Genomic DNA, 115,343 nt, shown 5'->3' on the forward strand with positions numbered 1-115,343 from the left:
CCGGGGTGGACACGTTCCTGGAGATCGGCCCGCAGAGCGTGCTGACCGCGATGGCCGGCGACGTGCTGCCCGCCGACGACGCCGTGCTGGCCGTGGCGGTGCAGCGCCGGGACCGGCCGGAGGCGCAGGCGCTGCTGCACGCCCTCGCCGAGCTGCACGTCCACGGCGTTCCCGTGCGCTGGCGGCAGTGGTTCGCCGAGACCGGCGCCCGCCGGGTCGACCTGCCCACGTACGCCTTCCAGCACCAGCGCTACTGGCCGGAGGGCACGCCCACGCAGCAGGCCGCCCCGGACGGCGGCGACGCCGAGTTCTGGGCCGCCGTCGAGCGTGGCGACCTGACCGCCCTCGCCGCCGAACTCGGCGACGACACCGAGGACCTGGACGCGCTCGGCACGGCCCTGCCGCTGCTGGCGCGCTGGCGTCGGCACCGGTCCCGCGACACCACACTCGACGGATGGTCGTACCGGGTCGGGTGGGAGCCGGTGCGCCCGGCCCCCGCGAGCGGGCTGACCGGTCGGTGGCTGGTGGTCACCGTCGACAGCGGCGCCGACGCGGGCGTGGCGAAGACCCTCACCCAGGCGGGCGCCAGGGTGGACGCGCTGACCGTGCCGTCCACCATCACCCGCGCCGACCTGGGTGAACGGCTGCGCCGGATCAGCGCGGAGGGCTGGGCCGGGGTGCTCTGCGTCCTGCCCCGCCAGGACCGCCCCCTGGCGCACGTGCCGGCGGTGCCCGCCGGCACGTCGGTGCTGCTCACCCTCACCCGGGCCCTGACCGACACCGGCCTGCCGGGACGGGTGTGGGCGCTCAGCCGGACCGCGATGCCGGTCACGGCGGGTGAGCGGGCCGGCGACGTCTGGGCGGCCCTGGCCTGGGGCCTGGGCCGGGTCGTCGCCCTCGAACAGCCGGACCGCTGGGGCGGCCTGGTCGACCTGCCCGACCGTGGCGACCGGAGCACCCGCGCCGGGCTCGTCGCGGTCCTCGCCGACGGCACCCTGGACCAGGTGGCGCTGCGCCGCAACGGCCTCTTCGGCCGGCGGCTGGTGCCGGCCGCGCCGCCGGCCGGTGCGGGTTGGCGGCCCGCCGGCACGGTGCTGGTGACCGGTGGTACGGGTGCCCTGGGTCGGCACGTGGCCCGTTGGTTGCTGGCCAACGGGGCCGGCGAGGTGGTGCTGGCCTCGCGGCGGGGTCCGGCGGCGCCGGGCGCGGCGGAGCTGGTGGACGAGTTGGGTGCGGTGCGGGTGGTGGCGTGCGACGTCACCGACCGGGCGGCCGTCGACGCCCTCGTGGCCGGGCTGCCGGGGCTGACCGCCGTCGTGCACACCGCCGGCGCGTCCGGCGGCACCACCCCCGCGTACGAGGTGACCGACGCCGAGCTGTCGGAGACCCTGGCCGGCAAGGTGCTCGGCGCCGTGCACCTGGACGCCGCCTGCCGGGGTCGGGACCTCGACGCGTTCGTGGTCTTCTCCTCGGTCGCCGGCGTGTGGGGCGGCGGCGGGCAGGCCGGCTACGCGGCCGGCAACGCCCTGCTCGACGCCCTCGTCGCCGCCCGCCGGGCGGCCGGCCTGCCCGCCACCGCCCTGGCCTACGGCCCGTGGGCGGAGGACGGCATGGCCGCCGGGGAGACCGCGGACGGCCTGCGCCGCCGCGGGTTCAGCCCGCTCGCGTCCGACGCCGCCGTCGCGGCGCTGGGACGCTGGGTGAACGCCCCCGAGGCCGCCCCGGTGATCGTGGACGTCGACTGGTCCCGGTTCGTCACGGCGTTCACCGCCGCGCGGCCCAGCCACCTCTTCGACCGGGTCGCCGCGGCCGTCGCCGAGGAACCAGAGCCGTCGGAGAGCGCCGCCGCCACCGACGGGCTGCGGGCCAGGCTCGCCGCGCTGCCGGCGACCGGGCAGGAGGCGCTGCTGGTCGACCTCGTCCGCGCGGAGGCGGCGGCCGTCCTCGGCCACCTGACCACCGACCAGGTGCCGGCCGGCCGGGCGTTCCGCGAGCTGGGCTTCGACTCCCTCGCCGCCGTGCAGTTGCGCGACCGGCTGGGCCGGGTCACCGGCCTCACCCTGCCGTCGACCGTGGTCTTCGACCACCCGTCGGCGACGGAACTGGCCCGCTTCGTGCGTACCGAAATCGTGGTGGACGCGGACGGCGGCCCGGCGGCCGGCGGCGTGACCGCGGCCCGGCCGGCGGCGGACGAGCCGATCGCGATCGTCTCCATGGCCTGCCGCTTCCCGGGCGGGGTGTCGTCGCCGCAGGAGCTGTGGCGGCTGCTGGCCGACGGGGTGGACGCGGTGACGCCGATGCCCACCGACCGGGGCTGGGACCTCGACGCCCTGTTCGACAGCGACCCGGAGCGGGTCGGCACCAGCTACACCCGCAGCGGCGGGTTCCTGGGGGACGTGGCCGGCTTCGACGCCGCGTTCTTCGGGATCAACCCGCGCGAGGCCCTCGCCATGGACCCGCAGCAGCGGCTGCTGCTGCACACCACCTGGGAGGTCTTCGAACGCGCCGGCATCGACCCGCACCGGGTGCGCGGCTCCGCCACCGGCGTCTTCATGGGCACCAACGGGCAGGACTACGCCACCCTGCTGTTGGGCGCCCGCTCCCAGGTGGAGGGCTACCAGGCGACCGGCAACGGCGCGTCGGTGGTCTCCGGCCGCCTGGCGTACTCGTTCGGGCTGCACGGCCCGGCGGTCACCGTCGACACGGCCTGCTCGTCGTCGCTGGTGGCGCTGCACCTGGCCGCGCAGGCGCTGCGCAGCGGCGAGTGCGACCTCGCCTTGGCCGGCGGCGTGACGGTGATGTCCACCCCGGGCGCGTTCCTGGAGTTCTCCCGGCAGCGCGGCCTCGCCGCCGACGGGCGGGTCAAGGCGTTCGCCGAGGCCGCCGACGGCACCGGTTGGGGCGAGGGCGTCGGCGTGCTGCTGCTCCAGCGACTCTCCGACGCCCAGCGCGACGGCAACCGGATCCTCGCCGTCGTACGGGGCAGCGCCGTCAACCAGGACGGCGCCAGCAACGGCCTCACCGCGCCGAACGGGCCCGCACAGCAGCGGGTCATCCGCAACGCGCTGGACAACGCCGGCCTGACCCCGGGCGACGTGGACGCCGTCGAGGCGCACGGCACCGGCACCACCCTCGGCGACCCGATCGAGGCGCAGGCGTTGCTGGCCACGTACGGCAGGGACCGCTCCGCCGAGCGGCCCCTGTGGCTCGGGTCGGTCAAGTCGAACATCGGCCACACCCAGGCGGCGGCGGGCGCGGCGAGCCTGATGAAGATGGTGCTGGCCCTGCAACACGGGGTGCTGCCGGCGACCCTGCACGTCGACGCGCCGACCCCGCACGTCGACTGGACGTCCGGCACGCTGGCGCTGCTCACCGAGGCGCGACCGTGGACCACCACGGACGGCCCGCGCCGGGCCGGCGTCTCCTCGTTCGGGATCAGCGGCACCAACGCCCACGTGATCATCGAGGAGGCCCCGCAGCCGGAGCCGGTCGCCGCCGACGCCGAAGGGCCCGAAGCGACCGTCGGGCACGGCGAAGCGCCACGCGACCACCGCGCCGTGGCCCTGCCGTGGCCGGTCTCCGCCGCCGACCTGCCCGCGCTGCGTGCGCAGGCCGGCCGGCTGGCCGACCGGGTCGCGACGGACGACAACCCCGCCGACCTGGTCGCCTGGGCGCTCGCCGACGGCCGGGCCCACCTCGGCCGGCGGGCCACCGTGGTCGCCGCCGACCGGGAGACCCGGCTGGCCGCCCTGCGGGCGCTGGCCGGCGGCGAGGACCACCCCGCGCTGGTCACCGCCCGACGGCACGGAGGCGGCCTCGCGGTCCTCTTCTCCGGCCAGGGCGCCCAGCGTCCCGGCGCCGGCCGGCAGCTGTACGACACGTTCCCCGTCTTCGCGGCGGCCCTCGACGAGGTCTGCGCGGCACTGGACCACCAGCTTCCGCAGCCGCTGAAGCCGGTGCTGTTCGCGACCGACGACAGCGCCGAGGCAGCGCTGCTCGACGAGACGGTCTTCACCCAGGCGGGACTGTTCGCGCTGGAGGTGGCCCTGTTCCGGCTGGTCGAGTCGTTCGGGGTGGTGCCCGGGCACGTCGCCGGGCACTCGGTCGGCGAGATCACCGCCGCGCACGTCGCCGGCGTGCTGTCCCTCGCGGACGCCGCCACGCTGGTGGCCGCCCGGGGCCGGCTCATGCAGGCACTGCCCGCCGGGGGCGCGATGCTCGCCGTCGCCGCCGACGAGGCCGCGGTGGTCGAGTCGCTGGCCGGGCTGGACGACCGGGTCGGCGTCGCGGCCGTCAACGGTCCCACCGCCGTGGTCCTCGCCGGGGCCCTCGACGCCCTCGACGGGCTGGAGCGGCTGTGGCAGGAGCGCGGGGTACGCACCCGGCGGCTGCGGGTCAGTCACGCGTTCCACAGCCCGCTGATGGAGCCGATGCTGGCGGACTTCCGGGCCGTCCTCGACGGGTTGACGTTCGCCGCGCCGCTGCTGCCGATCGTGTCGAACCTGACCGGGCGGCTCGCGGAGCCCGCCGAGATCCGTACGCCCGACTACTGGGTGCGGCACGTCCGGGAGGCCGTCCGGTACGCCGACGGGATCGCCGCGCTGCGCGACGCGGGCGTGGACACCTTCCTGGAGCTCGGCCCGCAGGCGGTGCTGACCGCGATGACCGCCGGCCTGCTGCCCACCGACGACGACGGGACGGCCGTGGCGGCGCTGCGCGCCGGCGCCGACGAGCCGGCCGCCCTGCTCTCCGCGCTGGCCGTCCTGGACGGCACCGGGCGGGACGTCGACTGGGCGGCGGTGCTCGCCGTGCTGGCCGGCCCCCGTCCGGATCCCCGCCGGCTGCCCGAGCTACCGACGTACGCGTTCCGGCCGCAGCGCTACTGGCCGACCCTCGACACGGCCCCCACCCCGGCCGCCGACCCGGTCGACGACGCCTTCTGGCAGGCCGTCACCGACGGTGACCTGGGCCGCCTGGGTCTCGACCCGGACCAGCCGCTGCGCGAACTGCTGCCGGAACTGGAGTCGTGGCGGCGCCGCCAGCACCTCGACGGCACCCTGGCCGGCTGGCGGTACCGGGTCACCTGGGAGCACCGGGCGCTGACCGGCGCCGAGGCCGGCACGTGGCTGGTGGTGGCCCCGCCGCACCAGGTCACCGACCGGGTGCTCGCCGCCCTCACGGCCGGCGCCGCGACGGTGCACCTGCTGACCGTCGACCCGGCCACGGCCACCCGCGACGGCCTGGCCGCCGACCTCGACCGGCTCGCCGCCGCGCACCAGCCGACGGCGCTGCTGTCCCTGCTGGCGCTGGACGAGGCAGCGCACCCGGAGCAGCCGGCGCTGCCGACCGGCCTGGCGGCGAACCTGCTGCTCGTGCAGGCACACACCGGTCGCTCCGCCCCGCCCGTGCCGCTGTGGCTAGCCACCACCGGCGCCGTCGCCGTGGACGACGAACCGGTCGCCCACCCGACGCAGGCCACCACGTGGGGCCTCGGCCTCGTCGCCGCCCTGGAACACCCCCGGCACGTCGGCGGAGTCGTCGACCTGCCGGCGGGCCCGGACGAGGCGGCGTACGCGGCCCTGGCCGGGGCCCTGACCAACGTCGACGGGGAGGACCAGCTCGCCGTCCGGGAGGCCGGCGTGCACGCCCGGCGTCTGGTCCGCGACACCGGGCGACCGGCGGCGGGCGACGGGTACCGGCCGAGCGGAACCGTCCTGCTCACCGGCGGGACCGGGACGCTCGCCCGGCACACCACCGACTGGCTGGGCCGCCACGGCGCGCAGGTGCTTCCGCTGGCCGAACCGGCGACGGGCAAGCTCGGCGACCTGATGGAGCAGCTCGCCGCCGAGAGCCGGCCGGTGACCGCGCTCGTGCACGTCCCGGCGGAGACCGGCTCGGTGCCGCTGGCCGAGCTGACCCTCGCCGGCCTGGCCGCCGACCTGGCCGCCACCGTCGGCGACGTCCCCGGGTACGCCGACGAGCTGGCGCACCGGCCGCTCGAGGCATTCGTGCTGTGCACCTCCACCACCGGGGTGTGGGGCGCGGGCGGCCGGGCCGGCCAGTCCGCCGGCGACGCGCTGCTGCACGCGCTCGCGGCGAACCGGCGGCAGGGCGGGCTGGCGGCCACCGCCGTGGCGTGGGGCCCGTGGGACGACGACCCCGAGTCGGCCGAGCTGGCGCAGCTGCGCCGGCGGGGCCTGCCGGGCCTGCCCCCGGAGCTGGCCGTCGAGGCGTTCGGGCAGGCGCTGCGTGCCGAGGCGGCGCTGGTGGTCGCCGACGTGCGCTGGGACCGGTTCGTGCCGGCGTTCGCGTCGATGCGGCCGTGCCCGCTGCTGACCGGGGTCCCCGAGGCGGGCGCGGCGATGCCCGCCGACGACGACCGCCAGCCGGCGGACGACGAGGCGGCCACCGCGCTGCGTGAGCGGCTGCGCCCGCTGAGCCCCGGCGAACGGGAGGGCGTCCTCGTCGAACTCGTCGGCACCCTGGCGGCGGCCGTGCTCGGCCACACCGGGGGTGCGGGGCTGGAGCCCGACCGTGCGTTCCGCGAGGTGGGCTTCGACTCGATGACGGCCGTGGAGCTGCGCAACCGGCTCCGCGCCGCCACCGGCGTCCAGCTACCCGCCGGTGTGGTGTTCGACTACCCGACGCCGGCGGCGCTCGCCCGGCACCTGCGCGACCGGCTCGTCGAGGACGGCGCCGCCGCGGCCGCCCCGCTGCTCGCCGAGCTGGAACGGCTCGACGGCGTCTTCGCGGCCGACGCTCCGGACCGGCTGACCCGGCAGAAGCTGCTGGTGCAGCTCCAGGCGTTCGTCGCCCGGTGGGGCGACGACCGTGGCCCCGTCGAGGAGAAACCGGCCGCGCGCACCCTCGACGAAGCCACCGACGCCGAGATCTTCGATTTCATCCACCGCGAGCTGGGTGGCCCCGGCGGCAATTTGCCGGGCATCTAGAAATGGTGTCGCGGGGCCGTTGTCGACGGTCGCGACACGTTCGGCCGGGCGGGCCGGCGCTCCCGCCCGGCCGTACCCCGCCAGGATGGTGCGCCGGACCGCTCGCAGAGCGGGTCGGCGCAGCCTGCGCGCCCGTCACCTAGGGGCACCCGTAGGGGCACGCTAGGGGTTGTGACCGCCGTCCGGCGACAATTACCTTTCGTCCGGCGCGTAAGACCTGGTGGGGGCTGAAACGCTTTTTGTCTGGCAATTCGTGGTCGGCTGAATGGGCTTAGATCTTCGCGGCTTGTGGCGTCTGTGGACGGTATTGGGTCGCCTGTTTCTTTCCGGCCCGAAGAGGTGGCGCTAATGGCGACTGAAGATACGCTCCGGGAGTACCTGAAATGGGTGACGGCGGACCTTCACCAGACCAGGAGGAAGCTCGGCGAGCTTGAGGCGGCCAACCGCGAGCCGATCGCCATCGTCGGCATGGCCTGTCGGTTCCCGGGCGGGGTGGGCTCGCCCGAGGAGCTGTGGGAGCTCGTCGACTCCGGCCGCGACGCCGTCTCCGCGTTCCCCGCCGACCGCGGCTGGGACCTGGCGCGGCTGTTCCACCCGGACCCCGACCACCCCGGCACGTCGTACGTCGCCGAGGGCGGCTTCGTCGACTCGGCCACCGACTTCGACGCCGCGTTCTTCGGCATCTCGCCGCGCGAGGCCATCGCCATGGACCCCCAGCAGCGGCTGCTGCTGGAGACCTCCTGGGAGGCGTTCGAGCACGCCGGGATCGACCCCTCGGCGCTGCGCGGCCACCAGGTGGGGGTCTTCGCCAGCACCACCGGCCAGGACTACGTGGGGCTGCTCCAGCAGCCGCCGCCCGGCACCGAGGGCTACATCCTCACCGGCACCGCGGCGAGCGTCGTGTCCGGCCGGATCTCGTACGCGCTCGGCATCGAGGGCCCCGCCGTCACCGTCGACACCGCCTGCTCGTCGTCGCTGGTCGCGCTGCACCTGGCCTGCCAGGCGCTGCGGCAGGGCGAGTGCACCCTGGCGCTCGCCGGCGGAGCCACCGTCATGTCCACCCCGTCCGCCTTCATCGGCTTCAGCCGCCAGCGGGGCCTGGCCATGGACGGCCGGGTCAAGTCGTTCGCCGCCGCCGCCGACGGCACCGCCTGGGGCGAGGGCGCCGGCCTGCTGCTCGTCGAGCGGCTCTCCGACGCGCGCCGCAACGGCCACCCCGTCCTGGCCGTGGTGCGCGGCAGCGCGGTCAACCAGGACGGCGCCAGCAACGGACTGACCGCCCCCAACGGCCCCTCCCAGCAGCGGGTCGTGCTCCAGGCGCTGGCCAGCGCACGGCTCGCGCCGGAGCAGGTCGACGTCGTGGAGGCGCACGGCACCGGCACCACCCTCGGCGACCCGATCGAGGCCCAGGCGCTGCTGTCGACGTACGGGCAGGGCCGGCCGGCGGACCGGCCGCTGTGGCTCGGCTCGGTCAAGTCGAACATCGGCCACACCCAGGCCGCCGCCGGCGTGGCCGGGGTGATCAAGATGGTGATGGCGCTGCGGCACGACACCGTGCCGGCGACGCTGCACGTCGACGAGCCCACCCCCAACGTGGACTGGACGGCCGGCGCGGTGGCGCTGGCCACCGAGCCGCAGCCGTGGCCCGCCGGGGAGCAGCCCCGCCGGGCGGGCATCTCCTCCTTCGGCATGAGCGGCACCAACGCCCACGTGATCATCGAGGAGGCGCCCGCCGCCGACGCGGCCCCCGCGGACGCCCCGGACGGCCCCGCCGCCGCGACCGACGCGGGCACCGCGACGGACGCCACCGCCGGCACCGCACCGGTCACCGGGGCCGGCCTCGTGCCGGTGCTGGTCTCCGCCCGCGACGCCGAGTCCCTGGCCGCGCAGGCGACCCGCTGGGCCGACTGGCTCGACGGCCGCCCCGAACTGCGGCTGACCGACGTCGGCTGGTCGTCGGCGCGCACCCGGGCCAGCCTCGAACACCGGGCCGTGCTGCTCGCCGCCGACCGCGGCGACCTGACCGCCGGCCTGCGCGCGCTCGCCGCCGGCGGCGACGCCCCGGGCCTCGTCACCGGCGCGGGTCCGCGCGGCGGCAAGCTCGCGTTCCTCTTCTCCGGCCAGGGCGCGCAGCGCAGCGGCATGGGCCGCGAACTGGCCGCCGCGTTCCCCGTCTTCGGCCGGGCGCTGGCCGAGGTCTGCGCCGAACTGGACCGGCACCTGCCCCGCCCGCTCACCCCGGTGCTCTTCGCGCCCGAGGGCGACGAGGCCGCCGGGCTGCTCAACCAGACCCTCTACACCCAGGCCGGCCTCTTCGCCGTCGAGGTCGCGCTGTTCCGGCTCCTGGAGAGCTGGGGGATCGTCCCGGACGTCCTGCTCGGCCACTCGATCGGCGAGCTCTCCGCCGCGCACGCGGCCGGCGTGCTGTCCCTGCCCGACGCCGCCACGCTGGTCGCGGCCCGGGGCCGGCTGATGCAGGCCCTGCCGGCCGGCGGCGCGATGCTGGCCGTCCAGCTCCCCGCCGACGCCGTCCGGGCCGCCCTGACCGGCGTCGAGGACCGGGTCGCCGTGGCCGCCGTCAACGGGCCCACCGCCGTCGTGGTCTCCGGCGCGGCCGACGCCGTCGAGGAACTCGAACGCCGCTGGGCCGACCAGGGCGTACGGACCAGGCCGCTGCGGGTCAGCCACGCCTTCCACAGCCCGCTGATGGAACCCATGCTCGCCGAGTTCGCCGCCGTGGTGCGCCGGCTGGAGCTGCACCCGCCGGCGCTGCCGATCGTGTCGAACCTGACCGGCGCCCTCGCCGACCCCGACGAGATCCGCACCGCCGACTACTGGGTCCGGCACGTGCGGGAGGCCGTCCGGTTCGCCGACGGCGTCGACCAGCTGCGCGCCCTGGGCGTGCGTACGTTCCTGGAGGTCGGCCCCAGCGGGGTGCTCACCGCGCTGGCCCGCGACATCCTGACCGCGGCGGGCGCGGACGACGACACCGCCGCCGTGGCGCTGCTGCGGCGCGACCGCCCCGAGCCCGCGTCCGCGCTCACCGCCCTCGCCGAGCTGCACGTCGGCGGGGTCGAGGTGGGCTGGGCGGAGCTGTTCGACGGCGCCGACACCGAGCGGGTGCCCCTGCCCGGGTACGCCTTCCGCCGGCAGCGGTTCTGGCCCGAGCCGCCGCCCGCCGCCCCCGACGCCGCCGGGCACGACGGCGGCGACGACGAGTTCTGGACCGCCCTGGAGCAGGCGGACGTCGACACCCTGCGCGGCGAGCTGGGCGACGACGACGAGCAGGTCCAGGCGCTGCTGCCGGCCCTGCCCGTGCTCACCTCCTGGCGGCGGTCCCGGCGGGAACGCTCCCTCGTGGACGGCTGGTCGTACCACGTGACCTGGCAGCCCGTGCCGGTCGAGGACCGGGCCGCCCCGGCGGGCCGCTGGCTGGTCGTGCTGCCGACCGACGACGCGCCGGCCTGGGCCGACGGCCTGGCCGGGCTCTTCGGCGACGCCGAGCCGCTGGTGCTGCGCGTCGGCGCGGCGGACCTCGACCGCGCGGCGCTCGCCGCCCGGCTGCGGAGCCTGGTCGACGGCCGGCCGGTCGACGGCGTGCTCGCCGTGGTCGCCGGCCAGGACCGGCTGCTGCCCGAGCACCCCGGCGTGACCCTCGCCGCCGCGAGCACCCTCGCCCTGGTCCAGGCGATGACCGACCTGGACCTGGTGGCCCCGCTGTGGTGCGTCACCAGCGGCGCCGTGGCGGCGGCCCCGGGCGACCGGGTCGCGCACCCGTTGCAGACCGAGGTCTGGGGCCTCGGCCGCGCGGCGGCCGTCGAGCAGCCGCACCGCTGGGGCGGCCTGGTCGACCTGCCGGCGACCGTCGACGACGCCACCACCCGGCGGCTCGCCGCCGTGCTGGCCGGCCACGGCGGCGAGGACCAGGTGGCCGTACGACCCGGCGGCACCTGGGCCCGCCGGCTCACCCCGGCCCCGCCGGCGGCGGACGAACCACCCGCCGGCGACTGGTGGTCCGGCGCCGTCCTGGTCACCGGCGGCACCGGCGCCCTCGGCGGCCATGTCACCCGCTGGCTGCTCGACCGCGGCGTCGGACGGGTGGTCCTGGCCAGCCGCCGGGGCGCCGCCGCACCGGCCGTGGCGGACCTGCTCGACCGGTACGGCGCCGACGGGCGGGTCACCGTCGCCACCTGCGACGTCACCGACCGGCGGTCCGTGGCGGACCTGGTGGACTCGCTGCCCGACCTGACCGCGGTCGTGCACGCCGCCGGCACCGACCAGCTCACCCCGCTGACCGACACCAGCCTCGACGAGTTCTCCCACGTCGTCGCGGGCAAGGTGCTGGGCGCCCTGCACCTCGACGCCTGCCTCGCCGAGCGCGAACTCGGCGCGTTCGTCATGTTCTCCTCCATCTCCGGCGTGTGGGGCAGCGCCGGCCAGTGCGCCTACGGCGCCGGCAACTCCCTGCTGGACGCCCTGGCCGTCAACCGGCGCGACCGGGGACTGCCGGCCACCGCCGTCTCCTGGACGGCCTGGGGCGGCGCGCACGGCATGGCCGCCGAGAACGAGGCGACCGGGCAGCTCAACCGGATGGGCCTGCCGCCGGTCGACCCGGAGAAGGCGCTCGTCGCACTCGACCGGGCGCTGCGCCGCCCGACGCCCTGCGTGACCGTCGCCGACGTCGACTGGACCCGGTTCCACCCCGCGTTCACCGTGGCCCGGCCCAGCCCGTTCCTGGGCGACCTGCCGCAGGTGCGGGCGATCGTCGCGCAGGAGGAGGCCGCCGCCACGCCCACGGGCGGGGTCGCCGCACCGCTGCGCCACCTCGCGGCGCTGCCCGCGGCCGAGCAGGAGCGGGAACTGCTGAAGCTGGTCAACGAGCAGACCGCGGCGGTGCTCGGCCACGCCACCCCCGACGAGCTGCGCGGACGCCCGTTCAAGGACCTCGGCTTCGACTCGCTGACCGCCGTGGACTTCCGGGGACGGCTGAACGCGGCCACCGGCCTGCGGCTGCCCACCACGCTGGTCTTCGACTACCCCACCCCCGCCGAACTGGCCGCGCACCTGCGCGAGCTGGTGTCCGGCACCGCCCCGGCAGACGCCCCGCAGACCGTCGTCGTGGACGCCGACGAGCCCGTCGCGATCGTCGGCATGGCCTGCCGCTACCCCGGCGGCGTCGACGGGCCGGAGACGTTCTGGCGGCTGGTCGCCGACAGCGTGGACGCCATCTCGCCGTTCCCCACCGACCGGGGCTGGGAGATCCCCGAGCCGGCGGAGGGGACGCACCCCCCGGCGGGCGGCTTCCTCTACGACGTGGCGGACTTCGACCCCGCCTTCTTCGAGATCTCGCCCCGCGAGGCCCTCGCCATGGACCCGCAGCAGCGGCTCACCCTCGAGACGTCCTGGGAGGCGCTGGAACGGGCCGGGGTGGACCCCGCGTCGCTGCGCGGCACCCGTACCGGCGTCTTCGTGGGCGCCTCCACCTCCGGCTACGGCACCGGGCTGACCGAGGTCCCCGAGGGGGTCGAGGGCTACCTGATGACCGGCGCCGCGCACAGCGTGATCTCCGGTCGGGTCGCGTACGCGCTGGGGCTGGAGGGGCCGGCCGTCACCGTCGACACCGCCTGCTCGTCGTCCCTGGTGGCGCTGCACCTCGCCGGGGCGGCGCTGCGGCGCGGCGAGTGCGACCTGGCGCTGGCCGGCGGCGTGGCGGTGATGGCCACCCCGACGGCGTTCCAGGAGTTCTCCCGCCAGGGCGGCCTGGCCTCCGACGGGCGGTGCAAGTCCTTCGCCGACACGGCGGACGGCACCGGCTGGTCCGAGGGTGTCGGCATGCTGCTCGTGCAGCGGCTCTCCGACGCCCGGCGGCAGGGTCGCCGCGTCCTGGCCGTCGTGCGCGCCTCCGCCGTGAACTCCGACGGCGCGTCCAACGGCCTGACCGCCCCCAACGGCCCCTCCCAGCAGCGGGTGATCCGGCAGGCGCTCGCCAGCGCCCGGCTGACGACCACGGACGTGGACGTCGTCGAGGCCCACGGCACCGGCACCGTCCTCGGTGACCCGATCGAGGCCCAGGCCCTGCTGGCGACGTACGGGCAGGACCGGGGCGACGCCGGCCCGCTGCTGCTGGGCTCGGTCAAGTCGAACATGGGCCACGCGCAGGCCGCCGCCGGCGTGGCCGGTGTGATCAAGATGGTGCTGGCGATGCGGGAGGGCATCGTCCCGGCGTCGCTGCACGCGGACACGCCGTCGCCGCACATCGACTGGTCCGCCGGCGACGTGGAGCTGGTGACCCGGTCCCGGCCCTGGCCGGCGCTCGACCGGCCCCGCCGGGCGGCGGTCTCCTCGTTCGGCATCTCCGGCACCAACGCCCACGTGGTCGTCGAGCAGCCCGTCGACACCGCCCCGGCCTCCGGCGCCGAGGCGGCCCCCGCCCCGGCCGCCGGACTGCTCGCCGCCGACGTGGTGGTCTGGCCGGTCTCGGCCCGGTCGACCTCGGCCCTGGCCGCGCAGGCGTCCCGACTGGCCCGGCACCTGCGGGCGCACCCCGGCCTCGCCCCGGCGGCGGTCGGCTGGTCCCTCGCCGCGACCCGCTCGGCGTTCGACCGCCGCGCCGCCGTGATCGGCGCGACCTCCGGCGAGCTGCTGGCCGGCCTGGACGCGCTCGCCGCCGGCACCCCGGCCGACAACGTGGTGACCGGCACCGTCGCCAACCACGGCGCGGGCCCGGTGTTCGTCTTCCCGGCCGCCACCCCCGCAGGCACGGCGGCCGGACTGGTGGGCCGCTGCCCGGTCTTCGACGACGCCCTCGCCGAGTGCCGGCAGGCCCTCGCGCCCTGGGTCGACGTCGACCCGGCCGCCCTGCTGACCGGCGCCGACGATTCCTGGGCCGAGCGGCCGGAACTGGCCCGGCCCGTGCTGTTCGCCGTCGGGGTGGCGCTCGCCGCCGTCTGGCGGCACGCCGGGCTCACCCCGGCCGCGGTCGTCGGCGTCGGCGACGGCGAGGTCGTGGCCGCCCACGTGGCGGGCCTGCTGTCCCTGCCCGACGCCGCCCGCACGGTGGCGCTGCGGGCCCGGGCCGCCGCCGGCGAACTGGACCCCGACGGCCTGCGCGCCGGCCTGGCGGGGCTCGCCCCGCAGCCCGGGACCGCCCGGCTGGCCTCCACCGTCACCGGGGACTGGGCCGATCCGGCCGGCCTCGGCCCGGACCACTGGGCCGCGCTCGGGACCGGTGCTCCGTCGGCCGCCGACGGGGACGCGGGACCGGAGCAGCTCGACGCCGCCCTGCGCGCCGCCGTCGACGCCGGACACGTGACCTTCGTGGCGGTCCTGCCGGAACCGGCGTCGACCGCCCGGGTCGCCGCCGTGCTCGACGCGACCGGCACCAGCGGCCACGTCCTGGAGACCCTCGGCGGGCCGGGCGACGCCGCCACCCGGCTGCTGACCAGCCTCGCCACCGCGCACACCCTCGGCCTGGCCGTGGACCACCGCCGGCTGCTGCCCGAGTCCGAGCCGGTCGACCTGCCCACGTACGCCTTCGACCGGCACCGCTACTGGCTGGAGCGCACCGGCGCCCACCGCTCGGTCCTGCCCGCCGTGGGCCTCGACGTGGTCGACCACCCGCTGCTCAGCGCGGTGGCCGACCTGCCCGGCGACGAGGGCCTGCTGTTCACCGGCCGGATCACCCTCGCCACCCACCCGTGGCTCGCCGACCACGCCGTGCTGGGCACGGTGCTGCTGCCGGGGACGGCGCTGGTGGAGCTGGCGTCCTGGACCGGGCGGCAGGCCGGCGCGGCGACCGTCGCCGAGCTGAACCTGGAGGCGCCGCTGGCGATCCCCACCGAGGGGGGAGTCGACCTGCGGGTCCGCGTCGGCCCGCCGGACGGGACCGGTCTGCGGCCCGTCGCCATCCACACCCGGCGCGACGACGACACCGGGCCCGACGGTTCCCGGGCCTGGCAGCGGCACGCCTCCGGCCAACTCGCCGACACCGTCGACCCGGACCCCGCGCCGGCCGCCGTGTGGCCGCCCGCCGACGCCGAGCCGATCGCCCTCGACGGGCTCTACGCCCGGCTCGCCGCCCAGGGCTACCACTACGGCCCCGTCTTCCGCGCGCTGCGCGCCGCGTGGCGCTCGGGCCCGGACATCCTCGCCGAGGTGGCCCTGGACGCCGACGCGTCCACCGACACCACGGCCTTCTCGGTGCACCCGGCCCTGATGGACGCGGCGCTGCACGCCATCGGCGCCAGCGCCACGGCCGGCGACCCCGCCGACGGCGCGCCGGCCCCCGAGGGCGGCCCCGACATCCGCCCGGGCCTGCCGTTCACCTGGTCGGGCGTGACCATCCGACCCACCCGCGCCCGCGAGCTGCGGATCCGGCTGCGCGCCACCGACACCGGATCCGTGGCCCTGACCATCACCGACACCGGCGCGACGCCGGTCGCCTCCGTCGACGGTCTGGTCCTGCGGCCCATCTCCGGCGAGCAGCTCAGCGCCGCCCGCCGCTCGGCCAACCGGTCCCTGCACCGCCTCGACTGGGTCGCCCCCGCCGCCGGCCGCGCCGACGGCACCCCCCGGCTGGTCGCCCTCGGCGACGACTGGCCCGGCGCCGACCGGCACCCGGACCTCTCCGCGCTGGTCGCCGAGGTGCGCGCGGGCGGCCCCGTGCCCGACGCGGTGGTGGCGACCTGCGTCGGAGCGGCCGCCGACGAGCCGCACCCGGCCCGCCAGGCGCACCGGGTCGCCCACCGCATGCTCGCGCTGGCCCAGCAGTGGCTCGCCGAGGAGGCCCTGACCGCCGCCCGGCTGGTGGTGGTCACCCGCGGCGCGGTCCGGGTCGACCCGGACGAACGGATCGCCGACGTGCCGGCCGCCACCGCCTGGGGCCTGCTGCGCTCCGCCCAGTCGGAGAACCCCGACCGGATCGTGCTCCTCGACGTCGACGACGACGCTCCGGCCGCCGCGCTGCTGCCGGCAGCCCTGGCCACGGGCGAACCGCAGCTCGCCGTACGCGCCGGCCAGCTCCGGGTGCCCCGACTCACCCGCCTCGGCCCGCCCCCGGCGGAGGTGCCCGGCCCCGACCTGGCCGCCGGCACCGTCCTGGTGACCGGCGCGACCGGCCTGCTCGGGCGGCTCGTGGCGCGGCGGCTGGTGACCGGGCACGACGTACGCCACCTGCTGCTGGTCAGCCGCAGCGGGACGGACGCCCCGGGCGTCGCCGCGCTGGTCGACGAGCTCGCCGGACTGGGCGCCACGGCCCGGGTGGCGGCCTGCGACGTCACCGACCGCGACGCGCTCGCCCTGCTGGTCGACCAGATCCCCGCCGACCTGCCGCTGACCGGGGTGGTGCACGCGGCCGGGGTGCTCGACGACGGCGTCCTGCCCGCCCTCACCCCGGACCGCTTCGACACCGTGCTGCGCCCCAAGGTCGACGCGGCCTGGCACCTGCACGAGCTGACCGAGAAGCTGGACCTGGCCGCGTTCGTGCTCTTCTCCTCGGCGGCCGGTCTCTTCGGCGGCCCCGGGCAGGCCAACCACGCGGCGGCGAACTGCTTCCTCGACGCCCTCGCCCAGCACCGGCGCGACCGGGGCCTCCCGGCGCTCTCGCTGGCCTGGGGCCCGTGGGTCAACGACACCGGCGACGGCCAGACCGGGCACGTCGACGAGGCCCGGATGAACCGGGGCGGCTTCGTCCCGCTCGGCGCCGACGAGGGCATGGACCTGTTCAGCGAGGCGCTGCGCTTCGCCGAGCCGGTGGTCGTACCGGTCAACCTGGACCTCGCGCTGATCGGCCGGCACGGGCCGGCGGCGGTGCCGCCGGTGCTGCGCTCGCTGGTCCGCCCGGCGACGACCGGCGCGGCCCGGGCCGCCGAGCGCGACCCGGCCGAGGCGCTGCGGGAGACCCTCGCCGCCACGGCGGAGGCCGACCGCGACCAGGTGCTCTCCGACCTGGTCCGCACCCACGCCGCCGCGGTCCTCGGCTATGCGTCGATCCGCTCGATCGACGCCGAGCGCGGCTTCGTCGAGCTGGGCTTCGACTCGCTGACCGCCGTCGAGTTCCGCAACCGGCTCAACGCGGCAACCGGGCTGCGGCTGCCGTCCACGCTGATCTACGACCGGCCGACCACGGCCGCGCTGGTCGAGTACCTGCGGGGCGCGCTGCTGGCGGAGCGGAGCACGTCCGCGCTGACGGTGCTCGGCGAGCTGAACAAGCTGGAGCACGCCATGCGCGCGGTGACCGCCGGTGACACCGACCGGGCCGCCGTCGGCGCCCGGCTGCGCGAACTGCTCTCCCTGTGGACCTACACCGAGTCCGGTGCGGATTCCGCCGCCGACGACGACGCCAACCTCGAGTCGGCCTCCGCCGAAGAGATCTTCAGCCTGCTGGACGAAGAGTTCGGCTCGGCCTGATCCGGCATGTCGCACACCTCGAACCCCGATACGGAGTGGCCCGATGCCCACTGAGGCAGAGTTCCTCGACTACCTCCGGCGTGCGACTGCCGACCTGCGCGACGCGCGCCGGCGGGTGCGCGAGGTGGAGGCCAAGGACCGCGAGCCGATGGCCGTCATCGGGATGGCCTGCCGGTTCCCGGGCGGCGTGTCCAGCCCGGCGGAGCTGTGGGACCTCGTCGACCGGGGCGGCGACGGGGTGGGTGACTTCCCGACCGACCGGGGCTGGGACCTGGAGCGGCTCTTCAACGTCGACCCGGACAACCCGGGCACGTCGACCAGCAACCAGGGTGGCTTCCTCTACGACGCGCCGCAGTTCGACCCGGGCTTCTTCGGCATCAGCCCCCGCGAGGCGCTGGCGATGGACCCGCACCAGCGACTGCTGCTGGAGACCTCCTGGGAGGCGTTCGAACACGCCGGCGTCGACCCGCAGCGGCTGCGCGGCAGCCGGACCGGCGTGTTCGCCGGGGTGATGTACCACGACTACGCGTCGCGGGTGCTGGACCTGCCCGAGGGCGTCGAGGGCTACATCGGCACCGGCAACTCCGGCAGCGTGGTGTCGGGGCGGGTGGCGTACACCTTCGGGCTCGAGGGCCCGGCGGTCACGGTGGACACGGCGTGCTCGTCGTCGCTGGTCGCCGTGCACCTCGCGACGCAGGCGCTGCGCCAGCGGGACTGCGACTTCGCGCTCGCCGGTGGCGTCACGGTCATGTCCACCCCGGGGACCTTCGCCGACTTCTCCCGCCAGCGGGGCCTGGCCTCGGACGGCCGGTGCAAGTCGTTCGCCGCCGCCGCCGACGGCACCGGCTGGTCCGAGGGCGTCGGGGTGCTGCTGTTGCAGCGGCTGTCCGACGCCCGCCGCGACGGCCGGCGGATCCTCGCCGTCGTCCGGGGCAGCGCCGTCAACCAGGACGGCGCCAGCAGCGGGCTCACCGCGCCCAACGGCCCGTCGCAGGAGCGGGTGATCCGGCAGGCCCTCGCGAACGCCCGGCTCTCGCCGGCCGACGTCGACGTGGTCGAGGCGCACGGCACCGGCACCACCCTCGGCGACCCCATCGAGGCGCAGGCGCTGCTGGCCACGTACGGGCAGGACCGGGGCGACGGCGGGCCGCTCTGGCTGGGCTCGGTCAAGTCGAACCTGGGCCACACCCAGGCCGCCGCCGGCGCCGCCGGACTGATCAAGATGATCGAGGCGATCCGGCACCGCACCATGCCCGCCACCCTGCACGTCGACGAGCCGTCGCCGCACATCGACTGGTCCGCCGGGCAGGTCTCGCTGCTGACCGAGGCGCGGGCGTGGTCGGCCACGGACCGGCCGCGCCGGGCCGCCGTGTCGTCGTTCGGCATCAGCGGTACGAACGCGCACGTCATCCTGGAGGAGGCGCCCGTCGACGACGCCCCGTCCACCGACGAGGCGCCGCCCGTCGCCGACGCGCCGGTCGCGCTCCCGCTCGCCCCGGTGTTCCTCTCCGCCCGTACGCCCGAGGCGCTCGCCGGGCAGGCCGGGCGCTGGGCGGAGCATCTCGCCCGCGTCGACTCCCCGCGTCCGGTCGACGTCGGGGTCTCCTCGGTCAACCGCGCGGGGCTCGAACACCGCGCGGTCGTCCTGGCCGGCGACGCGGACGACCTGCTCGCCGGGCTGCGGGCCCTCGCGACCGGCGAGCCGAGCGGCGCGGTCACCACCGGCGCTTCGGCCGCGCGCGGCCGGGTGGCCTTCCTCTTCTCCGGTCAGGGCGCGCAGCGCGCCGGCATGGGTCGCGAGCTGTACGCGTCCTTCCCGGTGTTCGCCGCCGCCCTGGACGAGGTGTGCGGGCACCTGGATCCGCTGCTGCCGCGCCCGCTGCGCGGGGTGCTGTTCGCCGGGGCGGGCACGACCGAGGCGGAGCTGCTGGACCAGACGGTGTTCACCCAGGCCGGGTTGTTCGCCGTCGAGGTGGCGCTGTTCCGGCTGGTGGAGTCGCTCGGGGTGGTGCCGGACCTGGTGGCCGGGCACTCCATCGGCGAGATCGCGGCGGCGCACGTGGCGGGCGTGCTCTCCCTGGCCGACGCGTGCGCGCTGGTCGCGGCGCGTGGCCGGCTCATGCAGGCGCTGCCGGCCGGCGGCGGCATGCTCGCCGTGGCCGCCGACGAGGCCGCCGTCGCCGGGTCCCTGGCGGGGCTGCCCGGCCGGCTGGACGTGGCCGCCGTGAACGGCCCCGCCGCCGTGGTGGTGGCGGGGGACGTCGAGGCGCTCGACGAGGTGCAGCGGGTGTGGTCCGAGCGGGGCGCGCAGACCCGCCGGTTGCGGGTCAGCCACGCCTTCCACAGCGCCCGGATGGACCCGATGCTGGCCGAGTTCGCGGCCGTCGCCGAGCAGCTGACGTTCCGGCCGCCGACGATCCCGGTGGTGTCGAACCTGACCGGCCGCGTCGCCGACGCCGACCAGCTCTGCGATCCGGGCTACTGGGTGCGCCACGTACGCGGCACGGTGCGCTTCGCCGACGCCGTCGACTGCCTGCGCGCCGAGGAGGTCGACACCTACCTGGAGGTGGGGCCGAACGGCGTCCTGACCGCAATGGCGCAGAACTGCCTCGCCGAGCGGACGGACGACGAACCGGAGCCCCTGCTGGTGCCGGCGTCGCGCCACGACCGGCCCGAGCCGCAGGCCCTCCTGGAGGCCCTCGCGCTGCTGCACGTGCACGGCGTGGCCGTCGGCTGGGCGGACCTGCTCGGCCGGGCCGGCGGCCGGCACGTGGACCTGCCCACGTACGCCTTCCAGCATCAGCGCTTCTGGCTGGAGCCGGCGGGCCGCTGGACGGACGTCTCCGGGGCCGGGCTCGGTGCGGCCGGGCACCCGCTGCTCGGTGCGGCGGTCTCCGTGGCCGGCGAGGACATGGTGGTCCTGACCGGCCGTCTGTCCACCGCGACGCACGCCTGGCTCGCCGACCACTCGGTCTCCGGGATGGTGATCGTGCCGGGCGCCGCCCTGGTGGAGTTGGCGGTGCGGGCGGGTGACGAGGTGGGCGCGTCGCGGGTGCGGGAGTTGACCGTGGCCGCGCCGTTGGTGCTGCCGCAGGCGGGTGCGGTGCGGGTGCAGGTGCGCGTCGGCGCGGCCGACGAGGCGGGCACCCGTTCGGTGACCGTGCACTCGCAGCCGGAGGAGGCCGTCGACCCGGAGTGGGTCCGGCACGCGGAGGGTGTGCTGGAGCCGGCGTCGGCCGACGAGCCGGGCGTGGGGGAGTGGCCGCCGGTCGGCGTGTCCGAGGTGGACGTGGCGGGTTGGTATCCGGCGCTGGCGGAGCGGGGCCTGTCGTACGGGCCGGTGTTCCGGGGGCTGCGTCGGGTGTGGGTCGGCGGCGACGAGGTGTTCGCCGAGGTGGCGCTGCCCGACGAGGTGGCGGGCGACGCGGCGGGGTTCGGGGTGCACCCGGCGCTGCTGGACGCGGCGCTGCACCCGATCGGGTTGCTGCCCGGCTCGGAGGGGTCGGGTGGGCCGCGGGTGCCGTTCGCGTTCGAGGGTGTGCAGGTGCACGCCTCGGGTGCGCGGGTGTTGCGGGTGCGGTTGACGCGTACGGGTTCGGCGGTTCGGCTGGTCGCGTGCGACGAGTCGGGTGCCGCCGTGGTGTCGGTGGACTCCCTGGCGTTGCGGGAGCTGACCGGGGTGTCGTCGTCCCCGGGCGAGGCGGCCCGGTCGCTGTTCGAGGTCGCCTGGCAGGCCCAGGAGGTCACCCCGACCGGGGACGCCTCCGGGTGGGCGCTGGTGGGCTCGCCGGTCGCCGCCGACCTGCCGGCGTTCGCCGACGTCGAGGCGGTGACCGCGGCAGCCGGATCGTCGGGCGTGGCGCCGCGCCTGCTGCTGGTGCCGGCGGGCAGCCTGCGCCGACCCGGTTACGCCGGGACGGAGACGCTCCCGGTCCACCGCGAGGCGCACGACGAGGGCGCCGACCTGCTGGCGGACGCCGCCGACAACGACCCCGACGCGGTACGCGCGGCGACGTCGCAGGTGCTGGCGACCGTCCGGTCCTGGCTGGCGGCCAATGTGCTGTCGGAGTCGCGGCTGGTGGTGGTGACCCGGGGCGCGGTGTCGGTGGCGGCGGACGACCGGGTGACGGACCTGGGCGCCGCGGCGGTGTGGGGTCTGCTGCGTTCGGCGCAGTCGGAGCATCCGGGTCGCATCGTGCTGGCGGATGTCGACGGTGACGTGGACACCGGGTTGCTGGGTGTGCTGGCCACGGTGGCGGACGAGCCGGTGGCGTTCGGCGGTCAGGTGGCGGTGCGCTCGGGTGGGGTGTTCGTGCCGCGTCTGGTGCGTGCGGTCGTTCCGGCGTCGGTGGAGGCGCCGGTCGTGGGTGACGGTGCGGTGCTGGTGACCGGCGGTACGGGTGCGTTGGGTGCGTTGGTGGCGGAGCATCTGGTGTCGGTGCACGGGGTGCGGTCGCTGGTGCTGGTGTCGCGGCGTGGCCCGGAGGCTGCGGGCGCGGGCGAGTTGTCGGAGCGGCTGTCGGCGCTGGGCGCGTCGGTGCGGGTCGCCGCCTGTGACGTGACGGACCGGGACCAGGTGTTCGGTCTGGTGGCCGAGGTTTCCGCCGGGGGTCGGCTGGCGGGTGTGGTGCACACGGCCGGTGTCCTGGACGACGGGATCGTGGAGGGGCTGACCGCTGAGCGGCTGTCCGGGGTGTTGGCGCCGAAGGTGTCGGCCGGGTGGTTCCTGCACGAGGCGACGGCGTCGCTGGACCTCGACCTGTTCGTGGTGTTCTCGTCGGTGGCGGGGGTGCTCGGCTCGCCGGGCCAGTCGGCGTACGCGGCGGGCAACGCCTTCCTCGACGCCCTGGCGGTCTACCGGCGGCAGGCGGGTCTGCCGGCCGTGAGCCTGGCGTGGGGCATGTGGGACACCCCCGGCATGGCCGCGTCCCTCGACGACGCGGACCGGGCGCGCTCGACCCGGGGCGGCGTCACCGCGATGAGCGCCGAGACGGGGCTGCGGCTGTTCGACGCGGCGCTGACCGCCGACCGGCCGGCCCTGGTGCCCGCCGTGATCGACCTGGCCGCCCTGCGGGCCGCGGCCGGCGCCGGCCTGGTGCCGCCGATGCTCCGCAACCTGGTCGGTACGACCACGACGCGCCGCCAGGCGGGACAGGGCACCACCTGGGCGACCCGCATCGGCGGCCTGAGCGCCGACGAGGCGCGCGCCCAGATCGACGTGCTGGTGCGCGGCCTCGTCGCGCAGGTGCTCGGGCACGGCGGCGCGGAGGCCGTGCCGGCCGACCGGGCGTTCCGCGAGCTGGGCTTCGACTCGCTGACCGCCGTGGATCTGCGCAACCGCGTCAACGCGGCCACCGGCCTGCGGCTGCCCTCGACGCTGGTCTTCGACTACCCGACGCCGCAGGCGCTCGCCGCCCACGTGCACGCCGAACTGGCCGGCGCCGTCGGCGGCACCGCCGCGTCCGGGACGCGGACCACGACCCGGCTCGACGAGCCGATCGCCATCGTGGGCATGGCCTGCCGTTACCCCGGTGGCATCGAGACGCCCGACGAGCTGTGGGCGTTGCTGGCCGGCGGCGGCGAGGGGATCGGGGAGTTCCCCACCGACCGGGGCTGGGACCTGGAGAGCCTGTTCGACCCCGACCCGGACAACCCAGGGACGTCGTACACCCGGCACGGCGGCTTCCTGTACGACGCCGGCGCGTTCGACCCCGCCTTCTTCGGGATCTCGCCGCGTGAGGCCCTGGCGATGGATCCGCAGCAGCGGCTGCTGCTGGAGGCGTCGTGGGAGTCGTTCGAGTCGGCCGGTCTCGACCCGTCGCGGTTGCGGGGCAGCCGGACGGGTGTCTTCGCCGGCGTCATGTACCACGACTACGCCTCCCAGCTGATGGAGCTGGCCGACGAGGTCGAGGGCTACGTCGGCACCGGAAACTCGGGCAGCGTGCTCTCCGGCCGGGTGGCGTACACGTTCGGGCTGGAGGGCCCGGCGGTCACCGTGGACACGGCGTGTTCGTCGTCGCTGGTGGCGTTGCACCTGGCGGCGCAGGCGTTGCGCAGTGGTGAGTGTGATCTGGCGTTGGCCGGTGGTGTGACGGTGATGGCGACGCCGGGGACGTTCATCGAGTTCTCCCGGCAGCGTGGTCTGTCGTCCGATGGTCGGTGCAAGTCGTTCGCGGCGTCGGCGGACGGCACCGGTTGGTCCGAGGGTGTGGGTGTGCTGCTGGTGCAGCGCCTGTCGGACGCGCAGCGCGAGGGCCGGCGGATCCACGCCGTCCTGCGCGGCACGGCCGTCAACCAGGACGGCGCGTCGAACGGTCTGACGGCGCCGAACGGTCCGTCGCAGCAGCGGGTGATCCACCAGGCTCTCGCGAACGCGCGGCTCACCGCCGCCGACGTGGACGCGGTGGAGGCGCACGGCACCGGCACCACTTTGGGTGACCCGATCGAGGCGCAGGCGTTGTTGGCGACGTACGGGCAGGATCGGCCGGGGGATCGGCCGTTGCTGTTGGGGTCGGTGAAGTCGAACATCGGCCACACGCAGGCGGCTGCGGGTGTGGCGGGTGTGATCAAGATGGTCATGGCGATGCGGCACGGCCTGGTGCCGTCGACCCTGCACGTGGATGAGCCGTCGCCGCACGTGGACTGGTCGGCCGGGGCGGTGGCCCTGGCGACGGAGGCGACCCCATGGCCGGTGGTGGGCCGGCCGCGTCGGGCGGCGGTGTCGTCGTTCGGGATCTCCGGCACGAACGCGCATGTGATCATCGAGCAGCCGCCCGCCGAGACGGTCGAGGCACACGCCACCGACCGCCCGCGCGCCGGCGTCGTACCCCTGCTGCTCTCCGCCGTGGACGCCCCGGCGCTGCGCGACCAGGCGGCCCGGCTGGGCGCGCACCTGGCGGCGCACCCGGAGCTGGAACCGGCCGACGTCGCGCACGCCCTGGCGACCAGCCGGGCCGCGTTCGGACACCGGGCCGTCGTCCTCGGCCGCGACACCGTCGGCCTGACGCGGGCCCTGGAGTCGTTCCGGCTCGGCGAGGCCACCGCCGCCACCGTCACCGGCATCGCGCTGCGCGGCGGCGACCCGGTCCTCGTCTTCCCCGGTCACGGCGAACCGTGGCCCGCCGCGGCGGCCGAGCTGCTCGACCGGTCGCCGGAGTTCGCCGCCTCGATCGCCGCCTGCGAGGCGGCCCTCGCGCCCTGGGTGGACTGGTCGCTCACCGACGTTCTGCGCGGCGCGGACGGCGCCCCGGCCCCGGCCGACGCCGGGGTGACGCAGGCCGTGCGGTGGGCCGTGGCGGTCTCGCTGGGCCGCTGGTGGCGTTCGCTCGGCGTCCGGCCCGCCGCCGTGCTCGGACACGCCCACGGCGAGGTCGCGGCCGCCTGCGTGGCCGGGGCGCTGTCGCTGGAGGACGCGGCGAAGACGATCGCCCTCGGCAGCCGGACCGAGGCGGACCTCGACCGGCTGGCCGCGGAGCTGGCCGGGACGACCCTCCGGGCGGCCGAGACGCCGCTGTACTCGGCGGCGACCGGCGGCAGGGTCGACACCGACGGCCTCGACGTCGCCCGGTGGTACGCGGGACTGGCCGACGGCGTCGACGTCGACCCGGTCGTTCGCGCCCTGCTCGACGAGGGCCACCGGGTCCTCCTCGAGGCCGCTCCCGAGCCCGTGCTCGCCGCCGGGCTGCGGCAGATCGCGGACGACGCCGTCGTGGTGGCCGCCGACGACACCGGGGCCGGCGGCTGGCAGCGGATGCTGGCGGTCCTCGCCGGGCTGCACGTGCACGGCGTGCCCGTGGACTGGACGGCGATCCTGGGCACCCGCACCGGCCCGCCGGTGGAGCTGCCCACGTACGCCTTCCAGCGTCAGCGCTACTGGCCGCAGGCACCGACGACCACCGCCACCGCCCCCACCGGCTCCGACGAGGCCGACCGGCACTTCTGGGAGGCCGTGGAACGGGCCGACCCGCAGGCGTTGGCCGCCGCGATGCGGATCGACGAGAGCGCGGCCCGGTCCCTCGACCCCGCGCTGCCGCTGCTCTCCTCGTGGCGCCGACGCCGCCGCGAGGAGTCCACCGTGGACTCCTGGCGGTACCGGGTGACCTGGAAGCCGCTGACCGTGGCGCCGGAGGCCACCCTGTCCGGCGCCTGGCTGCTGCTGGTGCCGGCGGGCGCCGTCGAGCACCCCCTGGTCGACGGCGCCGCCCGGGCCCTCACCGAGGGCGGGGCCGAGGTCGTCCGGATCGACGTGACCGACCCGGACCGGCAGGCGCTGGCCGACCGGCTGGCGCGTACCGGCGGACCCGTCGCCGGCGTGCTCTCCCTGCTCGGCCTGGACGACGCGCCGCACCCGACCCACCCGGTGGTGCCGGCCAGCCTCGCCGGCACGTACGCCCTCGTCCAGGCCCTCGGCGACGCCGGTGTCACCGCCCCGCTGTGGTGCGCCACCGCCGGCGCGGTCCGCACCGGCCGGGCCGACCCGCTCGACCGGCCCCGCCAGGCGATGCTCTGGGGGCTCGGCCGGGTGGTCGCCCTGGAGCACCCGGACCGCTGGGGTGGCCTCGTGGACCTGCCCACCGAGCTGGACCCCCGGGACCGGGCCCGGCTCGTGGCGGTGCTGGCCGGCGTCGACGCGGAGGACCAGCTGGCGCTGCGCCCCTCCGGGGTGTTCGCCCGGCGACTGGTCCGGGCCCGCACCGACCGCACGACGACCGGCGACTGGCGTCCCGCCAGCGGCGCCGTCCTGGTCACCGGCGGCCTCGGGTCGATCGGGGCCCAGGTGGCGCGCTGGCTGGCCCGCGAGGGCGTCGGCGAGCTGGTGCTGACCGGCCGCCAGGGCCCCGCCACGCCCGGCGCCGACGAACTCGCGGCCGACCTGCGCGCCGCCGGCGCCACCGTCACCGTGGCCGCCTGCGACGTCGCCGACCCCGACGCCCTGCGGGCCCTCGTCGAGCGGCTCGCCGGGCAGGGCACCCGCATCGGGGCCGTGTTCCACACCGCCGGCGTCGCCCACGCCGCACCGGTCGCAACCACCGACGTCGCCGAGCTCGCCGACGCCCTGCGCGCCAAGGTGGCCGGCGCGGTGAACCTCGACGAGGTGTGCGGCGACGAGCTGTCGGCGTTCGTGCTCTTCTCCTCCGGCGCGGGCGTCTGGGGCGGCGGGCACCAGGGCGGCTACGCCGCCGCCAACGCCTTCCTCGACGCGCTCGCCGAGGACCGGCGACGGCGCGGCCGGACCGCCACCGCCATCGCCTGGGGCGCCTGGGACGGCGGCGGCATGGTCGACGCCGAGGGCGCCGCCGACCAGATGTTCCGCTCGGGCGTGCGGGCCATGCGTCCCGACCTCGCGGTCTCCGTACTGGCCGGGGCGCTCGACCACGGCGACACCACGCTCACCGTGGCGGACATCGCCTGGGACCGGTTCCTGCAGACCTACACGCTGGCCCGCCCCCGACCGCTGATCGCCGACGTGCCGGAGGTGGCGCGGCTGCTCGCCGCCGGGCAACGCGACGGCGACGCGCCCGACGCGCCCGACGCGGCCTCGCCGCTGCGCGGCCGGCTGGCCGGCCTCGCCGCACCGGAACGCCGCCGGGTCCTGCTCGACCTCGTACGGGTCCACGCGGCGGCGGTGCTGCGGCTGTCCTCGCCGCAGGCGTTGGCGGCGGACCGGTCGTTCCGGGAGATCGGCTTCGACTCGCTCAGCGCCGTCGAGATGCGCAACCGGCTCGCCGAGGCGGTGGGGCTGAACCTGCCGGCGACCCTGGTGTTCGACCGCCCGACACCCGAGGCCCTCGCCGAGCACCTGGCGAGCCGGCTCACCGGCGACGACACCCCGGCGACCGCGCCCACGCGGGCCGCCACCGCGCTGGACGAGCCGATCGCCATCGTCTCGATGAGCTGCCGCTACCCCGGCGGTGTCGCCGGTCCGGAGGACCTGTGGCGGCTGGTCGCCGAGGGACGCGACGGGATCGCGGAGTTCCCGACCGACCGGGGCTGGGACCTGGCGGCGATCTACGACCCCGATCCCGACCGGCCCGGCACCTCGTACGTGCGGGAGGGCGGCTTCCTCACCGACGCCGCCGGCTTCGACGCCGCCCTGTTCGGCATCTCGCCGCGCGAGGCGATGGTGATGGACCCGCAGCAGCGGGTGCTGCTGGAGAGCGCCTGGGAGTTGTTCGAGCGGGCCGGCACCGCGCCGGCCGACATGCGCGAGACCAACACCGGCGTCTTCGTCGGCACCAACGGCCAGGACTACGCGACGCTGCTGATGGCCGCCCGGGTCGAGACCGAGGGCTACCAGGCCACCGGCAACGTCGCCGCCGTCATCAGCGGCCGGCTGGCGTACCACTTCGGGTTGCAGGGCCCCGCCGTCAGCGTCGACACCGCCTGCTCGTCGTCGCTGGTGGCGCTGCACCTGGCCTGCCAGTCCCTGCGGCAGGGCGAGTGCGACGTCGCGGTCGCCGGCGGCGTGACGGTGATGGCCACCCCCGGCCCGTTCCTGGAGTTCGCCCGGCAGCGGGGGCTGGCCCTCGACGGCCGGTGCAAGTCGTTCGCCGGGGCCGCCGACGGCACCGGCTGGGGCGAGGGCGTCGGCCTGGTGATGTTGCAGCGGCTCTCCGACGCCCAGCGCGACGGCCGGCGGATCCTGGCCGTCGTACGCGGCTCGGCGATGAACCAGGACGGCGCCAGCAACGGCCTGACCGCGCCCAACGGCCCTGCCCAGGAACGGGTGATCAGCCAGGCGCTGGCCAACGCGCGACTGACCGCCGTCGACGTGGACGCCGTCGACGGGCACGGCACCGGCACCCGGCTCGGCGACCCGATCGAGGCGCAGGCGCTGCTCGCCACGTACGGGCGGGACCGGCCCGCCGACCGGCCGCTCTGGCTCGGCTCCGTCAAGTCGAACATCGGCCACACCCAGGCCGCCGCCGGCGTCTCCGGTGTGATCAAGATGGTGCTGGCGCTCCAGCACGACCTGCTGCCGCCCACCCTGCACGTGGACGAGCCGACGCCGCACGTGGACTGGTCGGCGGGCGCCGTCGCGCTGCTCACCGAGGCACAGCCGTGGCCGGACGTCGACCGGCCGCGCCGCGCCGGCGTGTCGTCGTTCGGGGTGAGCGGCACCAACGTGCACGTCATCCTCGAACAGGCGCCCGCCGCGCCGCCGGCCGACACCCCGACGTCCCGGCCGGCCGCCGGGCCGCCGGTGCTGCCCTGGGTCGTCTCGGCCGACGCCGCCGACAGCCTGCGGGCCCAGGCGGCCCGGCTGGCCGACTGGCTGCCGCACACCGGGACGCCCGCCCCCGACGTCGCCCGGGGACTGGCCACCGGGCGTTCCCCGCTGCGGCACCGCGCGGTGCTGCTCGCCGCGGACGCCGACGCCGCCCTCGCCGGCCTGCGGGCCCTCGCCGCCGGCCAGGACCACCCCGGCCTCACCCGGGGCGTCGCCGAGCCCGGCGGCGCGCTGGCGGCGCTCTTCTCCGGTCAGGGCGCCCAACACGCCGGGATGGGCCGTCGCCTGTACGAGACGTTCCCGCTCTTCGCCGCGGCGGTCGACGAGGCCTGCCAGCACCTGGACGCGTACCTGCCGCAGCCGCTGCGTCCGGTGCTGTTCGCCGAGCCCGGCACCGCCGAGGCCGACCTGCTCGACCAGACGGCCTTCACCCAGGCCGGGCTCTTCGCCGTCGAGGTGGCGCTGTTCCGGCTGCTCGAACACTGGGGGATCCGGCCCGACTTCGTGGCCGGGCACTCCGTCGGGGAGATCAGCGCGGCCCACGTGGCCGGGGTGCTCGACCTGCCCGACGCCTGCGCGCTCGTCGGCAACCGGGGCCGGCTGATGCAGGCCCTGCCCGCCGGCGGCGGGATGCTCGCCGTCGCCGCGCCCGAGGTCGACGTGCTCCAGGCCCTGGACGGTACGCGGGGGCAGGTCGCCGTCGCCGCCGTGAACGGGCCGACCGCCGTCGTCGTCGCCGGCGCCGAGGACGCGCTGACCGGGCTGGCCGCCCACTTCGCCGACCTAGGGGTACGCACCAAGCGGCTGCGGGTCAGCCACGCCTTCCACAGCCCGCTGATGGAGCCGATGCTCGCCGACTTCGCGGCCGTGGCGGCGACCCTGTCGTACGCCCCGCCGACGGTGCCGCTGGTGTCGAACCTGACCGGCGCGGTGATCGACGCCGAGCAGCTCTGCACCCCGGACTACTGGGTGCGCCACGTCCGCGAGGCGGTCCGCTTCGCCGACACCGTCACCCACCTGCACGCCCACGGGGTGACCCGGTTCCTGGAGATCGGGCCGGACACCGTGCTGACCGCCCTGACCGCCGACGCGCTGCCGGCCGACGCCCCGGTCGTCGTGACCGGCGTGCAGCGGCCCGGCCAGGACGAGGTGGCCACCCTGCTCGGCGCGGTGGCCCGACTGCACTGCCACGGCGTGCCCGTACGCTGGTCGCGGCTGCTGCCCGGCACCGGCCCCGTGGACCTGCCCACGTACGCGTTCGCCCACCAGCGGTTCTGGCCGAGCCTCGACGCCGCGCCGGCGGGCACCCCCGCCACCACCCACGACGCCGTCGACTCGGCGTTCTGGGGGGCCGTGGCGTCGGGCGACGGCGACGCGCTCGCCGGCCGGCTCGGCCTCGACGCGGACCGGCCGCTGCGGGAGCTGCTGCCGGAGCTGGACCGGTGGCGGCGCCAGCAGCAGGAGGACACCCTCGCCGACGGCTGGCGCTACCGGGTCACCTGGCGTCCGCAGGCCCTCGCCGCGGGTACCGTGGACGGCACGTGGACCCTGGTCCACAGCGGTACCGACCAGTCGGCCGTCGACCGGCTCGCCGAACTCGTCACCGCCCGGGGCGGCACCGTGCGGCAGCTCGCCGTCGACCCGGCCACGACCGACCGGACGACACTCGCCGGGCAGCTCGCCGGCGCCGCGCCCACCCGGATCGTGTCGCTGCTCGCCCTCGACGAGCGACCGCACCCCGACCGGCCCGCCGTGCCGCTGGGCCTGACCGCGAACCTCGCCCTGGTGCAGGCGGTCACGGACGCCCTGCCCCCGGTGCCGCTGTGGCTGCTCACCCGGCAGGCCGTCGCCACCGCCGCCGACGACCCCGTCGCCCGCCCCGCCCAGGCCACCACGTGGGGCCTCGGCCTGGTGACCGCGCTGGAACACCCCCGGCACTTCGGTGGCCTGCTGGACCTGCCCGCGACCCTGACCCCGGCCGCCGCCGAGCACGTCCTGGCGGCGCTCACCGCCGCCGGGCACGAGGACCAGCTCGCGGTGCGCGACTCCGGGACGTATTTGCGGCGGCTGGCCCGCGCGCCGCGCGCCGAGGCGCCGGCCGGCTGGCAACCGCCGCAGACCGTCCTGGTCACCGGCGGCACCGGCGCCGTCGGCCGGTACGCCGCCGGCTGGTTCGCCCGGCACGGCGCACGGCGGCTGCTGCTGGTCAGCCGGCGCGGCGCGGCGGCCCCCGGTGCCGACGAGGCGGTGGCGGAACTGGCCGTGCTGGGCGCCGAGGCCCGGGTGCTGGCCTGCGACCTGGCCGACCGGGACGCGGTCGCGGACCTGGTCCGCGGGCTGCGCGCCGACGGCGAGACCGTGCACGCGGTGGTGCACGCCGCCGGGGTGGGCCGGCTCAACCCGGTCGCCGCCGTCACCGAGGCGGAACTCGCCGACGTCGTCTCCGGCAAGATCGCCGGCGCCCGGCACCTGGACGAGTTCCTCGACCCGGAACCGCTCGACCTGGTCGTGCACTTCTCCTCCATCGCCGCCGTCTGGGGCGTCGGCGACCACGGCGCGTACGCCGCCGGCAACGCCTTCCTGGACGCCTGGGCACAGTCCCGGCCGGCCGGCGGCCCCCGGCACCTCTCGGTCAACTGGGGACCGTGGGCCGGCGGCGGCATGGTGACCGACGCGCACGCGGCGGCGATGAGCCGGCGCGGGGTGACCCTGCTGGACCGGGAACCGGCGATGGCCGCCCTGCGCGCCGGCCTCGACGGCGACGACACCGCCCTCACCGTCGCCGACATCGACTGGGACCGCTTCGCGCCGGTCTTCGCCTCCGCCCGGCCCCGGCCGCTGATCAGCGAGATCGCCGAGGTGGCCGCCCAGGCCGCGGCGGCGCGCGCCGACGCCGAGGACGGCGACCAGGTCGCCGGCGAACTGCGCAAGCGGCTCGGCGAGCTGTCGCAGGCCGAACAGGTGCGGCTGCTGGTGGATCTGATCCGCACCGCCGCCGGCGAGGTCATCGGCCACGACAGCCCGTACGCCGTGGAGGCCGGCCGGCCCTTCCGGGACCTCGGCTTCGACTCGCTCACCGCCGTGGAGCTGCGGGGCCGGCTGGCCCGCTCGACCGGGCTGAGCCTGCCCAGCTCGGTGGTGTTCGACTACCCGACCCCGCAGGCGTTGGCCGAGCACCTGCGGGCCGAACTGCTCAGCGAGGCGTCGGTGGAGGCGCTGCCGACCCTCGCCGAGCTGGACCAGTTGGAGAGCGCCCTGGCGCTGCGCGAGCCGGACGACATCGGCCGGGTGCGGATCACGATGCGGCTGCACAGCCTGCTCGAACGGCTCGGCGCCGCCGAGGAACGTCGGGAGGAGACCGCCGAGGTGGCCGACCGGCTGCGGGTGGCCAGCAACCAGGAGCTGTTCGACCTCATCGACCAGGACCTCGGGCTCTCCTGAGCCGCCCGGGAACCTGTGGTGTCACGAGAAAGCGAGATGTCATGGCGGACGAAGAGCGGCTGCGCGAATACCTGACGCGGGTCGTCGCCGAACTTCAGCAGACCCGCCAACGGCTGCGCGAGGTCACCGCCGAGGAGTCCGAGCCGGTGGCGATCGTGGCGATGAGCTGCCGCTACCCGGGTGGCATCAGCTCGCCCGAACAGCTGTGGGAGTTCGTCTCGTCCGGCGGGGACGCCATCGGCGAGTTCCCCACCGACCGGGGCTGGGACCTGGAGCGGCTCTACCACGCCGACCCGGACAACGCCGGCACCTCGTACACCACCTCCGGCGGGTTCCTGCACGACGCGGGGCGCTTCGACGCCGCGCTGTTCGGCATCTCGCCGCGCGAGGCGGTCGCCATGGACCCGCAGCAGCGACTGCTGCTGGAGGTCACCTGGGAGCTGTTCGAGCGGGCCGGCATCGCCCCGCTGTCGCTGCGCGGCAGCCGCTCCGGCGTCTTCGTCGGCACCTCCGGGCAGGACTACGCCGCCGTGCTGCACCGGGCGCCCGGCGTCGAGGGGTACGTGCTGACCGGCACCGCCGCGAGCGTGGTCTCCGGCCGGCTGGCGTACACGTTCGGGCTGGAGGGCCCCACGGTCACCCTGGACACCGCCTGCTCGTCGGCGTCGGTCGCCATCCACCTCGCCTGCCAGGCGCTACGCCAACGCGAGTGCGGCCTCGCCCTGGCCGGCGGGGCGACCGTGCTGGCCACCCCCGGCCCGTTCGTCGAGTTCTCCCGGCAGCGTGGCCTCGCCGCCGACGGCCGGTGCAAGTCGTTCGCCGCCTCCGCCGACGGCACCGGCTGGTCCGAGGGCGTCGGCATGCTGCTGCTGGAACGGCTCAGCGACGCCCGCCGCAACGGCCACCCCGTGCTCGGGATCATCCGCAGCTCCGCGGTCAACTCCGACGGCGCGTCCAACGGGCTCACCGCCCCCAACGGCCCCTCCCAGCAGCGGGTCATCCGGCAGGCGCTGGCCGGCGCGAAGCTCACCCCCGACCTCGTCGACGTGGTGGAGGCGCACGGCACCGGCACCGTCCTCGGCGACCCGATCGAGGCCCAGGCCCTGCTCGCCACGTACGGCCGGGAGCGCGGCGACGCCGCGCCGCTGCTGCTCGGCTCGATCAAGTCCAACATCGGCCACACCCAGGCCGCCGCCGGCATCGCCGGGGTGATCAAGATGGTGGAGGCGATGCGGCACGGGATCGTGCCGGCCACCCTGCACGTCGACGAGCCCACCCCGCACGTGGACTGGGCCGCCGGGGCGGTCGACCTGGTCACCGAGGCCACGCCGTGGCCGGCCGTGGACCGGCCGCGCCGGGCCGCCGTGTCCTCCTTCGGCATGAGCGGCACCAACACCCATCTCATCCTCGAACAGCCCGAGCCGGCCCACGCCGAGGCCGACCGGCCGGAGGCGTCCGGACCCGCGCCGGTGCTGCTCACCGGCCGCACCCGTACCGCGCTGCGCCGCCAGGCCGAGCGCTGGTCGGCCCACGTCGCCGACGACGCGGACCTGCGGCCGGCCGACGTCGCCTGGACCTCGGTGGTCTCCCGCTCGCCCCTGGAACACCGGGCGGTCGTCCTCGCCGACGACCGGGACGGCCTGCTCGCCGCACTGCACGCCATCGCCGAGGACCGGCCCGCCCCGGGACTGGTCACCGGCGCCGCCGCCGAACGGGGCGGGGTCGCGTTCCTCTTCTCCGGCCAGGGCGCCCAGCGCGCCGGAGCGGGCCGGGAACTGTACGAGACGTACCCGGTCTTCGCCGAGGCGCTCGACGAGGTCTGCGCGCACCTCGACCACCGGCTGCCCCGGCCGCTGAAGCCGCTGCTGCACGCCGAGCCCGGCACCGACGAGGCCGCGCTGCTCGACCAGACCGTCTTCACCCAGGCCGCGCTGTTCGCCGTCGAGGTGGCGCTGCACCGGCTGCTCGGCTCCTGGGGGCTGGCCCCCGACATGGTCGCCGGGCACTCCGTCGGCGAGCTGACCGCCGCCCACGTGGCCGGCGTGCTCACCCTCGACGACGCGTGCGCCCTCGTCGCCGCCCGGGGCCGACTCATGCAGGCCCTGCCCGCCGGCGGCGCGATGCTCGCCGTGGCCGCCGACGAGGCGCGGGTCGCCGAGTCGATCGCCCACCTGACCGACCGGGTCGCCGTCGCCGCCGTCAACGGCCCCGGCGCCGTCGTCGTCTCCGGCGACGGCGCGACCATCGACGAGCTGGCCGAACTGTGGACCGGCCGGGGGGTGAAGGTGCGGCGGCTGCGGGTCAGCCACGCCTTCCACAGCCCGCTGATGGAACCGATGCTCGCCGAGTTCGCCGCCGTCGCCGCCGGCCTCGACCTGCGCGCCCCCACCCTGCCGGTGGTGTCCAACCTGACCGGCGAGCTGGCCGACCCGGCGCAGCTCACCGACCCCGGCTACTGGGTGCGCCACGTCCGGGAGGCGGTCCGCTTCGCCGACGGCGTACGCACCCTGCGCGCCAACGGCGTCGGCACCTTCGTGGAGGTCGGCCCCGACGCCGTCCTCACCGCCAGCATCCAGGAGACCCTCGCCGGGGCCGGGGCCGGGGCCGGCGACGCCGCCCCCGCCGTGGTGGTGCCGGTGCTGCGCCGGGACCGCCCGGACCGCCGCGCCCTGCTCGCCGCCCTCGCCCAGCTCCACGTCGCCGGCACGCCGGTGCGCTGGGCGGACCTCCTCGCCGACCGGCCCGGCCGGCTCGTCGGCCTGCCCACGTACCCGTTCGAGCGGCAGCAGTACTGGGTACCGGCCGAGGCGCCCGCCGACGAGGCCGCCGCCGGCGCAGCCGGCGTACTCGACCGGCGGTTCTGGGCGGCCGTCGAACGCGCCGACCTCGACGCGCTGCGCGACACCCTCGCCGTCACCGACTCCGCCGCCGCCGAGTCGCTGCGTACGCTGCTGCCCGTCCTCGCCGACTGGCGGCGGCAGCGGCAGGAACACTCGGTGCTCGACGGCTGGCGCTACCGGGCCGAGTGGCAGGTGACCGGCGAACCCGTCCCCGCCCGGCTGACCGGCACCTGGCTGCTGGCGCTGCCCGAAGGCGGCGCCGACGACCCGGCGGCGCGGACCGTCCGGGCCGCGCTGACCGGCGCCGGCGCCGACGTGCGGGCGCTGACCGTCGAGCCGGACGCCGACCGGGCCGGCCTCGCGGCGTCCCTCGCCGGCGTCGATCCCGCCGGCGTCGTCTCGTTGCTCGCCGCGGAACCGCCCGCCGCCGACGGCACCGGCCTGCCCGGCCTGACCGCCACCCTCACGCTCGTGCAGGCGCTCGGCGACGCCGGGCTGGCCGCGCCGCTGTGGCTGGTCACCCGGGGCGCGGTCGCCGCCACCTCGTACGACCGGCTCGCCGATCCGGCGCAGGCCGCGATCTGGGGCCTCGGCCGGGTCGTCGGCGTCGAGGCGCCGCACCGCTGGGGCGGCCTCGTCGACCTGCCGCCGGAGCCCGACGACCGGGCCGCCACCCGGCTCGCCGCGATCCTCACCGGATCGACCGGCGAGGACCAGCTCGCGGTACGCGGCCCTGGCGTCTTCGCCCGCCGCCTGGTCCGCGCCGCCCTCGGTGACCGCCCGCCGGTGCGCCGGTTCACACCCACCGGCACCGCCCTGATCACCGGCGGCACCGGCGGGCTCGGCGCCCGCGCCGCCCGCTGGCTCGCCGCCGCCGGAGCCGAACACGTCGTGCTGGTCAGCCGGCGCGGACCGGCCGCCCCCGGCGCCGCCGAGCTGGAGACCGAGCTGACCGGCCTCGGTACCCGGGTCACCGTCGCCGCCTGCGACATCGCCGACCGGGCCGCCCTCGCCGACCTGCTCGACCGGGTCGAGTCCGCCGGCCCGCCGGTGCGTACCGTCGTGCACACCGCCGGCATCGCGCAGGCCACCCCGCTGGCGGAGGTCACCCCGGCCGAGCTGGCCGAGGTCACCGTCGGCAAGACCGCCGGCGCCACCCACCTCGCCGACCTGCTCGCCGACCGGGAGCTGGACGCCTTCGTCGTCTACTCGTCCATCGCCGCCACCTGGGGCAGCGGCGGGCAGGCCGGGTACGCGGCCGGCAACGCCTACCTGGACGCGCTGGTGCAGCGGCGCCGCGCCGACGGCCGGGCCGGCACCGCCATCGCCTGGGGGCCCTGGGCCGACGGCGGCATGCACGCGGCCGACGCCGAACGGAACCTGCGCCGCCGGGGCCTGCCCGCCATGGACCCGAGCGTCGCCATGGGCGCGTTGCAGCAGGCCCTCGACCACGACGATGTCACCGTGACGGTGGCCGACGTGGACTGGGCCCGGTTCGCCCCCGCGTACGCCTCCGCCCGCCGACGGCCGCTGCTGGAGGGCGTACCGGAGGCGCGGGCCGCCCTCGACGGCGGCGTCGCGGTCGACGACGGCGACGAGGGCCCGGCGGCGACCCTGCGCCGGCGCCTCGCCGCGCTGACCCCGGCCCGGCGGGAGGAGACCGTCGCGGACCTGGTCCGGGAACTCGCCGCCGACGTGCTCGGCCACGACGGCGGGGCCGCGGCCGTCCCGGCGACCACCGCGTTCCGCGACCTCGGCTTCGACTCGCTGACCGCGGTGGAGCTGCGCAACCGGCTCGCCGCCGCCACCGGGCAGGCGCTGCCCACCACCCTGGTCTTCGACCACCCCACCCCGGTGGTGCTGGCCCGCTTCCTGCTCGCCGGGCTCTTCGGCGTCGACGCGGCCCCGGTCACCGACGTCGCCCCGGCGGCCGTGGACGACGACGAGCCGGTGGCCATCGTCGCCATGGCCTGCCGCTACCCCGGCGGCGTCGACGATCCCGAGCAACTGTGGCGACTCGTCGCCGACGGCATCGACGCGATCGGTGACTTCCCGACCGACCGGGGCTGGGACCTCGACCGGCTCTACGACCCCGACCCGGCCAACCCCGGCACCACCTACGCCGACAAGGGCGGCTTCCTGCACGCAGCGGGGGAGTTCGACCCGGGCTTCTTCGGTATCTCGCCCCGCGAGGCGGCGGCCATGGACCCGCAGCAGCGGTTGCTGCTGGAGGTCTCGTGGGAGGCGGTCGAGCGGGCAGGGGTTGAGCCTGGGGTTTTTCGGGGTTCGCGAACAGGGGTGTTCGTGGGCACGAATGGTCAGGACTATGGGGCCCTGCTGATGGCTGCGGGGGAGCAGGCCGAAGGGTTCGGGGCCACGGGCAACGCCGCCAGTGTGGTGTCGGGCCGGGTGGCGTACGCGTTGGGGTTGGAGGGGCCGGCGGTGTCGGTGGACACGGCGTGTTCGTCGTCGCTCGTGGCGTTGCACCTGGCGGTGCAGTCGCTGCGGCGCGGCGAGTGCGACCTGGCCCTCGCCGGCGGCGTCACGGTCATGGCCACCCCCGGCACCTTCTTCGAGTTCTCCCGGCAGCGCGGCCTGGCCGCCGACGGCCGGTGCAAGGCGTTCGCGGCAGCCGCCGACGGCACCGGCTGGGGCGAGGGCGTCGGCGTGCTGCTGGTGGAGCGGCTGTCGGACGCCCGGCGCAACGGGCACCGGGTCCTGGCGATCGTGCGTGGGTCGGCGGTCAACCAGGACGGCGCGTCCAACGGGCTGACGGCGCCGAACGGCCCTTCGCAGCAGCGGGTGATCCGGCAGGCCCTCGCGGCGGCGCGCCTGACCGCCGCCGACGTGGACGTGGTCGAGGCGCACGGCACCGGCACCACCCTCGGTGACCCGATCGAGGCGCAGGCCCTGCTGGCGACCTACGGCCAGGGCCGCAAGGCCGACGAGCCGCTGCTGCTCGGCTCGATCAAGTCCAACATCGGGCACACCCAGGCCGCTTCGGGCGTCGCCGGTGTGATCAAGATGGTGCTGGCGATGCGGCACGGAGTCGTGCCGGCGACGCTGCACGTGGACGAGCCGTCGCCGCACATCGACTGGAGCGCCGGTGCGGTGGAGCTGGCGACGCGGTCGCGGCCGTGGTCCGAGGTGCAGCGGCCACGTCGGGCGGCGGTGTCGTCGTTCGGCATGTCTGGCACGAACGCCCACGTGATCATCGAGCAGGCCGACGAGCCGTCCGAGGTCGCCGCTCCGGCCGAGCACGGTCCGGGGCTCGTGGCCGCCGACGTCGTGGTGTGGCCGGTGTCGGCGCGCTCGAAGCGCGCCCTCGCGGGCCAGGCGGCCCGGCTCGCGCGGTACGTGCGTGAGCACGCCGACGTCGATGCGGCGGCGGTGGGCTGGTCCCTCGCCGCCACCCGGTCGACGTTCGACCAGCGGGCGGCCGTCGTCGGGTCGAGCGCGGCGGACCTGCTGGCGGGGTTGGATGCTCTGGTTTCCGGGTCGCCGGCCGGCAACGTCGTCGCCGGCACGGCCTCGTCCCACGGTGCGGGCCCGGTGTTCGTGTTCCCGGGGCAGGGTGCGCAGTCGGCGCGGATGGCGGCCGGTCTGATCGGGCGTACGCCGGTGTTCGACGCGCGGCTGGCCGAGTGTCAGCGGGCCCTGGCGCCGTATCTGGATGTGGATCTAGTGTCGGTGTTGACGGGTGATGACGAGTCGTGGTTGGCGCGGGTCGAGGTCGTGCAGCCGGTGCTGTGGGCCGTCGGCATGGCCCTCGCCGCGGTGTGGCAGCACGCGGGGGTCACGCCGCAGGCGGTGATCGGTCACTCGCAGGGCGAGATCGGCGCGGCGTGTGTGGCCGGGATCCTGTCCCTGGAGGATGCGGCGAAGGCGGTGGCGTTGCGGTCGCGGGCGCTGACGGTGCTGCGGGGTACGGGGACGATGGCGTCGGTGGATCTGTCGGCCGAGGCGGTGGCCGAGCGGCTGGCCGCGTTCGCGGGTGTCGGGGTGGCGGCGGTGAACGGGCCGTCGACGGTGGTGGTGTCGGGTCCGCCGCAGCCGGTGGCGGGCCTGGTGGAGGCGTGTCAGGTCGACGGGGTGCGGGCGCGGTTGATTCCGGTGGACTACGCGTCGCACTCGGTGGCGGTGCAGGAGGTCGCGGAGCAGTTGCGCGCCGATCTGGCCGACGTGAGCCCGCGGCCGGGGCATACCCGGCTGGTGTCGACGCTGACCGGTGAGTGGGTGGATCCCGTCTCGATGACGGCGGACTACTGGTACGACAACCTGCGGCGGACCGTGCAGTTCGAGGCTGCTGTGCGGGTGGCCGTGGCTGCCGGGCACACGACGTTCGTGGAGATCTCCCCGCATCCGGTGTTGGCGATGCCGGTGACGGCGATCCTGGACGACGCGGGCGCGAGCGGGCACACGCTGGGCAGTCTGCGCAGGGGTGACGACGACGCGACGCGGCTGCTGACGAACCTCGCCACCGCCCACGCGATCGGCCTACCCGTCGACCTGACGGCCGTGCTGGCCCCGACCGACACCGTGGCGCTGCCCACGTACGCCTTCGAACGGGGACGCTTCTGGCTGGACGCGCCCGCGCACCGGGTACGCGACGTCGGCTCCGCCGGCCTCCAGGACACCGACCATCCGCTGCTCAGCGCGGCCGTACCCGTCGCCGACGACCAGACGGTGGTGCTGACCGGGCGGCTCTCCGTGCGTACCCACCCGTGGCTCGCCGACCACTCCGTCGGCGGGGCGGTGATCGTCCCGGGCACCGGCGTGGTGGACATGGTGGTGCGGGCCGGCGACGAGGTCGACGCCGGCCAGGTGGGCGACCTGACGCTGATCAACCCGCTGGTGCTCCCGCCGGCCGGCGCGGTGCAGGTGCAGGTGCGCGTGGGCCCGCCCGGCGACACCGGCGAGCGGAGCGTCACCGTGCACTCCCGGCCCGAGGAGAACGCCGACGCCGAGTGGACCCGGCACGCCGAGGGCCTGCTGCTGTCGCAGCTGCCCGCCCCGACGGTCGTACCGGGGCAGTGGCCGCCGGCCGACGCCGTCGAGGTCGACGCCGACCTGGACGCCTGGTACGCCGAGATGGCCGGGGGCGGCCTCGGCTACGGCCCCGCCTTCCGCGGCCTGCGCCGGGTGTGGCGCGGCGACGGCGAGGTCTACGCCGAGGTGGCCCTGCCCGAGGAGGCGACCGCCGACGCGTCCCGCTTCGGGCTGCACCCGGCCCTGTTCGACGCGGCCCTGCAGGCCAGCGGGGTCACCGCCCTGCTCGGCGACCCGGCGGACACCTCCGGCGCGGGCTGGATGCCGTTCGCCTTCCGCTCCGTCGCCCTGCACGCCCACGGCGCCACCCGGCTGCGGGTACGGCTGCGTCCGCTCGGCCCGGACACCGTCGCGGTCACGCTCGCCGACACCGCCGGCCAGCCCGTCGCGACCGTCGAGTCGCTGACCTTCCGCCCGGTCGCCGCCGGCCGGGCCGACGAGGCCGCCGCCCTGCGCCGCACCTCGGTGTTCCACCTGGACTGGACGCCGCTGCCGCGCGCCGACGCGCCGGTGGGGGAGCCGGTCCGCTGGGCGCTGCTCGGCGACGACGCCCTCGGCCTCGCCGGGGCGCTCACCGCCGTCGGGCACCCGGTGCGGGCCCACGCCGACCTGGCGGCGCTGGTCGCCGACGTCGGGGAGTCCGGGGACGTACCCGATGTGGTGCTGGACCTGCGCTCCGGCGCGGAGTCGGACCCGGCGCGGGCCGGCGCGGCCGCGCACGACGCGGCCCGCGACGCGCTCGCGCTGGTGCAGCAGTGGTTGGGCGAGCCCCGGCTGGAGCAGTCGCGGCTGGTCCTGCACACCCGGGGCGCGGTCGGCGCCGCCCCGGGCGAGGCTCCCCGCGACCTGGCCCGGGCGAGCCTGTGGGGGCTGGTCCGCTCCGCGCAGTCCGAGCACCCCGGCCGGTTCACGCTGCTCGACACCGACGACGCCACCGCCTCCCTGGCGGCCGTTGCGGCGGCCGTCGCCTCCGGCGAGCCGCAGCTCGCGCTGCGCGACGGCGTGCCGCTGGTGCCCCGGCTGGCCCGGGCACGCGACGCCGGGGTGCTGCCGCTGCCCGCCGACGAGGTGCCGTGGCGCCTCGACGTCACCGAGAAGGGCACGCTGGAGAACCTGGCCCTGCTGCCCGCCCCCGCAGCGACCGGGGAACTGCCGGCGGGCCACGTCCTGGTCGGGATGCGCGCCTCCGGGCTGAACTTCCGGGACGTGGTGCTGGCCCTCGGCATGGTCCCCGACCAGGAGGTGCTGGGCAACGAGGGCGCCGGCGTGGTGCTCGGCGTCGGGCCGGGGGTCACCGACCTCGCCCCCGGCGACCGGGTGATGGGCATCTTCTCCGGCTCGTTCTCCTCGGCCGCGGTCACCGACCGCCGGCTGCTCACCCGCATCCCCGACGGCTGGTCCTACACCGACGCCGCCGCCGTGCCCGTGGTCTTCCTGACCGCCTGGTACGGCCTGGTCGAGCTGGCCCGGCTGCGCGCCGGGGAGTCCGTGCTCGTCCACGCGGCGGCCGGCGGCGTCGGCATGGCCGCCGTGCAGATCGCCCGTCACCTCGGCGCGGAGGTCTACGGCACGGCCAGCCCCGGCAAGTGGCCGGCGCTGCGCGCCACCGGCTTCGACGACGCGCACCTCGCCTCCTCCCGCAGCCTCGACTTCGCCGGGGAGTTCGCCCACCGCACCGGCGGGCGGGGCGTCGACGTGGTGCTCAACGCGCTCAGCGGCGAGTACGTCGACGCGTCGCTGCGGCTGCTCGCCGACGGCGGCCGGTTCGTCGAGATGGGCAAGACCGACAAGCGGGACCCGCAGCGCGTCACCGCCGAGCACCCCGGCGTCAGCTACCAGGTCTTCGACCTCATCGAGGCCGGCCCGGAGAAGATCGGCGCGATGCTGGGCGAGCTGATGGCGCTCTTCGCCGGCGGGGCGCTGCGGCCGTTGCCCCGGCGTACGTGGGACGTCCGGCGTGCCCCCGAGGCCTTCCGCTTCCTCAGCCAGGCCCGGCACGTCGGCAAGCTCGCCCTGAGCATCCCGCAGGCGCCCCGCCTCGACGGCACGGTCCTGGTCTCCGGGGCGACCGGCACCCTCGGTGCGCTGCTCTGCCGGCACCTGGTCACCGCGCACGACGCCCGGCAGCTGCTCCTGGTCAGCCGGCGCGGCCCGGACGCCGAGGGCGCCGACGAGCTGCTCGCCGACCTCAAGGCGCTCGGCGCGGACGTGTCGATCGTCGCGGCCGACCTGGCCGACCCGGACGCCGTGGCGGACGTGCTCGCCATGGTGGACCGGCGGCACCCGCTGCGTGCCGTCGTGCACGCCGCCGGCGTCCTCGACGACGCCACGGTCGAGTCGCTCACCGGCGACCGCCTCGACGCGGTGCTGCGGCCCAAGGTCGACGTGGCCTGGAACCTGCACCGGGCCACCCTCGGCCACGACCTGAGCGCGTTCGTGCTCTTCTCGGCCGCCGCCGGCGTGTTCGGCGGCCCCGGCCAGGGCAACTACGCCGCCGGCAACGCGTTCCTCGACGCCCTCGCCGAGCACCGCCGGGCCCTCGGGCTGCCGGCGGTCGCGCTCGCCTGGGGCCGCTGGGCCCAGGCCAGCGGCATGACCGGGCACCTCGACTCGGCCGACATCCGTCGCCTCGACCGGGGTGGCATGGCCGCCCTGGCCGACGACGAGGGTCTCGCCCTGTTCGACGCGGTCTGGCGCTCGGAGCGGGCGAGCCTGATGCCCGCCAAGATCGTCACCGGGGTGGCCGCACCCGGGACGCCCGTCCACCCGCTGCTGACCAACCTGGTCCGCGCCGCCGGCCGCCGGGCCGCGGCCGGCGAGGCCGCCGACGGGCAGGCGTACGCCGAGACGCTGCGCGCCCTGCCCGACGACAAGCGGGTGCGCGCCCTGCGCGACCTGGTGCTGTCGCACGTGGCGGTCGTCCTCGGCCACGGCGACCCGGCCGGCATCGAGCCGACCCGCGCGTTCCGGGAACTCGGCTTCGACTCGCTCACCGCGGTCGAGCTGCGCAACCGCCTCGGCGCGGCCACCGGGCTGCGGCTGCCGGCGACGCTGGTCTTCGACAACCCGACGCCCGAGGCGCTCGCCGCCCACCTCGCCGGGCAGTTCGCCCCGGCGGCCCCGGCGGGCGACCCGTCGACGGCCGGCCGGGAACTCGACCGGCTGGAGGCGGTGCTCGGCGGGCTCGACCCGGCCGACGACGAGTTCCGCCGGATCACCGACCGGCTGCACGGCCTGCTGGACCGGCTGACCGAGCGGCAGGCGGACGCGGACGGCGACGACGACCTGGAGTCGGCCACCGCCGAGAACATCTTCGACCTGATCGACCGCGAGCTGGAGACGTCGTGACCACCAGCCGCAACGACATCGGCATGCCGAGTGAGGTAGGTCCACGGTGAGCAACGAGGACGAGAAGTACGTCGAGTACCTGAAGCGTACGACCTCGGAGCTGCGGCGTACCCGGCGGCGGCTGCGCGAGCTGGAGGCCCGGGACTCCGAGCCCATCGCCATCGTGGCGATGAGCTGCCGCTACCCGGGCGGGGTCGACAGCCCCGAGGCGCTGTGGCAGCTCGTGCACGACGGCGGCGACGGGATCGGGCCGTTCCCCGCCGACCGGGGCTGGGACCTGGAGCGCCTCTTCCACCCCGACCCCGACCACCCGGGCACCAGCTACGTCAACGAGGGCGGCTTCGTCTACGCCGCCGCCGACTTCGACGCCGACCTGTTCGGCATCTCGCCCCGCGAGGCCGTCGCCATGGACCCGCAGCAGCGGCTGCTGCTGGAGACCTCCTGGGAGGCGTTCGAGCGGGCCGGGCTGCCGCTGCCGGCCGTACGGGGCAGCCGCACCGGCGTCTTCGTCGGGGCGTCGTCGCACGGCTACGACGGCATGATGGCGCAGGCCGAGAACGGCGAGGGGCACCTGCTCACCGGCAACGCCACCAGCGTCATCTCCGGCCGCGTCGCGTACACCCTCGGGCTGGAAGGGCCGGCGGTCACCGTCGACACCGCCTGCTCGTCCTCGCTGGTCGCCATCCACCTCGCCGCGCAGGCCCTGCGCAACGGCGACTGCGAGCTGGCGCTGGCCGGCGGCGTGACGGTGATGCCCACCCCGGCGGTGTTCGTCGGCTTCAGCCGGCAACGCGGTCTCGCCGCCGACGGCCGGTGCAAGGCGTTCGCCGCCGGCGCGGACGGCACCTCGTGGTCCGAGGGCATCGGCATGCTGCTGCTCACCCGGCTCTCCGACGCGCAGCGGCACGGATACCCGGTGCTGGCCGTGGTGCGCGGCAGCGCGGTCAACCAGGACGGCGCGTCCAACGGGCTCAGCGCCCCGCACGGCCCCTCCCAGGTGCGCGTCATCCGCCAGGCCCTGGGCAACGCCCGGCTCACCCCCGAGCAGGTCGACGTCGTGGAGGCGCACGGCACCGGCACCCGGCTCGGTGACCCGATCGAGGCGCAGGCGCTGCTGGCCACGTACGGGCAGGACCGCGACGACGCCGCGCCGCTGCTGCTCGGTTCGGTGAAGTCGAACATCGGGCACACCCAGGCCGCCGCCGGCGTGGCCGGCGTGATCAAGATGGTGATGGCGATGCGGCACGGCGTCGTGCCGCCCACCCTGCACGTCGACGAGCCGTCCCCGCACATCGACTGGACCGCCGGGGCCGTCACCCTCGCGACCGCCGCCACGCCGTGGCCCGCCGTGGACCGGCCACGCCGGGCCGCGGTGTCGTCGTTCGGCGTGTCCGGCACCAACGCGCACACCATCATCGAGCAGGCCCCGGCTTCTGCCGAGGTCGAAACCGAGACTGAAACCGAGCCGAGGGTCCCGGCGGTCCGCACGGTGGCTCCCGTGCTGCTCTCCGCCCGCTCCGACGCCGCGCTCGCCGCGCAGGCCGGCCGCTGGGCCGCCCGGTTCGCCGCCGACGACACCGAGCGCCCGATCGACGTGGCCTTCTCGTCGGTCACCTCCCGGTCCAGCCTGGACCGCCGCGCCGTGCTGTCGGCGACCGGCCGCGACGACCTGCTCGCCGGGCTGCGCGCCCTCGCCGCCGGAGAGCCCGCCGGCACCGTCGTGGTCGGCGCCGGGGCGCCGCGCGGCCAGCTCGCCGTGCTCTTCTCCGGCCAGGGCGCGCAGCGCGCCGGCATGGGCCGCGAGCTGTACGCGGAGTTCCCCGTCTTCGCCGCCGCGCTCGACGAGGTGTGCGGGTACCTGGACCGGGCCCTGCCGCGCCCCCTGCGCGAGGTGCTGTTCGCCGCCGAGGGCTCGGCCGACGCCGAGCTGCTGGACCGGACGGTGTTCACGCAGGCCGGCCTGTTCGCCGTCGAGGTGGCGCTGTTCCGCCTCGTCGAGTCCTTCGGCATCGCCCCCGACCTGGTCGCCGGCCACTCCATCGGCGAGGTCACGGCCGCGTACGTGGCCGGGGTGCTGTCCCTGGAGCACGCCTGCGCGCTGGTGGCGGCGCGGGGCCGGCTGATGCAGGCGCTGCCCTCGGGCGGCGGGATGCTGGCCGTCGCGGCGACCGAGGCCGAGGTGCTGGCCACCCTGGACGGTCTGGCCGACGTGGGGATCGCGGCGGTCAACGGGCCGTCGTCGGTCGTGGTCTCCGGTGCCGTCGACGCGCTCGACGAGGTGGAGCGCGGCTGGCGGGAGCGGGGCGTACGCACGCGCCGCCTGGCGGTCAGCCACGCCTTCCACAGCCCGCTGATGGAGCCGATGCTCGCCAGGTTCCGCGCGGTGCTCGACAAGCTGGAGTTCGCCGCGCCGTCGCTGCCCGTGGTGTCGAACGTGACCGGGGCGCTCGCCGACGCCGACGAGATCCGGACCGCCGACTACTGGGTGCGCCACGTGCGCGAGGCGGTCCGCTTCGCCGACGGCGTCGCCGCGCTGCGGGCCGCCGGGGCGGACACCTTCCTGGAGGTCGGCCCGCGCAGCGTGCTGACCGCGATGGTCGGCGACGCCCTGCCGGGCGCCGACGGCGTGCTCGCCGTGCCGGCGCAGCGCGGGGACCGGCCCGAGGCGCACGGGCTGCTGGCCGGGCTGGCCGAGCTGCACGTGCACGGGGTGGCCGTCGAGTGGCGGCCGTGGTTCGCCGACACCGACGCCCGGCGGGTGGAGCTGCCCACGTACGCCTTCCAGCACCAGCGCTACTGGCCGGAGGTCGGTGGCGCCGCCGCGACCGCCGCGCCGGGCGACAGCGCCGAGGGCGACTTCTGGGCGGCCGTGGAGCGCGGCGACCTGACCGGGGTCGCCGCCCACCTGGCCGTGCAGGACGACCCCGCGGCCGTCGAGGCCCTCGCCCCGGCCGTGCCCGTGCTGTCGTCGTGGCGGCGGGCCCGGCACCGCGACGCGGTGGTGGACGGCTGGGCGTACCGGGTCGACTGGGAGCCGGTACGCCCGGGCGCCGTGCCGGCGCTGACCGGCCGCTGGCTGGTCGTCACCGCCGACGCCGACGACGCCGGGGTGGCCGCCACGCTGACCGGCGCGGGCGCCCACGTCGACACCCTCACCGTCGCCCCCGGCGTCGGCCGCGCCGAGCTCACCGGGCTGCTGCGCGGCCACGGCGACCAGGGCTGGCGCGGGGTGCTCTGCGTGCCGCCGGCACCCGATGCGGCGCTGCCGGACGCCCCGGCCGTCTCCGCCGGCGCCGCGCTGCTGCTCACCCTCACCCAGGCGCTCGCCGACGCCGGCCTGCCCGGCCGGCTCTGGTGCCTCACCCGGGGCGCCGTGCGCGTCGGCGGCGGTGAGACCCTCGCCGACCCGTGGTCCGCCCTGGCCTGGGGCCTGGGCCGGGTCGTCGCCCTCGAACAGCCGGACCGCTGGGGCGGCCTGGTCGACCTGCCCGCCCGGGTCGACCGCCCCGCCGCCGACGCGCTGCTCGCCGTCCTCGCCGACGCCGGCCACGACCAGGTGGCGATCCGTCCGCAGGGCATCCTCGGCCGGCGGCTGGTGCCGGCCGCGCCGCCGGCCGGTGCGGGTTGGCGGCCCGCCGGCACGGTGCTGGTGACCGGTGGTACGGGTGCCCTGGGTCGGCACGTGGCCCGTTGGTTGCTGGCCAACGGGGCCGGCGAGGTGGTGCTGGCCTCGCGGCGGGGTCCGGCGGCGCCGGGCGCGGCGGAGCTGGTGGACGAGTTGGGTGCGGTGCGGGTGGTGGCGTGCGACGTCACCGACCGGGCGGCCGTCGACGCCCTCGTGGCCGGGCTGCCGGGGCTGACCGCCGTCGTGCACACCGCCGGCGTGGTCGACGACGGCGTCCTCGACGGGCTCGACCTGACCCGGATGCAGACCGTCCTCGACGGCAAGGTCCGCGCCGCCCGGGTGCTGCACGAGGCCACCGCCGGCCGCGACCTCGACGCGTTCGTGCTCTTCTCCTCCCTCGCCGGGGTCATCGGCAGCGCCGGACAGGGCAACTACGCGGCGGCCAACGCCTACCTCGACGCGTTCGCGGCCTGGCGACGCGACCAGGGCCTGCCCGGCACCGCCATCGCCTGGGGCGCCTGGGCCGAGGACGGCATGGCCGCGGCGCTGACCGCCCGGCTCGCCCGGGGCGGGGTCAACGCCCTCCCCGTCGCCGAGGCCGTCACCGCCCTCGGCCGGCTGGTCAACACCGCCGAGCCGGCGGTCACCGTCGCCGACGTCGACTGGGGACGCCTCGCCGCCTCCTGGGGACGGCCCACGCCACTGATCGCCGCCCTGCCCGGGGTGCCCGCCGTGGCCACCGGCCCCGCCCGCGCCGTGGTGGTCGGCCGGTCCCTGCCGCAGCTCGCCGACCTCGTACGCACCCAGGCCGCCGTCGTGCTCGGCTACCCGGCCGGCCAGCCGCTGCCCGACCGCACCTTCCGCGACCTCGGCTTCGACTCGCTCACCGCCGTCGAGCTGCGCAACCGGCTCACCGCCGAGACCGGCATGACCCTGCCCGCCACGCTGGTCTTCGACCACCCCACGGTCGCCGAACTCGCCGCCCACCTGCACGGCCTCACCGCCGGGCACACCGTCGGCGAGGTGGTCGCCGACGGCACGGGCCGCGACCGCGAGCCGATCGCCATCGTCGCGATGAGCTGCCGGTTCCCCGGCGGCGTCGCCTCGCCCGAGCAGCTGTGGGACCTCGTCGCCACCGGCACCGACGCGATGAGCCTGATGCCCGGCGAGCGCGGCTGGAACCTCGCCGAGCTGTACCACCCCGACCCCGAGCACCTCGGCACCAGCTACGTCCGGGAGGGCGGCTTCGTCGCCGGAGCCGGCGAGTTCGACCCGGCCTTCTTCGGCATCAGCCCCCGCGAGGCGCTCGCCATGGACCCGCAGCAGCGGCTGCTGCTGGAGACCACCTGGGAGGCGTTCGAGCGGGCCCGGATCGACCCGACCGCGCTGCGCGGCAGCCGCACCGGCGTGTACGTCGGCACCAACGGCCAGGACTACGGCTCGCTGCTGATGGCCACCGGGGACGTCGACGAGAACTACCTCGCCACCGGCACCTCCGCCAGCGTCATCTCCGGCCGGCTGGCGTACACCTTCGGGCTGCACGGCCCGGCGGTCACCGTCGACACCGCCTGCTCGTCGTCGCTGGTCGCGATGCACCTGGCCGCGCAGGCACTCCAGGCGGGCGAGTGCGACCTCGCCCTGGCCGGCGGCGCCACCGTGATGGCCACCCCCGGCATCTTCGTCGGCTTCTCCCGCCAGCGCGGCCTCGCCGCGGACGGCCGGTGCAAGCCGTTCGCCGGGGCCGCCGACGGCACCGGCTGGGGCGAGGGCGTCGGCCTGCTGGTGCTCCAGCGCCTCTCCGACGCCCGCCGCGACGGCAACCCGGTCCTCGCCGTGCTGCGCGGCAGCGCCGTCAACCAGGACGGCGCCTCCAACGGCCTGACCGCCCCCAACGGCCCCGCCCAGCAGCGGGTGATCCGGCAGGCCCTGGCCAACGCGGGGCTGACCGCCGAGCAGGTGGACGCCGTCGAGGCGCACGGCACCGGCACCACCCTCGGCGACCCCATCGAGGCGCAGGCGCTCATCGCCACCTACGGCCAGGACCGTCCCGCCGACCGGCCGCTGTGGCTCGGGTCGATCAAGTCGAACATCGGGCACACCCAGGCGGCGGCGGGCGTCGCCGGGGTGATGAAGATGATCCTCGCGATGCGGCACGGGGTGCTGCCGCCCACCCTGCACGTGGACGAGCCCACCCCGCACGTCGACTGGAGCGCCGGCAGCGTCGAGCTGCTCACCACCGCCCGCCCGTGGGAGCCGGCCGACGGCGTACGCCGCGCCGCCGTCTCCTCGTTCGGCATCAGCGGCACCAACGTGCACACCATCCTCGAACAGGCCCCCGCCGACGAGCCGGAGTCCGAGCCGGCGGCCGGCAAGCCGACCGGGGAGCTGCCCTGGGTGCTCTCCGGACGCACCGTCGACGCCCTCACCGCCCGCACCCGGGACCTGCTCGACCACCTCGACACCGTCGACGACGACGGGCTCGCCGACGTCGGCTGGTCGCTGGCCGCCACCCGCGCCGCCCACGACCACCGGGCCGTCGTCTTCGCCGCCGACCGGGACGAGCTGGCCGCGTCCCTCGACGCGCTCGCCGCCGGCCGGCCCACCCCGCAGACCGTCACCCGCGTCCCCGGCACGCCGGGCGAGGTCGCCTTCGTCTTCCCCGGCCAGGGCTCCCAGTGGGTCGGCATGGCCGCCGAACTGCTCGACACCGCCCCGGTCTTCGCGGAGAAGTTCGCCGCCTGCGCCGAGGCGCTGCGCCCGTACGTCGACTGGTCGCCCACCGACGTGGTGCGCGGCGCGCCCGACGCCCCGTCGCTGGAGCGGGTCGACGTCGTGCAGCCCACCCTGTTCGCGGTCAGCGTCTCGCTCGCCGCGCTCTGGGAGTCGTACGGGGTGCGCCCCGCCGCCGTCGTCGGCCACTCCCAGGGCGAGATCGCCGCCGCGTACGTCGCCGGCGGCCTCACCCTGGACGACGCGGCGGCCGTGGTCGCCCTGCGCAGCCGGATCATCGCCGGCATCGCCGGCGACGGCGGCATGGTCTCGGTCGCCACCACCGCCGACGAGGCCACCGGCACGATCACCCGCTGGGCCGGCCGGGTCGCGCTGGCCGCCGTCAACGGACCCACCTCCGTCGTGGTCTCCGGCGACAGCGCCGCCCTCGACGAGCTGGTCGCCCACTACGAGTCCCGCGAGGTGCGGGTGCGCCGCGTCCCCGTGGACTACGCCTCCCACTCCGCCCACGTGGAGCAGTTGCGCGAGCAGCTCCTGGAACTGCTCGCCGGGCTGCGGCCCCGCACCGGCGAGGTCCGGTTCCGCTCCACCGTGGAGGGCGACTGGCTCGACACCGCCGCCCTCGACGCCGACTACTGGTACCGCAACCTGCGGCAGACCGTCCGCTTCGACGAGGCGGTGCGCAGCCTCGTCGCCGCCGGCTACCAGACGTTCGTCGAGGTCAGCGCGCACCCCGTACTGACCATGGCCGTGCAGGAGAGCGTCGAGCTGGCCGCCGCCGACCCGGACGCGGTCACCGTCACCGGCAGCCTCCGCCGGGGCGAGGGCGGCCTCGGCCGCTTCCTGCGCGCCCTGGCCGAGGTCTGGACCGGGGGTACGCCGGTGGACTGGCGGCCCGCGTTCACCGGCCTCGCCGGGCGTCGTCGCGACCTGCCCACGTACCCGTTCCAGCGGCAGCTCTACTGGCCGCAGCCGTCCGCCGCGCCCGCCCCGGCCGCCGGCGTCGCCGGCCCGCCCGCGGACGACGAGGTCGACGCCCGGTTCTGGGCGGCCGTCGAGGCGGAGGACCTGGCCGCGCTCACCGCCGAACTCGCCGCCACGACCGAGTCGGCGCCCGTGCCGGACGCGGCGTTCGCCGACGTGCTGCCGTTCCTCGCCGCCTGGCGCCGCCGGCACCGCGACCAGGCCACCGTGGACTCCTGGCGGTACCGGGACAGCTGGACGCCGATCGCCCCCGACGCCGCCGGCGAGCCCGCCGTCACCGGCACCTGGTGGCTGGTGACCGGCCCCGACGACACCGGCGCGGCCGAGGCCGCCTTCTGCGCCGAGGCGTTGCGGCGGCACGGCGGCACCGTCGTACCGCTGGCGTTGGACGCCGACCGCACGGACCGTGCGGCGCTCACCGCCCGGCTGCGTGACCTCGCCGACGGTGGCTCCCGCCCCGCCGGGATCGTGTCGCTGCTGCCGCTCGACGAGACGCCGGCCCCGGCGCACCCGTCGGTGCCGGTCGGCTTCGCCGGCACCGTGACCCTCGTGCAGTCGCTCGGCGACGCCGGCGTCCGCGCGCCGCTGTGGTGCCTCACCCGGGGTGCCGTCGCCACCGGCCCGGCCGACCCGGTGCCGCACCCGCTCCAGCAGCTCACCTGGGGCTTCGGCCGGGTCGCCGCCCTCGAGCACCCCGACCGCTGGGGCGGGCTCGTGGACCTTCCCGACGAGCTGGACGACGCGGCCGGCAGCCGGCTGGTCCGGGTCCTCGCCGGCACCGACGGGGAGGACCAGGTCGCGCTGCGGTGGGCCGGCGCGTTCGGCCGGCGACTGCTGCACGCCCCGCTCGGCGACGCGCCCGCCCCCCGTACCTGGCGGCCCTCCGGCACCGCCCTGGTCACCGGCGGCACCGGCGCGCTCGGCGGACACATGGCCCGTTGGCTCGCCGCCAACGGCGCCGCGCACCTGGTGCTGGTCAGCCGGCGCGGCCGGCAGGCCGAGGGCATCGCCGACCTCGAGGCCGAGCTGGTCGCACTGGGCGCCCGGGTGACCGTCGCCGCCTGCGACGCCGCCGACCGGTCGGCGCTCGCCGCCGTCCTCGCCGACCTGCCGCCCGAGCACCCGCTGACCACCGTCGTGCACACCGCCGCCGTCCTCGACGACTCGGTGATCAACTCGCTGACCCTGGAGCAGGTCGACTACGCGCTCAGCGCGAAGGTCACCACCGCGCTGAACCTGCACGAGCTGACCCGCGAGCTGGACCTCGACGCGTTCATCCTGTTCTCCTCGATGGCCGGCACCGTCGGCAGCTCCGGGGTGGGCAACTACGCCCCCGGCAACGCGTTCCTCAACGCCCTCGCCGAGCACCGGCGTGCCCTCGGCCTGCCCGCCACCTCGATCGGCTGGGGCGCGTGGGGCGGCGGCGGCATGGCCGACGGCGAGTTCGGCCGGATGCTGCACCGCCACGGCGCGCCCGAGATGCCGCCGCGGCTCGCCGTCGCGGCCCTGCACCAGGCCGTCGAGCACGACGAGACGTTCCTGACCATCTCGAACATCGCCTGGGACCGGTTCTTCGTCGCGTTCACCGCCACCCGCCCCGGCCCGCTGATCTCGGAGATCCCCGAGGCGCAGCGGTTGCAGGCCACCAAGGGCCTCGCCGAGACGAAGGAGACCGACGAGGCCGGCCCGGCCGGCGCGTTCACCCGGATGAGCGCCGCCGAGCGCCAGCAGGCGCTGCTCGACCTGGTCCGCGACCAGGCGGCCACGGTCCTCAAGTACGCCGACGGCCAGGCCGTCGACCCGCACCACGCGTTCCGCGACCTCGGCTTCGACTCGGTGACCGCGGTGGAGCTGCGCAACCGGCTCGCCACCGCCACCGCGCTACGGCTGCCGGTGACCCTGGTCTTCGACTACCCGTCGCCGACCGCGCTCGCCCGGCACCTGCACGAGGAGTTGGGCGGCGAGGCCGCCGTGGCCGCCGAGACCGCCCCGGTGACGCTCGGCGACGACGAGCCGGTGGCCATCGTCGCCATGTCCTGCCGCTTCCCCGGCGGGGCCAACGACCCCGAGCGGTTCTGGCAGATGCTGCACGCCGGCCGCGACGCCGTGTCCGACCTACCCGGCGATCGGGGTTGGGACGTCGAGCGCCTCTACGACCCCGACCCCTATTCCACCGGCACCTCCTACGTCCGCAGCGGCGCCTTCCTCTACGAGGCGGCGGAGTTTGATGCCGGTTTCTTCGGGATTTCGCCGCGCGAGGCGTTGGCCATGGACCCGCAGCAGCGGTTGTTGCTGGAGGTCTCGTGGGAGGCGGTCGAGCGGGCAGGGGTTGAGCCTGGGGTCCTTCGGGGTTCGCGAACAGGGGTGTTCGTGGGCACGAATGGTCAGGACTATGGGGCCCTGCTGATGGTGGCGGGGGACGAGGTGGAGGGCTTCGCGGGGACGGGCAACGCCGCGAGTGTGGTGTCGGGTCGGGTGGCGTACGCGTTGGGGTTGGAGGGGCCGGCGGTGTCGGTGGACACGGCGTGTTCGTCGTCGTTGGTGGCGTTGCACCTGGCGGTGCAGTCGCTGCGGCGCGGCGAGTGCGACCTCGCCTTCGCCGGCGGCGTGACCGTGATGGCGACCCCCGGGCTGTTCGTGGAGTTCTCCCGGCAGCGGGGCCTGGCGGCCGACGGCCGGTGCAAGGCGTTCGCGGCGGGTGCCGACGGCACCGGCTGGGGCGAGGGCGTCGGCATGCTCCTCGTCGAGCGGCTGTCCGACGCGCGGCGCAACGGCCACGAGGTGCTGGCGATCGTACGGGGCAGCGCCGTCAACCAGGACGGCGCGTCCAACGGGCTGACGGCGCCGAACGGGCCTTCGCAGCAGCGGGTGATCCGGCAGGCGCTGGCGTCGGCGCGGTTGTCCACCGCCGACGTGGACGTGGTCGAGGCGCACGGCACCGGCACGACGCTGGGCGACCCGATCGAGGCGCAGGCGCTGCTCGCCACGTACGGGCAGGAGCGCGACGAGCCGCTGCTGCTCGGCTCGGTCAAGTCGAACATCGGCCACACCCAGGCCGCCGCCGGCGTCGCCGGTGTGATCAAGATGGTGCTGGCGATGCGGGAGGGCCTGGTCCCGGCGACGCTGCACGTGGACGAGCCGTCGCCGCACATCGACTGGACCTCCGGCGCGGTGGAGTTGGCCATGGAGCCGCGGCCGTGGCCGGCCGTGGACCGGCCGCGTCGGGCGGCGGTGTCGTCGTTCGGCATCTCCGGCACCAACGCCCACGTCATCATCGAACTGCCCGAGGACCTGCCCGCCGAGGGCACGGAGCCCGAGGCCGCCGCCGGCGCGGACCGGGGCCCGGGGCTCGTGGCCGCCGACGTCGTCGTGTGGCCGGTGTCGGGACGGTCGAAGGGCGCCCTGGCCGGCCAGGCCGCCCGCCTGGCCCAGCACGTCCGCGCGCACGGTGAGGTCGACCCGGCGGCGGTGGGCTGGTCCCTGGCGACCACCCGGTCGGTGTTCGACCACCGGGCAGCCGTCGTCGGCGCCGGGACGGCCGAGCTGCTGGCGGGGCTCGACGCCCTGGCCGCCGGCACGCCGGCGGGGAACCTCGTCACCGGTACGGCCGCCGGAACCGGTGCGGTGTTCGTGTTCCCGGGTCAGGGTGCGCAGTCGGCGCGGATGGCGGCCGGTCTGATCGGGCGTACGCCGGTGTTCGACGCGCGGCTGGCCGAGTGCCAGCGGGCCCTGGCCCCGTACCTGGACGTGGACCTGGTGTCGGTGTTGACGGGTGACGACGAGTCGTGGTTGGCGCGGGTCGAGGTCGTGCAGCCGGTGCTGTGGGCCGTCGGTATGGCCCTCGCCGCGGTGTGGCAGCACGCGGGGGTCACCCCGCAGGCGGTGATCGGTCACTCGCAGGGCGAGATCGGCGCGGCGTGTGTGGCCGGGATCCTCAGCATCGAGGACGCGGCGAAGGCCGTGGCCCTGCGCTCGCGGGCGCTGACGGTGCTGCGGGGTACGGGGACGATGGCGTCGGTGGATCTGTCGGCCGAGGCGGTCGCCGAGCGGCTGCCGGCATTCCCGGGTGTCGGGGTGGCGGCGGTGAACGGGCCGTCGACGGTGGTGGTGTCGGGTCCGCCGCAGCCGGTGGCGGGCCTGGTGGAGGCGTGTCAGGTCGACGGGGTGCGGGCGCGGTTGATTCCGGTGGACTACGCGTCGCACTCGGCGGCGGTGCAGGAGGTCGCGGAGCAGTTGCGCGCCGATCTGGCCGACGTGAGCCCGCGGCCGGGGCACACCCGGCTGGTGTCGACGCTGACCGGTGAGTGGGTGGATCCCGTCTCGATGACGGCGGACTACTGGTACGACAACCTGCGGCAGACCGTGCAGTTCGAGGCTGCCGTGCGGGTGGCCGTGGCTGCCGGTCACACGACGTTCGTGGAGATCAGTCCGCATCCGGTGTTGGCGATGCCGGTGACGGCGATCCTGGACGACGCGGGCGCGAGCGGGCACACGCTGGGCAGTCTGCGCAGGGGTGACGACGACGCGACGCGGCTGCTGACGAACCTCGCCACCGCCCACGCGATCGGCCTACCCGTCGACCTGACGGCCGTGCTGGCCCCGACCGACACCGTGGCGCTGCCCACGTACGCCTTCGACCGCAGCCGCTTCTGGCCAACCGCGACGACCGGGCAGGACGGCACCGAGGAGACCCCGAGCGGCGTCGACTCCGCCTTCTGGGCGGCGATCGAACGCGAGGACCTGACCGCGCTCGCGGAACTCACCGAGCAGGACGCCACGGAGTCCCTGGAACGGCTGGGCGCGGCCCTGCCGGTGCTCGCCTCCTGGCGGCGGCAGCAGCGAAACCGGTCCGCCCTGGACGACCTGCGGTACCGCAGCGTCTGGCAGCCGTACACCGGGACGCCCGTCAGCTTCCTCCCCGGCGCCTGGTGGGTCGTCGCCGACGAGCGGCACCCGGAGGAGGGCGAAGCCGCCGTCGCCGAACTGACCCGCCGGGGCGCTGACGTCCGGCTGGTGCCGGTGCCGGAGAACCTGACCGACCGGTCCGCCCTCGCCGCGCACCTCACCGGCGTCACCCGCACCGCCGACGGCGAACCCGCCCCGGTGGACGGGGTGCTGTCGCTGCTCGCCCTCGCCGACGGCGCGGTCGACGACACCCAGCCGGTGCCGCCGTTCCTCGCCCGTTCGCTGGCGCTCATCCAGGCACTCGGCGACCTCGACGTCGCCGCGCCGCTGTGGTGCGTCACCCGGGGCGCCGCCGGCACCACCCGGGGCGGCACGTCGGCCCGACCGGAGCAGGCGCTGCTCTGGGGCCTCGGCCGGGTCGTGGCCCTCGAACACCCCGAGCGGTGGGGCGGCCTGGTCGACGTGCCGGCCACCCTGGACGACCACGGCTGGGACCTGCTCTGCGCCGCCCTCGCCGGCCTCGACGGCGAGGACCAGCTCGCGGTCGACGGGGCCACCATCCAGGTACGCCGGCTGGTGCGGGCACCCGGCGGTGAGGCACCCACCGACGAGGCCGGCTACCCGGGCACGACCCTGGTCACCGGCGGCACCGGCGCGCTCGGCGCGGAGGTGGCCCGCTGGCTGGCCGCCCGGGGCGCCGAGCACCTGCTGCTGGTCAGCCGCCGCGGCGCGGACGCCCCCGGCGTCACCGAACTGGTCCGGGAACTCACCGGGGCGGCCACCCGGGTGACCGTCGCGGCCTGCGACGTGGCCGACCGGGCGGCGCTGGCGAAGCTGCTCGACGAGGTGCCCGCCGACGCGCCGCTGACCAGCGTGGTGCACGCGGCCGGCGTCCTCGAGGACGGGGTGCTCGACGGGCTCACCGCCGACCGCCTCGCCACCGTCCTGCGCCCCAAGGTGCTGGGTGCCCTGCACCTGCACGAGCTGACCGTCGGGCGGGAACTGCGCGCGTTCGTGCTGTTCTCCGCGCTGGCCGGCCAGCTCGGCGCCGCCGGTCAGGGCAGCTACGCCGCCGCGAACGCCTACCTCGACGCCCTCGCCGAGCAACGGCACCGCCAGGGCCTGCCGGCGACCTCGGTCGCCTGGGGCCCCTGGGCGGCCGGCGGGATGGCCGCCACCGACCAGGCCGTCGAGGAGCGCCGCCGGCGCACCGGGGTGGCCCGCCTCGACACCGGGCCCGCGCTCACGGCGCTGGCACAGTGCGTCGCACGGGGCGAACCGGCGACGATGGTGGCCGGCATCGACTGGGCCCGGTACGTGCCCGGGTTCGTCGCCGTCCGGCCCAGCCCACTCATCGCGGGCGTGGCCGAGGCACGCCGGGCGGTCGCCGAACGGGCCGAGGACACCGGCGTCTCCGCGGAGACCCTGGCCGCCGTGCTCGCCGGGCAGACCGACGCCGAACGACGCAAGACCCTGCTGGAACTGGTACGCGGGCAGGCGGCCGCGGTGCTCGGACACGCCTCGATGGACGCCGTCGAGCCGGACCGGGCGTTCCGCGAACTCGGCTTCGACTCGCTGACCGCCGTGGAGCTGCGCAACCGGCTCACCGCGGCGACCGGCGTCCGGCTGCCCGCCACGGTGGTCTTCGACTACCCGACCGCCGCGGGGCTGGCCGAGTACGTGCGGGCCGCGATCGTCGACGGCGGGGTGGTCGGGGTCGCACCGGTCTTCGGTGAGCTGGACAGGTTGGAAGCGGCGCTCTCCGGCTCGGCGCCGGACCGGAGCGCCCGAATTCGGATCACCGAGCGGCTGCGGGCGCTGCTGGCCTCCCTCAACGAGGCCGACGCGCCAGCGGACGGCGACACCGTCGCCGAGAAGCTCCAGGACGCGACGCCGGACGAGGTCTTCGACTTCATCGACCGCGAGCTGGGGATGTCCTGACGTGATCGCTGCTGCGACGACGGGTCAACACAAGGAGTGCGCGGTCCATGGCTGACGAGGCGAAGCTTCTCGACTACCTCAAGCGGGTCACCGCTGACCTGCACCAGGTGCGCCAGCGCCTGCGCGAGGTGGAGGCCGGTGAACAGGAACCGGTCGCCATCGTCTCCATGAGCTGCCGTTTCCCCGGCGGGGTGCGCTCGCCCGAGGACCTGTGGGAGGTGGTCGCGTCCGGCCGGGACGTGGTCTCCGACTTCCCCACCGACCGCGGCTGGGACCTCGGGTCGCTCTACGACAGCGACCCCGAGCAGGCCGGCACGTCGTACACGCGGCAGGGCGGCTTCGTCCACGACCTGGCCGACTTCGACCCGGGCTTCTTCGCGATCTCCCCCCGCGAGGCGCTGGCGATGGACCCGCAGCAGCGCTGGCTGCTGGAGGCCTCGTGGGAGGCCCTGGAGCGGGCCGGCATCGACCCGCACTCGCTGCGCGGCAGCCGCACCGGCGTCTTCGCCGGCAGCACCGGGCAGGACTACGGCACCGTGCTCATGGGTGCCGCGCAGGGCCTGGAAGGGCACCTGATGACCGGCAACGCCGGCAGCGTGGTCTCCGGCCGGATCTCCTACACCTTCGGGCTGGAGGGGCCGGCGGTCACCATCGACACCGCCTGCTCGTCCTCCCTGGTCGCCCTGCACCTGGCGGGGCAGGCGCTGCGGCAGCGGGAGTGCACCCTGGCCCTCGTCGCCGGGGTCACCGCCATGTGCACCCCGGCCGCGTTCGTCGAGTTCTCCCGGCAGCGCGGCCTCGCCGCCGACGGCCGGTGCAAGGCGTTCGCCGCCGCCGCCGACGGGACCGGCTGGTCCGAGGGCGTCGGCGTCCTGCTGCTGGAACGGCTGTCGGACGCGCAGCGCAACGGCCACCCGATCCTCGCCGTCGTGCGGGGCAGCGCGGTCAACCAGGACGGCGCCTCCAACGGTCTGAGCGCCCCGAACGGGCCGTCGCAGCAGCGGGTCATCCAGCAGGCCCTGGCCAACGCCGGCCTCGCCGCCGGCGGCGTGGACGTGGTCGAGGCGCACGGCACCGGCACCCGGCTCGGTGACCCGATCGAGGCGCAGGCACTGCTGGCCACGTACGGGCAGGACCGGGGGGACTCGGCGCCGCTGCTGCTCGGTTCGGTGAAGTCGAACATCGGGCACGCCCAGGCCGCCGCCGGGGTGGCCGGTGTGATCAAGATGGTGATGGCGATGCGGCACGGCGTCGTGCCGCCCACCCTGCACGTCGACGAGCCGACCCCCGAGGTGGACTGGTCGGCCGGCGAGGTCTCGCTGGTGACCGAGGCGACGCCGTGGCCGGCGGTGCAGCGGCCGCGCCGCTCGGCGGTCTCCTCGTTCGGGGTGTCCGGCACCAACGCGCACACCATCCTGGAGCAGGCCCCGGCACCCCAGGAGGCTGCGCCGGCCGCCGCCGCGCCGGTGCTCGAGCGACCGGTCGTACCGGTGCCGGTGTCGGCCCGGGACGCGGCCGGCCTCGCCGCGCAGGCAGCCCGCTGGGCGGCCCGGATCGCCGCCGACGACACTTTGCGTCCCCTGGACGTGGCCTTCTCGTCGGTCACCTCCCGCTCCACCCTGGACCACCGGGCCGTGGTGTCGGCGACCGACCGCGACGACCTGCTGGCCGGGCTGCGCGCCCTCGCCGCCGGCGACCCGTCGGGCGCGGTGGTCGCCGGCCAGGCCGGCGGTCGGGGCTCGCTGGCGGTGCTCTTCTCGGGTCAGGGCGCGCAGCGCCCCGGCATGGGCCGCGAGCTGTACGCCGGCTTCCCGGTGTTCGCCGCCGCGCTGGACGAGGTGTGCGGGTACCTGGACGCGTCGCTGCCGCGTCCGTTGCGGGAGGTGCTGTTCGCTCCGGAGGGCTCCGCCGAGGCGGCGTTGCTGGACCAGACGGTGTTCACCCAGGCCGGGCTGTTCGCGGTCGAGGTGGCGCTGTTCCGGCTGGTGGAGTCGTTCGGGGTCGCGCCGGACTTCGTGGGTGGTCACTCGATCGGTGAGGTCACGGCCGCGCACGTGGCCGGGGTGCTGTCGCTGGCCGACGCGTGTGTGCTGGTGGCGGCGCGGGGCCGGCTGATGCAGGCGCTGCCCGCCGGTGGCGGGATGTTGGCCGTGGCGGCGGCCGAGGCGGACGTGCTGGCCACGCTGGACGGTCTGGCCGGCGTGGGGATCGCGGCGGTCAACGGGCCGACCTCGGTCGTGGTCTCCGGCGCCGTCGACGCCCTCGACGCGGTGGAGCGGCTCTGGCGCGACCGGGGCGTACGCACGCGTCGGTTGACGGTCAGCCACGCGTTCCACAGCCCGCTGATGGAGCCGATGCTCGCCGAGTTCCGCACGGTCCTCGACGGGTTGACGTTCGCGGCGCCGTCGCTGCCGCTCGTGTCGAACGTGACCGGGGCGCTGGCCGACGCCGACGAGATCCGTACGGCCGACTACTGGGTGCGCCACGTCCGGCAGGCGGTCCGGTACGCCGACGGCGTCGCCGCGCTGCGGGCCGCCGGGGCGGACACCTTCCTGGAGGTCGGCCCGCGCAGCGTGCTGACCGCGATGGCAGGCGACATCCTGCCCGGCGACGACGCGGTGCTCAGCGTCGCCGCACAGCGCAAGGACCGGCCCGAGGCGCACGGGCTGCTGGCCGGGCTGGCCGAGCTGCACGTGCACGGGGTGGCCGTCGAGTGGCGGCCGTGGTTCGCCGACACCGACGCCCGGCGGGTGGAGCTGCCCACGTACGCCTTCCAGCACCAGCGCTACTGGCCCGAGGCGGGGGCCGGATGGACCGGCGACGTCACGGCGGTCGGCCTGCGGCCCGCGCAACACCCCCTGCTCGGGGCCGCCGTCGGCGTCGCGCACGCAGAGGGCTTCCTGTTCACCGGCCGGCTGGCCCGCCGTACCCACCCGTGGATCGCCGACCACGTCGTCTTCGACACCGTCCTGCTGCCCGGCACGGGCTTCGTCGAACTCGCCCTCCAGGCCGGCGCGCACGTCGGCGCGGACCACGTCCGCGAACTCACCCTGGAAACGCCGCTGATCCTGCCGGAAGTCGGGGGCGTCGACATCCAGCTCTGGATCGGCCCCGCGGACGAGACGGGCTGCCGATCCGTCTCGCTGCACTCCGCCCAGGACGGCGAGCCCGCCGAGGGCACCGGCGAGCGGGCCTGGACCCGCAACGCCAGCGGCGTGCTGGCCGGCGGCCCCGACGCCCCGGGTGGCCCCGCCGGCTGGTCGGACCTGACCACCTGGCCGCCGCCGGGCGCGACCGAGGTCGGCACCGACGACCTCTACCTCAACCTCGCCGCCCAGGGCTACGACTACGGCCCGTCGTTCATCGCCCTGCGCTCCGCGTGGCGGCGCGGCGACGACCTCTTCGCCGAACTCGCGCTGCCCGAGGCCACCGCCGCCGAGGCCGGCGGGTACGGCCTGCACCCGGCGCTGCTCGACGCGGCGCTGCACACCCTCGGCCTGACCACGCCGGCCGGTGAGCCGTCCGGGGCCGACATGCCCCCCGGGTACGGCCGACTGCCGTTCTCCTGGAACGACGTCGCCCTGCACGGCGCGGGCGCCGCGGCGGCCCGGGTCCGGGTCTCGCACACCGGCCCCGACAGCATCTCGCTGCTGCTCACCGACGTCACCGGCGCACCCGTCATCTCCGTCGGCTCCCTCGTCCTGCGGCCGGTCTCCGCCGACCAGCTCCGCACCGCCGGCGGCGGCGGGGCCGAGTCGCTGTTCCGGGTCGAGTGGGCCCCGCTCGCGCTGCCCGCCGGCCCGGCCACCACCGACTGGGCGGTGATCGGCGACGCGGCGGCGCTCACCGACGCGGTCGCGGCCACCGGTACGGCCGTGGCGGCGTACCCCGACCTGACCGCCCTGGCCACGGCGATGGACGACGGGACGGACGCGCCCGGCGTGCTGGTCCTGCCGTTGCTCGACCCGCCCGCGTCGGCGGACGTGCCGCGCGCCGTCGCCGAGGTGACCCACCGGGTGCTCGCCGTGCTCCAGCAGTTCCTCGCCGAGGAGCGCTACGCGGTGTCCCGGCTGGTGGTGCTGACCTCGGGCGCCGTGGCCACCGAGCTGGACACCGACCTGACCGACCTGGCCGGCGCGGCCGTGATCGGCCTGCTCCGCTCCGCCCAGTCGGAGAACCCCGACCGGTTCGTGCTGGTCGACGTCGACGACGTGGCGGGCTGCGCCGCCGCGCTCGTCCCGGCCGTCGCGACCGACGAGCCGCAGGTCGTGATCCGCGCGGGCGTCGCCGCCGGCGCCCGGCTCACCCGGGTCCCCGCCCCGACCGAGCCGCCGGCCGCCCCGTTCGACGCCGACGGCACCGTCCTGATCACCGGCGCCACCGGCACGCTCGGCCAGCTGATGAGCCGGCACCTGGTGACCACGTACGGCGTCCGGCACCTGATCCTCACCAGCCGGCGCGGCCGGGCCGCCGGGGGCGTCGCGGAGCTCTGCGCGGAGCTGGCGGCGCTCGGCGTGAGCGTCACCGTCGCCGCCTGCGACGTCGCCGACCGTGGCGCCGTGGCCGAGCTGCTGGCCGGCATCCCGGCGGAGCACCCGCTCACCGCCGTCATCCACGCCGCCGGTGTCCGCGACGACGGCGTCATCTCCTCGCTCACCCCGGAGCGGATGGACGGCGTGCTGCGGCCCAAGGTCGACGCCGCGTGGAACCTGCACGAGCTGACCGCCGACCTCGACCTGAAGGCGTTCGTCTCGTACTCCTCCCTCGCCGCCACCGCCGGCGGCCCGGGCCAGGGCAACTACGCCGCCGCCAACGCGTTCCTCGACGGGCTGGCCCAGCACCGCAAGGCGCGCGGCCTCGCCGCCCTCACCCTCGCCTGGGGCCTCTGGGCCGACCGCAGCGGCATGACCACCGAGCTGGACGACGTCCACCTCAACCGCATCTCCCGCTCCGGCGTCGCCGCGATGGAGGCCGAGGAGGGGCTCGCCCTCTTCGACGCGGCCTGCCGCACCACCGACGCCGCGCTCGTCCCGGCCCGGCTGGACCTGGCCGCGATGAAGGTGCAGTTCGCCGGCGGGAGCATCCCGCCGCTGTACCGGGCGCTGATCCGCACGCCCGCCCGCGCCGCCGCGGCCACCACCGGCGCCTCGCTGGTGCAGCAGCTCGCCGGGCTCGGCGAGTCCGAGCGGGCCGCCGCGCTGGTCGAGATCGTCCGGGGCCAGGCCGCCGCCGTGCTCGGCTACCCCGACCCGGCGGCCATCGAGCCGCGCCGGGCGTTCAGCGAGTTCGGCTTCGACTCGCTCACCGCCGTCGAGATGCGCAACCGGCTCAACAACGCGTTCGGGATGCGGCTGCCGGCCACCCTCGTCTTCGACTACCCGACCCCGCACGACCTGGCGGCCCACCTGGGTACGGAGATCGCCGGCACCCCGGTCCCCGTGCGACCCACCACCACCGCCGTGTCGGTCGGCGACGACGAGCCCCTCGCGATCATCGGCATGGCCTGCCGGCTGCCCGGCGGGGTGTGGTCGCCCGACGACCTGTGGCGGCTCGTGGTTGACGGCGTCGACGCGATCAGCGACCTGCCGACCGACCGTGGCTGGGACCTGGACAGCCTCTACAGCCCCGACCCGGACGCCCCCGGCACCTTCTACGCCCGCGGCGGCGGCTTCCTCAGCGGCGTCGACCGCTTCGACCCCGGCTTCTTCGGCATCTCGCCCCGCGAGGCCCTGGCCATGGACCCGCAGCAGCGGCTGCTGCTGGAGACCACCTGGGAGTCCTTCGAGTCCGCCGGCATCGACCCCGCCGACGTACGGGGCAGCAGCACCGGCGTCTTCGTCGGCACCAGCGGCCAGGACTACGGCTCGCTGCTCGCGTACTCGCCGGAGGCCGCCGAGGGCTACATGCTGACCGGGATGACCAGCAGCGTCATCTCCGGACGGGTGGCGTACACGTTCGGGCTGGAGGGGCCGGCAGTGTCGCTGGACACGGCCTGCTCGTCGTCGCTGGTCGCGCTGCACTGGGCCGGCCAGGCGCTGCGACGCGGCGAGTGCGACATGGCGCTGGCCGGCGGCGTCATGGTGATGGCCACCCCGACCGCGTTCGTCGAGTTCTCCCGGCAGCGCGGCCTGGCCGCCGACGGCCGGTGCAAGTCCTTCGCCGCGTCCGCCGACGGCACCGGCTGGTCCGAGGGCGTCGGCATGCTGCTCGTGCAGCGGCTCTCCGACGCCCGCCGGCAGGGCCGCACCGTGTACGCGGTGGTACGCGGCTCGGCGATCAACCAGGACGGCGCCTCCAACGGGCTGACCGCCCCGAACGGTCCCTCGCAGCAGCGGGTGATCCGGCAGGCCCTCGCCTCGGCGCGGTTGTCCACCGCCGACGTGGACGTGGTCGAGGCGCACGGCACCGGCACGACGCTGGGCGACCCGATCGAGGCGCAGGCCCTGCTCGCCACGTACGGGCGGGAACGGCCCGCCGACCGGCCGCTGCTGCTCGGCTCGATCAAGTCGAACATCGGCCACGCGCAGGCCGCCGCCGGCGTCGCCGGTGTGATCAAGATGGTGCAGGCCATCCGGCACGGCCTGGTCCCGGCGACGCTGCACGTGGACGAGCCGTCGCCGCACATCGACTGGACCTCCGGCGCGGTCGAACTGGCCACGCAGTCGCGGCCGTGGCCGGCCGTGGACCGGCCGCGTCGGGCGGCGGTGTCGTCGTTCGGCATCTCCGGCACCAACGCCCACGTGATCATCGAGCAGGCCGACGAGCCGGAGGCTGTCGTCCCGGCCGTGGCCGGCCCCGCCCTGCTGGCCTCCGACGTCGTGGTGTGGCCGGTGTCGGCGCGCTCGAAGGGCGCCCTGGCCGGCCAGGCGGCCCGGCTCGCGGACTTCGTGCGCGAGCACGGCGAGATCGATCCGGCGGCGGTGGGCTGGTCCCTCGCCGCCACCCGGTCGACGTTCGACCAGCGGGCGGCCGTCGTCGGGGCGGATGTGGTGGACCTGCTGGCGGGGTTGGATGCTCTGGCGTCCGGGTCGCCGGCCGGCAACGTCGTCGCTGGCACGGCCTCGTCCCACGGTGCGGGCCCGGTGTTCGTGTTCCCGGGTCAGGGTGCGCAGTCGGCGCGGATGGCGGCCGGTCTGATCGGGCGTACGCCGGTGTTCGACGCGCGGCTGGCCGAGTGTCAGCGGGCCCTGGCGCCGTATCTGGATGTCGATCTGGTGTCGGTGTTGACGGGTGAGGACGAGTCGTGGTTGGCGCGGGTCGAGGTCGTGCAGCCGGTGCTGTGGGCCGTGGGTATGGCCCTCGCCGCGGTGTGGCAGCACGCGGGGGTCACGCCGCAGGCGGTGGTCGGTCACTCGCAGGGTGAGATCGGTGCGGCGTGTGTGGCCGGGATCCTGTCCCTGGAGGATGCGGCGAAGGCGGTGGCGTTGCGGTCGCGGGCGCTGACGGTGCTGCGGGGCACGGGGACGATGGCGTCGGTGGACCTGTCGGCCGAGGCGGTCGCCGAGCGGCTCGGTGAGTTCCCCGGTGTCGGTGTCGCGGCGGTGAACGGGCCGTCGACGGTGGTGGTGTCGGGTCCGCCGCAGCCGGTGGCGGGCCTGGTGGAGGCGTGTCAGGCCGACGGGGTGCGGGCGCGGTTGATTCCGGTGGACTACGCGTCGCACTCGGCGGCGGTGCAGGAGGTCGCGGAGCAGTTGCGCGCCGATCTGGCCGACGTGAGCCCGCGGCCGGGGCACACCCGGCTGGTGTCGACGCTGACCGGTGAGTGGGTGGATCCCGTCTCGATGACGGCGGACTACTGGTACGACAACCTGCGGCAGACCGTGCAGTTCGAGGCCGCTGTGCGGGTGGCCGTGGCTGCCGGTCACACGACGTTCGTGGAGATCAGTCCGCATCCGGTGTTGGCGATGCCGGTGACGGCGATCCTGGACGACGCGGGCGCGAGCGGGCACACGCTGGGCAGTCTGCGCAGGGGTGACGACGACGCGACGCGGCTGCTGACGAACCTCGCCACCGCCCACGCGATCGGCCTACCCGTCGACCTGACGGCCGTGCTGGCCCCGACCGACACCGTGGCGCTGCCCACGTACGCCTTCGACCACCAGCGGTACTGGGTCGAGCCGCCGCTGCACCGGGCGCAGGACGTCAGCTCCGCCGGTCTCCAGGACGCCGGGCACCCGCTGCTCAGCGCCACGCTGACCTTCCCCGACAGCGAGCGGATGGTCTTCACCGGGCGGCTGTCGGTGCGTACCCACCCGTGGCTCGGCGAGCACCGGGTGATGGACAACATCCTGCTGCCCGGCACCGCCTTCGTGGAGCTGGCCACGTACGCCGGCGAGCAGGCCGGCTGCCCGACGGTCGAGGAGCTGACCCTGCTCGCCCCGCTCGTCCTGCCCGAACTCGGCGCGCTCCAGGTGCAGCTCATGGTCGGCGACCGGGACGACGACGGCCGGCGTACCGTCCAGCTCTACTCCCGGCCCTACCGGGACGGCTCCGACGAGATCCTGGCCGACGTCGCCTGGACCTGCCACGCCACCGGTCTGCTCGGCCCGCAGCCGGCCGACGCCGCGCCCGCCTTCGACCTGGGGGTGTGGCCCCCGCCCGGCGCGACGCGCGTCGAGGCCGACGACTTCTACTCCGGCATCGAGGCGACCGTCTTCGGCTACGGCCCGGCGTTCCGTGGCCTGCGCGCCGCGTGGACCCGCGACGACGAGGTCTTCGCCGAGGTCGAACTGCCCGCCGACCACCACGCCGAGGCCGGCCGCTTCGGCGTGCACCCGGCGCTGCTGGACGGCGCGTTGCAGGCCATGTCGATCGGCGGTTTCCTCGGCCGGATGGGTGACGGCGCCGACGCCAGCGTGCCCCGCCTCCCGTTCGCCTGGACCGGGGTCTCCCTGCTCGCCGCCGGGGCCACCGCCCTGCGGGTACGCGTCGCGGCGGCCGGCGAGGTCGGCGTCTCCTTCCAGGTGGCCGACGCCACCGGCGCCCCGGTGCTGCACGTCGACTCGCTGATCATGCGCCGGGTCTCCGGCGACTCGCTCGGCGCGGCCCGCTCCGGCCGGCACGAGTCGCTGTTCCAGGTGGACTGGCCGGTGCTGCCGGTGCCCACCGGCCCCGTACCGGCGGCCACCCGCTGGGTGGCGCTCGGCGACGACCTGGCACTCAGCGCCGCCTGCGAGGCGGCCGGCGCCCGGGTGCGTACCGACGTCGACCTCGACTCGCTGAGCGACCTGCTGGTCGGGGGCGAGTCGACGCCCGAGGCGGTGATCGTCCCGGTCGGCGACGCCGGGGACCCGACGGACGCGGCGCTGGCCGGACAGGCGCGGGCCACCACGCACCGTACCCTCGCCGCGTTGCGGGCCTGGCTCGCCGACGACCGGTTCGCCGACTCGCGGCTGGTGCTGGTCACCCGCGACGCGGTCGCGGCAGGCGAGCAGCAGGTCGTCAACCTGCGCCAGGCCCCGGTCTGGGGCCTGCTGCGCACCGCCCAGCTCGAACACCCGGGCCGGTGCCAACTCGTCGACCTCGACGACACCCCCGACAGCGCCGCCGTGCTGGCCGCCGCGATCGCCTCCGGCGAGCCGCAGCTCGCCGTGCGGGCCGGACAGGTCCGCACGCCACGGCTCGGGCGGGTCCCGGCCGGGGTGGAGCCGCTGCCCGGCGGCATCGACCCGGACGGCACCGTGCTGATCACCGGCGGGACGGGCGTGCTGGGCCGCATCCTGGCCCGCCACCTCGCCACCACCCACGGCGTGCGGCACCTGCTGCTGGCCGGGCGGCGCGGCGCGGCGGCCGAGGGGATCGGCGACCTGGTCGACGAACTCGCCGGCACCGGTACGCAGGTGACCGTCGCGGCCTGCGACGCCGCCGACCCCGACGCCCTGTCGGCGCTGCTGGCCGGGGTGCCCGCCGCGCACCCGCTCACCGCCGTGGTGCACGCCGCCGGCGTCCTCGACGACGGCGTGCTGGAGTCGATGACCCCCGAGCGGGTGGACGCGGTCGCCGTGCCCAAGATCGACGCGGCGTGGCACCTGCACCGCCTCACGGCCGACCAGGACCTCGCGGCCTTCGTCCTCTTCTCCTCGGCGGCGGCCACCCTGGGCAGCGCCGGCCAGTCCAACTACGCGGCGTCGAACGCCTTCCTCGACGCCCTCGCGGCGCACCGCCGGGCCCGCGGGCTCGCCGGCATCTCGCTCGCGTGGGGCCTGTGGGAGCAGGCCAGCGGCATGACCGGGCACCTCGGCGACGACGACGTGCGGCGGATGGCCGAGCAGGGCGCCGCCGGGCTCGCCACCGAGCAGGCACTGAACCTATTCGACGCCGCGTGGCGGCTCGACGCGGCGGCCGTCGTGCCGATGCGCCTCGACGTCGGCACGCTGCGGGGGCAGGCGGAGGCCGGCACCCTCGCGCCGATGCTGCGGGCCCTGGTCCGGGTGCCGCTGCGGCGCTCGGCCGACGCCACCGGCGCCCGCTCCGGCGGGGTGCAGCTCAGCCAGCGACTCGCCGGCCTGGCCGGCCCGGAGCGGCTCAAGGTGGTGCTCGACGTGGTGCGGGCGAACATCGCCGCCGTCCTCGGCCACGCCGGCGCCGACGCCGTCGACCCGAACCGGCTCTTCACCGACCTGGGCTTCGACTCGCTCACCGCGGTCGACCTGCGCAACCGGCTCAACGGGCTCTCCGGGCTGCGGCTGCCGGCGACGCTGGTCTTCGACTACCCGACGCCGACGGCGCTCGCCGAGAAGCTGACCAGCGAGATCGCCGCCGACGCGGCGCCCTCCACGCAACCGCTCTTCCAGGGCATCGACACGGTGGAGAGCCTGCTCACCGCCATCCCGCTCGACCCGGCGGCCCGGGCCCGGTTCACCGCCCGGATGCAGGACCTGCTCGCCAAGGCGTCCGACCTGGCGGCCGGGCCCGCCGCCGAGCCGGACCGGCCCGACCTCGACGCGGCCAGCGACGACGAGATCTTCGACTTCATCAGCAAAGAGTTTGGAATCTCCTGAGATGACCAACCTTCGGATCGAGGCAGGGGCCACCCGATGAGCGACGACAAGCTGCGGTACTTCCTCAAGCGGGTGACCGCGGACCTGCACGACACCAAGCGCAAGCTGCAGATCGTCGAGGCACGCGACCAGGAGCCCCTGGCCATCGTCTCGATGAGCTGCCGCTTCCCCGGTGGCGTCCGGACGCCGGAGGACCTGTGGGAGCTTGTCGCCGACGGCCGGGACGCCCTCACCGAGTTCCCGGACGACCGGGGCTGGGACCTGGATGCGCTCTACGACCCCGACCCGAACAAGCCGGGCAAGAGCTACACCCGCATCGGTGGGTTCCTCGACGGCGCCGGTGACTTCGACCCTTCCCTGTTCGGCATCTCGCCGCGTGAGGCCCTGGCCATGGACCCGCAGCAGCGGCTGCTGCTGGAGACGTCCTGGGAGGCCGTCGAGCGGGCCGGCATCGACCCGATGTCGCTGCGCGGCAGCTCCACCGGCGTCTTCGTCGGGCTGAGCACGTCCAACTACGGCATGGGTCTGCCGAACGTGCCCGAGGGCGTCGACATGTACATCGGCACCGGCAACACCACCAGCGTCGCGTCCGGCCGGATCTCGTTCACCCTCGGCCTCAACGGCCCGGCCGTCACCGTCGACACCGCCTGCTCCTCGTCGCTGGTGGCCCTGCACCTCGCCGTGAACGCGCTGCGTCGCGGCGAGTGCGACCTGGCCATCGCCGGCGGCGTCACCGTCATGGTCACCCCCGGCGTGTTCGTCGTCTTCTCCCGGCAGCGCGGCATGTCCGTCGACGGCCGGTGCAGGGCCTTCGCGGCCGGCGCGGACGGCACCGGCTGGGGCGAGGGCGGCGGCGTGCTCGTCGTGGAGCGGCTGGCCGACGCCGAGCGCAACGGCCACCCGATCCTCGCCGTGATCCGGGGCAGCGCCCTCAACCAGGACGGCGCGTCCAACGGGCTCACCGCCCCGAACGGCCCCTCCCAGCAGCGGGTCATCCGGCAGGCCCTCACGAACGCCCGGCTCGGCACCGCCGACGTCGACATGGTCGAGGCGCACGGCACCGGCACCACCCTCGGCGACCCCATCGAGGCGCAGGCGCTCATCGCCACGTACGGGCAGGACCGGCCGGCGGACCGGCCGCTCTGGCTGGGCTCGGTGAAGTCGAACATCGGCCACACCCAGAGCGCCGCCGGTGTCGCCGGGCTGGTCAAGATGGTGATGGCGCTGCGCAACGGCGTCATGCCGGAGACCCTGCACGTCGACGAGCCCTCCCCGCACGTGGACTGGACCGCCGGGGCCGTCTCCCTGCTCACCGAGTCGAAGCCGTGGCCGGAACTGGACCGTCCCCGTCGCGGCGGCGTCTCCTCCTTCGGCGTGAGCGGCACCAACGCGCACGTGATCCTGGAGGAGTACCGGCCGCGCGTCGCCGACCCGGCGGCCGTCGACGGCGAGGAGAGCGTCGAGGCGACCGCCGTCGAGCCCGCGCGCCGGCCCGGCCTGATCGCCTCGGACGTGACCCTCTGGCCGGTGTCGGCCCGGTCGCGCTCCGCCCTCGCCAGCCAGGCCGCCCGGCTCGCGCAGCACGTACGCGACCACGGCGACCTCACCCCGGCGGCGGTCGGCTGGTCGCTGGCCACCACCCGGTCGACGTTCGACCACCGCGCCGCCGTGGTCGGCCCCGACACCGGGGAACTGCTGGCCGGGCTGGACGCCCTCGCCGCCGGCCAGCCGGCCGGCAACCTCGTCACCGGTACGGTCACCAGCACCGGCCCCGGCCCCGTCTTCGTCTTCCCCGGCCAGGGCGCCCAGTCGGCGCGGATGGCCGCCGGCCTGGTGGGCCGGACGCCGGTGTTCGACGCGAAGCTGGCCGAGTGCCAGCGGGCCCTGGCGCCGTACCTCGACGTGGACCTCGTCGCGGTGCTCACCGGCGACGACGAGTCGTGGCTGGAGCGGGTCGAGGTCGTGCAGCCGGTGCTGTGGGCCGTCGGCATCGCCCTCGCCGCCGTGTGGCGCGCGGCGGGCGTCGTACCGGACGCGGTCGTCGGCCACTCGCAGGGCGAGATCGGCGCCGCCTGCGTGGCCGGCATCCTCAGCCTGGAGGACGCCGCACGGACCGTCGCGCTGCGCTCCCGCGCCCTGGCCGTGCTGCGTGGCACCGGCACCATGGCGTCGGTGGACCTGCCGGCAGAGGCGGTCGCCGAGCGGCTGCCGGCCTTCCCGGGCGTCGGGGTGGCGGCGGTCAACGGCCCGGCCACCGTCGTGGTGTCCGGCCCGCCGCAGCCCGTCGCCGACCTGGTGGCGGCCTGCCAGGCCGAGGGCCTGCGCGCCCGGCTCATCCCGGTGGACTACGCCTCCCACTCGGAGGCCGTGCAGCAGGTCGCCGAGCAGCTCCGCGCGGACCTGGCCGACGTCACCCCCCAGGCCGGCCACACCCGGCTCGTCTCCACCCTCACCGGGGACTGGGTCGACCCCACCGCCATGACCGCCGACTACTGGTACGACAACCTGCGCCGGACCGTACGGTTCGACGCGGCCGTGCGTACGGCGATCGCCGCCGGGCACACCACCTTCGTGGAGATCAGCCCGCATCCGGTGCTGACGATGCCGGTCACGGCGATCCTCGACGACAGCGGCGTGACCGGCCACACCCTGGGCAGCCTGCGCCGCGGCGACGACGACGCGACCCGGCTGCTGACCAATCTCGCCACCGCGCACGCCGTCGGCCTGCCCGTCGACCTGGCGAACGTCCTCGCCGAGACCGACGTGGCGCCGCTGCCCACGTACGCCTTCGACCACCAGCGGTTCTGGCTCGACGGCAGCGGCGGCCCCGACCTGGAGAGCCTGCTGGCGGGCGCGGCGGCCGACCCGAGCGACGCGAGCTTCTGGGCCGCCGTGGAACGCGGGGACGTCACCGCCCTCGCCGAGACCATCGCCACCGAGGACACCCCGGCCCACGAGGCCCTCGACGCGCTGCTGCCGGCCCTGCCGCTGCTCACCTCCTGGCGCCGGCAGCGGCGGCGGCAGTCCGACATCGACAGCTGGCGCTACCAGGACACCTGGAAGCCGCTGACCGGCGTCGCCAACCGGGGCATGAGCGGCACCTGGGTGGTCGTCATGCCGACCGGCGACATCATCGAGCCCTGGCAGGACGCCTGCGTCGAGGCGTTCGCGGCGGCCGGCGCGACGCTCGTCGAGGTTCCCGTCGCCACCCCCGACGTCGACCGCGACCAGTTCGGCAAGCTGCTCCAGGAGGCGCTCGCCGCCGCACCGGGCGGTGCCGCCGCCGCCGAGGTGACCGGCGTGGTCTCGCTGCTCGCCTTCGACGAGCTGGCCCACCCGCTGCACCCCTCCGTGCCCGGCGGCTTCGCCGCCACCGTCGCGCTCTTCCAGGCCCTCGGCGACATCGGCCTGCGTGCCCCGATGTGGAGCGTCACCTCCGGCGCGGCCTCCGTCGGCATGGCCGACCTGCTGCGTTCCCCGGTGCAGTCGCTGGTCTGGGGCTTCGGCCGGGTCGCCGCGCTGGAGCACCCGCAGCGCTGGGGCGGCCTGGTGGACCTGCCCGAGGCCATCGACGAGCGCTGCGCCGACCTGCTGGTCTCGGCCCTCACCGCCGCCGGGGAGGAGGACCAGCTCGCGGTACGCCCCGGCGGCCTGCTGGCCCGCCGGCTCACCCGGGTCCCGCTCGGCGACAGCCAGCCCGCCAACCCGTGGCAGCCGTACGGCACGGCGCTGGTCACCGGCGGCACCGGCGCGCTCGGTGGGCACGCCGCCCGCTGGCTGGCCCGCAGCGGGGTGGAGAACGTCGTCGTCGTCAGCCGGCGGGGCATGGCCGCGCCCGGCGCGCAGCAGCTCGTCGACGACCTCACCGAGCTGGGCGCCCAGGCCACCGTGGTCGAGTGCGACGCCTCCGACCGCGACGCGCTGGCCGACCTGATCGAGGCGATCCCCGCCGAGTACCCGCTCACCACGGTCGTGCACGCCTCCGCCGTGCTCGACGACGCCATGATCAACGACATCCGGCCTGAGCAGATCGAGCGGGTGCTCCAGGCCAAGGTCGACGTCGCGTACAACCTGCACGAGCTGACCCTCGACCTCGACCTGTCCGCGTTCATCATGTTCTCGTCCTTCGCCGGCAGCGTGGCCAGCTCCGGCGTCGGCAACTACGCCCCGAGCAACGCGTTCCTCGACGCGCTCGCCCAGCACCGGCGTGGTCTCGGCCTGACCGCCACCTCCGTCGCCTGGGGCGCGTGGGCCGGCGGCGGCATGGCCGACGGGCCGCTCGGCGAACTGCTGCACCGCCACGGCGTACCCGAGATGACCCCCGAGGCGGCCATCACCGCGCTGCACCAGGCCGTGGACCACGGCGAGGCGTTCCTCACCATCGCCGACATCGCCTGGGAGCGGTTCGCCGTCGCCTTCACCGCCACCCGGCCCGGCCCGCTGATCAGCGACCTGCCGGACGTGCGGCGCCTCGCCACGGCCGAGACGGTCGCCAGCGTGGAGGCCGGCGACGGCCCGGACTCGTTGCAGGAACGGCTCGCCGGGCTGCCCGGCCCGGAGCGGCTCGCCGTGCTGCTCGGGCTGGTCCGCAGTCAGGTCGCCGCCGTGCTCAACTACCCGTCCGCCGAGTCGGTGGACGAGCACCGGGCGTTCCGGGAGCTGGGCTTCGACTCCGTCACGGCCGTCGAGCTGCGCAACCGGCTCGGCTCGGCCACCGGCGTGGCCCTCCCGGTCACCCTGGTCTTCGACTACCCGACCCCGACGACCCTGGCGGAGTACCTCTTCGCCGAGGTCGCCCACGACGACGTGGTCACCCCGAACGTCCTCCTCGACGATCTGGACCGGATCGCCGACAGCCTCGACGTGGTGGCGCGGGACGAGGCCGCCCGGATCCGGGCCACCGTACGCCTCCAGGCGATGCTCTCCCGGCTCGCCCAGGACAGCGGTGGCGCCGGCATCGGCCGGCACCTCGACGACGCCACCGACGACGAACTGTTCGCGATGGTGGACAAGGACCTCGGCATCTCCTGACCTTCCAGCTCCAGCTCTCTCCCGTCCCTTTCGAGGAAGCGGCACTCCGATGGCCAACGAAGACAAGCTCCGCGACTACCTCAAGCGGGTCATGGCTGATCTCCACGACACCCGCCGCCGGCTCAGTGAGGCACAGTCCCAGGAACTGGAGCCGGTGGCGATCGTGGCGATGAGCTGCCGGTTGCCGGGCGGGGTGCGCAACCCCGACGACCTGTGGGAGCTGTTGCGGGACGGCCGGGACGCCGTCACCCCCTTCCCCGACGACCGGGGCTGGGACCTGGAGCGCCTCTACCACCCCGACCCCGACCACCCGGGCACCTCGTACGCCCGGGAGGGCGGGTTCGTCGACGGGGCCGGGGACTTCGACTCCGCCTTCTTCGGCATCTCGCCGCGGGAGGCGTTGACCATGGACCCCCAGCAGCGGTTGCTGCTGGAGACCTCCTGGGAGGCGGTCGAGGCCGCCGGGATCGACCCGGCCTCGCTGCGCGGCAGCCGGACCGGGGTGTTCGTCGGCACCAACGGGCAGGACTACGGCACCCTGCTGATGGTGTCGCCGGACGGCGACGAGGGGCACTCGATGACCGGGGGCGCGGCGGCCGTCGCGTCGGGCCGGGTGTCGTACACCCTCGGGCTGGAGGGGCCGGCCGTCTCCATCGACACGGCCTGCTCGTCGTCGCTGGTGGCGCTGCACCTCGCGGTGCAGGCGCTGCGGGCGGGGGAGTGCGACCTGGCGCTGGCCGGCGGCGTGACCGTCATGGCCACCCCGGGCCTCTACATCGGGTCGAGCCGGCAGCGCGCCCTCTCCACGGACGGGCGGTGCCGGTCGTTCGCCGCCAGCGCCGACGGGGCCGGGTTCTCCGAGGGCGTCGGCTGGTTGCTGGTCGAGCGGCTGTCGGACGCCCGCCGCAACGGCCACCGCGTCCTCGCGGTGGTGCGCGGCTCCGCCGTCAACCAGGACGGCGCGTCGAACGGGCTGACCGCGCCGAACGGGCCGGCGCAGCAGCGGGTGATCAGCCAGGCCCTCGCCTCCGCCCGGCTGTCCACCGCCGACGTCGACGTCGTGGAGGCGCACGGCACCGGCACCAAGCTGGGCGACCCGATCGAGGCGCAGGCGCTCATCGCCACGTACGGGCAGGACCGGGGGGAGGCCCCGCCGCTGCTGCTCGGCTCGGTCAAGTCGAACATCGGCCACGCCCAGGCCGCCGCGGGCGTGGCCGGCGTGATCAAGTTGGTGCTCGCCATCCGGCACGGCCTCGTCCCGGCGACGCTGCACGTCGACGCGCCGTCCCCGCACATCGACTGGACGGCCGGCGCGGTGGAACTGGCCACCGAGGCACGACCGTGGCCCGAGACGGGCCGGGTACGGCGGGGCGCCGTCTCCTCGTTCGGCATCTCCGGCACCAACGCACACGTGATCATCGAGCAGCCGGAGGAGCCGGCCGAGGGCCGTCCGGCCGACTCCGCCCCCGGGCTGGTCGCCGCCGACGCGCTCCTCTGGCCGGTCTCGGCCCGCTCGAAGGCCGCCCTGGCCGGGCAGGCCGGCCGGATCGCGTCGTACCTGCGCGGGCGGGAGGGCACCGACCCGGCGGCGGTGGGCTGGTCCCTGGCGGCCACCCGGTCGACGTTCGACCACCGGGCCGCCGTGGTCGCGTCGACCGCCGAGGAGCTGCTGGCCGGGCTGGACGCGGTCGCGGCCGGTCTGCCGGCCGGAAACGTGTACACCGCCGTGGCGTCGAGCCCCGGCGCGGGCCCGGTCTTCGTCTTCCCCGGTCAGGGCGCCCAGTCGGCGCGGATGGCCGCCGGTCTGGTGGGTCGGACGCCGGTGTTCGACGCGAAGCTGGCCGAGTGCCAGCGGGCCCTGGCGCCGTACCTGGACGTGGACCTGGTGTCGGTGCTCACCGGCGACGACGAGTCGTGGCTGGAGCGGGTCGAGGTCGTGCAGCCGGTGCTGTGGGCCGTCGGCATCGCCCTCGCCGCCGTGTGGCAGCACGCCGGGGTCACCCCGCAGGCGGTGATCGGTCACTCGCAGGGTGAGATCGGCGCCGCGTGCGTCGCCGGCATCCTGTCCCTGCAGGACGCGGCGAAGGCCGTGGCCCTGCGCTCGCGTGCCCTGACGGTGCTGCGGGGCACCGGCACCATGGCGTCGGTCGACCTCTCCGCCGACGCGGTCGCCGAGCGGCTGCCGGCCTTCCCGGGCGTCGGGGTGGCGGCGGTCAACGGCCCGGCCACCGTCGTGGTGTCCGGCCCGCCGCAGCACGTCGCCGACCTGGTGCAGGCGTGCCAGGCCGAGGGGGTCCGGGCGCGGTTGATCCCCGTGGACTACGCGTCGCACTCGCCGGCGGTGCAGGAGGTCGCCGAGCAGCTCCGCGCGGACCTGGCCGACGTGACGCCGCAGGCCGGTCACACCCGGCTCGTCTCCACCCTCACCGGCGACTGGGTCGACCCCACCGCCATGGGCGCGGACTACTGGTACGACAACCTGCGCCGCACGGTGCTCTTCGACGCGGCCGTACGGGTGGCGGTCGCCGCCGGGCACACCACGTTCATCGAGATCAGCCCCCACCCCGTGCTGACGATGCCGGTCACGGCGATCCTCGACGACACCGGCGTCACCGGCCACACCCTGGGCAGCCTGCGCCGCGACGACGACGACGCGACCCGGCTGCTGACCAACCTCGCCACCGCGCACGCCATCGGCCTGCCCGTCGACCTGACGAAGGTGCTTCCCGCCGCGCCCACCGTCGACCTGCCCACGTACGCCTTCGACCACCACCGGTACTGGCCCGCGCCGCCGGTCTTCCTCGCCGCGCCCGACGACGCCCCGGACATCGACCGGTGGCGCTACCGGGTCACCTGGCAGGCCGTGCCCGACCTGCCGCTGACCTGGCTCGCCGGCACCTGGCTCGTCCCGGTGCCCGCGGCGCTGGGCGACGACGCCCTGGTCACCGACGTGCTGTCGGCGCTCGGCAACTTCGGCGCGGACGTCGTGCCCGTGGAGCTCGACGCCACCGACGACCCGGCCACGCTGGCCGAACGGCTGGGCGCCGCGCTCGCCGGCCCGGACGCCCCCGTCGCCGTGCTCTCGCTGCTGGGCCTGGACGAACGCGCGCACCCGGAGCACCCCGCGACCTCCCTGGCAGCCTCGGGCACCGCCCTGCTGGTGCAGGCGCTCGGGCTGCTCGGCGTCGAGGCGCCGCTGTGGTGCGCGACCCGGGGAGCCGTCGCGGTCAGCGCCGACGACCCGGCGCCGCACCCCGTCGCCGCATCCGTCTGGGGGCTCGGTCGCGCCGTCGCCCTCGAACACCCCGCCCGCTGGGGCGGCCTGCTCGACCTGCCGGACACCCTCGACGCGCAGACCGGCGCCCTGCTCTGCGCGGCGCTCGGCGCCAGCGGCGGTGACGACCAGTTCGGCGACGGCGACGGCGCGGACGAGTCCGGCGGCGAGGACCAACTCGCCGTGCGCGACTCCGGGGTGTACGTGCGCCGCCTCGCCCGGATCGCCGACCCCGAGACCACCGCCTCCGACGACACGTGGCGGATGCGCGGCACCGTGCTGATCACCGGCGGCACCGGCGGGCTGGGCGGGCACCTGGCCCGGTGGGCGGCCCGCTCCGGCGCCGCGCACGTCCTGCTGGCCAGCCGGCGCGGCCCGGACGCCCCGGGCGCCGCCGAACTGGAGGCGGAGCTGACCGACCTCGGCGTACGGGTCACCGTGGCCCGCTGCGACGTCGCCGACCGGGCCCAGGTGGCCGACCTGCTCGCCACCGTCCCCGCCGACGCCCCGGTGAGCGCCGTGCTGCACACCGCCGCCGTCCTGGACGACGGGATCGTCGACACCGCCACCCCGCAGCGCCTGCACACCGTCGCCGCGCCCAAGTGCGCCGCCGCGCTGCACCTGGACGAGCTGACCCGGGACCTCGACCTGGACGCCTTCGTGCTCTTCTCCTCGGTCGCCGGCACCACCGGCAACGCCGGGCAGGGCGCGTACGGGGCGGCGAACGCGTTCCTCGACGCCCTCGCCGAGCGGCGCCGGGCCGAGGGCCGACCGGCCCTCTCGGTGGCCTGGGGCGCCTGGCGCGGGGCCGGCCTGCCCGCCGACAACGAACGCGCCCAGCAGCGGCTGCGCCGGGGCGGCATGATCGGCATGGACCCGGAGCTGGCCGTCGAGGCCCTCGTCCGGGCGCTGCGACGCGACGAGACCACCACCGTCATCGCCGACATCGACTGGGCCCGCTTCGCCCCCGCGTTCACCCTGGTGCGGCCCAGCCCGCTCATCGGCGACCTCGCCGAGGTACGCGAGGCGACGCGGCCGGTCCCGCAGGAGACCGCCGAGGAGGAGACGGACGTACCGTCGGCCCTGGCGCGGCGGCTCGCCGGGCTCGCCCCGGCGGAGCGTGCCGCGACGCTGCTGGAGCTGGTCCGCCAGTGCGCGGCGACCGCGCTCGGCTACGGCGCCGCCGACGACATCCCGGCCACCCTGCCCTTCCGCGACCTCGGCCTGGACTCGCTGACCGCCGTGGACATGCGCAACTTCCTGGCCACCGCCACCGACCTGCGGCTGCCCGCGACGCTCGCCTTCGACTACCCGAACCCGACGGTGCTCGCCGCGCACCTCGACGAGCTGCTCACCGGTGCCGCCCCCGACGTGGCCACCCCCGCCCCCGCCGCCACGGCCGACGACGACGACCCGATCGCCATCGTGGCGATGAGCTGCCGCCTGCCCGGCGGGGCGGACACCCCGGAGCAGCTGTGGCAGCTCCTCGCCGCCGGCGGCGACGCCATCGGCGAGTTCCCCACCGACCGGGGCTGGGACCTCGACCGGCTCTTCGACTCCGACCCGGAGAAGGAAGGCACCAGCTACGCCCGCGAGGGCGGCTTCGTCGCCGGGGCCGCCGACTTCGACGCCGGGTTCTTCGGCATCAGCCCCCGCGAGGCCCTGGCCATGGACCCGCAGCAGCGGTTGCTGCTGGAGGCGTCCTGGGAGGCGATCGAGCGGGCCGGCATCGACCCGCACGCGCTGCGCGGCAGCCCCACCGGCGTCTTCGTCGGCACCAACTACCAGGACTACCGCAACCTGATGTTCAGCGCCGAGGGCGCCGAGGGGCACCTGATGACCGGCAACGCCGGCAGCGTGCTCTCCGGCCGGGTGTCGTACACCCTCGGGCTGGAGGGGCCCGCCGTCTCGGTGGACACCGCCTGCTCGTCGTCGCTGGTCGCGCTGCACTGGGCCTGCCAGGCGCTGCGCCGCTCGGAGTGCTCCCTCGCCCTCGTCGGCGGCGTCACCGTCATGTCCACCCCCGGCGTGTTCGTCGGCTTCAGCCGGCAGCGCGGGCTCGCCCCGGACAGCCGGGTCAAGGCGTTCGCCTCCGCCGCCGACGGCACCAGCTGGGGCGAGGGCCTCGGCCTGCTGCTCGTCGAGCGGCTCTCCGACGCCCGCCGCAACGGCCACCCCGTGCTCGCGGTGATCCGGGGCAGCGCCGTCAACCAGGACGGCGCGTCCAACGGCCTCACCGCGCCGAACGGGCCGTCGCAGCAGCGGGTGATCCGGCAGGCGCTCGCCAACGCCGGCCTGCACCCCGCCGACGTGGACGCCGTCGAGGCGCACGGCACCGGCACCAAGCTCGGCGACCCGATCGAGGCCCAGGCCCTGCTCGCCACGTACGGCCGGGAACGCCCCGACGACCAGCCGCTCTGGCTCGGCTCGATCAAGTCCAACATCGGGCACACGCAGGCCGCCGCCGGCGTCGCCGGGATCATCAAGATGGTGCTGGCGCTGCGGCACGGCTACCTGCCGCAGACCCTGCACGTCGACGAGCCGACCGACCAGGTGGACTGGAGCGTCGGCGCCGTCGAGCTGCTCGGCGAGGGCCGCCCGTGGCCCGTCACCGGCCACCCGCGCCGCGCCGCCGTCTCCTCGTTCGGCATCAGCGGCACCAACGCGCACACCATCCTGGAGCAGGCCCCGGAGCCGTCCGTCGTGGAGCAGCCGGCGGGGGATCCGGCCCTGTTGCCGGTGGTGCCGGTGCTGCTGTCGGGCCGTACCGCGGCCGCGCTGGCCGCCCAGGCGGACCGGTGGGCCGAGCAGCTCACCGGGCTGGAGGCCCCGCGCACCGTCGACGTCGGCTGGTCGTCGGTGATCTCCCGGGCCACCCTGGAGCACCGGGCCGTCGTCCTGGCCACCGACCGGATCGCGCTGGGCGCCGGGCTGCGCACCCTCGGCGTCGGCGAGGACTCGCCGCTGGTGGTCACCGGCGCGGCCGTGTCCCGGCCGAAGGTGGCGTACCTGTTCTCCGGGCAGGGGGCCCAGCGGGCCGGGATGGGTCGCGAGCTGGCCGAGGCGTTCCCGGTCTTCGCCGCCGCCCTGGACGAGGCCTGCGCCGCCCTCGACGCGCACCTGCCCCGCCCCCTGAAGCCGCTGCTCCTCGCCGAGCCCGACACCCCCGAGGCCGACTCGCTGGACCGCACCGAGTTCACCCAGCCGGCGCTCTTCGCCGTGGAGGTGGCGCTGTTCCGGCTGCTGGAGGCGTGGGGCGTGCGGCCCGACGCCGTCGCCGGGCACTCCATCGGCGAGTTCGCCGCGGCGCACGCCGCCGGGGTGCTCTCCCTGGCCGACGCCGCCGAGCTGGTCGCCGCCCGGGGCCGGCTGATGCAGGCGTTGCCGGCCGGCGGGGCGATGCTCGCCATCGCCGCCACCGAGGCCGAGGTGACCGCCGCGCTCGGCGACCGCGCCGAGCGGGTCTCCGTCGCCGCCGTCAACGGTCCCGCCGCCGTCGTGGTGTCCGGGGCCGGCGACGCCGTCGAGGAACTGGCCGCCGAGTGGACCGCCCGGGGCGTACGGATCCGGCGGCTCACGGTCAGCCACGCGTTCCACAGCCCGCTGATGGACCCGGTGCTCGACGACCTCGCAGCCGTCGCCGGTCGGCTGCGCTACGCGCCCCCGACCATTCCGATGATCTCCACCGTCACCGGCGCGCCGGTCGACGTCGCGGAGATCGGCACGCCCGACTACTGGGTGCGCCACGCCCGTGACGCCGTCCGCTTCGCCGACGCCGTCGTGGCGCTGCGGGAGCGCAACGTCACCGGCTACGTCGAGATCGGCCCGGACGGCGTGCTCACCGCCCTCGCCCAGACCGTCCTGACCGGAGGCGCCCCGGCCGGAGGGCGGGCCCCGCTGGTCGTGCCCGCCCTGCGCCGGGACCGCTCCGAGCCGACCACCCTGCTGCGGGCGGTCGCCGCGCTGCACACCCATGGCGTCTCCCCGGACTGGTCCGCCCTCTACGCGGGCACCGGCGCGCAGCGGGTCGACCTGCCCACCTACACGTTCGACCGGCAGCGGTACTGGCCGGAGCCGCCACCCTGGGCGAGCCTCGCCGCCGAGGACGAGCACACCGACGTCGAGCGCCGCTTCTGGGCGGCCGTCGAGGCCGAGGACCTCGAGTCGCTGGCGCGCGACCTGGACGTGCACCGCGACCAGCCGTTCGGCACCGTGCTGCCGGCCCTGTCCGCGTGGCGGCGGCGCGGCCGGGAACGGGCCCTCGTGGACGGCAGCCGTTACCGGGTCGTCTGGGAGCCCATCGCGGAGACCCCGCAGGAGCAGGACCCGGGCCGCTGGCTGGTGCTGCTGCCCGCCGACCGGGCGGACGACCCCGACCTGCACTCCTGCACCTGGGCCCTGGGCGCCGAGGTGACCACCGTGCCCGTCGACACCGCCGCCGACCCCGACGAGCTGTGCGGCGGATTCGCCGACGTGCTCACCGAGGCGCTCGGCGCGGGCGAGGGGCAGCTGTCGATCCTGTCCTTCCTCGGCCTGGACGACGCCCCGCACGCCGAGCACCCGGCGCTGCCCCGCGGCCTCGCCGCGACCGTGCACCTGCTCCAGCAACTCGTCGACCTCGACGCCCCGGCCCGGCTCTGGTGCGTCACCCAGGGCGCCGTCGGGGTGGACGACGGCGACGTCCCGGCCAACCCCCGGCAGGCGATGCTGTGGGGCCTGGGTCGGGTGGCGGCGCTGGAGCAGCCGACCCGCTGGGCCGGGCTGGTCGACCTGCCCACCGACCTCGAGCCCTGGACGGCGATGCGGCTCGGCGGCATCCTCACCGGTGGCGGCGTGGAGGACCAGCTCGCCGTCCGTGAGTCCGGGGTGCTGGTGCGGCGGCTCGTACCGGCCGCCACCGAAGGGGAACCCGCGCCGTGGCAGCCCCGGGGCACGGTGCTGATCACCGGCGGCACCGGCGCGCTCGGCGGGCACGTGGCCCGCTGGGTGGCCGGCGCCGGCGCGCAACGGGTGGTGCTGACCAGCCGGCGGGGCACCGACACCCCGGGCGCCGCCGAACTGCTCGCCGAGCTGACCGGTCTCGGCGTGGACTGCCGGGTCGCCCGCTGCGACGCCGCCGACCGGAGCGCCGTGGCCGAGCTGCTGGCCGACCTGCGGCGGGAGGGGCCGCCGCTGCGCGCGGTGGTGCACGCCGCGGGGGTCAGCGAGGTGGTGCCGCTGGCCGACACCACCCTGGAGGACCTGGCGTACGTCATCGCCCCGAAGCTGTCCGGCGCCGAGCACCTCGACGAACTGCTCGACGACACCGAACTGGACGCGTTCGTGCTCTTCTCGTCCATCGCGGCGGTGTGGGGCAGCGGCGGGCAGGGCGCGTACGCGGCCGGCAACGCCTACCTGGACGCGCTCGCCGAGCGTCGGCGCGGCCGGGGCCTGCCGGCCACGTCCGTCGCATGGGGCCCGTGGACCGAGTCGGGCATGTACACCGAGGGCGCGGCGGAGCAGCTACGTCGCCGCGGCCTGGGGGTCATGCCGCCGGGCGTGGCGATGGCCGGACTGCGGCACGCCCTGGCCGCCGGCGACACCTGCGTCACCGTCGCCGACGTCGACTGGGCCACCTTCCAGCCGCTGTTCACCTCGCTGCGGCCCAGCCCGCTGCTGGCGGAGCTGCCGGCCGTACGGGAGCTGGACGCCGCCCCCGCCCAGGCGGTGGACGCGTCCGCGCCGGTCGCCCGGGACCTGCTCGCCGGGTTGCGGGCGCTGTCCGGCGACGAACGGCGGGCCGCGCTGCTGGAGATGGTGCGGGTCGACGCGGCGAAGGTGCTCGGCCACCCCTCCGGCGACGTGATCGAGACCGACCGGGGCTTCCTGGACCTCGGCTTCGACTCGCTCACCGCCGTGGAGCTGCGCAACCTGCTCAGCGCGGCGACCGGGCACGACCTGCCCACCACGGTCGTCTTCGACTACCCGACCCCGGCCGGCCTGGCCGACCACCTGTACGAGGAGCTGTTCGCGGCCGGCGACGGGGACGGCGACGGCGACGAGGAGTCGGTCCGCCGGGCCCTCGCCGCGATCCCGCTGGACCAGCTGCGGCAGGCGGGACTGCTCGACCAACTGCTCCAGCTGGCCCGCACGAGCGCCGGTCCGCCGGCCGTGCCGCCCGCCGCCCCGGCCGCGTCGCCCGCGCCCGAGGAACAGATCCGCGAACTCGACGTCGCCGGCCTGGTGCGGATGGCCCTGGAAGGTTCCGACTCGTGACCCGGCCGGCCCTGAGGAGCCCCCGATGAGTGTCTCACTGGACGAGGTCGTCGGCGCGCTGCGCGCGTCCCTGCTCGACAACCAGAAGCTCAAGCAGCAGAACCAGCAGCTCACCGCCGCGCTCAGCGAGCCGGTGGCGATCATCGGCATGAGCTGCCGGTTCCCCGGCGGCGTCGGGTCACCGGAGCAGTTGTGGGACCTGGTCGCCGCCGGCACCGACGCGATGTCGGCGTTTCCCGACGACCGGGGCTGGAACCTGGACGCGCTCTACAACCCCGACCCCGACCCCGACAGCCGGGGCACGTCGTACGTGCGGGAGGGCGGGTTCCTCTACTCCGCCGGGGACTTCGACCCCGCCTTCTTCGGCATCAGCCCCCGCGAGGCGCTCGCCATGGATCCGCAGCAGCGGCTGCTGCTGGAGACCGCCTGGGAGGCGTTCGAACGGGCCGGCATCGACCCCACCACGCTGCGCGGCGCGTCCACCGGCGTGTACGCGGCGACCAGCAGCCAGGGTGACTACGCCGCGCTGCTCACCGGGGTCACCGGCGGCGTCGAGGGCTACCTCGGCACCGGCAGCGCCGCCGCCGTGGCCAGCGGCCGGATCTCGTACGCCCTGGGCCTGGAGGGGCCGGCGGTCACCGTGGACACCGCCTGCAGCTCGTCCCTGGTCGCGCTGCACCTCGCCTGCCAGGCCCTGCGGCTGGGCGAGTGCACCATGGCGCTGGTCGGCGGGGTGTCGGTGATGGCCACCCCGACGGTCTTCGTGGAGTTCTCGCGGCAGCGTGGCCTGTCCACCGACGGCCGGTGCAAGTCGTTCGCCGCCGCCGCCGACGGCACCGGCTGGTCCGAGGGGGCCGGCATGCTGCTGGTCGAGCGGCTCTCCGACGCCCGCCGCAACGGCCACCCCGTCCTCGCCGTGGTCCGCGGCAGCGCCGTCAACCAGGACGGGGCGAGCAGCGGGCTGACCGCCCCGAACGGCCCGTCGCAGCGTCGGGTGATCCGGCAGGCACTGACCAACGCGGGGCTGACCGCCGAGCAGGTGGACGTCGTCGAGGCGCACGGCACCGGCACCACCCTCGGCGACCCGATCGAGGCGCAGGCGCTGCTGGCCACGTACGGCAGGGAGCGCCCCGCCGACCGGCCGCTGTGGCTGGGGTCGGTCAAGTCGAACATCGGGCACACCCAGGCGGCGGCGGGCGTCGCCGGGGTGATGAAGATGGTCCTCGCGATGCGGCACGGGGTGCTGCCGCCCACCCTGCACGTGGACGAGCCCACCCCGCACGTCGACTGGAACAGCGGGGCGGTGTCCCTGCTGACCGGGTCGCAGCCGTGGCCGGAGAGCGGGCAGCCGCGCCGGGCCGGGGTCTCCGCGTTCGGGATCAGCGGCACCAACGCGCACGTCATCATCGAGCAGGCCACCGGGGCGGACACCGACGACGCCCGGCCGGCCGGTACGCCCGCCCCGCCGGCCCCCTGGATCGTCTCCGCCCGGTCCGCGCCGGCCCTGGCCGGGCAGGCCCGACGGCTGCTGGAGCACCTCGCCGCCCAGCCCGGGCTGGCGCCGGCCGACGTGGCGTACTCACTGGTCACCACCAGGGCGGCGCTGCCGCACCGGGCCGCGGTGATCGGCGACGACCTCGACGGGCTGCTGGCGGGCCTGCGCGCGGTCGCCGAGGACCGCAAGGCTCCCGGTGTGGTGCGTGGAGTGGCCCGTCCGGCCGGCAAGGTGGCGTTCCTCTTCACCGGCCAGGGCGCCCAGCGCCTCGGCATGGGCGCCGAGCTGCACCGCCGGTTCCCGGTGTTCGCCGCCGCCTTCGACGAGGTGGCCGGGGAGCTGGACCGGCACCTGGGCCGGCCGCTGCGGGAGGTGGTCTTCGCCGGGGCCGACTCGCCCGACGCGGCGCTGCTGGACCGCACCGAGTTCACCCAGCCGGCGCTGTTCGCCTACGAGGTCGCCGCCTACCGGCTGGTCACCGCGTGGGGGCTGCGCCCGCAGTTCCTGCTCGGGCACTCGGTCGGCGAGCTGGCCGCCGCGCACGTCGCCGGCGTGCTGTCGCTGGCCGACGCGGCGGCCCTGGTGGCCGCCCGGGGTCGACTGATGCAGCAGTTGCCGGCCGGCGGGGCGATGCTGGCGGTACGGGCGTCCGAGGCCGAGGTGCTCCCGCTGCTCGACGAGCGGGTGGCGCTGGCCGCCGTGAACGGTCCCCGGTCGGTGGTGCTCTCCGGTGACGAGGAAGCCGTGCTCGCCGCCGGCGCACGCCTCGCCGCCCAGGGCCGGCGGTCCCGCCGGCTGCGGGTCAGCCACGCGTTCCACTCCGCCCGCATGGACGGCATGCTGGCCGACTTCCGGGTCGTCGCGGAGAAGGTCACCTGGCGTCCGCCGACCCTGCCGGTCGTCTCCGACCGCACCGGCGAGCCGCTCACCGCCGCCCAGGCCACCGATCCGGGCTACTGGGTCGACCACGTCCGGGACACCGTCCGCTTCCACGACGGGGTCGCCACCCTGGCCGCCGCCGGCGTGGCGACCTTCCTGGAGCTCGGCCCCGACGGCGCCCTGACCGCGCTGGCCCGCGAGTGCCTGCCCGACGTCGAGCCGGCGGCGTTCGTGCCGCTCGGCCGTCGGGACCAGCCGGAGCCGGCCACCCTGCTCGCCGCGCTCGCCGCCGTCGACCTGCGCGGAGCCGGGGTGCACTGGCCGGCGCTCTTCGCCGGCAGCGACGCCGCCCGCGTCGAGCTGCCCACCTACGCCTTCCACCACGAGCGCTACTGGCCGGACCCGCCCACCGTCGACCTCATCCAACCCGCCGCCGGGGGCGACGACGAGGAGTTCTGGGCCGCCGTGGCGGCGGGCCGGCCGGCCGAGCTGGCGGCGACGCTCGGCCTCGGCGCCGACCAGCAGGAGGCGCTCGCCGAGCTGCTGCCCGCCCTCGCGTCCTACCGGGACCGGCGGCGTCGCGGATCCGAGCTCGACGGCCTGCGCTACCGCGCCGACTGGGCCCGCGTCGCCGCGCCCGCCGCAGGGACCGCGCCGGCCGGCGAGTGCCTGGTGGTGGCCGGGGCCGGCATCGACGCCGCCGCCGTACTGGCCGCACTGCGCGCCGAGCGCCTGGACCCGGTGCTCGTGACCGTGGGCGATCCGGACGAGATCGCCGAGGCGCTGCCCACCGGCGGCACCCCGGCGGTCGTGGTCTCGCTGCTGGCGGCGGGGGAGCCGGCCGGGGCCACCGGGACCGCCGCGCTGGCCGCGACCGCCGCGCTCGTGCGGGCCCTCGGCGCCGCCGGGAGCAGCGCGCCGGTGTGGACGGTGACCCGGGGCGCGGTGGCCGTCGACGCGGACGACCCCGCGCCTGGCGTCGCCGGCGCGTACCTCTGGGGTCTGGGTCGGGTGCTGGCGTTGGAACAGCCGCGCCTGTGGGGCGGGCTGGTGGACCTGCCGGCGGAGCCGGACGACGCCGCGCTCGCCGTGCTCGCCCGGCTCGTCGCGGCCGGCGGCGACGAGGACCAGCTCGCGGTGCGCTCCGCCGGGGTGTACGCGCGGCGGCTGTCGCGCGCCCCGGCCGGCGCCGCCGACGCGGACTGGCGGCCCCGGGGCGCGGTCGTGGTGCACGGGGCCGCGGCGGTGCGCACCCCGCACCTGCTGCGGTGGCTCGCCGACCGGGGCTCGACCCACCTCGTCGTCGTCGGTTCCGTGCCGCCCGCCGACCTGGGCCGCGACGTCGCCGTCACCGCCGTCGACGACCTCGACGGGCTGCCCGAGGCGCTGGACCGGCTGGCCGCCGCCGGCACCGAGGTCCGCACCGTCCTGCACGTCGCCGACTCCGACGGGGCCGGCGACCCGGTCGCGGCGCTGGACCCGCGCGACCTGGCCCACGCCGTGGCCGCCAGCACCGCAGCCGTGCACCTGCTCGACCGGGCCTGCGCCGACCGGCCGATCGACGAGTTCGTCGTGTTCACCTCCACCGCCGCGGTCTGGGGCAGCGGGGGAGCGGCCGTCGCCGCCGCCGCCGGTGCCGGGCTCGAGGCGCTGGCCGCCGGCCGCCGCGCCGCCGGCCGTCCGGCCACCGTCGTCGCGTGGGTGCCCTGGGCGGACGAGGTCACCGACCCGGCGCCGCTGCGCCGCCGGGGGGTCCGCCCACTGCCCACCGCGCTGGCTCTGTCCGCGCTGGAGCAGGCCCTGGGCCGCCGCGACGACCAGCTCGCGCTCGCCGACCTCGACTGGCCGGCGTTCGTGCCGGCCTTCACGGCCGTACGGCCGAGTCCGCTGCTGCGCGGCGTGCCGGAGGCGGCGGTCGCCACCGACCGGGACGCCGGACCCGGTGGTGCGGCGAGCGACCCCGCCCGGGCGCTGCGTGACCGACTGGCCGGCACCCCCGCCGGCGATCGGCACCGGATCCTGCTGGACCTGGTGCGGGCGCGGGTGGCCACGGTGCTCGGGCACACCTCGCCCGGGGCGGTCGAGGCCGACCGGGACTTCCTGGAACTCGGCTTCGACTCGCTGACCGCGCTGGAACTGCGGGACGCGCTGCGCCAGGAGACCGGGGCGGAACTGTCGGCGACCCTGCTGTTCGACCATCCCACCCCTACGGCGCTGGCCCGCCACCTGCTCGGTCAGCTGATCGGCGGAGACGCCGCCGGGGACCCGGCGGACGCCGCCGGGGGACCGGCCCCGGAGAGCGCCGGCGGTGGACTGCTCGGCGGGCTGTTCAACCAGCCGAAGGCGCGCGAGGACCCCGCCGGGTACGCCGAACTCCTGGTCAAGCTCGCCCAGTTCCGGCCCAGCTTCAGCGAACCGGCGCAGCTCACCCGCCCGGCCGGCATCCTCCGGCTGGCGCAGGGGGGTGCCGGTGCGCAGCTGGTGTGCTGCTGCACCATGTCGTTGCTCTCCGGGGCCCACGAGTACGCCCGGCTCGCCTCCGGCTTCCGGGGCGTACGCGACGTGTGGGCCCTGCCCAACCCCGGCTTCGGCGTGGGCGAGGAGCTTCCCGCCGACCTCGACGCCCTGCTGCGGGTGCACGCCGACACGGTGCTGCGCGCCGTCGGCGCCGGCCCGTTCGTGCTGGCCGGGCACTCGGGCGGCGCGATGGTGGCCAACCTGCTCGCCGGCGAGCTGGAGCGCCAGGGCCGGACGCCGGACGCGGTGGTGCTGATGGACACCTACCCGGCGAACAGCGAGGTGCTCGGCGGGTGGGTGCCGCAGCTGCTCGACGGGATGATCGACCGGGACAGCGCGTACACGCCGATGGACGACTGGCGGACGACCGCGTGGGCCGGCTACCTGCCCCTCTTCCTGGACTGGCAGCCGGTCGAGATGGCGGCGCCGACCCTGCTGGTGCGGGCCAGCGAGCCGTTGGGGGAGTGGGACGGCGAACAGGACGGCTGGCGGTCCCGTTGGCCCTATCCCCACGAGGCGGTGGACGCGGTCGGTGACCACTTCAGCATGGTCGCCGACCGGGGGCCGGAACTCGCCGGCACGGTGCAGCGGTGGCTGACCGGGCGGGGCCTGTGACTGGCGCCTCCCCTGGTGTGCCCCTAGCGCCCCCCTATCGGCACACGTACATCTATCGGACCGACGTTTCAGGACGGAGCATGACGACGTGGACGAGGCAGTGGTGGTCACGGAGCTGGTCAAGCGGTACCAGCCCAACATGCCACCGGCGGTGGACGGACTGAGTTTCTCCGTCGGCGCCGGTGAGGTCTTCGGCCTGCTCGGGCCGAACGGCGCCGGCAAGACGACGACGATCGGGGTGCTGACCACACGGGTGCGGGCCACCTCGGGCCGGGCCCAGGTGTGCGGCGCCGACGTGATCGGCGCGCCCGCCGTCGCCCGGCAGCTGCTGGCGGTCGTACCGCAGCGGGTGAACCTCGACCGGGCGCTGAGCGTCCGGCAGAACCTGCTGTTCCACGCGGCGTACCACCGCGTGCCCCGGGCGGAGCGCATCCGGCGGGCGGACGAGCTGCTGGACCAGATGGGGCTCAAGGACTTCGCGAACCACCGTACCGACTTCCTGTCCGGCGGCCTCGCCCAGCGCACGATGATCGCCCGCGCGCTGATGCACTCGCCCCGGGTGCTCTTCCTCGACGAGCCGTCCGCGGGCCTCGACCCGCAGTCCCGGCTCTTCGTGCACGACCGCATCGCCGAGCTGAAGCGGTCCGGGGTGACCGTGGTGATCACCACGCACGACATGGACGAGGCGGAGAAGCTCTGCGACCGCGTCGGCATCGTCGACCACGGCAAGCTGCTCACGTTGGACACTCCGGCCGCGCTGACCCGTACGCTGCCGGGCAGCAGCACCCTGACCCTCGTGGTGACCCCCGGCGCCTCCGCCGACGAGGTGCGGGCCGCGCTCGACGCGATCCCGGACGTGGAGCAGGTGGAGCACTTCCAGGCGAGCGCCCCGGCGCCCGTCGCCGCGCCGGCGTTCCCCGGCATGCCGGCGATGCCGATGCCCGCGCCGACCCCCGACGCGCCCGCCGATCCGGACGCCCCGCTCTCGTTCCGGGTCTACACCAGCGGTCAGCCGGCCAACGCCATCCCGATGGCGATGAAGGTCCTCGCCGACCTGGGCTGCGAGGTCCGTGACCTGAACATCGGCCAGCCCAGCCTGGAAGATGTCTTCATCCACCTGACCGGAAGGGAACTTCGGTGAGCGTCGCCGCCCCCGCCCCCCCGTCCGCGCCCTCGACGGCCGCGGCGCCGCCGCCGGTGAGCGCGCTGGACCAGTTCGCCACGTTCCGCGCGGTGCTCTCGCGGGACCTGTTCGTCACCGGCCGGGAGCTGGTCGGCTTCCTGCTCCAGGTCTTCATCCAGCCGCTGTTCATGCTGCTGATCTTCGGCAAGGTGCTCAGCGACCTGGGCTACGCCAGCGACGACTTCAGCAACGTGCTGCTGCCCGGCGTCATCGCGCTGAACGCCTTCCTGATCGGGCTGGAGAACACCGCGCTGCCGATGATGATGGACTTCTCCTTCACCCGGGAGATCGAGGACCGCCTCCTGGCGCCCATGGCGATCCCGCTGGTGGCCCTGGAGAAGATCGTGTTCGGCGGCATCCGTGGCCTGATCGCCGGCGTGGTGCTGATCCCGGTCGGCATGCTCATGCTCGGTGTCACCTGGCCCTGGGCGGTCGTGCTCAAGGTGATCGGGGTGTTGGCGATCGGCGCCCTGGTCGGTGCGGCGGTCGGCCTCGCCTTCGGCACGCTGGTGCCGACGCAGCACATCCAGATCATGTTCACCGTGGTGATGACCCCGATCATGTTCACCGGCGCGACCCAGTTCCCGCTGCTCGGCCTGGACTCGCTGCGCTGGTACCAGGTGATCTGCTCGCTGAACCCGCTCACCTACATCAGCGAGGGGACCCGGTCGCTCGTCGGTCCGCCGGGGGTCGAGTCGCTGCCGCTCTGGCTGTGCATGTGCGTTCTCGCCGGGGTCTTCGTGGTGTTCTCGATGATCGGCATGCGGGGCTTCATGCGCCGCGCCATGGACTGATCAGCCAGGCTCCGACACCGCGACCGCGATCGCGGCTGGTGGGGACCTGCCCGGCGGTCGTCAGGCGGGTCCCGACTGCCTGGTGGGCCCCGACAGGGGGGGCGCACGCCCTCCCCGGTCGGGACGGGCGTCAGCCCGGCGGGAGCCGCATCCTCAACCGTCTGTCATTCCACCCGACACCGCCCGTCGTACCACCCGACCCGCCGATGGCCCGGGCCGCTCACGCGGCCCGGGCCATCGGCGTCGTCGTGGCGGACGACCGGCGCCGGCCCGCCCGACCGGGGCGCCCGCCATCGACCGCCGCGGATGTCGTCCCAGCCGGTCGTCCGCGGTGACCGGCAGAAAAAAACCACCCCTGCGCGAGCGTCGTCGCGCCAGCCGTGGCAGGCTACATAGACGGCGGTAGCTCCTGGTCTCGGTTGCCACGGAGTGGTGGGCCTTCCATTGGAGCACCGCCGAATGTTGCTGCATCGATAAAGATCGATGTTGACCCCGCCGCCAGCCGAACGGCTCCACGAACAGCCCGCCGGCGCGGCGTACTCCAGGGTCGGACGGCGCGGGTCGCCGCACAGGCGGAGAGGAGTGGCAGACGGTGGAACTGACCGGAAACGACCGCGACCGGGCGGTGCTGGTCGTCGCCTACAACAGCGCGGGTTTGTTCAACCCGTTGCTCACCATCGTGGGCGAGCTGAAGGCACGGGGCGTCGGGAACGTCTGGTTCGCGTCGACCGAGGACCGCCGGAGGGACGTCGAAGGGCTGCGCGGGCCGGGCGAGGTCACGTTCGTCTCGCTCGGGCCGGCCCGGCCGCAGTCGTCGCCCGACACGTGGGACGACGCGACGTACCGGACGCTGACCACCGGCGACCGGGCGATCAGCTTCGCCCGGTACCTCGACGTCAGCACCGACCACGAGCACATGCGGCAGCTCCACCGACGCTGCCTCGAGATCATCGACGAGGTCGACCCGGCGTTGGCCGTCGTGGACAGCCTCGCCAGTTGGGCGATGGACGCCGCGCAGACGCGGCAGTTGCCCTTCGTGGTCAGCATCTCGCTGCCGCCGTCGAACTTCCTGCAGGAGCAGTTGCCGTCGCGCTACCCCGCCCCGTTCTCCGGGCTGCCGGCGCGGATGACGCCCCGGCAGCAGGCGGCCAACGTCGGCTTCCGGAACCGGCTGGTGCGGGCGCTGACGGAGCCGGAGCGGCTGCGCCGGAGCCTCGCCGTGGTGGCCAGCCGGAAGGCGGCCGGCATCCGCAACGCGGAGATGCGCCCGGCGGGCTACGTCGAGGACGCCGCGGCCCTCATGGCGTACACGGTCTTCGGCTTCGAGTACCCCTTTCCGACCGCCCCGGAGAAGCTGCGGATGCTCGGTCCCGTGGTACCCCGCGAGCTGCCGCCGGCCGACGGGGACGACGAGCTGACCCGGTGGCTCGACGAGCACCACTCGGTGGTCTACGTCGGGTTCGGCACCATCATGCGACTGTCGCAGCGGCAGGTGGACGCGATCGTCGAGGTCGCCGACCGGCTCGGGCCCGAGCACGCCGTGCTGTGGAAGGTGCCCGCGCGCCAGCAGCACCTCCTCCCACCGGCGCACCGGCTGCCGGGCAACCTGCGGGTGGAGGCGTGGCTGCCGTCGCAGCTGCGGGTGCTGGCCCACCCGCACGTGCGGGTCTTCTTCAACCACGGCGCGGCCAACGCGATCCACGAGGCCGTCCACTTCGCCGTACCGCAGCTGGTGATGCCGTTCTGGCTGGACTGCCCCGACGGCGCGGTGCGCGCGGTCGACAGCGGGGCGGCACTCTCCGTCGAGCGGGCCGACTCGCTGAACGTCGAGGACATCCTCGCCAAGCTCGGGCGACTGCTGAACGAGGAGACGTTCCGCGCGCGGGCGCGGCTGTGGAGCCACCGGATGCGGCAGGCCGGCGGGGTCACCGCCGCCGCCGACCTCGTGTTGCAGCACCGCGACGCGGCGGCCCGTCCCACCGTCGAGCTGGCCGTCGGCTGAGCTCGTCGCTGTCGTACGCCGAAGGGGGCGCGCGGTGTGTCCCACCGCGCGCCCCCTTCGACGCCGGTCAGGACGCGGCGCCCTGGGTCTCGTCGGCCAGCGCCTCCGCGTACGCGACGAGTCGGGACGGCAGGTCCGTGCGGCGCTTCACGTCCAGCTTGCGGTAGACCCTGGTCAGGTGCTGCTCGACCGTGCTCACCGTGATGAAGAGCTTGCTGGAGATCTGCCGGTTGGTGTGCCCCTGGGCGGCCAGCGCGGCGACCCGTCGTTCGGCGTCGCTCAGCCCGTCGTCCGGCTCCTGCAACTCGGCGGCGGCCGGGTACGCCGGCAGCCCGCTGCCCGGCTCGCGGCGGATCAGCCGCTGGGCCAGCACCGACGCCCCGCAGTCCTGGGCGAGCTGGTAGGCCCGACGGACGAGCAGGCGGGCGCGGGCGGAGTCGCCGGCGCGTTGCAGCGTCTGGCCGGTGTCGCCGAGGGCCCGGACGAGCTCCAGCCGGTCGCCGCTGGACTGGAGCAGGTTGACCGCCTCGGAGAGCAGCTTGCGCCGGTGGTCCTGGGCGGCGGTCGTGGCGAGCAGCCGCAGCGTGCGGCCCCGGGTCCGGTCGTCCACCCCGTGCGGCACCCGCAGCTGTTCCTGGAGCAGCTGCGTGGCCTGCGTCTTGTTGCCGACGCTGAGTTGCACCCGGGCCAGCTCCAGCCGCCACGGGACCAGCCCGGCCGCGTCGATGCCCCAGGAGCGCATCAGCTCGCCGCACCGCCGCAGGTCGGTCGTGGCGGCGTGCGGCCGACGCACGGCCAGGTGGTGCCGGGCCCGGGCGGCCAGGTAGTGCAGACCCAGCGGAGTGCGGAACGTGCCGGGCGGGATCGGGTGGGCGAGCCACCGGTCGGCCTCGGAGAACCGGCCCGACTCGGTCGCGCAGGCGATCAGCGTGGCCAGCGGTCCGGCGACCGCCACTCCCCAGGCGGGGGCGGGCATGTCCTCCAGGGCCGCGCGGGCGTGGTGCTCGGCGCCCGGCAGGTCGCCGACGCGCAACGCCGCCTCCGCCCGGATCGCCCGGACGACGGCCCGCCAGCCCGGGGCGTGCTGGGCCACCGGCCGGCCGAGCAGCACGTCCCCCCACACGGTGGCCCGGTCGGACCGGCCCGCCCAGAGCAGCGCCAGCAGGGGGGCGGTCAGCAGACCCAGCGCGCCGTCGTCCGTGTGGTGACGCTGGAGGAGCTGCTCGGCGGTCGCCACGGTGTCGCTGTCGGCGGCCGGCGTCAGCGCGGTGCCGAGCACCGTCACCGCCTGGAGCAGTGGGCTGATGGTGGTCGGCGCGCTCGCCGCCCGGCTCCAGGTGCTCGGGGTCTCCCGCACGGTGGCCAGGTGGTCCGGGTGGGAGAGGGATACCAGTAGCTGCATCATCCGCAGGCGACCGGTCAGGGCGGTGGAGGCGTGCTCCTCGTCGGAGGAGAAGGCGCTGACCGCCTCGCTCGCCTCGTCCACCCGGCCCTGCCAGAGCAGGTAGGGCACGGCGGACAGGCCGGCGTCGGTGGACCAGCCGGCGGCCCGCGCCGTCTCCACCAGCTCGGTGAGTTGCCCGTTGACGGTCAACGGGTTGAGCTGCCAGCGGGCGTTGACCAGCATCTCGGTGGTGGCGGCCCGCTGCTGCGCGTCCACGGGTGCCCGGGAGACCAGACGCAGACAGCTGGCGGCCACGTCCGGCCGGCCCGACGCCAACGCGTGCCCGGCGGCGTCCTGGAGCACCTGCACCACCCAGGGCGCCCCCGCCGTGCCGGCTGCCACCAGGTGCTCGGCGACCACGCTCGGCTCGGCACCGTGCTCGTGCAGCACCTCGGCGGCCCGCTGGTGCAGGCTCCGCCGTTCCTCGGCCGACATGTCCCCCAGGATCGAGCGCAGGATGCGCGGGTGACGAAGCTGGTCGGACTCCATCAGACCCGAGGTGCGCAGCACCCGTACCGCCGGGACCGTGGACTCGGGCACCACGTCGAGGAGGTGACCGAGCAGTTCGACCGGCGTCGGCCGGTCGAGCACCGCCAGCGCCTGGGCCACCCGGCGCACCCCCGGTTCGTGCCGGTAGAGGCAACCGAGCACGGCCTGGTCGAACGCGTCACCGACGGCCGGGCCGTAGTCGTCGCCCACCCCACCGCTGGCCTGCTCCTCGAGCAGCGCCCGGGTGAGCAGCGGGTTGCCGCCGGTCATCCGTACACAACGTTCCGCCGTCCTGCGGACGTCGGCGTCGTCGGCGTCGCCACCGACCAGCCGGGCGACGGCGTCCACGCTCAGCGGCGACAGGCCGATGCGGGAGAAGTGCGGCTGGCTGAGCAGCTCGGCCCGGAACAGCGGGTGCGGCGGACGCAGCGTCGACGCCTCGGCGAGCACGAGCATGATGCGGGCGTGGCGCAGCCGGCGGGCCACGTAGAGGAGGCAGTGCAGCGAGGCCGGGTCCGCGTGGTGCACGTCGTCGACGGCGAGGACCAGGGGGCCGGTGCCGGTCAGGTCGAGCAGGGTGGCGAAGAGGCCGTGCAGCAGGGGTGCCCAGGCACGGTCGCTGTCGGCCGCCTCATCGCCGGGCTCGGGCAGCGGTGCGGCGAAGGTGGTGTCCCGCATCAGCTTCTCGACCCGGGCCGCCGCCTCCGGCGCGAGCCGTGCACTGTGGAACAGTTGCCCGACGACCCCCAGGTGCAGCCCGCGCTCCGCCCGGGAGCCGGCGGCGCTCATCACCTGCCCGCCGGCCCCCGCCGCCCATTCGCTGAACGAATCCAGCAGGCTCGTCTTGCCGCTTCCCACGGCGCCGGTGACCAGCGCGACGTGGCCTCGTTGTTGCTCCTCGCAGGCTTGGAACGCGCGCCGGAGACGGGTCGTCTGTTCCTCTTGCTGCACCAACACCAGCGTGTCAGCCCTTCTCGTACGCGGCGCGGAACCGGAGACCCCGGTGTTGCCGACGCCGCACCCCCTTGCCGGACAGCCGCCCCTCCACCCGTGTCTGCCGGGTAGGGGTGGAGCGCACCGGGCCGCCGTGCCGGGTGGACCTGAAATCTTCGCCGGACCGGGGTTTTCGCCGTACGGCCCGCGTGTTTCAGGCGAGTCTGGCACCGGGGCGGGTGTGCGACAACGGGCGCGAGACCCCATCGTTTCGCGCACAAACCTGCGGTCCTGGACCGCATGTAGGGGTTGCGCGAATCGTGATGAGGGGTGTCGGGGCCCGCCAGGCGGGGGAGACGGCGACCCGATGAGTGGCTGGTGTCGGGTGCGTAGCTCGATGGTGCCACACCGTGCTGCCCGACGCACGCCCCTCGGTACGGACAGTGGCCGGGAGCGGACGCGCGGCGACGATCGACGGAGGTGGCCGCCGGCCGGTCGTCGGGGCGCCGGGGACGGCGGAAGGACCGGTGGGGCGACGGCCCACACCCGGCGGCGACCAGGGTGAACGACGGCGGCCCCTGACGGCGGCGAGGGTCGGGTCGAGGGGGTGACCGGGGCGGAGGGCCGGCGACGGTCAGCGCAGCCGAGGCCCGGAGTTCCTGGGGCCCGGGCCGCCCGAGGCCCGTGGCGGTGGCTCCAGGAGCGTCGCCCCGGGGCGGCTCAACCGCAGCCGGGCGGCCAGTTCGCTGCGCGAGTTGACGTCCAGCTTCCGGTAGACCCGGGTCAGCCGCTGCTCGATCGCGCTGACCGTCAGGAAGAGCTTCTCGGCGATCTCGCGGTTGGTGTGACCCTGCGCGGCCAGGATGGCCACCCGCGACTCCGCGTCGGTCAGTCCGTGGACCAGGACCGTCGTGTCGCGGTGGCCGTCGGCGGCACCGTTCCCGGCCATGGAGGCGCCGGGCCGCAGCATCGGGATGCCGCACTCCTCGGCGAGTTCCCGGGCCGACCGCGACGCGACGCGGGCCTGCCGCCGGTCGCCGGCCTGCTGGTAGGCGTGACCGAGGTCGGCCAGGTTGTGCGCCAGTTCCATCCGGTCGCCGCACTGCCGTAGCAGCCGGACGGCGCTGCGCAGGTGCGGGATCCGGTCCGGTCCCTCCTCGGTGGCGGCCAGGACCCGCAGGGCGGCGGCCCGGTACCGGACGTGGACGGGCCGCAGCCGGGCCAACTCGTCGCGGACGAGCCTGCCGGCCTGCTGGCGGCGGCCCATGCGGAGCAACGCCCGGGCCGACTCGGTGCGCCACGGGACGAGGCCCGAGAAGTCCAGCCCCCACCGGTGCATCAGCTGTCCGCAGAGCTGGAAGTCGGCCAGTGCGGCCTCCGGGCTGCCCGCGGCGAGGGCGTGCATCCCGCGCGCCTGCAGGTAGTGCAGCCCGATCGGCGTCTCGAACAGCGCCGGCGGCACCGGCACCTGGAGGCAGGCCGCCGCCGCGTCGAGTTGGTCCATGAAGGTGAGGGCCCGGATGCGGACGGCGAGCGGTATCCCGATCACCACGCCCCAGCCCTTCGGCGAGAGCTGCCCCAGCGCCTCGTCGGCCAGCTTGTCGGCTCGGGAGAGGTCACCGAGCCGTCCGGCGACGGTCGCCCGCAGGGCGGTGAGCAGAGCCGAGGGGGTGGGGTAGCGCGGGGTGGCGGGGTCACGGCCCAGCCGGTCGCACCAGTCGTCGGCCAGGTCCAGCCGATCGGCGTAGATGATGGCGATGAGGGCGCAGACGGCGGTCCACATGTTGCGTTCGTCGTCCAGCCCGGTGGTCGACAGCGTCCGCTCGGCCTGCTCGACCGCGCCGGCGTCACCGCGGTCGAGTACGGCGGACAGCAGGGTGGCTCCCTCGATCCCGCGCTTGACCTGGGCCAGCGTGAGCGGGTCCCGCCCGGCCATGGTGGGCGCGGGGCGGTCGACCATCACCCCGGGGTAGAGGGTCGACATCCAGCCCGTGATGACGAGCAGTTCGGCGGCGGAGCGCGGGTCGGCGCTGTCCGCCCGTTCGCTCAGGTGGTTGACCAGCTCGACGGCCTCCTCGATCTCACCGTGCCAGAGGAGGTACTGGATGGGACCGGCGGCCTGCTGGCTGCCGAGGTGCCCGGCGCGGATGGCGGTGACGACGCCGACGAGGTGGGGAATCGCGGCCTGCGGGTCGAGCCGCCACTCGGCGCGGGCCAGCGCGGAACGAATCCGCGCCCGCAGGCGTTCGCTGGCGCAACCCCGGTGCGCGCGGCGCAGGTACCGCAGGGCGTTCTCCACCTCGCCGTCGAGCAACTCCTGCTCACCGGCGTCCAACAGGGTCTGCGCCATCCATGGCTCGGCCAGCTCGTCGATCCCGACCAGGTGTGGCGCGACGCGGACCGGGGGCGCGCCGTCGTCGTGCAGCAGGCAGGCCGCCTCCAGGTGCAGCCGTGCGCGTTCCTCGGCGGTCATCCCCTCCATCACGGCCTGGCTCACCGCCGGGTGGCGCAACCCCTGCTCGGTGATCAGCCCCGCGCTGGTCGAGTCGTCGATCGCGTCCAGCGCGGCCCGGAACCGGGCGTCGACGAGGTGGGGCAGCAGGCTGCCGTGCAACGGTTCGCCGGTCACGGCGAGCACCCGGGCGGCGTTGAGCACCAGGTGGTCGCAGCGGTACAGGCAGTTCAGCACCGCCTCCCGGAACGACTCCCCGACGGCGGGGTGGTCGGTGGGCCGGGGCGCCGCGGCCTGGTCCTCGGCGAGCGCCTGCGCCAGCAGGGGGTTGCCACCACTGATCCGGTGGCTCTCCGCGGCGATGGACCGGGCGACCGGAACGCCGAGCCGCTGGGCGAGCAGCTGGAACGTGCCGTCGGGGGTGAGCAGGGGCAGCCGGATGCGGTGCAGCCTCGCGGGTTGCAGCAGTTCGGCGTGCACGTCGGGCCGCCACGGCCTGGTACGCGGCGCCTCGGTCAGGACGATCAGCACGGGCAGGCCGGAGATCCGTCGGGCCACGTAGTCGAGGCAACGCAACGACGGCACGTCGGCGTGGTGGATGTCGTCGACCGCGATGACCAGCGGTCCCCGCGTGGTCATCTCGAGCAGGGCCCCACCGATCGCGGCGGTGCTCAGGGCGGTGCTCTCGTCGTCGGTGTCGTCGGCGTCGGCCCAGGTGAGGGCGCCCTCGTCCAGCAGCCGGCCGAGGCGGGCCCAGGTGTCCGGGCTGCCGGCCCCGCTCAGCGGGGCCGCCCGGACGAGTTGTCGGACGACCTCCAGCGGGACGGTGCGTTCGGCGCGGGACGCGCTCGCGCCGAGGACGCGTGCCCCGGAGTCGCAGGCCTGCCGGGCGAAGGTCTGCAACAGGGTGGTCTTGCCGATGCCGACCGGACCGGTCAGCACGGTCACCGTCCGGTTCGTCGGCGTGGCGCCGCCCCGGAACAGGTCCGCGAGCCGGCCCTCCAGCAGGCTCAGCTGGCACGACCGTTCGGTCAGTTCCATCGACGTGGCCTCCGAGGGAGCGCACGGCCCGCAGTCACCGGACGGGCCGCCCGCCCTGCGCGGCCCTGAAGCTCGACGAAATCGGAGACCGGCAATTCTTGACCCATTCCAGTATTGGTAAATATAGACGACCATCGAACGCGGTCGGTGAACCATCGACCGACTTGACCGGCTGGTGACTTCGACTTGCGCCCCTGCCGGCCCCGGCGATAATTCTCCGACCCCTCCGGGTCGGTCTCCCCTATCGACCACCGTGATGGTGGGAGTATGGCAGTTCGGCAATTGGGCGGCAAGCCGAGGTTTGTAAAGGATGGGCAAACATCGGTTGCAGCGACCGCCGACCCGGATGTGCCCTCCGCCTCGGTTGACAGCGGAAAGTCGCCGACTGGCGTCGTAACGTGACAGAGCGCTCTCGCGGCCCCATTGGTGCCGCTTTTCTGCCCCGCTCGGCGATTGGCGGACGCGGTTTCGCGTGCTAGACACGCCCGGTTCGCGGCACTGTTCGTGGCTACGGCGGCGCCCGGTCCGCCGGCCCGCCGGGCCGGCATCGTTCGTTGTCGATCGACTGGCCTGGCTTAGTCCCGGCTGGTGGGACGCGCCCCAAGGCCAGCGGCGTAGGCGCTGCTCAACTCGGTGTCGGCGCGTCGCCCCCCGGCCCGACGCGAGGTCGCCGTAGCGTCGGGGCCGGTGCCGACGGCGCATCGGCCGGGCCGCCCCGGACTCCGGTGGGCTGCCCCCGTCCCCGGTGGGCGGCCCGGCAATTACCGACGAATCTCGAATTGTTGCGGGGTGAAGCATCGCGTGCCCGAAGTGCGATCGGCGACTGCCCGGGCGGGGTGGCCGGATCGGGAGCCGCCGCGTCGCTCCGGGGGTGCACCCGATTCGGACGTTTGGGAAATTAAACGATTATGTTGTTAAAAAAGAATTATGTGTCCACGGCCCGTCGATAAGCAAAGGCGTCGTTGCGTGGCCGGACTGCAGCAATTGCCGACTGGTGGTTTGCGTCAATGCGACGGTGGTCCGTCCGCGTCTCCTGAAACAGTCCGCGCCAATTTCGGGTCTCAATGTCCCCAGTTGTCGCGACACCGCTGAGTCTCCAGAGTGTCGGCGACCGGAAAGGGCGGCCGGGTCGGCCATCGCCGGAGCCGACGCGGCATCCGGTCCTACCTGGCCGGTCAGCCCGGGCAGGGGATCGCGACGCGGTGGCTAGGGGTTGTGTCGGGACGATAACCCAGCCTAATTTCGGGGCATCCGTTTCCAACGTCGAGATGGCCGGATATGGGGCCGTGCGGCTTCATGACCTGAAGGGCTCTGTGGCGTCGTGATGTCCCAACTGCTGCCGCGACTCGTCGACGTCCTCCGCAGGGGATAGCGGAGATGACACTGCTGCCGGCGCTGCGGGGATTCGGCGCGGATCGGGCCGACGCGGTGCAGGTGGCCGGCCGTGGCCTCTCCAGTGAGGCCCTGCTCGGCTGCGTCACCGCCGTCGCCGACCGGATCAGGGGCGCGGGCGCGGTCGCGGTCGACGGCACACCGAGCCTGGAGACGGTGGTCGGCATGCTCGGCGCCGTCCACGCGGGTGTCCCGCTCGTGCCGCTGCCCCCCGACGCCGACGAGTGCGAACGCCGCCGCATCCTGCGGCAGTCCGGCGCGACGCTGCTCCTCGGCCGGGACCTGTCCGACACCCACCGGCTGCCCACGGTCCCGGTCGACCTGCGCCAGCGCTCATCGACGCACCATCCCGAGCCGGCGCCCGGCACCGACGCGGTCATCCTCTACACCGGGGGCGCCGGTGGACCGCCGCGCGGGGTACGCATCTCACGTCGCGCCATCGCTGCCGACCTCGATCTGCTGGCCCAGGCCTGGCGGTGGAGCGAGGACGACACCGTGGTCCAGGGCACCCCGCTGTTCCGGGCGTACGGCCTGGTCGTCGGCCTGCTCGGTGCGTTGCGGGTCGGCAGTCGCTTCGTCCACCTCGACCGCGACGCCGCCGCGGGACCGGTCGGCACCATGTACCTGGCGTTGCCCGGCCAGTGGGCGCGCATCGCACGGAACAGCCGGTGGGCCCGGTCGCTGTCCGCGGCGCGCATCCTGATCTCCGCGGACGCCCCCCTGCCCGGCGCCGTGGCCGAGCGACTCCGGCTGCTCACCTCGCACTCACCCGTGCAGGCGTACGGCACCACGGAGACGCTCATCGCGCTGACCGGGCGGGCCGACGACCGTACCGTCGCCGGTGCCGTCGGCACCCCCCTGCCCGGCGTGCAGACCCAGGTGCTGGACCGCGCGGCCCGCCCCGTGCCGGCCGACGGCGAGTCGGTCGGCGAGTTGAGCGTCTGCGGCCCGACGCTGTTCAGCGGCTACGTCGGGGGCGGTCAGGGCGTCGCCGCCGGTCACTGGCACGCCACCGGCGACCTGGCCAGCGTGGCCGCCGACGGCTCGTACCGGATCATCGGGCGGTGCGGGCTCGACGTGGTGCACAGCCGGGGCCGGCGGATGCCCGCCGGGCAGATCGAGGAGGCGTTGCTGAGCCACCCCGGGGTCCGCGACGCGGCTGTCGTCGGCACGCCGCACCACGCGCTCGGCGAGCAGGTCACGGCGTACGTCGTCGCCGAGGGGCTGAGCGCGCAGGTGCTCATCGACCACGTCGGTCGGCACCTTTCGGCGGGGCAACGGCCCCGGCGGGTGCACTTCGTCGACGAACTGCCGCGCAGCGCGCTCGGCCGGATCAGGAAGTCCCTGCTGATCGCCGCCGGCTGAGCCGATGGGACAGCGACGGGCGGCCTCCACCCGGCTCCCGCGTCGGTCAGCCTTCCACCCAGCCGTGCCGTCGGGCCAGGTCCAGCATGCGGGCGCGCACCGCCACTATCTGCGCCCCGGTCAGGTCCGACACGGACGTCACCAGCGCCTCGGTGGTCTCGGCGCAGAAGGCCCGCTCGGAGAGCACGTCGCACAGGCCCTCGTCGTCCTCGGTGCCACCGGCGGCCTGTCCGCTGTCCCGGCTGCGCCCGCCGGTGACCGCCACCCCGGCCCGGGCCGGCGCCGCGGCGCCGGCCGCCGCGTTCCGCTCCGCGCCCGCTGGGGCGCCGACCACCCGCACCAGCACGGCCTTGGGGCCGCGGTCGGTCCCCACCGCCTCATACTCGACGGGGACACCGGGCATCAACGCCCACTTGTCGCCGTCCAGCATGTTCGCGTGCACGAACACGTCGTCGCTGCCGTCGTCCGGGGCGATGAACCCGTAGCCCCGCACCTCGTCGAACCGCACCACCTTGCCAGTGAGCATCGCTTTCCCGCATCCATCCGACCCAAAATCCGCGTGCCCCGCCCGTGGAACCGGGACCCGCCCCCAGACTGGCAGCCGCCCGCGTGGCCCGGCACCCGTACCCGACCCCTATGGTGCACCGTACCGCCCACGCCGCGACGGCGCGGGCCGCCACACCGCCTAGCATCGGCGAACGTGATCGAGCAGATCCTGCCCTCCGCCGTGGCGGTGGCCGAGTCCTTCACGGACCCCACCGGCCTGACCCTGTTCCCCGAGGAAGAGGCGCTGGTGGCCCGGTCGGTGGAGAAACGCCGCCGGGAGTTCACCACCGTGCGGCACTGCGCCCGCCTGGCCCTCGGCGAGCTGGGGTTCGCCCCGGTGCCGATCGTCTCCGGTGCCCGGGGCGCCCCGGTCTGGCCGGGCGGGGTGGTCGGCAGCATGACGCACTGCGACGGCTACCGGGCGGCGGTCCTGGGCCGCACGACGGCGTTCGTCACCCTCGGCGTGGACGCCGAGCCGCACGCGCCGCTGCCCGAGGGGGTGCTCGACGCGATCGCCCTGCCGGCGGAGCGGGCGCGCACCGCCACGCTGGGCGCGGCCCGCCCCGCCGTCTGCTGGGACCGGCTGCTGTTCAGCGCGAAGGAGTCGGTGTACAAGGCGTGGTTCCCGCTCACCGGCCGGTGGCTGGACTTCTCCGAGGCGGACATCGTGATCGATCCGGCCGGCACGTTCGAGGCCCGGCTGCTGGTGCCCGGCCCGGTGCTCGACGGGACCCCGGTGACGACCTTCGCCGGCAGGTTCCTGGTCGACCGGGGGCTGGTGGCCACCGCGATCAGCATCCCGGCCGGGCGGCCCTAGTCCGCCGTCAGCCTGGTCTTCTGCACCTTGCCGAGGGCGTTGCGGGGCAGCGCGTCGACCAGGCGCACCTCGCGTGGCCGCTTGTGCGCCGACAGGTGCCGGGCCACGAAGTCGATCAGCTCGGCGCCGTCCACCCCGTCGCCCACCACGTACGCGGTGACCTGCTGGCCGAGGTCGGGGTGCGGGGTGCCCACCACGGCGGCCTCGCGGACCCCGGGGTGCGCCAGGAGGGCGTCCTCCACCTCGCCGGCGCCGATCCGGTAGCCGCCGCTCTTGATCAGGTCGGTGGACGCCCGGCCGACGATCCGGTGCCACCCGTCCGGGTCGACGGTGGCGACGTCCCCGGTGCGGAACCAGCCGTCCGGGGTGCGGCTCGCCGCGTCGGCCTCCGGACGATTGAGGTAGCCGTCGAACAGGGTGGGGCCGGTGACCTGGAGCTCGCCCATCGCCGCCCCGTCGGCGGGGAGCACATCGCCGTCGTCGTCGACCAGCCGCGTAAGCACGCCGGGCAGGGGCAGCCCGACGGTGCCCGGCCGGCGGGGGCCGTCCGCCCGGGTGCTCACCGTGATCAGGGTCTCGGTCATCCCGTACCGCTCGACGACCCGGTGGCCGGTGAGGGTGGCGAGGTCCGCGAAGACGGCCGCCGGCAGCGCCGCGCTGCCCGAGACGAGCAGCCGCGCCGGACGCAACGCCCGCGCCGCGTCCGCGTCGGCGGCGATGCGGGACCACACGGTCGGCACCCCGAAGTACATCGAGCCGTTGGCGGCGGCGTACCGGTCGGGGCGCGCCCGGCCCACGTGGTGCAGCCCGCTGCCCAGCCGCAGCGGCCCGAGCACGCCGAGCACCAGCCCGTGCACGTGGAACAGCGGCAGACCGTGCACCAGCAGGTCGTCCGGCGTCCAGGCCCAGGCGTCGGCCAACCCGTCCAGGCAGGCGGCGACCGCGCGCCGGGAGATCACGGCACCCTTCGGGGCGCCGGTGGTGCCGCTGGTGTAGAGGATCAGTGCGGTACGGGCCGGGTCCGGCTCGGGGTGGACGGTGTCCGACCGGCGGGTCAGGTCGATGGGAACGACGGTCCGGGCCGCGCCCTCGGCGGTGCGCGCCGCGCCCGTCGGGACCAGCAGCGCGGTCGCCTCCGAGTCGCGCAGGATGTGGTCGCGCTCCATCGGCCCGGCGTCCGGCGGAACCGGCACGACCGCCGCTCCGGCGGTCAGCGCGCCGACCACGCCGACCACCGTCTCCAGGGTGGCGGTGGCCTCGATCGCCACCCGGTCGACGCCGCGCAGCTCGTCGGCCACCGCCGCGGCCAGGCGGCGCAGCTCCACCCAGGACACCGCCCGGTCGTCGACCCGGATCGCGTCCGGGCGCTCGTCGGTGCCCTTCGTGAGCCAGTTCAGCAGCGGCATGGTGCGATCCCTCTCCAGCGGCTCCGACCCGGGCCGACCCGGCCGGGCGCCCCGGCGCCGGACGACGGGCGCCCCGGGCGCCGGTAGGGTCGGCGGGGCGCCGGCGGTTCCGGGCGGGCGCGTGCGCCGCGCCGGCGGGCCCGGCACGACGGTCCTGACCGTAGTCGGGGGCCGCCGGGGCCTGCCACCCCTACCGGCGGGCGCCGGGCGGGTCGGACGTGCGGGAGGTGGCATCGGTGGTCGCGGACGCGACGGCGTGGACGGCGGCGCCCGACGGCGTCCGGGCCGTGGTGCTCGACCTCGACGGGGTGCTGGTCGACAGCCTCGCCGTGGCCAGGGAGGCGTTCGCCCTCGCCTACGCCGAGGTGGTCGGCGACGGCGTGGCCCCGGTCGAGGAGTACTGCCGGCACCCGGGCCGCTACCTGCCGGAGGTGCTGGAGCTGATGGGGCTGCCGGCGGCGCTGGCCGGGCCGTTCGTCCGGGAGAGCAACCGCCTCGCGTACCGGGTCACCCCGGTCGACGGGGTGCCGGAACTGCTCGGCACGCTGCGCCGGCGGGGGATCGGGCTGGCCGTGGCCACCGGCCGCAGCGGAGTCCGTGCCCGGGACCTGCTCGGCCGGCTCGGCCTGCTGCCGCTCGTCGACCACGTGGTCGGCTCGGACGAGGTGCCCCGGCCGAAGCCCGCGCCCGACATCGTGCGGCGGGCGCTGCGCCTGCTCGGGGCCCTGCCGGGGGAGGCGCTGATGGTCGGCGACGCGCCCAGCGACCTGGCCAGCGCGCGGGCGGCCGGTGTGGTGGCGGTGGCCGCGCTGTGGGGCGAGTCCGACGAGGACACCCTGCGCGCCGCCGGCCCGGACGTCGTGCTGACCCGGCTCGACGAACTGCTGCCGATCTGTCCGGCCCGGCGGTGACCGGCCCGCGCCGAGGGACACCCGCGTGACCGGCCGGCGTCGGCGGACACCCGTGGTGACCGATCGGCACCCCTGCCACCGAGCCGTGGCTCCGGTCGGCACCCCTGTCCCGCGTCGATTTCCGGTCGGACACCCCCGATTCATCAACTGATCAGTTGATCGGCGCATCGGTTGGCCGGATGATGTCGGGCGTCGGTCGGCCGGGCTCCGGCCGGCACCGGCCCGTTCCCGCAAGCCGACGCCGCGATCAGCCGAGGGGTCCCGCCCTTCTCGACGGCAACCCGCACGTGAAGGAGGACCACCCCCAATGCCGGTCATCGAAGTCGATCATCTGCAGAAACGGTACGGCGAGAAGATCGCGGTCGACGACGTCTCCTTCACGGTGGAACAGGGCGAGATCTTCGGGGTGCTCGGCCCGAACGGGGCCGGCAAGACGACCACCGTCGAGTGCGTGCAGGGCCTGCGTCGGGCCGACGGCGGCACGATCCGGGTGCTCGGGCTCGACCCGATCCGCGACCGCACCGAGGTGCGCCAGCGCGTCGGCGCCCAGCTCCAGGAGAGCCAGCTGCCGGACAAGGTGAAGGTGTGGGAGGCGCTGGACCTGTACCGGTCCTTCTACCGCAACCGGGCCGACATCGACGAGCTGCTGACCGACCTCGGCCTGGCCGAGCAGCGCAACACGTACTTCCAGAAGCTGTCCGGCGGGCAGAAGCAGCGGTTGTCGGTGGCCCTGGCGCTGGTCGGCAGGCCGGAGGTCGCCATCCTCGACGAGCTGACCACCGGCCTCGACCCGCAGGGCCGCCGGGACACCTGGGACCTGGTCGAGCGGATCCGCGACCGGGGTGTCACCGTCGTGCTGGTCACCCACTTCATGGAGGAGGCGCAGCGCCTCTGCGACCGGCTCGCGATCATCGACAAGGGGCGGGTGGTGGCCATCGACAGCCCCGCCGGTCTGCTCAACCGGGTCGGCACCGAGCACCGGGTGCACTTCCGTCCCGTCGAGCCGGTGGAGGACGCCCTGCTGCTCGCGGCGCCCGACGTGACGGGGGTGTCGCGCGACGGCGACGAGGTGACGGTGACCGGCTCGGCCGACGTGCTCCAGTCGGTCATGTCCGTGCTCAACGGGCGCGGGATCCACTACACCGCGCTGCGGGTCGAGCAGCCCACCCTCGACGACGCGTTCGTCTCCCTCACCGGCCGTGGGAGCCGGACCGCCGCGCAGTCCCCGACCGACGGGAGGTCGTCGTGAGCGCCCTGTCCAAGCTGATCGCCGTGGAGACGAAGCTGTTCCTGCGGGAACCGGTGTCGTTGTTCTTCGTCTTCGCCCTGCCGATCGGCCTGATGCTCGTCTTCGGGCTGCCGCAGCGCGCCGGTACGGCCGCCGACACGGGGCAGCACGCCGAGCAGACCTTCCTGCCGTCGCTCGCGCTGGCCCTCACCATCGGCATGCTCGCGCTGTTCACCCTGCCGATGGCACTCGGCATCTACCGGGAACGCCGGGTGCTGCGCCGCCTGGCGACCACCCCGGTGCGGCCCGGCCTCCTGCTGGTGGCCCAGGTGGTGGTCAACCTCGTGATGGGCGTCCTCGGCGCGGTGGTCACCGCGATCGCCGTACGCTTCCTGCTCGATCAGCCGGCGCCGGCCAACGTTCCCGGTTTCGTGCTGGCCTTCCTCCTCGGGGTGGCGTGCCTCTTCGCCGTCGGCCTGCTGATCGCGGCGCTGGCGCCGTCGGCCCGGGCGGCGCAGTCGATCGGCCCGGCGTTGTTCTTCCCGCTGCTGTTCCTGGCCGGCGCCTGGCTGCCGCGCGACCGGATGCCGGCCGCCGTGGCCGCCATCGCCGACTACTCGCCGCTGGGTGCCACCGTGGACACCCTCGGTGCGGCGTGGGCGGGCGCCAACCCCGAGCTGCCGCAGCTGGTCGCCCTGGCGGTGACGGCCGTGGTCGGCTCCGTGGCGGCCACCCGGTTCTTCCGCTGGGAGTGAGAAGTCCCACCAGCGTGGTGGGTACGGGGGACATCGTCGCTGCCCAGGGCCGTTCCTAGGGGTGGCCTAAGGGTGTCGGCCGAATGTGATCTGGATTACGTTCGGAGCAGAACGGGCGGCCGGTCATCGGACAAGGACGTTCGACCGTGAAGCGTCCGTTCACCCGGCAACGGGTGTCGTCAGACCTGTGTGGACGGGCCGCCCCGCGCGGCGGCCCGTCCGAGGTGTGCGGAATGCGACGGAGGTCGTGCCATGAAGGACGTTTCGCAAGCTGATCCGGTCACCCGGGACGCCGCCGGCGTCATCGACGTCGTCCTGGAGGGCGGCCCGGTCGATCTGCCGGCCGATGTGCGCAGTCGCCGGGTGGCCACCGCGGAGGAGAAGATCAAGGTCCTGCACTACGGCGGGTACGAGCACTTCGAACGGGGCTCCGTTCCGGGGACGCTCGACCTTCCGGTGGTGTTCCGCTGGACCGGCCGGACCCGGATCGCCGAGTAGGGGAAGGGCGGCACCAGTCTCATGAGGGCACAGGACCACCGGCCGGGGCCGCACCTGACCGTCAGCGACACGAACGAAGCCATCGCCTTCTACACGGACGTCTTCGACGCCGTCGCGATCGAGCGGGAGTGTCTGCTCGACGGGCGCGTGCTGCACGCGGAGCTGGCCGTCGGCGGCCACCGCCTGACCGTCAGCGAGTGGTACGAGGCGGGCGTGCAGTCGGCGGCCGAGGGCCGCGACGACGTGTTGACCATCGAGCGCACGGACCCCGAGTCGGTGCTGCGGCGGGCGGTGGCAGCCGGTGCCCGCGTCGAGCCGCCGGCGGATCCGTCGCGCCAGGTGACGCTGCGCGACCCGGCCGGCCTGTGCTGGGCCATCGTGGGCCCGCAGCTGGCGGCGTAGGCGAACCCCCGCGCCCGCCGTCGCGGCGGCCCGAGACACGTGACCGGGCCCGCGCCACCCGGCGCGGGCCCTTCGCGGTCCCACCGCGGGCCGGCCGGGCGAAGCGACCCGGCGCCGTACCAGCCGAGACTCCGGCGGCACCACCCCCACGGCACCGGACCGTCGCCGGTCCGGGCGGTCAGCGGCGTGGCCGGGACCGGTGGGCGTTGCGGGTGTTCAGCAGCACGTTGCCGGCACCTGCGAACAGGTCCAGGGTGGCACCTGCGCTGTCCTGGGTGGCGAGCGCATGTCCGGTATCTGACCTCACTGTCACCGTCCGGCCACGCAGGGAGACGGTCAGGGTGGCGGGTCGTCGGCCCCGCCGCGGGGCGGGAAGGCCAGGGCCAGGATGAGGTCGAGGACGGTCACCGGGTCGGTCAGGCGCTCGCCGTACAGCTCGCGGAGCTTGCCCATCCGGTAGCGGACGGTCTGCGCGTGCACGAAGAGGTCGGCGGCGACGTCGTCGCGCCGGCCCTGGTGCAGCAGCCAGGAACGCAGGGTCTCGGCGAGCCGGTCGGCGGTGCCGGGCGGCAGCGACGCGAGCGGCGCCAGGACCCGGGCGCGCAGGTCGGCGAGCCCTTCGGGGTCGGTGCTCAACACCAGCTCGGCGAGGTGCTCCTCGGTGTCCAGCGCCGGCCCGTCGTCGCCCGGGCGCAGGCCGAGCGACAGGGCCCGGACCGCCCGCCGGTAGGACGAGGCGACCAGGGTCCAGGGCCGGGCGGGGCCGAGCACGGCGCGGCGGCCGTGCAGCCCCCGGGCGAGCTGCCGCCGCCGGTCGCCGTGCGTGTCGGGCACCAGCAGCACCGCCAGCTCCTCGCCCGCCCCGCCCGCCGCGAGGTCGTCGCCGCTCTCCAGGGTGTGCGGGTGCAGCCGCGCGAGCGCCGCCCGGAGGTCGGCCCGGGGAAGCAGGACGACGGTGAGGGTCTGCGGCGGCGGCCAGTCGGCCCGCTCGGCGCTGCGCAGCAACGCCTCCTCGGGTTCCCCGGCGAGCAGCCGCTGGGTGAGTCGTTCCAGGTTGCGTCGCCGGGCCCGGCCGGCGCTGGCCAACTCGTCGGCGTGCCCGGCCACGCTCGCGGCGGAGAGTTCGTCGATGTACGCGAACATCAGCTCGGCGAACTCGGCGACGGTGGCGGCGGACGATCCGCCCTGCACGGTGGTGGCCGACATCTCCCGCCAGGAGACCCGGGCGCCGACGCGGTACGCGGCGAGCAGGGCGTCCATGCTCCGGCCGGAGCGCGCCTCGCCGCTGCCGAGGGCGTACGCGGCGTCCAGCGCGCCGACGAGCGGGATGCTCGGGTCGCCGCCGTGGGAACGCCCGATGAGCTGGAGGAACGTGCCGAGCGCGAGCTGCACCGCCGTCTCGATCTTCGCGCGCATCTGGCCGGTGAGGGTGCCGGAGTAGCTCGGTACCTCGGCGGTGATGGCGGTGATGGTGCGCTCGGCGAGCAGGGGCAGCCGGTCGTGCAGCTCGCCGGCCACCCGGGCGTCCAGCTCGAGGCGGGCCGCGCGCCGCGTGGCCTCCGAGCGTTCGGACATGCTTGTTCCCTCCGCACAAAAAGCCTCGTCCGGTTCACCTTCGCAGGCCAAGATTTTATGCCATTCTGCGGGCGACCATCGAAACATGACCACCACCGTCCCGAAGCCCTCCGGGAAGGCGGCCCTGCGGGGCCGGATCCTTCGGCTGGCCGCGTCGGTCACCACCCCGCTGCTGCCCGACGACTACCTCGACCTGGTCGCCCCGCTGCGCTCCGGCGCCGACCTGCGCGGCCGGGTCCTCGCCGTGCGCCCCGAGACCGCCGACGCGGCGACGCTGGTGATCCGGCCCGGCCGCGACTGGCGCGGGCACACCCCCGGGCAGTACGTCCGCCTCGGCGTCGACGTCGACGGCGTACGCCAGTGGCGGGCCTACTCGCTCACCTCCGCCCCGACGCGCCGGGGCGGGCCGATCTCGGTCACCGTGAAGGCGATCCCCGACGGGGTGGTCAGCAACCACCTCGTCCGCCGGACCCGGCCCGGGACGCTGGTGCAGCTAGACCAGGCCCAGGGCGACTTCGTGCTGCCGGGCCGGCCGCCGGCCCGGGTGCTCTTCGTGACCGCGGGCAGCGGCGTCACCCCCGTCATGGGGATGCTGCGCGCCGACGTGCTGGGCGGCGCCGACGTCGTGGTGGTGCACTCGGCTCCCACCCCCGCCGACGTGATCTTCGGCGCCGAGCTGCGGGGCCTGGCCGAGCGGGGCGTGATCCGGCTGGTGCAACGGCACACCGACACCGACGGGCTGCTCACCGTGGACGACCTCGACCGCCTCGTGCCCGACCACCTCGACCGGGAGACCTGGGCGTGCGGCCCGGTCGGCCTGCTCGACGCCCTCGAGGAGCACTGGACGGCCTCGGGGCGCGGCGACCGGCTGCACACCGAGCGGTTCCGACCGACCGTCATCTCGCCCGGCGAGGGCGGCGCCGTCACCTTCGTCCGCTCGGGCGTCACCGTCTGCGCCGACGGCGCCACCCCGCTGCTCGACGCCGGCGAGGACGCCGGGGTGCTGATGCCCTCGGGCTGCCGGATGGGCATCTGCTTCGGCTGCGTCCTGCCGCTGCGCCAGGGCGCGGTTCGGGACCTGCGCAACGGGGAACTGACCACGGCGGTGCCCGGCGACGGAGTCCGCATCCAGACCTGCGTGTCGGCGGCGGCCGGCCCCTGCGACATCGACCACTGATCGGAGTACCTGACGTGACCGTGATCCAGAACAAGCCCGTCAACCCGATCGCCCACCTCACCGCCGAGGACATCGAGATCATCGGCAAGGAGCTCGACGCGATCCGCGAGCGGGTGGTCGCCGACCGGGGCGAGCGGGACGCCGCGTACATCCGTCGGGTGATCTCCACCCAGCGCAAGCTGGAGATGGGCAGCCGGGTCGTGTTGCTGTTCTCCCTCTTCCCGCCCGCCTGGATCGTGGGCACGGCCGGCCTGACCGTGGCCAAGATCCTGGAGAACATGGAGGTCGGCCACAACGTCCTGCACGGGCAGTGGGACTGGATGCGCGACCCGAAGATCCACTCGACCACCTGGGAGTGGGACCACGTCTCGCCCGCCGAGCAGTGGAAGCACTCGCACAACGAGCTGCACCACACGTACACGAACGTCCTCGGCAAGGACAACGACCTCGGCTACGGCATCATGCGCGTCGACGAGGACCAGCGGTGGCACCCGTTCCACCTGGGGCAGCCGCTGTGGAACTTCATCAACGCCTGCTTCTTCGAGTACGGCATCGCCGCGTACGACCTGGAGCTGGGACGCAACCTGCGCAACGGCCGGCACAAGCGGCCGGAGTTCCGGGCCCGCGCCCGGGCGGTGGGCCGCAAGATCCGCCGGCAGGTGCTCAAGGACTACGTGGTGCACCCGCTGCTGTCCGGGCCCTCGTTCCTGCACACGCTGGCCGCCACCTTCACCGCCAACCTCCTGCGCAACCTGTGGAGCCACTCGGTGATCATGTGCGGGCACTTCCCGGAGGGCGTGGAGACCTTCTCCCGGCGCTCGATCGAGGGCGAGACGCGGGGCGAGTGGTACCTGCGGCAGATGCTCGGCTCGGCCAACATCAGCGGCAGCCGGCTGATGCACATCATGACCGGCAACCTGTCGTTCCAGATCGAGCACCACCTCTTCCCGGACCTGCCCAGCAACCGCTACCAGGAGATCGCCCCCGAGGTGCGGGCCCTGTTCGACCGGTACGGGCTGAAGTACACCACCGGTTCGCTGCCCCGGCAGGTCCTCTCGGCGTGGCGGAAGGTCGTCCGCCTCTCGCTGCCCAACCGGAAGGCGCCCCGCCGGGTCGACGAGCGTCCCGCGCCGGCCCTCGCCGCGTCCGGGGTCTGACCCTCCGCCGGCGCCGCCGCCCGCCGCGAAGACGCGCTGGGCGGTACCGCGGCGGACCTGCACGACACCCACGGGCTGCCCCGCACCTCGTCGACGGCCTGCTCGCCGAGGTGGGGTGACCCCGTCGTCCGGCCGGGACCGGCGTTCCCGGTCCCGGCCGGACGACGGGACCGCACCGCTACCGGGCGTAGGTCTCGAACTCGGCGACCTTCGGGGCGCCGCTCGAACTGTTGATCCTGAAGGTGATCTTGCTCAGTGACGTCGCGGGGAAGGCGATGGCACCCGCCCCGCTGCCGGAGGCGAGGACCGCGCCGTTGCCGTGGTTGACGAGCTGCCAGGACCCGATGCCGCCCTGGGTGCCGGACGGCTCCCGGATGACGACCCTGGACACCGTGGTGGCGGAGCCCCACTTGATCGAGATGTCCCCGGTCGCGCCGGTCGGCGACCAGTGGGTGCCCAGGTTGCCGTCGCGCACGTTGCCGTAGCTCGTACCGCTGGCCTTGCTGGAGCCGTCGGAGCCGGCCCCGATGCTCAGGTTGGGCCCGTCGGGCTGCTGGGTCGGTCCCGGCGTGGGGCTGGTGGGAGCCGGCGTGGGAGTCGTCGGCCCCGGGGCGGGGGTGGTCGGCGCCGGCGTCTGCGGCGTGCAGTTGCCGTCCGACTCCCGCAGGCCCGTGTGGGCGCCGGCCGTCTGGCGGACGACGTCCGGCACGCAGCTGGCGCCGTCGAGGCGGTAGGAGTACGGGATGCTCACGGTGGTGTTGGACACCGGGTTCGGGCCGGCGGGGTTGTTGTCGCCGCTGCGGCTGGACCAGGTCACGTTGTCGAAGACGTTGCCGGCGACCTGCCAGAAGCCGGCCTCGCTGGTGTAGAAGGTACCCAGGACGTCCTTGGAGTTGCGGAAGTAGTTGTTCTCCACCTTGGCCCTGGCCCCGGCCCGGGAGTTGATGCCGGACTCGTGCAGGCCCACGTAGTGATTGTTGTAGATGTGCGCGATGCCGCCGCGCAGCAGGGGCGTGCGGGAGTCGATGTTCTCGTACAGGTTGTGGTGGAACGTGACGTAGCCGTTCGAGCGGTCGCTCTCACTGGAGCCGATGAGGCCGCCCCGGCCGGAGTTGCGCAGGATGCTGTAGGACAGGGTCACGTACTGGGTGTCGTCCTTCATGTCGAACAGGCCGTCGTAGCCCTCCGACTCGCCACCCGAGGCCTCCAGGGTGGCGTGGTCGACCCAGACGTTGCGGACGCCGCTCTCCATGCCGATGGCGTCACCGCCGTTGGACGTGGGGGAGCCGGACTTCTTGACGTTCCGGACCGTCACGTTCCGGATGATGATGTTGCGGGACTCGCGGATGTGGATGCCCAACTGGTCGAACACGGCTCCGGTGCCGACCCCGATGATCGTGACGTTGCTGATCTGCTTGAGCTCGATCACGCCGGCGGCGGTGCTGCAGCTGTCGCCCGACACCTTGGTGGTGTTGCCGTGGTTGATGGTCCCCTGGACCTCGATGATGATCGGGGTGCTGCTGCTGGCCCGGGTGCACAGGGCCGTGTGGATCCCGGTCCCGGTGCTGACCCGTACCGTCTGCCCGCCCGCGCCGCCGGTGGTCCCACCGTTCTGGGTCGCGTAGCCGGTGGCGGCACCGGCTGCCGCCGACGCCTCCTGCGTCGGCAGGGCGACCACCCCGATCGCGGCCCCGACGGCCGTCGTGGCCAGTGCCACCTGGAGCCGCAGTGCGACTGGTCGTCTCATTCTCGTCTCACCTTCGTGTCGAATGCCGGATGTTGCCGTGTGCCTGGTCGGATCGTGGGCTGCCGAGGTCGTCCGGGTGTCACCGGGCGGATCGGCGGCGGATGCGCGCGTGTCGTCCTTCCGCCTCTGGCGCGGCTCGGCGGCTCCCGCCTCGGCCCCGACCACCGGGTCGTCGCGCCGGCCGCCGGTGCACGGCGAGCGTCCCCGCCCGTTTCCGCCCGTCGTTGCTGCCCGGCCCGTCGCGCCGCCCGGCCCGTCGCGCCGCCCGGAAAGCGCTTTCCAGCGAGGATAGAGAGATGTGCGTCACTATGGCAAGAGCGCGTCCGGATTAGGGTGCACTGAAACAGGCAGGATGACCTGCGCGAGGGCGTCGCCGGGCCGCGCCGCGGCCGACGGCCCGCCCGACGACGGAAGGAGACCCGTGTCGTCCACCCTGCTCTCCCGTCGCGACCTGCGCTTCCTGCTGCACGACTGGCTGGAGGTGACCCGGCTGACCGAGCGGCACCGCTACGCCGAACACTCCCGGGAGACCTTCGACGCCGTGCTGGAGCTCGCCGAGCGGGTGGCCACCGAGCGCTTCGCCCCGCACAACCGGGCGGCCGACCTCGCCGAGCCCACCTTCGACGGCCGTCGGGTGCACACCATCCCGCAGGTCAAGCAGGCCCTCGACGTCTTCGCCGAGACCGGCCTGCTCGGCGCGGGAATGGACGGGTCGGTCGGCGGGATGCAACTGCCCCACGTCGTACGGGCCGCCTGCTTCGCCTGGCTCCAGGCCGCCAACGTCGGCACCTCGGCGTACCCGTTGCTGACCCTCGGCAACGCCAACCTGCTGCTGGCACACGGCAGCCCCGAGCAGATCGACACCTGGGTCCGGCCGATGGTGCAGGGGCGCTTCTTCGGCACCATGTGCCTCTCCGAGCCGCAGGCCGGCAGCTCGCTGGCCGACATCACCACCCGCGCCGAGCCGCAGGACGACGGGACGTACCGGCTGCACGGCACCAAGATGTGGATCTCGGGCGGCGACCACGAGCTGTCGGAGAACATCGTCCACCTGGTGCTCGCCCGGATCCCCGGCGGTCCACCCGGGGTGAAGGGCATCTCGCTGTTCATCGTCCCGAAGGTGCTGCTGGCCGACGATGGCACGCTCGGCGACCGCAACGACGTGGTGCTGGTCGGCCTCAACCACAAGATGGGCTACCGCGGCACCACCAACACGCTGCTCAACTTCGGCGAGGGCGTGCACCGGCCCGGCGGGCGCCCGGGCGCGGTCGGCCACCTGGTCGGCGAGCCGCACCAGGGCCTGGCCCAGATGTTCCACATGATGAACGAGGCGCGCGTCGGGGTGGGCGCGGGCGCCACCGCCCTCGGCTACACCGGCTACCTGAAGTCCCTGGCGTACGCCCGCCAGCGACCGCAGGGCCGCCCGCTGGCCGACAAGGACCCGGCCACGCCGCAGGTGCCCATCGTCGCCCACCCCGACGTGCGCCGGATGCTGCTGGCGCAGAAGAGCTAC

The 115,343-nt window shown here is 75.6% G+C and carries 27 protein-coding genes and 1 pseudogene (1 of these 28 running past the window's edge); 22 read left to right on the forward strand and 6 right to left on the reverse strand.

Going from position 1 to position 115,343, the window contains the following annotated elements:
- The 12 genes and pseudogenes from KBX06_RS07945 to KBX06_RS08000 all read left to right on the forward strand — a co-directional run.
- Positions 1-6,950 (forward strand): type I polyketide synthase (locus KBX06_RS07945; RefSeq protein ID WP_210833587.1); only part of this gene is annotated, 6,950 nt, incomplete at its 5' end.
- A gap of 348 nt (positions 6,951-7,298) precedes the next feature.
- Positions 7,299-17,357, forward strand: coding sequence for a type I polyketide synthase (locus tag KBX06_RS07950; RefSeq protein WP_210833588.1), 10,059 nt, complete (start codon positions 7,299-7,301; stop codon positions 17,355-17,357).
- 43 nt (positions 17,358-17,400) lie between these two features.
- Entirely contained in the window at positions 17,401-32,028 is a 14,628-nt protein-coding gene (locus KBX06_RS07955; protein WP_210833589.1) for a type I polyketide synthase, read from the forward strand.
- A 41-nt stretch (positions 32,029-32,069) separates the two neighbouring features.
- On the forward strand, positions 32,070-43,265 hold the full coding sequence (locus tag KBX06_RS07960) for a type I polyketide synthase (protein WP_210833590.1): 11,196 nt from the start codon (positions 32,070-32,072) through the stop codon (positions 43,263-43,265).
- A 46-nt stretch (positions 43,266-43,311) separates the two neighbouring features.
- A complete protein-coding gene (locus KBX06_RS07965) occupies positions 43,312-57,450 on the forward strand; it encodes a type I polyketide synthase (RefSeq protein WP_210833591.1) in 14,139 nt (4,712 codons plus the stop codon).
- A gap of 47 nt (positions 57,451-57,497) precedes the next feature.
- On the forward strand, positions 57,498-68,450 hold the full coding sequence (locus KBX06_RS07970) for a type I polyketide synthase (RefSeq protein ID WP_210833592.1): 10,953 nt from the start codon (positions 57,498-57,500) through the stop codon (positions 68,448-68,450).
- A 36-nt stretch (positions 68,451-68,486) separates the two neighbouring features.
- Positions 68,487-73,481 (forward strand): type I polyketide synthase, encoded by a 4,995-nt coding sequence (locus tag KBX06_RS07975; RefSeq protein ID WP_210833593.1) that lies wholly within the window; start codon positions 68,487-68,489, stop codon positions 73,479-73,481.
- 49 nt (positions 73,482-73,530) lie between these two features.
- On the forward strand, positions 73,531-83,010 hold the full coding sequence (locus tag KBX06_RS07980; RefSeq protein ID WP_210833594.1) for a type I polyketide synthase: 9,480 nt from the start codon (positions 73,531-73,533) through the stop codon (positions 83,008-83,010).
- Between the two features lie 25 nt (positions 83,011-83,035).
- Positions 83,036-88,516: pseudogene (locus KBX06_RS28325) on the forward strand (type I polyketide synthase); the annotation flags it as partial.
- Positions 88,517-88,604: 88 nt separating this feature from the next.
- Complete coding sequence (locus tag KBX06_RS07990) at positions 88,605-89,657, forward strand: ABC transporter ATP-binding protein (protein WP_210833596.1); 1,053 nt, start codon at positions 88,605-88,607, stop codon at positions 89,655-89,657.
- A complete protein-coding gene (locus KBX06_RS07995; protein ID WP_210833597.1) occupies positions 89,654-90,493 on the forward strand; it encodes an ABC transporter permease in 840 nt (279 codons plus the stop codon). The genes KBX06_RS07990 and KBX06_RS07995 overlap by 4 nt, the downstream gene beginning before the upstream one ends.
- 592 nt (positions 90,494-91,085) lie before the next feature.
- Positions 91,086-92,495 carry a glycosyltransferase gene (locus KBX06_RS08000; protein WP_210833598.1) on the forward strand — a complete coding sequence of 470 codons (1,410 nt, stop codon included), beginning with the start codon at positions 91,086-91,088 and terminating at the stop codon, positions 92,493-92,495.
- Between the two features lie 67 nt (positions 92,496-92,562).
- On the opposite strand, the gene KBX06_RS08005 is transcribed toward KBX06_RS08000, so the two are convergent.
- Both KBX06_RS08005 and KBX06_RS08010 read right to left on the reverse strand, forming a co-directional pair.
- Positions 92,563-95,379: an AAA family ATPase gene (locus KBX06_RS08005; protein WP_307854502.1), complete on the reverse strand. Its 2,817-nt coding sequence runs from the start codon at positions 95,377-95,379 to the stop codon at positions 92,563-92,565.
- A gap of 616 nt (positions 95,380-95,995) precedes the next feature.
- Positions 95,996-98,854, reverse strand: a complete 2,859-nt coding sequence (locus tag KBX06_RS08010) for an AAA family ATPase (protein WP_210833600.1) — start codon at positions 98,852-98,854, stop codon at positions 95,996-95,998.
- A gap of 1,377 nt (positions 98,855-100,231) precedes the next feature.
- Here KBX06_RS08010 and KBX06_RS08015 point away from each other — a divergent pair.
- Positions 100,232-101,611 carry an AMP-binding protein gene (locus KBX06_RS08015; protein ID WP_210833601.1) on the forward strand — a complete coding sequence of 460 codons (1,380 nt, stop codon included), beginning with the start codon at positions 100,232-100,234 and terminating at the stop codon, positions 101,609-101,611.
- Positions 101,612-101,657: 46 nt separating this feature from the next.
- On the opposite strand, the gene KBX06_RS08020 is transcribed toward KBX06_RS08015, so the two are convergent.
- On the reverse strand, positions 101,658-102,137 hold the full coding sequence (locus tag KBX06_RS08020; protein WP_210833602.1) for a cold-shock protein: 480 nt from the start codon (positions 102,135-102,137) through the stop codon (positions 101,658-101,660).
- A 174-nt stretch (positions 102,138-102,311) separates the two neighbouring features.
- Between KBX06_RS08020 and KBX06_RS08025 the strand changes: the two genes are divergently transcribed.
- Positions 102,312-102,974, forward strand: a complete 663-nt coding sequence (locus KBX06_RS08025; RefSeq protein WP_210833603.1) for a 4'-phosphopantetheinyl transferase superfamily protein — start codon at positions 102,312-102,314, stop codon at positions 102,972-102,974.
- On the opposite strand, the gene KBX06_RS08030 is transcribed toward KBX06_RS08025, so the two are convergent.
- Complete coding sequence (locus tag KBX06_RS08030) at positions 102,971-104,380, reverse strand: acyl-CoA synthetase (RefSeq protein WP_210833604.1); 1,410 nt, start codon at positions 104,378-104,380, stop codon at positions 102,971-102,973. The two genes, KBX06_RS08025 and KBX06_RS08030, sit on opposite strands and share 4 nt — an antisense overlap.
- A 236-nt stretch (positions 104,381-104,616) precedes the next feature.
- Here KBX06_RS08030 and KBX06_RS08035 point away from each other — a divergent pair, with 236 nt between their 5' ends.
- From KBX06_RS08035 to KBX06_RS08055, 5 genes are all read left to right on the forward strand, one after another.
- A complete protein-coding gene (locus tag KBX06_RS08035) occupies positions 104,617-105,291 on the forward strand; it encodes an HAD-IA family hydrolase (protein WP_210833605.1) in 675 nt (224 codons plus the stop codon).
- Positions 105,292-105,598: 307 nt separating this feature from the next.
- On the forward strand, positions 105,599-106,540 hold the full coding sequence (locus KBX06_RS08040) for an ABC transporter ATP-binding protein (protein ID WP_210833606.1): 942 nt from the start codon (positions 105,599-105,601) through the stop codon (positions 106,538-106,540).
- A complete protein-coding gene (locus tag KBX06_RS08045) occupies positions 106,537-107,274 on the forward strand; it encodes an ABC transporter permease (protein WP_210833607.1) in 738 nt (245 codons plus the stop codon). The genes KBX06_RS08040 and KBX06_RS08045 overlap by 4 nt, the downstream gene beginning before the upstream one ends.
- Before the next feature lie 252 nt (positions 107,275-107,526).
- Positions 107,527-107,772: a DUF5988 family protein gene (locus KBX06_RS08050; RefSeq protein ID WP_210833608.1), complete on the forward strand. Its 246-nt coding sequence runs from the start codon at positions 107,527-107,529 to the stop codon at positions 107,770-107,772.
- Positions 107,773-107,793: 21 nt separating this feature from the next.
- A complete protein-coding gene (locus KBX06_RS08055) occupies positions 107,794-108,174 on the forward strand; it encodes a VOC family protein (protein WP_210833609.1) in 381 nt (126 codons plus the stop codon).
- A 336-nt stretch (positions 108,175-108,510) separates the two neighbouring features.
- Here the strand turns inward: KBX06_RS08055 and KBX06_RS08060 are convergent, their stop codons facing one another.
- Positions 108,511-109,749, reverse strand: a complete 1,239-nt coding sequence (locus KBX06_RS08060) for a CdaR family transcriptional regulator (protein ID WP_210833610.1) — start codon at positions 109,747-109,749, stop codon at positions 108,511-108,513.
- An 85-nt stretch (positions 109,750-109,834) separates the two neighbouring features.
- On the opposite strand from KBX06_RS08060, the gene KBX06_RS08065 reads away from it, so the two are divergent.
- Positions 109,835-110,926: a ferredoxin reductase gene (locus tag KBX06_RS08065; RefSeq protein WP_210833611.1), complete on the forward strand. Its 1,092-nt coding sequence runs from the start codon at positions 109,835-109,837 to the stop codon at positions 110,924-110,926.
- 14 nt (positions 110,927-110,940) lie between these two features.
- Positions 110,941-112,083 (forward strand): acyl-CoA desaturase, encoded by a 1,143-nt coding sequence (locus KBX06_RS08070; RefSeq protein WP_210833612.1) that lies wholly within the window; start codon positions 110,941-110,943, stop codon positions 112,081-112,083.
- A gap of 178 nt (positions 112,084-112,261) precedes the next feature.
- Here the strand turns inward: KBX06_RS08070 and KBX06_RS08075 are convergent, their stop codons facing one another.
- A complete protein-coding gene (locus KBX06_RS08075) occupies positions 112,262-113,830 on the reverse strand; it encodes a polysaccharide lyase family 1 protein (protein WP_210833613.1) in 1,569 nt (522 codons plus the stop codon).
- Positions 113,831-114,251: 421 nt separating this feature from the next.
- Here KBX06_RS08075 and KBX06_RS08080 point away from each other — a divergent pair, with 421 nt between their 5' ends.
- A protein-coding gene (locus KBX06_RS08080; protein WP_307854506.1) for an acyl-CoA dehydrogenase crosses the window boundary here: on the forward strand, positions 114,252-115,343 show its 5' portion. The gene runs 726 nt beyond the window's last position; the window shows 1,092 of its 1,818 coding nt (coding positions 1-1,092); its start codon is at positions 114,252-114,254; the stop codon falls past the right edge of the window.

Source organism: Micromonospora sp. C31, assembly GCF_018070575.1.
GTDB lineage: Bacteria > Actinomycetota > Actinomycetes > Mycobacteriales > Micromonosporaceae > Micromonospora.

What these genes read in the sequence shown, in the direction of transcription:
- KBX06_RS07950 (WP_210833588.1), top strand. Translation starts at nt 7,299, where the DNA reads ATGGCGACTGAAGATACGCTCCGGGAGTACCTGAAATGGGTGACGGCG.
- KBX06_RS07955 (WP_210833589.1), top strand. Translation starts at nt 17,401, where the DNA reads ATGCCCACTGAGGCAGAGTTCCTCGACTACCTCCGGCGTGCGACTGCC.
- KBX06_RS07960 (WP_210833590.1), top strand. Translation starts at nt 32,070, where the DNA reads ATGGCGGACGAAGAGCGGCTGCGCGAATACCTGACGCGGGTCGTCGCC.
- KBX06_RS07970 (WP_210833592.1), top strand. Translation starts at nt 57,498, where the DNA reads ATGGCTGACGAGGCGAAGCTTCTCGACTACCTCAAGCGGGTCACCGCT.
- KBX06_RS07975 (WP_210833593.1), top strand. Translation starts at nt 68,487, where the DNA reads ATGAGCGACGACAAGCTGCGGTACTTCCTCAAGCGGGTGACCGCGGAC.
- KBX06_RS07980 (WP_210833594.1), top strand. Translation starts at nt 73,531, where the DNA reads ATGGCCAACGAAGACAAGCTCCGCGACTACCTCAAGCGGGTCATGGCT.
- KBX06_RS08010 (WP_210833600.1), bottom strand. Translation starts at nt 98,854, where the DNA reads ATGGAACTGACCGAACGGTCGTGCCAGCTGAGCCTGCTGGAGGGCCGG.
- KBX06_RS08015 (WP_210833601.1), top strand. Translation starts at nt 100,232, where the DNA reads ATGACACTGCTGCCGGCGCTGCGGGGATTCGGCGCGGATCGGGCCGAC.
- KBX06_RS08020 (WP_210833602.1), bottom strand. Translation starts at nt 102,137, where the DNA reads ATGCTCACTGGCAAGGTGGTGCGGTTCGACGAGGTGCGGGGCTACGGG.
- KBX06_RS08030 (WP_210833604.1), bottom strand. Translation starts at nt 104,380, where the DNA reads ATGCCGCTGCTGAACTGGCTCACGAAGGGCACCGACGAGCGCCCGGAC.
- KBX06_RS08040 (WP_210833606.1), top strand. Translation starts at nt 105,599, where the DNA reads ATGCCGGTCATCGAAGTCGATCATCTGCAGAAACGGTACGGCGAGAAG.
- KBX06_RS08050 (WP_210833608.1), top strand. Translation starts at nt 107,527, where the DNA reads ATGAAGGACGTTTCGCAAGCTGATCCGGTCACCCGGGACGCCGCCGGC.
- KBX06_RS08055 (WP_210833609.1), top strand. Translation starts at nt 107,794, where the DNA reads ATGAGGGCACAGGACCACCGGCCGGGGCCGCACCTGACCGTCAGCGAC.
- KBX06_RS08060 (WP_210833610.1), bottom strand. Translation starts at nt 109,749, where the DNA reads ATGTCCGAACGCTCGGAGGCCACGCGGCGCGCGGCCCGCCTCGAGCTG.
- KBX06_RS08065 (WP_210833611.1), top strand. Translation starts at nt 109,835, where the DNA reads ATGACCACCACCGTCCCGAAGCCCTCCGGGAAGGCGGCCCTGCGGGGC.
- KBX06_RS08075 (WP_210833613.1), bottom strand. Translation starts at nt 113,830, where the DNA reads ATGAGACGACCAGTCGCACTGCGGCTCCAGGTGGCACTGGCCACGACG.